Source organism: Promicromonospora iranensis (assembly GCF_028994775.1).
Classification (GTDB): Bacteria; Actinomycetota; Actinomycetes; order Actinomycetales; family Cellulomonadaceae; genus Promicromonospora; species Promicromonospora iranensis_A.
Genome location: NZ_JAJQMN010000008.1, coordinates 226,361 through 341,703, shown reverse-complemented (window position 1 = coordinate 341,703; position 115,343 = coordinate 226,361). Strand labels below are relative to the sequence as shown.

Annotated in this window: 90 protein-coding genes, 1 tRNA gene and 2 riboswitches (2 of these 93 running past the window's edge); of the genes, 44 read left to right on the top strand and 47 right to left on the bottom strand. The window is 71.4% G+C overall.

What is annotated here, in order from left to right; all coding sequences use genetic code 11:
- Positions 1–435, top strand: partial view of a saccharopine dehydrogenase family protein gene (locus LUU90_RS17245; RefSeq protein ID WP_275004851.1) — the end only. 543 nt of this gene lie to the left of the window's left edge; only the last 435 of its 978 coding nucleotides appear in the window; the start codon falls outside the window, past its left edge; it ends in the stop codon at positions 433–435.
- Between the two features lie 20 nt (positions 436–455).
- Here the strand turns inward: LUU90_RS17245 and LUU90_RS17240 are convergent, their stop codons facing one another.
- From LUU90_RS17240 to LUU90_RS17230, 3 genes are all read right to left on the bottom strand, one after another.
- Positions 456–1,436: a helix-turn-helix transcriptional regulator gene (locus tag LUU90_RS17240; RefSeq protein WP_275004850.1), complete on the bottom strand. Its 981-nt coding sequence runs from the start codon at positions 1,434–1,436 to the stop codon at positions 456–458.
- Positions 1,437–1,578: 142 nt separating this feature from the next.
- A complete protein-coding gene (locus LUU90_RS17235; protein WP_275004848.1) occupies positions 1,579–2,502 on the bottom strand; it encodes an alpha/beta fold hydrolase in 924 nt (307 codons plus the stop codon).
- Entirely contained in the window at positions 2,499–3,953 is a 1,455-nt protein-coding gene (locus LUU90_RS17230) for an MFS transporter (protein WP_275004847.1), read from the bottom strand. The genes LUU90_RS17235 and LUU90_RS17230 overlap by 4 nt, the downstream gene beginning before the upstream one ends.
- A gap of 112 nt (positions 3,954–4,065) precedes the next feature.
- On the opposite strand from LUU90_RS17230, the gene LUU90_RS17225 reads away from it, so the two are divergent.
- Both LUU90_RS17225 and LUU90_RS17220 read left to right on the top strand, forming a co-directional pair.
- Positions 4,066–5,178, top strand: a complete 1,113-nt coding sequence (locus tag LUU90_RS17225) for a helix-turn-helix transcriptional regulator (protein ID WP_275004846.1) — start codon at positions 4,066–4,068, stop codon at positions 5,176–5,178.
- A 176-nt stretch (positions 5,179–5,354) separates the two neighbouring features.
- On the top strand, positions 5,355–6,098 hold the full coding sequence (locus LUU90_RS17220; protein WP_275004845.1) for an SDR family NAD(P)-dependent oxidoreductase: 744 nt from the start codon (positions 5,355–5,357) through the stop codon (positions 6,096–6,098).
- A 757-nt stretch (positions 6,099–6,855) separates the two neighbouring features.
- On the opposite strand, the gene LUU90_RS17215 is transcribed toward LUU90_RS17220, so the two are convergent.
- Positions 6,856–6,929, bottom strand: a tRNA-Met gene (locus tag LUU90_RS17215).
- A 111-nt stretch (positions 6,930–7,040) separates the two neighbouring features.
- Here LUU90_RS17215 and LUU90_RS17210 point away from each other — a divergent pair.
- A complete protein-coding gene (locus LUU90_RS17210; RefSeq protein WP_275004843.1) occupies positions 7,041–7,856 on the top strand; it encodes a nicotianamine synthase family protein in 816 nt (271 codons plus the stop codon).
- 66 nt (positions 7,857–7,922) lie between these two features.
- Here LUU90_RS17210 and LUU90_RS17205 read toward each other — a convergent pair whose 3' ends face one another.
- Both LUU90_RS17205 and LUU90_RS17200 read right to left on the bottom strand, forming a co-directional pair.
- Positions 7,923–10,952 carry a UPF0182 family protein gene (locus LUU90_RS17205; RefSeq protein ID WP_275004842.1) on the bottom strand — a complete coding sequence of 1,010 codons (3,030 nt, stop codon included), beginning with the start codon at positions 10,950–10,952 and terminating at the stop codon, positions 7,923–7,925.
- A gap of 134 nt (positions 10,953–11,086) precedes the next feature.
- Positions 11,087–12,187, bottom strand: a complete 1,101-nt coding sequence (locus LUU90_RS17200; protein ID WP_275004880.1) for a YlbL family protein — start codon at positions 12,185–12,187, stop codon at positions 11,087–11,089.
- Positions 12,188–12,360: 173 nt separating this feature from the next.
- Between LUU90_RS17200 and LUU90_RS17195 the strand changes: the two genes are divergently transcribed.
- The gene (locus tag LUU90_RS17195) at positions 12,361–12,906 is read left to right on the top strand and encodes a SprT-like domain-containing protein (protein WP_275004841.1); all 546 of its coding nucleotides are present in this window, start codon (positions 12,361–12,363) and stop codon (positions 12,904–12,906) included.
- Positions 12,907–12,931: 25 nt separating this feature from the next.
- Here LUU90_RS17195 and LUU90_RS17190 read toward each other — a convergent pair whose 3' ends face one another.
- The gene (locus tag LUU90_RS17190) at positions 12,932–14,461 is read right to left on the bottom strand and encodes a zinc-dependent metalloprotease (protein ID WP_275004839.1); all 1,530 of its coding nucleotides are present in this window, start codon (positions 14,459–14,461) and stop codon (positions 12,932–12,934) included.
- A 152-nt stretch (positions 14,462–14,613) separates the two neighbouring features.
- Here LUU90_RS17190 and LUU90_RS17185 point away from each other — a divergent pair, with 152 nt between their 5' ends.
- Positions 14,614–15,669: a ThiF family adenylyltransferase gene (locus tag LUU90_RS17185; RefSeq protein WP_275004838.1), complete on the top strand. Its 1,056-nt coding sequence runs from the start codon at positions 14,614–14,616 to the stop codon at positions 15,667–15,669.
- An 82-nt stretch (positions 15,670–15,751) separates the two neighbouring features.
- On the opposite strand, the gene LUU90_RS17180 is transcribed toward LUU90_RS17185, so the two are convergent.
- Together LUU90_RS17180 and LUU90_RS17175 are read right to left on the bottom strand one after the other, a co-directional pair.
- Positions 15,752–16,117, bottom strand: a complete 366-nt coding sequence (locus LUU90_RS17180) for a WhiB family transcriptional regulator (protein WP_274993364.1) — start codon at positions 16,115–16,117, stop codon at positions 15,752–15,754.
- Between the two features lie 561 nt (positions 16,118–16,678).
- On the bottom strand, positions 16,679–18,703 hold the full coding sequence (locus tag LUU90_RS17175; protein ID WP_275004837.1) for an ATP-dependent helicase: 2,025 nt from the start codon (positions 18,701–18,703) through the stop codon (positions 16,679–16,681).
- 88 nt (positions 18,704–18,791) lie between these two features.
- On the opposite strand from LUU90_RS17175, the gene LUU90_RS17170 reads away from it, so the two are divergent.
- Positions 18,792–19,073 (top strand): mycoredoxin, encoded by a 282-nt coding sequence (locus LUU90_RS17170; RefSeq protein ID WP_275004836.1) that lies wholly within the window; start codon positions 18,792–18,794, stop codon positions 19,071–19,073.
- 107 nt (positions 19,074–19,180) lie between these two features.
- On the opposite strand, the gene nudC is transcribed toward LUU90_RS17170, so the two are convergent.
- Positions 19,181–20,074 carry an NAD(+) diphosphatase gene (gene nudC / locus LUU90_RS17165; RefSeq protein WP_275004835.1) on the bottom strand — a complete coding sequence of 298 codons (894 nt, stop codon included), beginning with the start codon at positions 20,072–20,074 and terminating at the stop codon, positions 19,181–19,183.
- A 133-nt stretch (positions 20,075–20,207) separates the two neighbouring features.
- Here nudC and LUU90_RS17160 point away from each other — a divergent pair, with 133 nt between their 5' ends.
- The 3 genes from LUU90_RS17160 to LUU90_RS17150 all read left to right on the top strand — a co-directional run bounded on the left by LUU90_RS17160 (position 20,208) and on the right by LUU90_RS17150 (position 22,577).
- Positions 20,208–20,540, top strand: a complete 333-nt coding sequence (locus tag LUU90_RS17160; protein WP_275004833.1) for a PadR family transcriptional regulator — start codon at positions 20,208–20,210, stop codon at positions 20,538–20,540.
- Entirely contained in the window at positions 20,537–21,496 is a 960-nt protein-coding gene (locus LUU90_RS17155) for an HAAS signaling domain-containing protein (RefSeq protein ID WP_275004832.1), read from the top strand. Before LUU90_RS17160 ends, LUU90_RS17155 begins: the two co-directional genes overlap by 4 nt.
- Positions 21,497–21,656: 160 nt before the next feature.
- Positions 21,657–22,577, top strand: a complete 921-nt coding sequence (locus LUU90_RS17150) for a macrolide 2'-phosphotransferase (protein ID WP_275004831.1) — start codon at positions 21,657–21,659, stop codon at positions 22,575–22,577.
- Between the two features lie 56 nt (positions 22,578–22,633).
- On the opposite strand, the gene LUU90_RS17145 is transcribed toward LUU90_RS17150, so the two are convergent.
- From LUU90_RS17145 to LUU90_RS17135, 3 genes are all read right to left on the bottom strand, one after another.
- Positions 22,634–26,086 carry an ATP-dependent DNA helicase gene (locus LUU90_RS17145; RefSeq protein ID WP_275004830.1) on the bottom strand — a complete coding sequence of 1,151 codons (3,453 nt, stop codon included), beginning with the start codon at positions 26,084–26,086 and terminating at the stop codon, positions 22,634–22,636.
- Entirely contained in the window at positions 26,083–29,433 is a 3,351-nt protein-coding gene (locus LUU90_RS17140) for an ATP-dependent helicase (protein ID WP_275004828.1), read from the bottom strand. The genes LUU90_RS17145 and LUU90_RS17140 overlap by 4 nt, the downstream gene beginning before the upstream one ends.
- A gap of 88 nt (positions 29,434–29,521) precedes the next feature.
- Positions 29,522–30,649, bottom strand: coding sequence for a DUF3152 domain-containing protein (locus tag LUU90_RS17135; RefSeq protein WP_275004827.1), 1,128 nt, complete (start codon positions 30,647–30,649; stop codon positions 29,522–29,524).
- Positions 30,650–30,888: 239 nt separating this feature from the next.
- Between LUU90_RS17135 and LUU90_RS17130 the strand changes: the two genes are divergently transcribed.
- The 3 genes from LUU90_RS17130 to LUU90_RS17120 all read left to right on the top strand — a co-directional run bounded on the left by LUU90_RS17130 (position 30,889) and on the right by LUU90_RS17120 (position 33,469).
- A complete protein-coding gene (locus LUU90_RS17130) occupies positions 30,889–31,110 on the top strand; it encodes a DUF3107 domain-containing protein (protein WP_275004826.1) in 222 nt (73 codons plus the stop codon).
- A gap of 314 nt (positions 31,111–31,424) precedes the next feature.
- Positions 31,425–33,092, top strand: coding sequence for a DEAD/DEAH box helicase (locus LUU90_RS17125; RefSeq protein WP_425596249.1), 1,668 nt, complete (start codon positions 31,425–31,427; stop codon positions 33,090–33,092).
- An 80-nt stretch (positions 33,093–33,172) separates the two neighbouring features.
- Entirely contained in the window at positions 33,173–33,469 is a 297-nt protein-coding gene (locus LUU90_RS17120; RefSeq protein ID WP_275004825.1) for a DUF1905 domain-containing protein, read from the top strand.
- 53 nt (positions 33,470–33,522) lie between these two features.
- Here LUU90_RS17120 and LUU90_RS17115 read toward each other — a convergent pair whose 3' ends face one another.
- Entirely contained in the window at positions 33,523–34,158 is a 636-nt protein-coding gene (locus tag LUU90_RS17115; RefSeq protein WP_275004823.1) for a MarC family protein, read from the bottom strand.
- The gene (locus LUU90_RS17110; protein WP_275004822.1) at positions 34,155–35,003 is read right to left on the bottom strand and encodes a PHP domain-containing protein; all 849 of its coding nucleotides are present in this window, start codon (positions 35,001–35,003) and stop codon (positions 34,155–34,157) included. The genes LUU90_RS17115 and LUU90_RS17110 overlap by 4 nt, the downstream gene beginning before the upstream one ends.
- Before the next feature lie 209 nt (positions 35,004–35,212).
- Between LUU90_RS17110 and LUU90_RS17105 the strand changes: the two genes are divergently transcribed.
- The 3 genes from LUU90_RS17105 to LUU90_RS17095 all read left to right on the top strand — a co-directional run bounded on the left by LUU90_RS17105 (position 35,213) and on the right by LUU90_RS17095 (position 39,018).
- Positions 35,213–36,052 carry an alpha/beta fold hydrolase gene (locus LUU90_RS17105; RefSeq protein ID WP_275004821.1) on the top strand — a complete coding sequence of 280 codons (840 nt, stop codon included), beginning with the start codon at positions 35,213–35,215 and terminating at the stop codon, positions 36,050–36,052.
- A gap of 12 nt (positions 36,053–36,064) precedes the next feature.
- Positions 36,065–37,612, top strand: coding sequence for an aminopeptidase P family protein (locus tag LUU90_RS17100; protein WP_275004820.1), 1,548 nt, complete (start codon positions 36,065–36,067; stop codon positions 37,610–37,612).
- Between the two features lie 443 nt (positions 37,613–38,055).
- Complete coding sequence (locus LUU90_RS17095; protein ID WP_275004818.1) at positions 38,056–39,018, top strand: hypothetical protein; 963 nt, start codon at positions 38,056–38,058, stop codon at positions 39,016–39,018.
- A 260-nt stretch (positions 39,019–39,278) separates the two neighbouring features.
- Here LUU90_RS17095 and LUU90_RS17090 read toward each other — a convergent pair whose 3' ends face one another.
- Complete coding sequence (locus LUU90_RS17090; RefSeq protein WP_275004816.1) at positions 39,279–40,244, bottom strand: general stress protein; 966 nt, start codon at positions 40,242–40,244, stop codon at positions 39,279–39,281.
- A gap of 73 nt (positions 40,245–40,317) precedes the next feature.
- Between LUU90_RS17090 and LUU90_RS17085 the strand changes: the two genes are divergently transcribed.
- Both LUU90_RS17085 and LUU90_RS17080 read left to right on the top strand, forming a co-directional pair.
- Positions 40,318–41,697, top strand: coding sequence for a magnesium transporter MgtE N-terminal domain-containing protein (locus tag LUU90_RS17085; RefSeq protein ID WP_275004815.1), 1,380 nt, complete (start codon positions 40,318–40,320; stop codon positions 41,695–41,697).
- The gene (locus LUU90_RS17080; RefSeq protein WP_275004814.1) at positions 41,690–42,199 is read left to right on the top strand and encodes a DUF1003 domain-containing protein; all 510 of its coding nucleotides are present in this window, start codon (positions 41,690–41,692) and stop codon (positions 42,197–42,199) included. Before LUU90_RS17085 ends, LUU90_RS17080 begins: the two co-directional genes overlap by 8 nt.
- Before the next feature lie 13 nt (positions 42,200–42,212).
- Here the strand turns inward: LUU90_RS17080 and LUU90_RS17075 are convergent, their stop codons facing one another.
- Positions 42,213–44,198 carry a hypothetical protein gene (locus LUU90_RS17075; protein ID WP_275004813.1) on the bottom strand — a complete coding sequence of 662 codons (1,986 nt, stop codon included), beginning with the start codon at positions 44,196–44,198 and terminating at the stop codon, positions 42,213–42,215.
- Between the two features lie 119 nt (positions 44,199–44,317).
- Here LUU90_RS17075 and LUU90_RS17070 point away from each other — a divergent pair, with 119 nt between their 5' ends.
- The 4 genes from LUU90_RS17070 to LUU90_RS17055 all read left to right on the top strand — a co-directional run bounded on the left by LUU90_RS17070 (position 44,318) and on the right by LUU90_RS17055 (position 50,836).
- Positions 44,318–45,475, top strand: a complete 1,158-nt coding sequence (locus tag LUU90_RS17070) for an Mrp/NBP35 family ATP-binding protein (RefSeq protein ID WP_275004811.1) — start codon at positions 44,318–44,320, stop codon at positions 45,473–45,475.
- 148 nt (positions 45,476–45,623) lie between these two features.
- A complete protein-coding gene (gene betT / locus LUU90_RS17065; RefSeq protein ID WP_275004810.1) occupies positions 45,624–47,717 on the top strand; it encodes a choline BCCT transporter BetT in 2,094 nt (697 codons plus the stop codon).
- 37 nt (positions 47,718–47,754) lie between these two features.
- The gene (locus LUU90_RS17060; RefSeq protein ID WP_275004809.1) at positions 47,755–49,239 is read left to right on the top strand and encodes an aldehyde dehydrogenase family protein; all 1,485 of its coding nucleotides are present in this window, start codon (positions 47,755–47,757) and stop codon (positions 49,237–49,239) included.
- Positions 49,232–50,836 carry a GMC family oxidoreductase gene (locus LUU90_RS17055; protein ID WP_275004808.1) on the top strand — a complete coding sequence of 535 codons (1,605 nt, stop codon included), beginning with the start codon at positions 49,232–49,234 and terminating at the stop codon, positions 50,834–50,836. The genes LUU90_RS17060 and LUU90_RS17055 overlap by 8 nt, the downstream gene beginning before the upstream one ends.
- Positions 50,837–50,965: 129 nt before the next feature.
- Here the strand turns inward: LUU90_RS17055 and LUU90_RS17050 are convergent, their stop codons facing one another.
- Positions 50,966–51,955 carry an NAD-dependent epimerase/dehydratase family protein gene (locus LUU90_RS17050; protein WP_275004807.1) on the bottom strand — a complete coding sequence of 330 codons (990 nt, stop codon included), beginning with the start codon at positions 51,953–51,955 and terminating at the stop codon, positions 50,966–50,968.
- Between the two features lie 798 nt (positions 51,956–52,753).
- On the opposite strand from LUU90_RS17050, the gene LUU90_RS17045 reads away from it, so the two are divergent.
- From LUU90_RS17045 to LUU90_RS17020, 6 genes are all read left to right on the top strand, one after another.
- The gene (locus tag LUU90_RS17045) at positions 52,754–54,697 is read left to right on the top strand and encodes a glycosyl hydrolase 53 family protein (RefSeq protein ID WP_275004805.1); all 1,944 of its coding nucleotides are present in this window, start codon (positions 52,754–52,756) and stop codon (positions 54,695–54,697) included.
- A gap of 86 nt (positions 54,698–54,783) precedes the next feature.
- Positions 54,784–56,862 carry a beta-galactosidase gene (locus LUU90_RS17040; protein WP_275004804.1) on the top strand — a complete coding sequence of 693 codons (2,079 nt, stop codon included), beginning with the start codon at positions 54,784–54,786 and terminating at the stop codon, positions 56,860–56,862.
- A 21-nt stretch (positions 56,863–56,883) separates the two neighbouring features.
- On the top strand, positions 56,884–58,116 hold the full coding sequence (galK, locus tag LUU90_RS17035) for a galactokinase (RefSeq protein ID WP_275004803.1): 1,233 nt from the start codon (positions 56,884–56,886) through the stop codon (positions 58,114–58,116).
- A gap of 281 nt (positions 58,117–58,397) precedes the next feature.
- Positions 58,398–59,477 (top strand): secretion protein HlyD, encoded by a 1,080-nt coding sequence (locus tag LUU90_RS17030; protein WP_275004802.1) that lies wholly within the window; start codon positions 58,398–58,400, stop codon positions 59,475–59,477.
- A complete protein-coding gene (locus tag LUU90_RS17025) occupies positions 59,474–60,247 on the top strand; it encodes an ABC transporter ATP-binding protein (protein WP_275004800.1) in 774 nt (257 codons plus the stop codon). The genes LUU90_RS17030 and LUU90_RS17025 overlap by 4 nt, the downstream gene beginning before the upstream one ends.
- On the top strand, positions 60,244–61,425 hold the full coding sequence (locus LUU90_RS17020; protein ID WP_275004798.1) for an ABC transporter permease: 1,182 nt from the start codon (positions 60,244–60,246) through the stop codon (positions 61,423–61,425). Before LUU90_RS17025 ends, LUU90_RS17020 begins: the two co-directional genes overlap by 4 nt.
- A gap of 131 nt (positions 61,426–61,556) precedes the next feature.
- Here LUU90_RS17020 and LUU90_RS17015 read toward each other — a convergent pair whose 3' ends face one another.
- Both LUU90_RS17015 and LUU90_RS17010 read right to left on the bottom strand, forming a co-directional pair.
- Complete coding sequence (locus tag LUU90_RS17015; RefSeq protein WP_275004797.1) at positions 61,557–61,820, bottom strand: GlsB/YeaQ/YmgE family stress response membrane protein; 264 nt, start codon at positions 61,818–61,820, stop codon at positions 61,557–61,559.
- A 181-nt stretch (positions 61,821–62,001) separates the two neighbouring features.
- Complete coding sequence (locus LUU90_RS17010; protein ID WP_275004795.1) at positions 62,002–62,826, bottom strand: exodeoxyribonuclease III; 825 nt, start codon at positions 62,824–62,826, stop codon at positions 62,002–62,004.
- A gap of 174 nt (positions 62,827–63,000) precedes the next feature.
- On the opposite strand from LUU90_RS17010, the gene LUU90_RS17005 reads away from it, so the two are divergent.
- Positions 63,001–63,729, top strand: coding sequence for an alpha/beta fold hydrolase (locus LUU90_RS17005; RefSeq protein WP_275004793.1), 729 nt, complete (start codon positions 63,001–63,003; stop codon positions 63,727–63,729).
- A 137-nt stretch (positions 63,730–63,866) separates the two neighbouring features.
- Here LUU90_RS17005 and LUU90_RS17000 read toward each other — a convergent pair whose 3' ends face one another.
- The 6 genes from LUU90_RS17000 to glyA form a co-directional block, all read right to left on the bottom strand.
- Positions 63,867–64,349 (bottom strand): VOC family protein, encoded by a 483-nt coding sequence (locus tag LUU90_RS17000; protein ID WP_275004792.1) that lies wholly within the window; start codon positions 64,347–64,349, stop codon positions 63,867–63,869.
- Between the two features lie 108 nt (positions 64,350–64,457).
- Entirely contained in the window at positions 64,458–65,093 is a 636-nt protein-coding gene (locus LUU90_RS16995; protein WP_275004791.1) for a flavin reductase family protein, read from the bottom strand.
- A gap of 130 nt (positions 65,094–65,223) precedes the next feature.
- Positions 65,224–65,754, bottom strand: a complete 531-nt coding sequence (locus LUU90_RS16990; RefSeq protein ID WP_275004790.1) for a GNAT family N-acetyltransferase — start codon at positions 65,752–65,754, stop codon at positions 65,224–65,226.
- A gap of 161 nt (positions 65,755–65,915) precedes the next feature.
- Positions 65,916–66,617, bottom strand: a complete 702-nt coding sequence (locus tag LUU90_RS16985; RefSeq protein WP_275004789.1) for a DUF3800 domain-containing protein — start codon at positions 66,615–66,617, stop codon at positions 65,916–65,918.
- A 97-nt stretch (positions 66,618–66,714) separates the two neighbouring features.
- Positions 66,715–67,599, bottom strand: coding sequence for a bifunctional methylenetetrahydrofolate dehydrogenase/methenyltetrahydrofolate cyclohydrolase (locus LUU90_RS16980; RefSeq protein WP_275004788.1), 885 nt, complete (start codon positions 67,597–67,599; stop codon positions 66,715–66,717).
- Between the two features lie 81 nt (positions 67,600–67,680).
- Positions 67,681–68,961 (bottom strand): serine hydroxymethyltransferase, encoded by a 1,281-nt coding sequence (gene glyA / locus LUU90_RS16975; RefSeq protein ID WP_275004787.1) that lies wholly within the window; start codon positions 68,959–68,961, stop codon positions 67,681–67,683.
- 96 nt (positions 68,962–69,057) lie between these two features.
- Positions 69,058–69,144, bottom strand: a riboswitch (ZMP/ZTP riboswitch).
- Positions 69,145–69,559: 415 nt separating this feature from the next.
- Here glyA and LUU90_RS16970 point away from each other — a divergent pair.
- The 3 genes from LUU90_RS16970 to LUU90_RS16960 all read left to right on the top strand — a co-directional run bounded on the left by LUU90_RS16970 (position 69,560) and on the right by LUU90_RS16960 (position 72,173).
- On the top strand, positions 69,560–70,177 hold the full coding sequence (locus LUU90_RS16970) for a hypothetical protein (RefSeq protein WP_275004785.1): 618 nt from the start codon (positions 69,560–69,562) through the stop codon (positions 70,175–70,177).
- A 68-nt stretch (positions 70,178–70,245) separates the two neighbouring features.
- On the top strand, positions 70,246–71,742 hold the full coding sequence (locus tag LUU90_RS16965; protein ID WP_275004784.1) for an NAD(P)/FAD-dependent oxidoreductase: 1,497 nt from the start codon (positions 70,246–70,248) through the stop codon (positions 71,740–71,742).
- 38 nt (positions 71,743–71,780) lie between these two features.
- Complete coding sequence (locus tag LUU90_RS16960) at positions 71,781–72,173, top strand: PPOX class F420-dependent oxidoreductase (RefSeq protein ID WP_275004783.1); 393 nt, start codon at positions 71,781–71,783, stop codon at positions 72,171–72,173.
- 1 nt (position 72,174) lies between these two features.
- Here the strand turns inward: LUU90_RS16960 and LUU90_RS16955 are convergent, their stop codons facing one another.
- Positions 72,175–72,702: a GNAT family N-acetyltransferase gene (locus LUU90_RS16955; RefSeq protein ID WP_275004781.1), complete on the bottom strand. Its 528-nt coding sequence runs from the start codon at positions 72,700–72,702 to the stop codon at positions 72,175–72,177.
- A gap of 88 nt (positions 72,703–72,790) precedes the next feature.
- Here LUU90_RS16955 and LUU90_RS16950 point away from each other — a divergent pair, with 88 nt between their 5' ends.
- Both LUU90_RS16950 and purU read left to right on the top strand, forming a co-directional pair.
- Positions 72,791–73,426 (top strand): GNAT family N-acetyltransferase, encoded by a 636-nt coding sequence (locus LUU90_RS16950; protein ID WP_275004780.1) that lies wholly within the window; start codon positions 72,791–72,793, stop codon positions 73,424–73,426.
- A gap of 9 nt (positions 73,427–73,435) precedes the next feature.
- Positions 73,436–74,296, top strand: a complete 861-nt coding sequence (gene purU / locus LUU90_RS16945; protein WP_275004778.1) for a formyltetrahydrofolate deformylase — start codon at positions 73,436–73,438, stop codon at positions 74,294–74,296.
- Between the two features lie 148 nt (positions 74,297–74,444).
- On the opposite strand, the gene LUU90_RS16940 is transcribed toward purU, so the two are convergent.
- From LUU90_RS16940 to LUU90_RS16930, 3 genes are read right to left on the bottom strand one after another with little or no spacing between them, the layout of a single operon-like run.
- Entirely contained in the window at positions 74,445–75,335 is an 891-nt protein-coding gene (locus LUU90_RS16940) for a carbohydrate ABC transporter permease (RefSeq protein WP_275004776.1), read from the bottom strand.
- Entirely contained in the window at positions 75,335–76,210 is an 876-nt protein-coding gene (locus LUU90_RS16935) for a carbohydrate ABC transporter permease (RefSeq protein ID WP_275004774.1), read from the bottom strand. The genes LUU90_RS16940 and LUU90_RS16935 overlap by 1 nt, the downstream gene beginning before the upstream one ends.
- Positions 76,211–76,214: 4 nt before the next feature.
- Positions 76,215–77,564: an extracellular solute-binding protein gene (locus LUU90_RS16930; protein ID WP_275004773.1), complete on the bottom strand. Its 1,350-nt coding sequence runs from the start codon at positions 77,562–77,564 to the stop codon at positions 76,215–76,217.
- Between the two features lie 164 nt (positions 77,565–77,728).
- Between LUU90_RS16930 and LUU90_RS16925 the strand changes: the two genes are divergently transcribed.
- Positions 77,729–78,400: a hypothetical protein gene (locus LUU90_RS16925; RefSeq protein WP_275004771.1), complete on the top strand. Its 672-nt coding sequence runs from the start codon at positions 77,729–77,731 to the stop codon at positions 78,398–78,400.
- A gap of 9 nt (positions 78,401–78,409) precedes the next feature.
- On the opposite strand, the gene pulA is transcribed toward LUU90_RS16925, so the two are convergent.
- Together pulA and LUU90_RS16915 are read right to left on the bottom strand one after the other, a co-directional pair.
- Positions 78,410–83,974 carry a pullulanase-type alpha-1,6-glucosidase gene (gene pulA / locus LUU90_RS16920; protein ID WP_275004769.1) on the bottom strand — a complete coding sequence of 1,855 codons (5,565 nt, stop codon included), beginning with the start codon at positions 83,972–83,974 and terminating at the stop codon, positions 78,410–78,412.
- 101 nt (positions 83,975–84,075) lie between these two features.
- Positions 84,076–84,522 (bottom strand): GNAT family N-acetyltransferase, encoded by a 447-nt coding sequence (locus tag LUU90_RS16915; RefSeq protein WP_275004767.1) that lies wholly within the window; start codon positions 84,520–84,522, stop codon positions 84,076–84,078.
- A gap of 87 nt (positions 84,523–84,609) precedes the next feature.
- On the opposite strand from LUU90_RS16915, the gene LUU90_RS16910 reads away from it, so the two are divergent.
- The gene (locus LUU90_RS16910) at positions 84,610–86,085 is read left to right on the top strand and encodes an MFS transporter (RefSeq protein ID WP_275004766.1); all 1,476 of its coding nucleotides are present in this window, start codon (positions 84,610–84,612) and stop codon (positions 86,083–86,085) included.
- A 69-nt stretch (positions 86,086–86,154) separates the two neighbouring features.
- Positions 86,155–87,747, top strand: coding sequence for a glycosyltransferase family 39 protein (locus tag LUU90_RS16905; protein WP_275004765.1), 1,593 nt, complete (start codon positions 86,155–86,157; stop codon positions 87,745–87,747).
- A gap of 61 nt (positions 87,748–87,808) precedes the next feature.
- On the opposite strand, the gene LUU90_RS16900 is transcribed toward LUU90_RS16905, so the two are convergent.
- From LUU90_RS16900 to LUU90_RS16880, 5 genes are all read right to left on the bottom strand, one after another.
- On the bottom strand, positions 87,809–88,414 hold the full coding sequence (locus tag LUU90_RS16900) for a dihydrofolate reductase family protein (RefSeq protein WP_275004764.1): 606 nt from the start codon (positions 88,412–88,414) through the stop codon (positions 87,809–87,811).
- An 81-nt stretch (positions 88,415–88,495) separates the two neighbouring features.
- The gene (locus tag LUU90_RS16895) at positions 88,496–92,146 is read right to left on the bottom strand and encodes an ATP-binding cassette domain-containing protein (RefSeq protein WP_275004763.1); all 3,651 of its coding nucleotides are present in this window, start codon (positions 92,144–92,146) and stop codon (positions 88,496–88,498) included.
- Positions 92,147–92,284: 138 nt separating this feature from the next.
- A complete protein-coding gene (locus LUU90_RS16890; protein ID WP_275004762.1) occupies positions 92,285–94,495 on the bottom strand; it encodes an NADP-dependent isocitrate dehydrogenase in 2,211 nt (736 codons plus the stop codon).
- A gap of 47 nt (positions 94,496–94,542) precedes the next feature.
- Positions 94,543–95,841 (bottom strand): MFS transporter, encoded by a 1,299-nt coding sequence (locus tag LUU90_RS16885; RefSeq protein WP_275004876.1) that lies wholly within the window; start codon positions 95,839–95,841, stop codon positions 94,543–94,545.
- Entirely contained in the window at positions 95,838–96,827 is a 990-nt protein-coding gene (locus tag LUU90_RS16880) for a malate dehydrogenase (protein ID WP_275004761.1), read from the bottom strand. The genes LUU90_RS16885 and LUU90_RS16880 overlap by 4 nt, the downstream gene beginning before the upstream one ends.
- Positions 96,828–97,071: 244 nt before the next feature.
- On the opposite strand from LUU90_RS16880, the gene LUU90_RS16875 reads away from it, so the two are divergent.
- Positions 97,072–98,028, top strand: coding sequence for an MIP/aquaporin family protein (locus LUU90_RS16875; RefSeq protein ID WP_275004759.1), 957 nt, complete (start codon positions 97,072–97,074; stop codon positions 98,026–98,028).
- Between the two features lie 154 nt (positions 98,029–98,182).
- The gene (locus LUU90_RS16870) at positions 98,183–99,358 is read left to right on the top strand and encodes a septum formation family protein (RefSeq protein ID WP_275004758.1); all 1,176 of its coding nucleotides are present in this window, start codon (positions 98,183–98,185) and stop codon (positions 99,356–99,358) included.
- 125 nt (positions 99,359–99,483) lie between these two features.
- Here the strand turns inward: LUU90_RS16870 and LUU90_RS16865 are convergent, their stop codons facing one another.
- Positions 99,484–99,930, bottom strand: a complete 447-nt coding sequence (locus LUU90_RS16865; RefSeq protein WP_275004757.1) for a DUF3017 domain-containing protein — start codon at positions 99,928–99,930, stop codon at positions 99,484–99,486.
- A 109-nt stretch (positions 99,931–100,039) separates the two neighbouring features.
- Between LUU90_RS16865 and LUU90_RS16860 the strand changes: the two genes are divergently transcribed.
- Together LUU90_RS16860 and LUU90_RS16855 are read left to right on the top strand one after the other, a co-directional pair.
- The gene (locus LUU90_RS16860; protein WP_275004756.1) at positions 100,040–101,434 is read left to right on the top strand and encodes an NAD(P)/FAD-dependent oxidoreductase; all 1,395 of its coding nucleotides are present in this window, start codon (positions 100,040–100,042) and stop codon (positions 101,432–101,434) included.
- A 159-nt stretch (positions 101,435–101,593) separates the two neighbouring features.
- Positions 101,594–102,625, top strand: a complete 1,032-nt coding sequence (locus tag LUU90_RS16855; RefSeq protein WP_275004755.1) for a hypothetical protein — start codon at positions 101,594–101,596, stop codon at positions 102,623–102,625.
- A gap of 134 nt (positions 102,626–102,759) precedes the next feature.
- On the opposite strand, the gene purH is transcribed toward LUU90_RS16855, so the two are convergent.
- Positions 102,760–104,400 carry a bifunctional phosphoribosylaminoimidazolecarboxamide formyltransferase/IMP cyclohydrolase gene (purH, locus tag LUU90_RS16850; protein WP_275004753.1) on the bottom strand — a complete coding sequence of 547 codons (1,641 nt, stop codon included), beginning with the start codon at positions 104,398–104,400 and terminating at the stop codon, positions 102,760–102,762.
- Between the two features lie 33 nt (positions 104,401–104,433).
- Positions 104,434–104,520: riboswitch (ZMP/ZTP riboswitch) on the bottom strand.
- A gap of 14 nt (positions 104,521–104,534) precedes the next feature.
- Positions 104,535–104,960: a pyridoxamine 5'-phosphate oxidase family protein gene (locus tag LUU90_RS16845; RefSeq protein WP_275004751.1), complete on the bottom strand. Its 426-nt coding sequence runs from the start codon at positions 104,958–104,960 to the stop codon at positions 104,535–104,537.
- Between the two features lie 81 nt (positions 104,961–105,041).
- Between LUU90_RS16845 and LUU90_RS16840 the strand changes: the two genes are divergently transcribed.
- Positions 105,042–105,977: an AraC family transcriptional regulator gene (locus LUU90_RS16840; RefSeq protein ID WP_275004750.1), complete on the top strand. Its 936-nt coding sequence runs from the start codon at positions 105,042–105,044 to the stop codon at positions 105,975–105,977.
- 36 nt (positions 105,978–106,013) lie between these two features.
- Here the strand turns inward: LUU90_RS16840 and LUU90_RS16835 are convergent, their stop codons facing one another.
- A complete protein-coding gene (locus tag LUU90_RS16835) occupies positions 106,014–106,634 on the bottom strand; it encodes a TetR/AcrR family transcriptional regulator (RefSeq protein WP_275004748.1) in 621 nt (206 codons plus the stop codon).
- A 60-nt stretch (positions 106,635–106,694) separates the two neighbouring features.
- On the opposite strand from LUU90_RS16835, the gene LUU90_RS16830 reads away from it, so the two are divergent.
- The gene (locus LUU90_RS16830) at positions 106,695–107,726 is read left to right on the top strand and encodes an SDR family NAD(P)-dependent oxidoreductase (protein ID WP_275004746.1); all 1,032 of its coding nucleotides are present in this window, start codon (positions 106,695–106,697) and stop codon (positions 107,724–107,726) included.
- Between the two features lie 6 nt (positions 107,727–107,732).
- Here LUU90_RS16830 and LUU90_RS16825 read toward each other — a convergent pair whose 3' ends face one another.
- Positions 107,733–109,076: an MFS transporter gene (locus LUU90_RS16825; RefSeq protein ID WP_275004745.1), complete on the bottom strand. Its 1,344-nt coding sequence runs from the start codon at positions 109,074–109,076 to the stop codon at positions 107,733–107,735.
- Positions 109,077–109,158: 82 nt separating this feature from the next.
- Here LUU90_RS16825 and LUU90_RS16820 point away from each other — a divergent pair, with 82 nt between their 5' ends.
- The gene (locus tag LUU90_RS16820) at positions 109,159–109,737 is read left to right on the top strand and encodes a winged helix-turn-helix domain-containing protein (protein ID WP_275004744.1); all 579 of its coding nucleotides are present in this window, start codon (positions 109,159–109,161) and stop codon (positions 109,735–109,737) included.
- A 34-nt stretch (positions 109,738–109,771) separates the two neighbouring features.
- Here LUU90_RS16820 and LUU90_RS16815 read toward each other — a convergent pair whose 3' ends face one another.
- From LUU90_RS16815 to sucC, 5 genes are all read right to left on the bottom strand, one after another.
- Entirely contained in the window at positions 109,772–111,436 is a 1,665-nt protein-coding gene (locus LUU90_RS16815) for a BCCT family transporter (RefSeq protein ID WP_275004743.1), read from the bottom strand.
- A 117-nt stretch (positions 111,437–111,553) separates the two neighbouring features.
- Positions 111,554–112,198 carry a phosphoribosylglycinamide formyltransferase gene (gene purN / locus LUU90_RS16810; protein WP_275004742.1) on the bottom strand — a complete coding sequence of 215 codons (645 nt, stop codon included), beginning with the start codon at positions 112,196–112,198 and terminating at the stop codon, positions 111,554–111,556.
- A 10-nt stretch (positions 112,199–112,208) separates the two neighbouring features.
- Positions 112,209–113,819 (bottom strand): cell division protein PerM, encoded by a 1,611-nt coding sequence (locus LUU90_RS16805; protein WP_275004741.1) that lies wholly within the window; start codon positions 113,817–113,819, stop codon positions 112,209–112,211.
- 304 nt (positions 113,820–114,123) lie between these two features.
- Complete coding sequence (gene sucD / locus LUU90_RS16800) at positions 114,124–115,020, bottom strand: succinate--CoA ligase subunit alpha (protein ID WP_275004739.1); 897 nt, start codon at positions 115,018–115,020, stop codon at positions 114,124–114,126.
- A 39-nt stretch (positions 115,021–115,059) separates the two neighbouring features.
- Positions 115,060–115,343: the end of an ADP-forming succinate--CoA ligase subunit beta gene (gene sucC, locus LUU90_RS16795; protein ID WP_275004738.1), read on the bottom strand. Its footprint extends 883 nt past the window's final position; the window shows 284 of its 1,167 coding nt (coding positions 884–1,167); the start codon falls outside the window, past its right edge — the gene reads right to left on this strand; it ends in the stop codon at positions 115,060–115,062.

The window sequence follows — 115,343 nt, the reverse complement described above, 5'->3', positions numbered from 1 at the left end:
TCCGGCGAGTTAACGCGACTCGACGAGGCCGCCACGCGGTCGTTCGACTTCGGCAACGGACCGGAGGACTGCGTACCAGTTCCGATGGGCGACCTGATCACCGGACTGCGGTCGACCGGCATCGGGAACATCGAGGTGTTCCTGGGTACGGATGCGGGCTTCCCTGACGTCGACGACGCCAACCCGGGGCCCACCGCGGATGAGCGCAGTCAGGGCCGCTACCTGGCGTTGGCGGAGGTGACCGGCCGGGACGGTCGGGTAGCGCGGTCGCTGATCGACACGCCTACTGGATACACGTTCACCCAGCTGAGCTCGGTGGAGATTGCGCGCCGGGTGCTCGACGGGCAGCTCACTGCCGGCTTCCAGAGCCCTGCCTCGGCCTATGGTCCGGAGCTGGCCACCGGCATCGCGGACACCACCATCGTCGACCTCTGACAGCACCGCGGGCGACGGCGCTACGGCCGGGGCGACGAGCTCGTCGCCCCGGCTAGGCCGTTGCTCTCGGCCAGCGCGACGGCACGTCGTCGTACCGCCTCCCGCACGGGATCCGGGGAGAGGACCGTCAGCGGAACCCCCAGACGCACCAGATACTGCCCGAGGGACTCCGCGTCCGTGCCGCCGATCCGCACGATCGTGGCGTGCGGCCCGTCGGGCTCATGAGTACCGGCTGTGGGCGGCACCGCGCGCATCGCGTCGTCGAGAGAGAGCGGCAGGCGCACGACGGCGTAGAGCGGGTAGTCGCTGACAAGCATCTCGGCGACGAGCCGTGCGGCGTCGGGGGGATCCTGCAGACGCACCACCCGGCCAGTGGGATGGGCATCGATCACACGGTCGGCGCGGAAGGTCCGCCAGGACCCCTTGGCCACGTCCAGCGCCACGAGGTACCAGCGGTTCCCGGTGAAGACCAGGCGATACGGATCCACGTCACGCACCGTGTCGGTCCCCTGCATGCTCCGATAGGACAACGTGATCCGCTCGCTGCGCCGACAGACCCGCGCCAACCCGGCGAGCATCCCGGGCGAGAGCGGCTGCCCACAGACCCTCGTGGTGTGCTCGAACACGTCGTCCATCGCGCCGAGCCGCGACGCCACCTGCGCCGGCAGCAGCTGGCGCAGCTTCAACAGCGCCGACAGCACCGCCTGGTCATCACCGAGCACCCTCGTCTGCGCCGCCTCCCGCAGCGCCACGCTGACAGCCAGCGCCTCCTCGTCGTCGAGCACGAGGGGCAGCTGGCCGCGACTCTCCCTGAGCCGGTAACCACCCCAGTGACCTGGATCCGACTCGACGTCGTAGCCGAGGTCGCGCAGCCGAGCGACATCACGTCGCACCGTCCGCTCCGTGACCTCCATCCGCTGCGCAAGCTCGCCCGCCGTCCAGCTCGCCCGCGACCACAGCAGGGACAGCAGCTGCAGCAGCCGCGAAGAGGTACTGATCACCGTCGCCACCATAGGAGCCAAGAGGGAACACGCGGCGTCAGGCTGCGGGCTCCACGGCTGACGCGTACGGAGCGCCTCGACGGTGCCAGCTGCGAGAGCCGGCACCGTCGTCGCGCACCATCGCTGGGCGAGCCCGACAGGATCACGGCCGGTAGCCGAAGTGTTCCTTGATCGCGGTCAGGACCGCCTCGGGTGCCTCGTGCAGCATCCAGTGACCGGTGTCCAACGCCGCACCCGTGGCCTGGGGCGCGGCGTCCCGGACGGCCCCCAGGAAGGAGTCGAACAGTGGTGCCTGAGCCAGGACGTGCACGGGGATTGCCAGCGGCTGCGCCATCGCCAGTCGGTTGTCGACCTCGTCCTGCGGCCACGCCTGGTAGTAGCGGGACCCGTTGTGCAGCGCAGCCGGCCGGGCATAGGCCCGCACGTACTCGTCGAGGACCTCGGGCGTCATCGGCAGCTCTCCGCCACCCGCCTGGACCCGGTAGAAGTAGTCGAGGTAGAGACGCTCGCGCCCTGCGACGAGGTCCTCGAACAGGGGCTCCTGCTCGTGGAACGCGAAGTGGAAGGACAGCGGGCGCACGTGGTCATAGTGCAGCGATCCGCCGACGATCGGGAAGTCCATCATCAGCCAGCCCGTGAACTGGTCGCGCCATTGGGTGACCAGGGCGAACGCGATACCGCTCCCGGCGTCGTGCGACACGAGCTGCACGCCGCTGCTGAAGCCCAGCAGGTCCAGGAGCCGGTGAACATACCCGGCCAGGGTGACCTTGTCGTGCGATCGGAGAGAGCCGGTGCTGTCGCCGAGGCCGGGGAGGTCGACGGCGATCACGGTGTGCCCGGGCAGGAGGTCCGTCATGATCGGCAGCCAGCCGTACCAGGTCTCGGTGAACCCGTGCAGCAGCACGATCGGGGTCGGCCCGTCACCGCCCACGACGTAGTGCATCTGCAGGTCGTCGATGGTGGTGAAGCCGTGCCGGAACGTGTCCTGGAAGGCCGGGTCGTCGCGGGTCGCGGTGTCGTAGCCAGTGCTCAGCGGGGCTTCGGTGGTGAGGTCGGAGAGGGTCATGACTGGGTCCTTTCACGGGGGACGGTGATGTTGAGGGAGACGAGCACGGTGGCGACCATGAGACCGGCGCACACCAGGAGGGCCACAGACAGTCCGTCCATGAGCGAGCCGCTGCCGACCGTCACGGTGGCGGCGACGGTGTTCAGCACGGCGATGACCACCGCACCGCTGACCTGCTGGGCGGCGTTCACCGTTCCGCCCGCTGCCCCGGAGTGCTCGTCCGGGACGCCGGTCAGGGCTGTGGCGCTCAGCGCGGGCCAGGACAAGCCGACTGCGGCGCCGACCAGTGCCATCGCGGGCAACAGGACGGCGAGCCCGGTGGCGCTGCTCGCCGAGGCGAGGATCAGGAACCCGGCGACACCTGACGCCGCGCCGGTCGCGATCACGACGCGTGGCCCGAACCTGAGCATGAGTCGCCCGCCTACCGTGGCGAAGATGAGAACGGCGAGGGTCGTGGGTAGAAAGGCCAGCCCGGACTCGAGCGCGTTGTAGCCGCGCACCTGCTGCAGGTAGTAGATGATCAGCACGTTGCTGGCAAAGATGGCGCCGGCCAGGAGCGCGGTCGCTCCGAACGCGCTGCCGCGGACGCGGTCGGTGAGCACGGACAGCGGAAGCAGCGGGTCCTTCGTCCGATGCTCGATGCCGACGAAGGCAGCCAGCAGGAGCAGCCCTCCCACGATCGGCGCCAAGGCTTGGACCGAGGCCCAGCCGTACGCCTCTGCGAGGGTGGCGCCGTAGACGATCGCCGCGACGCCGAGGGTCGACGTCACCGTTCCGGGCAGGTCGAGCCGGCCGCGGACAGCGACCTTCGTCTCCCGGACGACGAGCAGCGCTGCGACGGCGATAGCGATCGCCAGCGGGGCGTTGACCAGCAGGGTCCAGCGCCAGGAGGTGTACTCGGTCAGGACGCCGCCCAGGATCAGTCCGAGCGATGCGCCCAGGCCGCCTACCCCGCCCCACACCGCGAATGCCTTGGCTCGCTGGGCCGGCTCGGTGAAGTTCGTGGTGATCAGCGAGAGGACCACCGGTGCGAGGACGGCACCGAAGGCACCCTGCAGTGCACGCGCCGCGTACAGCAAGCCCGCACTGCCGGCGAAGCCTCCCAGGAGGGACGCGATGCCGAACCCGACCAGTGACCACACCAGAGCGCGCTTACGCCCCAGGTAGTCTCCGACCCGGCCGCCGAGAAGCAGCAGGCCGCCGAAGGTGATGGCGTAGGCGGTCACGACCCAGTGCCGGTCCGCGTCGGAGATGCCGAGGTCCGCCTGCGCCGACGGCAGCGCGACCGTGACGATGGTCGTGTCGAGCTGGATGGTGAGCTGGGTGATCGCGAGGACGGCGAGCAAGAGGCCCGGTCGTATCGGGAGCTCGGCGTCCTGCGGCCCCCGGCCCCGGGACGTGCCACGGGGTCGGCTGGCCGTCGGACCGGCGGATGCGGAAGTGGTTGACATGGCTCCAGAGTGGGCGGGCCAGTGCCGTGCGCCCATCCCCCACCTTGGGGGTGATGAACACCCCCGCACCTGGGGGATGTCGCAACCCACCCGGGCCTCGTACTGTGACGAGGTGGTCACCTCCCAGATCTCCCTGCATGACCGTCGTGTCGTCGCACTACGCGAGACCGTCGCGGATCTCGCGGCCCGCCCACCCGCGGCAAGGGAGTTCCTGGACGAGGTCGAACGCCGCCTGCGGAAGGTGGTCCAGTTCGACGGCGGCGACTGGTGGACGTCCGACCCGGAGACCCTGCTCCCGATGGAGCTACGGCCGTTCGAGTACCCAGCGCTGCAGTACGAGGTAGCCACCAACGACGTCAACCGCCTCGACGAGCTCGACCGGCAGAGCCGCAACGTCTCCACCCTTGGGCTGGCCCTACCAGGCCAGCACGCCCGCTCCGCCCAGTTCGACGGTCACTACCGGGTATCTGGTGCCGGCGACCAGATGCGGGTGCTGGCACGCAACGGCGGAAGGACCTGGGGCGCCGCGTGCCTGTACCGCGGCGAGGACCTGCCCGACTTCACGCGAGACGAGGTCGCCGTCATCTCGGCCATCTCACGCGACGTCGGCCTGGCACTGCGCACCGACCTGCTGCGAACCGTGGTGCACAACAGCGGCGAGTGGTCTGGCACGGCTGCCGGCGAGCGGTCGGGCACGGTCGTCGTCGACCCTGCCGACCGGGTGCTCGGCTTCACGCCGGACGGCGGGCGCTGGCTCGAACGCCTGGGCGTCCGCACGTCGGACGAAGAACTTCCCGCGTCGCTGCGCTGGATCACGCTCCAGGCGCGCGCCCAGAAGGACCAGCTGGCCTCCGGTCCTGCTGGAGGTCGCCAGCTGCGGCCGGCACGCTCCCGAATCCGGATAACGAGCGGTGAGCTGGTGACGGTGCGTGCCGAGGTGCTGCGCGGCGCCGTCGACGGCGCCGTCGTCCTCGGGCTCGAGCCGGCAACCGGCGCCTCCATGTGGCCGCTGATGGTCGCGCTCTACGGCCTGACCGAACGCGAGACCCAGCTCACGTCGATGCTTGTCGAAGGTCGCTCGATCAAGGAGATCGCCACGGGACTCCACCTCTCGATCCACACGGTCCGTGACCACGTCAAGGCCGTGTACACCAAGGTCGGCATCAGCTCCCGTCCAGAACTGACGGCCCGGCTCGGCGGCGGGCCGGGCGTCGCGCCAGCTTGACCCGGACGGCCGTTGTGATCGGCCTGAGGGTGGTGTGGTGACACCCCGATCTTCGTCAGGGACGGCTAGGCACGGTGCGGGGGCGGTACGGGTGCGAGGTTCTCGCATCCAGGGTGCGGCACTCCTAGGTAGTCTCGCCCTTCTTCGGCCGCCGCCGCGGACGAAGACTCAGGGTCATGAACATCGTGATCATCACCGGCGGCAGCCGCGGTATCGGCGCCGCCACAGCACTGGCCTGCGCCCGACGCGGCCTCGGCGTCATCATCACCTACAACAGCAACCCGGACGCGGCCGCGGACGTCGTCGGCAAGATCAAGGCCGACGGCGGCATTGCGGTGGCACTGGAGCTCGACGTCACCGACACCACCTCCTTCGCGGCCTTCGCCACGACGGTCCGCAGCACCCTGCAGGAGACCTGGGGCCGGACAGACTTCGACTACCTGGTCAACAACGCCGGCTACGGCCTCTACAACCCCATCGCCACGGTCACCGAGGAGCAGTTCGACGGCCTGTTCCGCGTGCACCTCAAGGGCCCGTTCTTCCTCACCCAGACCCTGCTGCCTCTGATCGCCGACGGCGGCCAGATCGTGAACCTCGTCAGCGCGACGAGCCGCGTGGCGACCATCGGTGTCGCGCCGTACGCGAGCTTCAAGGGCGGCCTCGAGGTCTTGACCCGCTACATGGCCCAGGAGTTCGGCGACCGCCAGATCCGGGCGAACTCGATCGCGCCCGGCGCCATCCGCACCGAGCTCGGCGGCGGCCTGAACGACGAGTTCGAGGCGCAGCTGGCAGGCGCCACGGCACTCGGCCGGGTCGGCGAACCCGACGAGGTAGGCAGTGTCATCGCGAGCCTGCTCTCCGACGACAACCGCTGGGTCAACGCCCAGTCGATCGAAGTCTCCGGAGGTTTCCACATCTGATGCTCGATCATGGCCTCTTGCGGGTCAGCGCTCTCGGCCGCTCGATCACATTCAGTTCGGGCATCGGCAACTGGCTTCCTTCCATCGTCCGAGGAGGCGTCTGAGAGCGGCGGTGGGCGCGCGATCCGCGAACCCTGCGGACGAGGAAGTCGTGCGCGCGCCACCGGTGTTGAGGGCAGGACGCGGGAATGGCTACCGTTGTCCGACCGGGGCGTAGTGCACCCTCATCTGCTTGCCGGCCGGGCACCTGGCCATGATCGCCCGACCCGACGTCGTCACCGCCACGGTCCTGCGGGCAGACCGCGCCACCCGCTGATCCTCCAGGACGCTCCCTCGCGAGCCGTGTCGCTGGCACGTCGATCCCCCCGACGTGCCAGCGGCGTCGCGCGTCCCAGGCGCTTGAGAGCGCAAGACGTCGGCGCGTCTGCTCGCCTGCCGGGTGTACCGGGCGGGTGTCCGACAAGCGATATCGCAGCGCCGGAACCGCACATCGACGTGGCCGCAACCCTGTTCAAGCAGGATCTACGTTGCACCTGTCAGACAGGCCACCGGTTGTCGGCTCCGGACTTGAATCCACGGCCTGCCGATCAGTACCTCAAATCCCATCGCCCGCACGCCGCCCTCGACCTGCACAGTTGGGCAGCGTTCGCGCTGGGTCGGTGTGCTTACAGGCACCAAAATGGTGAGTTTCTGGTGACCGGGTTCAAGACCGAAGGCCCTGACCTGTGCATCTGCACTGGTCAGGGCCTTCATTTTGTAGCGGGGGCAGGATTTGAACCTGCGACCTCTGGGTTATGAGCCCAGCGAGCTACCGAACTGCTCCACCCCGCGGCGGTAACCCCTACTTTACGCACGCCCGGGGGCTGAGTGCAAACCGGGTCAGGCAGTAGAGACGCAGGTCACAAGGGCTCGAACCGATCCGGCCGTGGAACCATCGATCCCATGCCGACGGAGCTGAGCGACACCACCCTGACCACCGACCGGATCGTCCACCTCACCGACGAGCTTGCCACACTGCCCCATCTACGACCGGACCCGCGGACGAACGCTCTCTTCGGCGAGCTGGTGCAGACGGTCCTCGCGACGCCCGACCGTCACGCCCGCGAGATCCTCGTGCACCCGGACGTCAAAGAACGCATGAGCGCCATCCGCGATCTCTCGGCGCGCGGCGAGACCGCGCTCGAGCACGACTGGGCGGAGCGCATCGCCACGGCGCCGGATCCGGGTGCCGCGCTGGCTGCGTTCCCCTACCTCGACAACTATCACCGGCTCACCGCCCTCGAGGTACGCCTGCTCACCCATTCGGCCGGCACGCCGACGTCGGTGGCCGTGCTCGGCTGCGGCCCCCTCCCCCTCAGCACCGTGGGGTACGCCGAGGCGCTCGGCTGCCCCGCCGTCGGCCTGGACCGGGACCCCGCAGCGGTCGCCCTCGCGCGACGGGTCACCGCCCGGACCGGTGCATCAGGGGTCCGGTTCGAGCAGGCCGACGCCGCCGTCGCCGACCTCGGGGGCTACGACGCCGTGGTGCTCGCGGCGCTGGTGGGCGAGACGCCGTCGGCGAAGGCGTCGATCGTGCGGCAGATGGCGGACTCGATGCGGCCCGGCGCCATACTGCTCGCGCGCAGCGCGCGCGGCCTGCGCACCCTTCTGTACCCGCCGGTGGACCTGCGCGCCATGCCCGGCTTCGAAGTGCTGGAGGTGGTCCACCCCACCGACGACGTCGTCAACTCGGTGGTGGTGGCCCGCCGGCTCGGCTGAACGCGCAGAGGCTCCCCGGTGCGAACACCGGGGAGCCTCTGTCGTGCGCTCAGAGCGCGGCGGGGATCAGCCCGCCGAGCCGCTCTGCGCTTCCTCGGCCGCTATCGCGTCCTCGAGCGCCTGCTGCAGGCGGTCCTGCGCGTCGCCGTAGGCAGCCCAGTCGCCCTCGCGCTGGGCGGCGTTGGCGTCCTCCATCGCGTCGGCCGCCTCCTGCAGCGCGGCGTCCAGCTCCGGCGTCGCCCCGCCGCCGCCGGCGCCCGGCTCGGTGGTGGCCTCACCGCTGGGCTCGGTGGACGGCTCGGTAGTGGGCTCCGTGCCCGGCTCCGCCTCGCCGTCCGGCGGAGCGATCGGCGCCTGGTCCTCGGCCGTACCCGCGTCACCGGCCTCGATGCCCGAGTCACCGCCGAACACCTGGTCCAGAGCCTCGTCGAGCGTGTCGGCGAAGCCGATGTCGTCACCGAAGGCCACCAGCACCTTGCGCAGCAGCGGGAACTGCGTACCACCGGTCGACTGGATGTACACCGGCTGCACGTACAGCAGACCGCCACCGACCGGCAGCGTCAGCTGGTTGCCGCGCCGCACCGTGGACGCACCGATCTGCAGGATGTTGAGCTGCTCGGAGATCGTCGGGTTCGAGTCGAAGTTGTTCTGGACCTGACCCGGGCCGGGCACCGTCGTGTCTCGTGGCAGCTCCAGCAGGCGCAGCTTGCCGTAGTCCTCGGCCACCTCGCCGGCCGTGTTGCCGGCATCGGCATCCGCGGCGAGGAAGCCTGTGAGCACCTCGCGGTCGGTGTTACCGCCCGGGATGAACGTCGACGTCAGCGAGAACGCCGACTCCTCCTGCCCCGGCATCTGCAGGGTCAGGTAGTACGGCGGCTGGAGCGGCGCGGTGGCCGCGTCCGACGTCGGGTCCGTCGGGTTGTTCCAGAAGTCCTGACCCGAGAAGAACTCGGCCGAGTCCGTCACGTGGTACTGGCTGAGCAGCGTGCGCTGCACCTTGAACAGGTCCTCCGGGTAGCGCAGGTGGCTCATCAGATCACCGGAGATCTCGTCCATCGGCTTGATCGACGTCGGGAAGACGTTGGTCCATGCCTTGAGGATCGGGTCCTCGGCGTCCCACGCGTACAGGTCGACCGACCCGTCGTAGGCGTCAACCGTGGCCTTCACCGAGTTACGGATGTAGTTGACCTCCTCCGGCAGCTCGATCGGGGCGCCGGCCTGGGTGGTCAGCGTGTCCGCGACCGCCTCGTCGAGCGGGGTCGACGCGGAGTACGGGTACGCGTCCGTGGTGGTGTACGCGTCGACGATCCACTTCACACGGCCGTCGACGACGGCCGGGTAGACCTTGTTGTCGAGCGTGAGCCACGGTGCGACCTTGCTGACGCGCTGCTGCGGGTCACGGTCGTAGAGGATCTGCGACTCGCTCGTCACACGGTCCGAGAACAGCAGCTGCTCCTCACCGAACTTCAGCGCGTAGAGCAGCTTGCTCCCGAAGGACCCGATGTCCGGCCCTGCGTCACCGGTGAAGGTCGTGTTGACCTGACCACCGTTCTCCTGGTCGTCGGCCTGGTAGTCGAGCTCCCACGCCTCCGTGCCCTCGGGAGCCCCCACGATCGAGTAGGTGTCGGTGCTCGGGCTGAAGTAGATGCGCGGCTCGTAACCCTCCTCGATGTCCGAGATAGCACCCTGCGACGGGATACCGCCCTCAAAGAATGCGGGGCGTCCGTCCGGGCCCGGCTGCTCACCGAACGCTGCCACGACGCCGTAGCCGTGCGTGTACACGGTGTGGTCGTTGACCCAGTTGCGCTGGTCCTGGCCGAGGCCGTCGAGGTTGAGCTCACGCACCGCGATCACGGTGTCGCGGGACTCGCCGTCGATCTCGTAGCGGTCTACCGACAGCGAGTCGTCGAAGTTGTAGTACTGCTTGTTCTGCTGCAGCTGACGGAACGACGGCGACACGATCTGCGGGTCGAGCAGGCGGATCGACGCGGCGGTCTCGGCGTCCGACCGCAGCGCGCCCTCCTCCGCCTCGGTCGTGGCGTCGTACTGCTCCTTCTCGACGTCCCCGATGTCGAACGCCGACAACGTCGCGTCGATGTTGCGCTGGATGTACTCGGACTCCAGCTCCTGGGCGTTCGGGTTCACCTGGAAGCGCTGCACGACGGCGGGGTAGATGCCGCCGATGGCGATGGCGGACACGACCATGAGGCCGACGCCGATCGCCGGGAGGCGCCAGTCGCCACGGAACGCGGTGACGATGAACAGCGCGGCAACGAAGATCGCGACCACGGTGAGGATGCCCTTGGCGGGGATCACCGCGTGCACGTCGGAGTACGAGGCGCCGTCGAACCGGTCGCCGGTGTTCGTCAGGAGCGAGTACCGGTCCAGCCAGTAGTTGGCGGCGATCAGGAGCAGACCGACGGCGCCGATGACGGCCAGGTGGACGCGCGCGGCGGTGGTGGTACGCGGACCGCCCGCAGCGGCCGGCCCGACCCGGAGGCCGCCGTACAGGTAGTGCGTGACCAGCCCTGCGATGCCCGCGATCACCACAACCGAGATGAGGAACCCGACGGTGAACCGCAGCGCCGGCAGCAGGAAGACGAAGAACCCGAGGTCCATCTGGAACTCAGGGTCGACCTGGCCGAACGGCTCGCTGTTGAACGCCAGCAGGACCGTGCGCCACTGGGCGGACGCGGCGACACCCGCGAAGAAGCCGACGAGGACCGGCGCGGCGATCATGACGACCCGGCGCAGCGGCTCGACCGCCTCGCGGTACTGGTCGAGCGTCGCCTGCTCGGGGGTGCTCGGCGCGTAGATGGGTCGGGACCGGTAGGCCGCGGTGAACGACCAGAACACGGCGCCGGCCATGATCACGAACCCTGCGGCGAACAGGGCGGCGCGCATGCCCCACTCGGTCCAGATCACCCGGGAGAACCCGAGCTGTCCGAACCACATCACCTCGGTCCAGAACTGGGCAAGGAGAAGCAGGGCCGCGATCACGGCGGCGACCGCGACTATCGCCACCCCCAGCGGACTGCGGCGTCGGGCTCGGGGGGCGCCGCCGGAAGGGCGGCGAGGTGCTGCGGCGAAGGACACGACTGCGTTACCTCACGTCATCAAATGGTTGGGCCGTACCCAGGTGGAACGGCCGGGCTCTGCTCAAGGTTCCCGGCACAAGGTTCCCACATCCTCCAGATGTACAACACACGGTCAACATCTGCACCGGGAGGTCAGGAACACGTCGGGAGGTCGCTGCCCTCGCCCCGCCCGATCTGCTCGACGGCGTCGCGCGCCTCGGCCAGGGTCGCCACCCGCACGACGTCCAGCCCGTCAGGCACGCTGCCGACAACCTGGGGGCAGTTGTCCGCCGGGGCGAGGAACCACGTGGCACCGTCCCGGACGGCCCCGTACAGCTTCTGCTCGATGCCGCCGATGGGGCCCACCGTGCCCTCGGGGCTCATCGTCCCGGTACCGGCGATGACCTGGCCGTTCGCCTCGTCCTCGGACGTCAGCTTGTCGATGATGCCGAGCGCGAACATGGTGCCCGCGCTGGGTCCGCCGATGTTCTCGATCTCGATGGAGACGTCCACGGGGAAGTCGTAGTGCGGGTCGATGAAGACGCCGAGCACCGCCCGCTCACCGTTGCCCGAGGTGGTGATGTCCACGTCCGTCGTGCGCTTGCCCCGCTGCACGCCGAGCGTCACGTCGTCGCCCGGCTTCGTCTCGGCCAGGCCGTCGATCAGGTCCGCGTAGGTGCCGACCGGCTCGCCCTGGAACTCGACGATGACGTCGCCCTCGTTGAGCTTGCCCTCGGCCCCGGAACCCGGCTCCGTACCCGCCACGTCCAGCACGGCCGGCACGTCGTAGCCGAGCTCGGTCAGCGCGGCCGCCGTGGCCGACTCCTGCGACGACACCATCTCGGCCTGGCTGAGCTCCTGCTGCTGCTCCTTGGTGGTCGCCTCGGGGAAGATCGCTTCCACGGGCAGCACCGAGCGCTGCGGGTCGAGCCAGCCCTGGATCACCTGACCGGACAGCATCGGGTACCCCGGTCCGCCCAGCACCGAGACCGTCGTCAGGCGCAGCTCGCCCGTCGACTCGTACGTCCGGGCGCCCTCGATCTGGATCAGGTTCCGCTGGAGCGTGTCCTCGGTCGGCCCGGGCGAGCGCATCGCGTACGGCGTCGGCACCACCAGTGCCACTGCGGAGAGAACGGCTGTCAGCAGCAAGGACACGCCCAGCGTCACGGTGCGGCGCGTGACGGGGGCGACCACGACCGGCGAGTCGTCGAAGGGTGACGGCTCGGGTTGCGGGGCGTGCTGGCGGTCGCGCATATCGGTCACCGGCCCATCATTCCTCACTTGGCTGAGGTTTCCGTGAATGTTGCCCGACGGCGACGCGGGCACCTGATCGCGCCACGCCAACCACTACGCCGTCGTGCAAAGATTTTCCACTTGAACGGTGTGTTATACCCCACGTCACGCCGATAACACGCTACGGTCGTGCCGTGGCCCACGACGCCCTGACGTCCGTGGAGGTGCGCCGGAGCCGCCGTCGCACCGCCACGGTGAGCGCATATCGCGACGGTGGACGAACCATCGTCGCCATTCCTGCGCGCTTCTCTCGGGCTCAGGAACGAGAGTGGGTGGCGAAGATGGTCGCGCGGCTCGAGGACAAGGAGCGGCGCCGCCGCCCGTCCGACCAGGAGCTCATGGACCGCGCCGGGGAGCTCTCCGCCAAGTACCTCGACGGCAGGGCCAGGCCGTCCAGCGTGCGCTGGTCGTCGAACCAGGGCCGTCGCTGGGGCTCGTGCACGCTCCTCGACGGCTCCATCCGCATCTCGACCCGCGTCCAGGGCATGCCGTCCTGGGTGCTCGACTACGTGCTGCTGCACGAGCTGGCGCACCTGCTGCACGCGGGCCACGGCCCGGAGTTCTGGCGGATCCTCGAGGTCTACCCCAAGACCGACCGGGCGCGCGGCTTCCTCGAGGGCGCGTCGTTCGCCCAGGACGACCCGGGTCAGATCACCTCGGACGACGGAGACGACGACTGACGTCGGCGGTCGCGGCGTCCGAGAACTACTTCGGATCCTCGGACGGGTTGTCCTTGCCTGAACCGTCCTCGGTCGGGGCGTCCTCGACCGGTGAGTCCTCTGTCGGGGCGTCCTCGGCAGGACCGTCCTGGACGGCGCTGTCCCCGGTCGAGGTCTCGCCGATGAGCGGGTCCTCGCCGAAGATCTCCTTGAGCGCCGCGTCGACGTCGGCGTGCTCGTTCTCCGCCGCCTCGCGGCGCACCAGGTAGCCCGACGGGTCGTCGAGGTCCCGGGTACCCGGCAGCAGGTCGGGGTGGTCCCACACGGCGTCGCGCCCCTCCGGTCCCTGGGCGCGGGCCACTATCGAGAACAGGGTCGCCGCGTCGCGCGACCGGCGCGGGCGCAGCTCCAGCCCGACCAGCGTCGAGAACGTCTGCTCGGCCGGTCCGCCCGCGGCGCGCCGACGTCGGATCATCTCGCGCAGCGGGATGGCGTGCGGCAGGTGCGGCAGGGCGGCCATGGCGCTGACCTCGTCGACCCAGCCCTCCACGAGGGCGAGGGTGGTCTCCAGGTTCAGCAGCACCGACTTCTGCTCGTCCGTGTTCTGCAGCCCGAACACCCCACCGGACAGAGCGCTGCGCAGCGCGTCGGAGTCGGCGAGGTCGATGTCGCGGACCTGGGACTCGAGCGCGTCGAGGTCGATGGTGATGCCGCGCGCGTAGCGCTCCACGATCGACAACAGGTGCGACCGGAGCCACGGGACATGGGTGAACAGGCGCGCATGCGCGGCCTCACGGACCGCGAGGAACTGCCGGACCTCCTCGAGCGGGGCGTCCAGCCCTTCTGCGAACGCGGCCACGTTGGTGGGCAGCAGCACGGTGTCGGAGCTGTCGAGCAGCGGCAGGCCGACGTCGGTGGCGCCGAACACCTCGTGCGAGAGCGTTCCGGCGGCCTGGCCGACCTGCATGCCGAACACCGCGGAGCCGAGCCGGCGCATCATCTGGGCCGGGTCGAGCGCACCGCCCAGCCCGTGCAGCACGCCGGCGGGCATCCCCGGAATGGCCTCACCATCGTCGATGCCCTCCGGGAGCTGGTCACGCAGCACCGTCGCCAGCGCCTCCGAGACGGAGGAGGCGACGGGAGCCGCCAGCTCGTTCCACACCGGGAGCGTGGCCTCGACCCACTCGGACCGGTTCCAGGCGCGCCGCGTCCCACCGGCGGGCGGGAGGTCGGTGACGGCGTCGAGCCAGAGCTCGGCCACGGCCAGCGCGTCGATGGCCTCCTTGGCCTGCTTTCCCGTCAGCGACGGGTCGCCCTTGCTCACGGCGACCTGCCGCGCCACGTCGTGCGCGACGTCGGCGTTGACCGGTCCGGTGCCCTCGGCCGAGAGCATCTTCTGCACCTGGGCGAGCGCGTACTGCATCATCACCGGGTCGGGCGGTCCGCCGAGGGCGGTCGGGTCGATGCCACGCTCGCGCATCTCGGCCATCACTTCGTCTGCGCCGTCGCCGAGCATGGAGCGCAGCATGTCTTCCCACGACTGGGGGTTATCGCCGGGCTGGTGCTGGTCGCTCATAGAGTCACCGTAACCGGGTCCGCAAGATCTGCGCCGTCCATTTGGCTCTGGGCGCACACGGGAACTTCCAGTCCCCGACCTGCTTTGGATATACCTCTGGAACTGTGGACGAGGGCCGGAGGCGCGCACCGCCGTCGGGCATGGTTGTCCGCATGAATTCCCCTCCTCTGCTCCGGCTGCGGCCCGGCACACCGGTGCTCAGCCGCGGCGGCGGCCAGGTGCAGTGCGGTTCCGACCCGCGCTGGTCGTTCGTGCTGTCGGGGCTCACCCCGGCCGAGGAGACGTGGCTCGAGGAGATCGCCGAGAGGCGGCACGTGACGGTCGAGCAGTCGGCGGCGCGCTGCGGCGTTCCCGCGGAACGGCGCGACGAGATCATGACCGCCCTGGTCCGGGCGGGAGTGCTCGTCCCCGTGCCGGGTACGGTCGGCGTGGTCACGGCCCCGGCCGACGGCGCGGCCGACGCGACGGTGCTCGGCATGCTGCGGCCCGACGGCGCGGGGCTCGCCACCCTCGCCGACCGCGCGCGGCGGGTGGTCGGTGTCGTCGGTCTCGGGCGGCTGGGCACGGCGGTCGCGCTGCACCTGGCGACCGCGGGCGTCGGCGGGCTGCTGCTGCACGACCCGCTGCCGGTACAGGTCACCGACGTCGGGCTGGGCGGCCTGCGGGCGGTCGACGTCGGGCAGGCGCGGGACGACGCCGTCCGGTCCCTGCTGGCCGAACGCGCCCCGCGTGTGACGGTGCGGGTGGACAGCAGCAGGGCGGGTGGGGCGGGGCTCGACGCGACAGACCTGGACGTCGTCGTGGTCACCGAGCCGCATGCCGCGCACCCGGCTCGATACCGGCGCCTGCTCGGCCTCGGTGTGCCGCACCTGCCGGTGGTGGTGCGGGAGGCGGACGTGGTGGTGGGGCCGTTCGTTCGGCCCGGCCGGTCGGCGTGCGTGACGTGCGTGGACCTGGCCCACGCCGACGCCGACCGGGAGTGGCCGGCGCTGGCCACCCAGCTGCGCAAGGTGGCGGAGCCGACGCACGAGGCGACGCTCGCCGCCGTCGCAGCGGCGACAGCCGCGGGCCAGGTGCTCGCCCAGCTGGACGGGCACCGGCCCGCGGCGGTCGGTGCGTGCCTGGAGATCTCGCTCCCGGCGGGGCTCCCCCGCGCCCGGCCGGCGGAGCCGCACCCGCGCTGCGGGTGCGTGGTCCTGCCGGCCTGACGTCTGATACCCCGTCGGGTGCGGGCTGTTCGTCGTTCGAGGCCGATCGGCCCGACGGACAGCCCGCACCCCGCACGGCGGATCAGGCAGCGGCGACGTTCTCCGACTTGCGCGGCCGGCCACGGCCACGCTTACGAGCGACGACGGCGCCGTCGACGAAGACCTCGCCGCCCCAGACACCCCAGGGCTCGTTGCGCTCGAGAGCGCCGGCGAGGCAGCCCTGCATCAGGGGGCAGGTGCGGCACAGGGCCTTGGCCTGCTCCACCTGGGTGCTGTGCTCGGCGAACCACAGCTCCGGGTCGTTGGTACGGCACGGCAGCAGTGTGTCCATCAGCCGGTTGAACTCCGCCGAGTCCGAACCGGTCCCGCTCGTGGCGGGGTGTTGAGGCGGGTCCCAGGGGCCCGAGCCGCCCTGGGGAAGAGTGTCGAGGAGCGCAGTGAGGCGCACGGTTGTCTCCTGTGTCCTGTATGGATGAACGTCGTCGGTGAACGTCTGGGGGAACAGGACCCCGGGCTAGATCCCTGCCGGCCGGCCCTGTGGGGGCCGGGTCTCCGGGCAAGAATGAAGGCCGCGGGTCCTAGATGGACTCCGCGGCCTGGATGACTCGGTCGTTAGACCGGCGAGTCTCCTGGAGATGCGGAGTCGGGTGCGAGAGCGGACGGCTTGCTGCCTCCGCGGTGAGTGCGCACGCGGAAAGACAGAGCTGCGCCGGTTGCCGGGACCTGCTCGTTGCCGAGCACGTACGCGCACACCTGCAGATCTGCCTGCGAAATCTGGTTCATCTCCAAGACACCCACCTCCTCACTCGAATCCGGGCCAGACCTTAAGGTCTCGCCCACTGCCGTCAGGGACATGTGAACACTATGCCGGGCCGCCGGGGCGAGCCAACTCTTTTTCCAAACTTTCTTGAGAAGTTTTTCGCCGGTCCCGAAACGGCCGGCTGGGCAGCCGTCCCGGGACCCCCGAGCCACTCGAAAGTTCCCTCACCGGACCACCTGACAGACCAGCTCAGGAACGCGACGCGCCCGGTGCACTCGCCACGATCGCGAGGATCGTGGCCCCGTACCTGTCGATCTTCGCGGGTCCTATCCCGTCCACGCGAGCGAGTTCGGATATGGCCGAAGGTCGGATCTCCGCGATGGCCGCCAGTGTCGCGTCGGTGAGCACCGTGTACGCAGGCTTGTCCGTCTCTCGCGCCACCTCGAGGCGCCAGTCGCGCAGGGCGTCGAACAACGCGACGTCGTGCTCGCCCGTCAGGTGAGCCCGGGCCTGCCCCTTCGGCACGCTCCGGCTCCTGGGTGAGCGCGGATCGTCGGGCCACAGCCCGTCGAGGAACCGGGTGCGCTTGCGCGTGGCGCGCCCGCCCGGGTTCCGCGCACGCCCGTACGAGAGCTCCAGATGCTCGCGGGCGCGAGTGATCCCGACGTACAGCAGCCGGCGTTCCTCGTGGACCGCGTCGTCGGTCTCCGCCAGCGAGATGGGCATCAGCCCCTCGCTCATGCCGGCGAGGAAGACGGCGTCCCATTCCAGGCCCTTCGCCGCATGCAGCGAGGCGAGCGTGACGCCCTCGACCGTGGGTGCGTGCTGCGCAGCGGCGCGCTCGTCGAGCTCGGCGACGAGCGCCGCGACGGTCGCGGGGCTCTCCTGGGTCGCGGCAGCGGCCAGGTCGTCGGCGAGCGAGACGAGGGCCTGCATCGCGTCCCACCGTTCCCGCGCGGCGCCGCGTGCGGCGGGCGGCTGGTCGGCCCAACCCGCGGCGGCGAGGATGTCGCGCACCTGGTCCGGCATGGGCAGCGCCGGGTCGGCCGAGCGGGCGGCGCCACGTAGCAGCAGCAGCGCGTCGCGCACCTCCTTGCGCTGGAAGAACCGCTGGCCGCCGCGCACGAGGTAGCCCACCCCGGCGTCGGCGAACGCGGCCTCGAAGGCCTCCGACTGCGAGTTCGTGCGGTACAGCACCGCGATCTCGCTCGGACGCACACCCGACTGGATCAGCCGGGCCGCCCGGGTGGCGATGCCCTTCGCCTCGGCCTCGTCGTCGTCGTACGCCACGAAGCCGACCGGCGGGCCGGGCTTGCGCTGCGCGACGAGCTCGAGCGCCTGCTGCGCGCCGCCGCCGCGACCCGCACGCTTGAGCACCTGGTTGGCGAGGTTCACCACCTGCGGCGTCGAGCGGTAGTCCCGCACGAGGCGGATCTCCTGCGCGTCCGGGTAGGTACGCCGGAACTCCAGGAGGTGGCGCGGCGAGGCGCCGGTGAAGGAGTAGATGGTCTGCGACGGGTCGCCCACCACGCAGAGCTCCTTGCGGCCCCCGAGCCACTGGTCCAGCAGGAACTGCTGGAGCGGCGAGACGTCCTGGTACTCGTCCACGACGAACCGCCGGTACTGCGAGCGCACCTCGTCCGCCACGATCTTGTGGCTGTTCAGCATGTCGCCGAGCATGAGGAGCACATCCTCGAAGTCGATGACCTCGCGCTCTGTCTTCACGTCCTCGTAGGCGGTGATGAGGCGCGACACCGTCTGGGGGTCGTAGCCCGACGGCGACTCGCGGCCGGTCACCTCCAGCGCCTTCTCGTAGTCGTCCGCCGCGATGAGCGAGACCTTTGCCCACTCCACCTCGCTGCTCAGGTCGCGGACGGCCACACGGTCCACGCTGAGACCGAGCCGGCGTGCCGCCTCCGCGATGACCGGCGCCTTGTGCTCCTGCAACCGGGGCGGAGCGCCACCCACGACGCGGGGCCAGAAGTAGCCGAGCTGGCGCAGCGCCGCGGAGTGGAACGTGCGGGCCTGCACCCCCTGCACGCCGAGCTCACGCAGGCGGGTGCGCATCTCTCCCGCCGCGCGGGCCGTGAACGTCACGGCCAGCACGCTGGTCGGCTGGTACACGCCGATGCGGACCCCGTACGCGATGCGGTGGGTGATGGCGCGGGTCTTACCCGTGCCCGCACCCGCGAGCACCATGACCGGGCCGGTGAGCGCGAGGGCCACCTCACGCTGCTCGGGGTCGAGGGCGTTCAGGATCGCGTCGGGGCTCATCGGTCCAGGATGATTCGAACCGGCGGCGGAGTTGGTCTGGGTGAGCATCGTCTGCGATTCTCGCAGCACCCACTGACAAGGAGTACTGATGTCCGAGACGACCACGCCGGCCGGCCCGCCCCTTCCCGCGGACGGCACGGTCCTCATGTACTCGACCACCTGGTGCGGGTACTGCCGTCGGCTGCGTACGCAGCTCGACTCGGAGGGCATCGGCTACACGGTCATCGACATCGAGCAGCACCCGGAAGCGGCGGCCTACGTCGAGCAGGTCAACGGCGGCAACCAGACGGTCCCCACGGTGATCTACCCCGACGGCTCGGCGGCGACCAACCCCAGCCTGGCGGACGTCCGCCTAGCCCTGGCGAACTGACCGGGGCTGGGCCGGGCTGGGTGGTCGGCAGAACGTCAGGTAGTCGGCGGTTCGAGGTGCCGACCATCTGACGTTCTGCCGACCATCAGCTTCCAGTCGTTGCCAGCTCAGTCCTCGATGCGGGCGCCGTACCAGTCCTCGATCAGGGAGCGGGCGATCGAGGCCCGCCCGGGCAGACCCAGGTGGCCGTCGGCGACAGCCGCGGCCATCTCCTCGCGCGTGAACCAGTCGGCCTCGGCGATCTCGTCCTCCTGACGCACGAGGCGCGTGCTGGTCGCGCGGGCACGGAAGCCGAGCATGAGCGACGCCGGCAGCGGCCAGGACTGGCTGCCGCGGTACTCGATCGAGTCGGGGTCGACGACGACCGCGACCTCCTCCATCGTCTCGCGCACCACCGCCTGCTCGAGCCCTTCACCCGGCTCCACGAAGCCGGCGAGCACCGACCGGCGACCCGGCCCCCACTGCGGGCCGCGGGCCAGGAGCAAGCGGTCGTCGACGTCGGTGATCGCCATGATCACCGCGGGATCCGTCCGGGGGAACTGGTTCGTGCCGTCGGTCGGGCAGTGTCGCACCCAGCCACCCTGCGTCACCTCGGTCCGCGTGCCGCACCGCGGGCAGTGGGTGTTGACGGCGTGCCACTGGGCCAGGGCGATGGCCTCGACGACGAGCCCTTGCTCCAGGTCCGGCTCGTCGAAGTTGCGCAGGCCCGCCCACTCGACGTCGAGGTCGGGCTCGGCGTCGGCGTCAGCCAGGACCGCGGCGAGGTACGCGACCCCCTCGGCCTCCCCGAGGAAGAGGTGGAGGCCGACGCCGAGGTGCGCGACGTCGTCGGGCGGGAGGAGCGCGACGCGCTGTCGGGCGATCGCCGCCCGGTTGCCGCGCACCACCAGCACCTTGGTGCCGTGCTCCTTGAGGAGGTCGCCGACGAGGCCGGGCTCGGCGCGGCGGTGCGCGGCGCGGTAGTGGGCGGCACGGGCGAACGGGAGGTCGAGATCTGGCACAGGACTGACCCTAGCCGCCGGCTCCCGCCCCCGAATCCCGGCCGTGCGGACGGCACACCGGCGCGGCGAGCATGGACCTTGCCTAGCAAGACTTGTATTGCAAGTCTTGCTACGCAAGGTTACGGTTCCCGTCATGACCGAAGAGCGCATCGCAACGAACCTCCGCAAGGGAGTGCTCGAGTACTGCGTGCTCGCGCTGCTCTCCCACGGCGAGAAGTACGGCCTCGAGCTGGCCGACGACCTCACCACGCGCGGGCTCATCGCGAGCGAGGGCAGCCTGTACCCGCTGCTGGCCCGCATGCGCGAGAACGGGCTCGTCGAGCCCCGATGGGACGCGTCCGGCACCGGACGCCCTCGCCGCTACTACGCCATCACCGACGACGGCACCGACCAGCTCAAGGCCTTCGCACAGGTCTGGACGTCGCTCGCCGCAGAGGTCAACGCCCTGCTGGAGGGATCGCGATGACTGAGGAAACCACGACGACAGAGAAGACCACGATGAACGAGGGGACCACCATGCCTGAGGAGACCGAGATGAACGCGAGCATCGAAAGGGCCTACCTCCGCGACGCCGGCAAGCGCCTGAAGGCGCTCACCCCCGAACAGCGTGACGCGGTGCTCGACGACGTCCGGGCCCACTTCGCGGAGGCCGCGGACGCGGGCCGCTCCCCGGAGCAGGCCGCCGAGGGCCTCGGCGACCCCGCGACGTTCACCGAACGGGTACGCGCCGAACTGGGCCACGAGCCCGGCCGGACCGACCGCATGTGGCGCATCCTGCAGTGGCTCGCGACCGGTGTCGCGGTCTTCACCGCGATGTTCGTGACGTACCTGTTGCCTGACACCCGCGGCGACGAGTTCGACGAGCCGGGCTTCGAGATCGTGCTGCTTCACCTCGTCCCCGCGCTGATCGCAGTGCTGCCGATCCTCGTGCCGGCGCGGGCCCGCAGGATCGCCACCATGGCGGCGGCGATCGTACTGACGGTGGTGAGCTTCGCCGTCTTCGAGAACATGTACGACCTCTACTTCTTCCTCCCCAGCGCCATGCTCACGTGGGCGGCGCTCATCGTGCCGGTCATCGCCCGCAACGGTCGGCCGGCGGCCGGCTGGCGCATCACCGCCGGCGTACTCACGGCTCTGCCCGCATCGTTGGCCCTGGTCGGCGGGCTCGCCGGCAGCTGGGACGTGACGGTCGAGGTCGTGCTCTACACCGTCGCGTTCCTCCTGCTCGGTGTGCTGATCGCTCTCGGGAAGTCGTGGGCCGGCATCGTCCTGGCCGCCGTCGGTGTGGCGCTGGTGATCGAGTCCACGCTCAGTCCGGGACTGCTCGTGCTCGGCGTGTGGTGGGCGGGTGGTCTGCTCCTCACCGTCGGTGTGAGCCACGCCCTCGCGTGCGCTCGGCCGCGTAAGACGGCACGTGCGTAGTGCTGCCGGGTCCCGCCAGAAGAGCCTGATCAAGAGATGACGCGTGGCGTCGCCGGTGCACCCCCTCGGCGGCGTCACGCGCCTCTCCGGGCCGTGCGGGAGCGGGGACACACCTTCGCCCTGTGCCATGGCACCGCGGACACTGCAATACGGTGAGCACGTGTCCCGCTCGCCCCTCGCTCTCGCCGCCCTCTCGACTGCAGCCGTGCCCGGTCTCGACGCCCAGTCGGTCCGCGTCGGCGACGTCTCGGGCGACTACGACGTCGCCGTCGTCACGGGACAGGACGACCAGGAGTGGGTGGTGCGCGCGCCGCGCACCACGGTGGCCGGCGCGGCTCTGGAGGCCGAGATCGAGCTGCTGGACGCCCTCCGGCTGTACATCGACACCGGCGTGCTCCCGTTCGTGGTGCCGCAGGTGGCGGGCTACGCGCTGCTGCCGGAGGGTGGCCGGGCGGTGGTGCACCGGCGGATCATCGGCAGCAACCTCGACGTCGAGTCGCTGGAGCCGGGCCCCGGGCTCGCCGCCGACCTCGGCCGCGCCATCGCTGCCATCCACGAGCTGCCGACCTCGGTGGTCGAGACCTGCGGCCTGCCCAGCTACACGGCGTCCGAGTACCGCGAGCGTCGCCTCACCGAGGTGGACGAGGCCGCGAAGACCGGGCGGATCCCGCCCACACTGCTACGGCGCTGGGAGACGGCGCTCGAGGACGTGTCCCTCTGGAAGTTCAAGCCGGTCGTCGCGCACGGTGACCTGGCGCCCGACCAGCTGCTCGTGGACCGGCAGCGCGTCGTCGCGATCTCCGGCTGGTCGGAGGCCCGCGTCGCGGACCCTGCCGACGACCTCGCCTGGCTCATCGCGGCGGCCCCGCTCGAAGCCGTCGACTCGATCATGGAGGCGTACCAGCTGCGGCGCACGGAGCTGAGCGACTCACGGCTCGCGGAGCGCGCGATGCTCGTGGGCGAGCTGGCGCTCGCGCGGTGGCTGCTGCACGGTGTGCGGCACCGGTTGCCCGAGGTCGTCGAGGACGCCACGTCGATGCTGCGGGACCTGGACGAGGCGACGCTCGAAGAAGGGGCGTAGCGGTCGGTCGGCAGAAGGTCAGGTGATCGGCATTCCGAACTGGATCACCTGACGTTCTACCGACCGTCCGATCCGACCTGCTCGCCCCGGATGAGCGCCTCCAGCTCCGCCTCGTCGAGCAGGCGCTCCGGCCGGACCGTGGTGTCCGAGCCCACGTAGTAGAACGCGGCGCTCACCTGGTCCAGCGGCAGGCCCGTCCAGCGGGACCACGCCAGCCGGTACACGGCGAGCTGCACCTCGCGGGCGGTCCGGGCCGCGGCGTCGAGCGGCTCGCGCCCCGTCTTCCAGTCCACGACCACCACGGCGTCCGGACCGACGGCCGGGTCCCGGAAGACGGCGTCCATGCGGCAGCGCAGCATGACCCCGGCCACCGGCGTCTCGACGTCGGCCTCCACCGCGATGGGCGTACGAGCCGACCACTCCGAACCCAGGAACGTGTCGCGCAGCTTGTCGAGGTCGGTGTCCTCGGGGAGGTCGTCGTCCTCGGCGCTGGGCAGGTCGTCGACGTCGAGCAGCGTGGCCGACGTGAAGAACTGCTCGACCCACTCGTGGAACCGGGTGCCTCGGCGAGCGTGCACGGTCGGCTGCACCGGCACCGGACGGCGGAGCTGCAGGGCGAACGCCCCTCGGTCCGCGGCGAGCCGCACCAGGCCGGACGCTGACACGTGGGCCGGGAACGCGACCTCCCGGTCCGCGTGCCGGTCGCGCTCCGCAAGGAGCATGCGGGCGAGGTCGACCAGGTCATGGCCGGCGGCATCGGTGACCGCACCCCGCGGTGCGGTGAGCGCATCAGCCGGGAGGCGCATGGCGGCGAGCGCGACCAGGCGCTCCTCGGCCGCCTCGTCCACGAGTCCGGCCGTGGCGCGCAGGACGTCGCGCGCGGTCAGGAGCTGCCCGCCGGCGGCGTCCTGCCCGGTGCCGGCCTGGTCGCGGCCACTGTCCGGTGCGGGCCAGACCGCCGTCAGCTCCTCGGCGTTGCGCGGGTTCTCGGCATCCGGGGCCGGCATGGGTGCCCAGAGGTCGGTGGCGACCAGACCGGCGTCGGCCAGTTCGGCGAGGAACGGCGAGAGGCCGCGCGGGCGGCTCGCCGTGCCCCACCAGGACGCGGTGAGGAAGAGCTCGCGCCGGGCACGCGTGAACGCGACGTATGCCAGCCGACGTTCCTCGGCGAGGCGGTGCTCGCCGCACTCGTACTTGAACTCGTCACGCAGCGCGATGAGGTCCTTGGTGTCAGAGGCCCGTTCCCAGGCGAAGTCCGGCAGGTCGTCGGCATCGCCGCGCAGGTGATAGGGCAGCTCACCGAGGTCGGACAGCCAGCCGGACGACGACTCCCCCGACCGCGAGCCGCGGTCCCACGTGGGGAAGGCACCGTCGGCGAGGCCGGCCACGGCCACCGCGTCCCACTCCAGACCCTTGGCGGCGTGCGCGGTGATCACCTGGACGGCGTCCGGGTCGGGCTCGTGCACCGGCATGTCGAGGCCGCGCTCCTTCTCCCCCGCCACACCGAGCCAGGCGAGGAACGCACCGAGCGTCGCCGTGTCCGACGACTGGGCGAACGACGCCGCCACGTCCCGGAACGCGTCGAGGTGCTCCCGCCCCCGGTCGCTCACCGCACCCCCGACGCCGGCGCTCGTCAGAGCGGCCGCCGTGGCAGCCTCTACGTCGAGCCCGAGTGCGCGTTCGGCCTGGACCACCAGCTCGGGCAGGGAGAGATACGTGAGGCCCCGCAGGTCCCGCAGCAGCCGGGCCAGGGCCGTCAGACGCAGGTGCGCGTCCTCGGACAGCACCCGGCCGTCACGTGCAGGCTTTCCCACCGGCGGAAGGTCGTCGAGCGCGTCGACGATCGACCGGTGGTCCGAGACATCGCCCTCGACGACACGGGGGTCGTCGACCGCTTCGCCGTCGAAGCCGTCCGCGGCGTCCACGGGAGCGGCGGCCGCCGCGGCCCGGCGAGGGTCGTCCAGCCGCGCCAGGTCCGCCGCCCACGAACCCAGCGCATGCAGGTCGGAGGCCCCGAGGTTGAGGCGCGGGCCGGTGAGCAGGCGAAGCAGCGAGTCACCACGCGACGGGTCGTGCGCGGCCTGGAGCAGCGCGACGACGTCGACCACCTCGGGCGTGGACAGCAGGCCGCCCAGGCCGACCACCTCGACCGGGAGGCCGCGGCGGCGCAGCGCAACCTCGAGGATGGGGAACTGTGCTCGGGCGCGGCAGAGGACGGCGGCGGTGGAGCGGCCGTCCGGGTGCGCGCCGGAGCGCCAGCGTGCCGCCACCCACTCGGCGACAGCCTCGGCCTCCTCCTCCAGCGTCGCGGCGACGTGCGCCGCCACCACGCCCTCGCCGGCTCCTGGACGCAGGTCCAGCGGCGGCACCTCGACGTTCGTGCCCGCACCGGTCCGCGAGCGCAGCGGGCCCGACACGATGTTGGCGGCGGTGAGCACCGCGGCGTCGTTGCGCCACGACGTCGAGAGGTAGTGCACGGCGGCGGGGGCGCCGTCGTCACGCTGGAAGCGGCCGGGGAAGCGGGCGAGGCCTGCCGCGGAGGCCCCGCGCCAGCCGTAGATGGACTGGTGCGGGTCGCCGACGGCGGTCACGGGGTGGCCGCCGCCGAACAGGCCGGTCAGCAGCTCGACCTGGGCGTAGGACGTGTCCTGGTACTCGTCGAGGAGCACCACCTCGAACCGTGCGCGCTCGGCGGCGCCCACGAGGGGCACCTCGCGGGCGAGCTGGGCGGCGAAGGCCACCTGGTCGCCGAAGTCGAGTGCCTCGGCGATGCGCTTGCGACGCCGGTACTCGACGACGAGGTCCACGAACCGGGCTCGCTCGGCGACCGAGCTGATGAGCTTGTCGACGTCCTTGGTGCGCTTCTTCTGCTTCGGTCCGAGCGGGATGGACTCGAGGTGCTCGGCCATCTCGGTCAGGCGGTCACGGGCGTCGGCGGGGTCGACGAGGTGCTCACCCAGCGCGCCGGAGAGGGCCACGACGGCGCCGGTGACGGTGCTGACCGCCTTGTCGGTGCCGAGGTCCTCGTCCCAGGACTCCACGACCTGGGAGGCGAGCTGCCACTGCTCCGCCTGGCCGAGCAGACGGGCGCTCGGCTCGACGCCGAGGCGCAGGCCGTGGTCGGCGACCAGGGAGGCGGCGTAGGCGTTGTAGGTGGCGACGGTGGGCCGGTCGAGGTCCAGACCGGCCAGCGCCTCGCCCGACTCCTCGCCCAGTGCCCGGTTGAGCTGGGCCAGGCGAGTCTGCACACGCTGGGTGAGCTCGCCGGCGGCCTTGCGCGTGAAGGTCAGGCCGAGCACCTGCTCGGGCTGGACCAGCTTGTTGGCGATGAGCCATACGACGCGCGCGGCCATGGTCTCGGTCTTGCCGGAGCCGGCGCCCGCGACGACGAGCGCGGGCTCCAAGGGCGACTCGATGACACGGACCTGCTCGTCCGTGGGCTCGTGGCGGCCGAGCAGCCGGGCGATCGCACGCGCGGACAGCCGGATGTCCGGCTCGGGCCTGGTCACTCGACCACCTTCCGTCCTTCGGGCTGCAGCGGGCAGGAGCGCCGCACGGCACACACCTCGCACAGGTCGTTGTTCTTCGCCGCGAACTGCGCCGCGGCCATCGTGTCCGCGGCGCCCACGACCGTGTCGCGCGCCCAGCTGTTGCCGTCCTCGTCCGGGACCAGGGCGGGCTGGTTCCGGACGCTCGCCGACACCGTCTCGGTGCCGACGTAGACGAGGCTCGCGCCCTTGCTGACCGTGCCCTCCGGCAGATCGAGCGCGCCCTCCTCCACGGCGAGCTGGTACGCGCCGAGCTGTGGGTTCTCCGCCGCCTTGTCCTTGCTCGCCGCCGACTTGCCGGTCTTGAGGTCGGCCACGGTCACGCTGCCCTCGCCCGCGTCCTCGACGCGGTCGACCTGGCCCCGCAGCCGGGCACGACCCACCTGCAGGTCGAAGTCGGCCTCGACGAGCAGCGGCTCCCCCGAGTCCGCCACGTAGTCGGCGAGCCGCTCGACCATCCGCTCAGCACGCTTGCGGAGCTGCAGCGACGGCCATCCCTCGGGCAGCGCGAGCTCCGGCCAGCGCCGGTCCAGCTCCTTCTTCAGCTCGGTCAGCGAACCCTTGGGATAACTCTGCGCTATCGAGTGCAGCAGCGTGCCCAGGGTCTGGTGCGTGGCATCCGGCTTGGTACCGCCCGCGGCCTCGAACGCCCAGCGCAGCGCACACGTGGTCACCGTCTCGACCTTCGACGGCGACACCGTGACGGTGTCCTGCGCACCCCACAGCGGGACCTCGCTCGACAGCCCGGCGACGCCGTACCAGGTGCTCGGGTCCGCCTCGGCGACACCGGCTGCCGAGAGGTCCGCGAGGAGCGCGGCAGCAGGCTGGTTGCCCGGCGTCGACAGCGCGGCCGCACGCACCAGCTCCGAGCGGGCAGCTGCCACCACGCCGCGCAGGTCGAGCGGCGGACCGACCGGAACGCGCCGGGGGTCCGGTCCGTCACCGCCGTCGTCCCGTGGCGACACGAGGTCGCAGAACACGCTGGGGGCCTCCTCCGTGTCCTCCACGGCGGTGACGAGGAGGCGCCGTCGGGCACGGGAGACCGCCACCGCGAAAGCACGCAGCTCGTCGGTGAGGACCTGGCGGCGAGCCTCCGCGCCGACGACCCGCCCGTCCTCCGAACGGCCGGCGATGAGCTCGACGAGCGCCTGCGAGCCGAGCAGGGAGTCACGCAGGCGCAGGTCGGGCCAGACGCCGTCCTGCACACCAGCCACGACCACCACGTCCCACTCGCGCCCCGCGGCGCCCGGAGGCGTGAGCGCCTCCACAGCGCCCGCGCCCTGGGCCGATGCCGCCAGCGAGTCCGCCGGGAGGTCCTGCGACGCCAGGTAGTCGACGAACGCAGCGACCGGGGCGCCCGGCATGCGGTCCACGAACGTCTCCGCCGCGCGGAAGAGGGCGAGCACGGAGTCGAGGTCCCGGTCCGCTCGCAGCCCGGCCGGACCACCGCTGAGGGCGGCGGCGCTCCACCGCTCCGCCAGACCGGTAGCCGCCCACACCGCCCAGAGCACCGTCTGCGCCGTGGCGCCGGGCTCCCCCGCGGCCTCTCGCCCTGCGGCGAGGACCCGGGCCACGGCGAGCGGCCCGCGCCGCACCTGTGTCGGCAGCAGGGCCGCACGTGCCGGGTCGGCCAGCACCTCGACCAGCAGCGCGTCCGACGTGCGGCCTCCGCCGGCCGCCAGCTCCTCCGACCGCAGCGCGCGCCGCAGCCGGCGGAGCGCCACGGCGTCGAGACCGCCGATCGGCGAGATGAGCAGCAGCGCCGCCGTCTCGGGGTCGAGCACCGGCTCGCCGCCGTCGAGCTCCTCGGCGATCAGTGCCTCCAGGCTTCCGCGCGGCGCGCCCGCACAGGTCTTCACGGCCGCCAGCAGCGGCGCCACGGCGGGCTCGTCGCGCAGCGGCAGGTCCGACCCGAGCAGCGCGACAGGCACCGACGCCGACACCAGCTCGCGCCGCAGCGCCGCCAGCCGTGTACCGCTGCGGGCGATCACCGCCATCCGCTCCCACGGCGTGCCACGCAGCAGGTGCTCGGCCCGCAGCTCGCGGGCGATCCAGGCCGCCTCCTGGGCCGCGCCCGAGAGCACGGCCACCTGGACGGACGACGCGGGCTCCGCGGGCGGCTCCGTGCCGCCAGTGCTCGCCGTCGTCCCCGTCTCCGGAGCCTCGGCCGGTGCGTCGAGGGCAGGCGTACCTACGGCATGCTCAGGCGTGTAAGCCGTCGCGCGTCGGTGCAGCGCGCTCGCCGACACCGGGATCCGGTTCGTCACCGCGCGGGTGACCGCACGCAGCTCAGGCGGCTGCCGCCAGACCGTGCCCAGCACCACCGTCTCGGCGTCGAACGCGCCGAAGGCGCGACCGGGTCCCGCCGGCGCCGCGGCCCGGCCCGTGAGCCCGGGTGCGGCACCACGGAAGGTCTGGACGGCGGAGTCCGGGTCCGAGAGCAGGACCAGGCGCGCACCGTCGTCGTGCAGCACGCGCAGGAGCCGGACGGTGGCGGCGGTGGCCTCCTGGTAGTCGTCCACCACCACCAGGTCCCACGTGGGCCGGGGCACGCCCGGCACCTCGTCCTCCCAGGAACGCAGCGACTCGGCGGCCTCGTCGATGACCACCGCGGGGTCGTAGCGCGGCCCGGCGTCCGGCGTGGCGAGCCGCAGCGCCATCGTGTCGAGGTACTCCTCGTAGATCTGCGCGGCCATGACCCACTCGGGGCGGTTGTTCGCGCGCCCCATCTCGTCGAGCTCGACCGGGCCAAGGCCCCGCTCGGCGGCACGCATGAGCAGGTCACGCAGCTCCTGGCGGAGTCCGCGCAGGCCGAGCGACTCCTCGGGCAGGCCGGGCGGCAGTGCGAGCGGCCGACCCTCGCCGGCTACGTGACCGGCGAGCAGCTCGGCGAGCACCAGGTCCTGCTCCGGGCCCGAGACCAGGGTGGGCGTCGGCTGCTCGAGCGCCGCGGCGCGCTTGTGGAGCACGGCGAACGCGGCCGACGAGGCCGTGCGCACCATCGGCGCACCGACCGTGCGCCCCGCCTGCGCCGCCACCTCGTCCCGTAGCCGCGCCGCGGCCCGGCGGGACGACGCGAGGACCAGCACGCGCTCCGGCCGCAGGCCGGCGTCGAGCGCCCGAACGGCGACCTCGCAGGTGACGGTCGTCTTGCCCGAGCCGGGCGCCCCGAGGACCAGCGTCGCCCGGTGGCTCAGAGCAGCCTCGACGGCAGCCGCCTGGGTGTCGTCGAGCGGCACGGAGACGGCAGCGTCGGAACGGTGCCCGGGTGGCGTCAGCCGAGGTGCGAGGGCGAGGGTCGGTGTCACGCGAACGATCGAACCACGAGCCACTGACACTCCCCGACGCCCCGCGCGGGGCCGTCGCCAATGCCCGTTTCGTCCTGTGGAAGGACACTCACTCCGCGGCGGGAGCCGGCGCGTCGGGCACCGGCCAGGGCTCGGGGATGCAGCCGCTCGTGGTGGTGGTCTGCTGCACCATCACCGTCGCGTGCTCGCCCTCGCCGGCGCACAGGTCGTGGTGGTACCCGATCACGTGCCCCACCTCGTGGTTCACGAGGTACTGCCGGTACCGCTCGGTGTTCTCCCACGCCTGGGAGCCCGTGGCCCAGCGCTTGAAGTTGAGCACCGCGGTCTCCTCGATGCCGCACGAGAGCTCACCGATCGTGTCCAGCGGGAGGCAGAGCCGGTCGGTGGTGCCGGGGCTCGCGAGCACCACGCGCGCGTCGTAGCGGTCGGAGTCGGTCCAGGCGAAGGTGGAACCGTCGGCGGCGTTCCAGCCGCGCGGGTCGTTCAGGGTGGCCAGCACGGACTCGGCGAAGATCTCCGGATCCACCGGCAGACCCTTCTCGACGGCGATCTGGACCCGCCAGACCTTTCCCTCCGTGGGCGCGGGACGGGACCCGCTGGCCACGACGAGCTTGCCGGACAGCTTCTCCTCGACGGCGATCCTCGTACCGATCAGGCCGGAGCCCGGCTCCGCCGTCGGGCCAGGGCTCGCGCTGGGACTCGGACCCGGCGGGGGCGGCGTCGACTTCTCCGGAACCGGCCCGTCGTCCGGAGCCGCGGACAAGGGCTCGCGCAGGTCGGACGCCGGCGGCTCGGGCAGATCCTCCCCCGCGGTGCCCACGCCGGCCCCGGTCCCCGAAGCAGCACCGGCCTCCGCGGCCGCATCCGGCGACGTCGTCGTCGTGGGGGGCGATGTCCGCTCGCCGGACCTGGCCGCCTCGTACACGTTCCGCACCGCCGCGGCCGCCTCCGCGCCCAGGCTGTCCTCGACGACCCCGGCCACCGCGGCCGCGGACGCGTCCGGCTCCGTGCTCATGGTGGCCGCCATGCCGCTGCCGAGGCCCACGGTGAGGCACAGGCCGAGGGCGACCATCGCGCGCCGGGGGTCCTGCGCAGCACGCCGCTTGACCTTCCGCGCCGCGGAACGGCCCGCGGCCACCCCCTCGGACAGGAGGCCTGCGGGCGCGCCTCCACGGGCGTGACTGCCGGCGCGCCGGGGGGAGGACGGTCTGCTCACGCCGACCATGGTGCCACGCACGCGACCATCCGCCCATGACCCCTGTCCACAGGGGGGCCGGCCCGCCCGACCCGCCCGGCCCGCCCGGTCCGCCCCGGTCCGCGGAGACATGTGCCGCCTCTCGTGTCGGCTCACGGCGAAACCGCGGGCCGACGGCGCCGCCGCGTGACTAGGATCGTCAGGCCGGGCCCCCGGACCACCGGGCGCACGGCGCAATCCCCGACCGAACTGGAGTAAACGTGGACGTCACCATCGGTGTGCAGAACCTGCCGCGCGAGGTCGTGGTCGAGACGGAAGAGAGCGCGGAGGCCGTCGCGACTGCCGTCAAGAAGGCCCTGACCGGTGGCACCCTCGAGCTCACCGACTCGCGTGGCCGCCAAGTGATCGTCCCCGGCGCCGCGATCGGCTACGTCGAGATCGGTTCCGAGGAGCAGCGCAAGGTCGGCTTCGGCGCGGTCTGAGCGAGTTGTACCCCGCGCCATGTGGCGGACGGCACACCCGCACGCGCCGTCCGCCACGTGGCGTTCATTACTAACGGGGCAGTTGAACGTGTTTCGCTCACCACACGGAAACATCGTGCGCGTACCATGAATGCCGTACATCGGTTGCCCGGTCGTCACGTTCCGACCCCCGAGCCTGTGCTCCGGTCTCACCCCTGAGGCCGCCCCGACAGGACGCGCAGCCTGGGTCAATCCCGGCGCGCGATGATTTTCACGATCGGCTGCCGCACGAAGGCGCGATCGCCGGGCCATGAGGGCCCACCGCGCCGCGAGAGATGAAGGCGCCAGTGACTACCACAGACACCCCGGCCGCAGACGCGGTCATCGAGACAAGTCCCGAGCCGACGACCGGTTCGGGCCCCGACTATTCCAGCCCGTCCGCCATCCAGGCGCAGAACGTGACCTTCGCGGACTTCGGTGTCCGCCCGGAGATCGTCGAGGCGCTGAAGGACTCGGGCATCACCCACCCGTTCCCGATCCAGGCGATGACCCTTCCGGTCGCGATGAGCGGCCACGACATCATCGGCCAGGCCAAGACCGGTACCGGCAAGACGCTCGGCTTCGGCGTCCCGCTGCTGCACCGCGTCGTCGCGCCCGGCGAGCCCGGCTACGACGACCTCGTCGCTCCCGGCAAGCCGCAGGCCGTCGTCGTGGTCCCGACCCGCGAGCTCGCGGTGCAGGTCGCGAACGACCTGAGCACGGCGTCCTCCAAGCGCAACGTCCGGATCGTCCAGGTCTACGGTGGCCGTGCCTACGAGCCGCAGATCGAGGCCATGAAGACCGGCGTCGACGTCGTGGTGGGTACGCCCGGCCGCATGATCGACCTGCTCAACCAGGGCCACCTGACGCTGCTCCGTGCGGCGACGGTGGTGCTCGACGAGGCTGACGAGATGCTCGACCTCGGGTTCCTGCCCGACGTCGAGAAGATCCTGGCCCGCACCCCCGCGCAGCGGCACACGATGCTGTTCAGCGCGACCATGCCGGGCGCCGTGGTCTCCATGGCCCGCCGCTACATGAAGCAGCCCACGCACATCCGGGCCGCCGAGCCGGACGACCAGGGTGCGACGGTCAAGAACATCAAGCAGGTCGTGTACCGGGCCCACGCCCTGGACAAGATCGAGGTGCTGGCTCGTCTGCTCCAGTCCGAGGGCCGCGGCCGCAGCATCGTGTTCGCGCGCACCAAGCGCACGGCCGCCAAGGTCGCGGACGAGCTGCAGACGCGTGGCTTCGCGGCCGGCGCGATCCACGGCGACCTGGGCCAGGGCGCACGCGAGCAGGCGCTGCGCGCGTTCCGCAACGGCAAGATCGACGTGCTCGTCGCCACCGACGTCGCCGCCCGTGGCATCGACGTCGACGACGTGACGCACGTGGTCAACTACCAGTGCCCCGAGGACGAGCGGATCTACCTGCACCGGGTGGGCCGCACCGGCCGCGCGGGCAACACGGGCACCGCCGTCACCTTCGTGGACTGGGACGACGTGCCGCGTTGGTCGCTCATCGACAAGGCGCTCGAGATCGGGTACCCCGAGCCGGTCGAGACGTACTCCACGTCTCCGCACCTGTTCGCGGACCTGAACATCCCCGAGGGCACGAAGGGCCGTCTGCCGCGGTCCGCGCAGCACCTCGCAGGGCTGGACGCCGAGGACGTCGAGGACCTGGGTGAGACGGGCAAGCGCAACAGCGGATCGCGCACCGGCGGCGGACGCTCCGGCGCACCCCGCTCGGGCGGCCTGCGCTCCGGTGCACCGCGCTCCGGCGGTCGGCAGGGCGGCTCGCACAGCGAGCCGCGTGCCACCTCGCGGCCGGACGACGCCGCCGTGGCCGGCAGCGACAGCGTCACCTCGGACGAGCGCCCGGCGTCGGACGGCGACGAGGACGGCGGCCAGCGCCGCCGCCGGAGCCGCAGCCGCCGTCGCACACGTGGCGGCCAGCCGGAGAGCTGACCCGCGCGTTCCCTGATCGAGCCTGTCGAGACGTCGTCTCGGCAGGCTCGATGTCTGAGGTGAGGCGTAGGTTGCTACCCGTGCAGATCGAGTTCACCGCTCCCCTGTGGCAGTGGCAGGTGCGTACCGACTCCTGGTGGTTCGTGACCGTGCCACCCGACCATTCCGACGAGCTGGCAGACCTTCCGCTGCCCCCGCGCGGGTTCGGTTCGATCCGGGTGCGGGTGACGGTCGGGAAGACCACCTGGACCACATCCGTCTTCCCGAGCGACAAGGACGGCGGCTACGTGCTGCCCATGAAGAAGAAGGTGCGGCAGGCCGAGGGTCTCGTCCCGGAAAAGCCTGTCTCGGTGACCCTGGAGACGATCGACGTCTGACATCGCGGCGGGTCTGACCGCACGATGCCGGACGCCCCGACGGACGCCCGGCGTCAGACCGTGCGCACGAACTCGATGACGCCGTTGGCGATCATCTGGGTCGCGATCGCCGCGAGCAGCACACCCGCGATCCGGGTCACCAGCGTCACGCCGGAGTCCTTGAGCACCCGGTGCACCAGCCCGGCGAACCGCATGGCGGCCCACGTGCAGATGCAGACCGCCACGATGCCGATGCCGATCGAGGCGTAGTGCCCCACCGGGGACTCCCCGGCGTGCACGCCCTGCTGCACGAACACCATGGTGGCCACGATCGTGCCGGGCCCGGCAAGCAGCGGCGTCGCCAGCGGCACCAGGGCGACGTTCTTGGCCGAGCCGCCGGCGTCGGTCCCGCCGGCGTCCATCTTGCCCATGAGCAGTTCCAGCGCGACGAGGAGCAGGAGCAGCCCGCCCGACGCCTGGAGCGCCGCGAGCGAGATACCCATGTGCTCCAGCAGCAGCTGGCCGAACACGGCGAACACCACGATCACGCCGAACGCGACGAAGATCGCGGTCCGCGCGGCGCGTCTGCGGTCGTGCGCCGTCATCCGGGAGGTCAGCGCCAGGAACACCGGCACGGTGCCGGGCGGGTCCATGATCACGAAGAGCGTGACGAACACCTCGGTGAAGAGTGCGACGTCGAACCAGCTCACCGGAGCACCTCGAGGGCTCCCTGCGCGGCGATCGCCTCGAGCACCTCGGGCTCCGTCGTGTTCTCACCGATGAGGTTCCGCTTGCCCGCGCCGTGGAAGTCGCTCGATCCCGTGACCAGCAGGTCCAGCGACTCGGCGATGTCCCGCAGCCTGCGGCGCGCGTCCGGGGTGTGGTCGCGGTGGTCCACCTCGAGCCCCGCGAGCCCTGCCGCGGCCAGCTCCTCGATGGTCGAGTCGGGGACCACCCGCCCGCGCGCATCCGCCCCCGGGTGCGCGAAGACCGGCACCCCGCCGGCGGCGCGGACCGCCCGGACGGCGGCGACGGCGTCGGGCGCGTAGTGGCCCACGTAGTACCGCGTGCCGGGGCGAAGCATCGTGGCGAACGCCTCGTCGCGGTCGTGCACGACACCTGCCGCCACCAGTGCGTCCGCGATGTGCGGGCGGCCGATCGTCGTGCCCGACTTCGTCTGGGCGAGCAGGTCGTCCCACGTGATCGGGTAGTCCTGGCCGAGGAGGTCCACCATGCGCCGGGCGCGGGACGTCCGGTCGTCACGGGTGCGCTCGGTCTCGGTGAGCAGGTCAGGATGGGTCGGGTCGTGCAGGTACGCGAGCAGGTGCACGCCGGTGCCCCAGCCGGTGGTCCGGGCGATCGCCGAGATCTCGGCACCGCGCACCAGGCCGATCTGGAACCGCCCCGCCGCCTCGGCCGCCTCGGGCCAGCCCGAGGTCGTGTCGTGGTCGGTGATGGCCAGCGTGGTGATACCGGCGCGTGCGGCGACCTCGACCAGCCGCGCTGGCGAGTCCGTGCCGTCTGACGCGGTGGAGTGCGTGTGGAGGTCGATCACTCCACCAGGGTAGAGATCCTCCGGCCCACCCGGCGTCGCGGACGGCGTGAGGTGCGGCACCCCCCGTCGTCCGCGACGGCAGGTGGGCCGCCGCACGATGCCCGGCCGCGGTGCTGCGAACCGCGGAGCATCAAGCCCACACAGCACGTTCACCGACCGTTCGGCCGTCGTACGCCGCCTGCCCCGGCCGGTCACGCATCATCGAAGAGATGACGAGCAGCAACCAGAACCCGCAGGACGCCCGCACGAGCGTCGTCTTCGTGCACGGCGTGCGCAGCTCCGGCGCGATCTGGGAGAACCAGATCGAGCACGTGCGTGCTGCCGGCCACGAGGCCGTCGCGGTAGACCTGCCCGCGCACGGTGCGCGCCGCCACGACCGGTTCAGCATGGACGGCGCCTTCGAGGCGCTGGACGACGCGGTCGCCACCCTCCCGTCCGGGCCGGTGGCTCTGGTGGGGCTGTCCCTCGGCGGCTACACCTCGCTCGCCTGGGCCGCCCGGCCGGAGGTCACCGACCGGCTGGTGGGTGTACTCGCGGCCGGTTGTACCTCGGACCCGAAGGGCAAGCCGGTGCGGCTCTACCGCGACGTCGCGAAGAGCATCGCGAACGCCGCCTACCTGGGCCGCCGGCTGACGGGCCGAGTCGTGCACCCGAGCGTGCACCGCGCGCGCCTCTCCGTGCCCTCGGTGCGTCTCCCCCTCCGCCCGCTCCGGAGCGCCCCCGGCGGCTCCGACCTGCGACAGATCGAGATCGCGCCGCGCCAGACCGCGGAGATGTACCGCCCCACGTGGGACGTCGTGACCGACGCGCTGACCCATCTCGCCGGGCGGTCCTCGATCGCCAACGTACGCGCCGCACGGGTCCCGCTCTGGTTCGTCAACGGCGCCCGCGACGCCATGCGCATCGAGGAGCAGCGACACCTCTCCGCGGCCCACGACGGGTCGCTCGTGGTCATCCCCGGTGCGGGGCACGACGTCAACACGGAGGCCCCCGCGGCCTTCAACCGGGTGCTCGCCAGGGCGCTTGCGGACTTCAAGCGGCGTGCGTGAAACACTGGGCGTATGAGCGAGCCCACTTCCACTTCGCAGCCTGACGAGCAGGGAACCGCCGATCGCGGGTCCAACCGTTCACACCGCCCCGCCTCCACCGCCTTCAAGAATTTCGTGATGTCGCAGTGGGCCCCGCGCGCCGAGCTCGGTCTGACGGCGTCGCCCGCCGCGCAGTACACCGTCGCCCGACGGGCCGCCCTCTCCGAGCGGCTGCCGGGCGTACGCCTCGTGATCCCGGCGGGCTCGCTCAAGACCCGCTCCAACGACACCGACTACCGGTTCCGGCCGCACTCGGCGTTCGCGCACCTCACCGGCCTGGGCACCGACCGCGAGCCGGACGCCGTCCTGGTGCTGCACCCGGTCGAGGACGGCTCCGGCGACCCCGGCCCGGACGGCGCCGGCGGCCACCACGCCGTGCTGTACGTGCGCCCCCTCGCGCCGCGGGACAACGAGGAGTTCTACGCCGATGCCCGCTACGGCGAGTTCTGGGTCGGCGCCCGCCCGTCGCTGGCCGACGTCGAGGCCCTCACCGGCATCGAGGCCCGCCACATCGACGAGCTGGGCGACGCCCTGGCCAAGGACGTGGGCGACGGCGGCGTGCACCTCCTCGTGGTGACCGGCGCCGACGACGCGATCGAGTCGCTCGTCGAGGAGCTGCGCGTGGAGGCCGGCGAGGAGGAGGACGCGCTGACCGACGAGAAGCTCGTCGAGGCGACCTCCGAACTGCGGCTCATCAAGGACGAGTACGAGATCGAGCAGATGCGCGAGGCGGTGGCCCGCACCATCGAGGGCTTCGAGGCCGTCGTCCGGGCGCTGCCCGCCGCGAAGGAGCACCGCCGTGGCGAGCGTGTCGTGGAGACCACCTTCGACGGGCACGCCCGGCTCGAGGGCAACGCCGTGGGTTACGAGACCATCGCGGCCTCGGGCGAGCACGCCACCACGCTGCACTGGATCCGGAACGACGGCGAGGTCCGCTCCGGCGACGTGCTGCTGCTCGACGGCGGCGTCGAGGTCGACTCGCTCTACACCGCGGACATCACCCGCTCCCTGCCCGTCGACGGCGAGTTCACCGACGTGCAGCGCAAGATCTACCAGGCGGTGCTCGACGCGGCCGACGCCGCGTTCGCCGTCGCCAAGCCGGGCGCCAGGTTCCGCGACGTCCACGCGGCGGCCATGGAGGTCATCGCGGCCCGCCTCGAGGAGTGGGGTTTCCTGCCCGACGGCGTCACCGCCGCCGACGCACTCGGCGACGACGGCCAGCAGCACCGCCGCTGGATGGTGCACGGCACCTCGCACCACCTCGGCCTCGACGTCCACGACTGCGCACAGGCCCGCCGCGAGCTCTACCTCGACGGAGTCCTGGAGCCGGGCATGGTGTTCACCATCGAGCCGGGCCTCTACTTCAAGGCCGACGACCTCGCCGTGCCGGAGGAGTTCCGCGGCATCGGCGTGCGCATCGAGGACGACGTGCTGATCACCGAGGACGGCAACGAGAACCTCTCGGCAGCTCTGCCCCGTCGCCCGGAGGACGTCGAGGCCTGGATGGCGTCGCTGCGCTGAGTTCGGCGGCCAGGCTTGGTGGCATTGAGTTCGGCGGCCGGGCTTGGCGACACTGAGTTCGGTCCGTTGCACGGCTCGGACAACTGACTTCGGTCGGTTGCTCTGAGATCGGTCGTTTGATTGACCGATCTCAGAGCAACCGACCGAAGTCGTATCGGCCGCCGTGCAACTGACCGAAGTCGCGCACTGCGCTCCACCCCGCCGCGCTCCGCACCGCCCTGCGGCGCCCGTGCCGCGCCCTGCCGGACCGCGCCGCGCCGTGCCGCGCCGCCACACATCATCTGGGCCGAGCGGGACAGCCGGACGGCCGTCGCCCACGTAAGGTCCCACGGGACGGCGCCCCAACGGTCCGAGCACGACCACGGCCCTGTGGACTCGCGGTCTGTGCACAGTTCCGTCTGGGCCAGTCATCGGACCCTCGCGGGATGGCGCAATGTCGTTCCATGGTCGAGGTGAAGATCCCAGCGGTTGCCCTCGCGCTCGAGCACAACCGCAACAAGCTGGCCGCCGGGGCCCGCACCGGCGAAGTCCTCAGGGTTCGACGCGGTGCGTACTGCGCTCCGGACGCGATCCAGGTCGATGGTCCTTCGGGCGCCCCGCGAGAAGCGCGCCAGAAGGCGCTCGCCCGCGCCCGTGCGCTGCACTCCCAGCTCAGAGCCAAGCATGTGTTCAGCCATGCGTCGGCCGCGCTGCTCCTGGGTTGCCTCGTCTGGACGACACCGCGGGAAACACACGTCTACCAGCACTACCGAGCCTCCGGCCACGCGGCCGGCGACGTGCGGCGATACTCGTGGACCCTTGCGCCCGATGACATCATCGAGGCTGCGGGCCTGCCCGTGACATCACTCGCACGCACGGTCGTCGACTGCGCACGGACGTTGCACCCGCTCGAAGCGCTCGTCATCGCCGACTCAGCCCTGGGCCTGGGTGCCGAACGAGAAGAGCTGCTCGCGACGCTCGACGCTCAAACCGGACGGCGCGGGATCCAGCGGGCCCGGCTGGTGATCGAGCTCGCTGACCTTGGCCCTCAGTCCGCCTGGGAGACCTGGGTCCGCTATGAGCTGCTCCGTGCCGGCCTGCCCCGACCGGCCACGCAGATGCCGGTGGAGACCGACGCCGGACTCTTCCACACCGATCTGGGCTACGAACAGTGGGCGCTGGGCATCGAGTTCGACGGTCAGGTCAAGTATCGGCCGGACGGTGTCCGCCCCGGGCACGACCCCGCACAGGAGTATCTGGCCGAGAAGGCTCGCGCCGACGCCATCCGGCGAGCCGGCGTCAGCCTCGAAAATGTCAGCGCGTCCGACAAACAGGATGTCCAGGCGATGCTCGACCGAATCAGGGCGCACATCCCAGCGGACGTGCTGCGGACGGCCCGGATCGACTCACGCCTGCCCGCCATCTGACGCCCACTTCGGTCCCTTGCACGGCACAGAAAATGACTTCGGTCGGTTGCTCTGAGATCGGTCGTTTGATTGACCGATCTCAGAGCAACCGACCGAAGTCATATCGGCCACCGTTGCAACAGACCGAAGTCGGAGCACCGCTCAAACCAGCACCGCTCAAACCAGCACCGCTCAAACCAGCACCGCTCAAACCAGCAGTGAGCTCAGCCCCGGTACGGCTCAGGCCGATGAGGTTCGGTTGTTCCCTGCGGGGAACTCGGCTACTTCTGGTCGTCGCTCGGCGGGGCGTACGGGTTCGAGTAGCGGGTGCGCGACGTCGGCGAGTCGTCCGGGCTGCCCGTGGTGTCCGGGCGCTGCTCGTCCGGGGCGCCCGATGCCTGGTCAGGCGGGGTCGGTGCGTCGGAGGGCGCATCCGCCGGAGCGTCCGCCGGTGCGCCGGTCGGAGCGCCGGTCGGAGCGTCCGCCGGTGTGCCGGTCGGTGCGTCCGTCGGCGTGCTCGCGGGCGCGCCAGCAGGCGCACCCGCCGGCGTCTCGGCCGGCGCGGGAGCACCAGCAGCACCAGCACCAGGCCGCATCGCGCCGTACCGGGGCTCACCCGTCGGCGTGACCCAGCGCGGATCGGTCGGGCGCGTCGGCGTCGCGGCGGGCTGCGCGGGCTCGGCGCCGGGCGCCTGAGCAGTGGGCGACGGCGGCACAGCGGGAGCAGGGACCCCCACGGTGGCGTTGCCCCGCGACTTGCCCAGGCCGCTGGGCGAGCGCATCAGGAGCGCCCGTGCGTCGCTCGCGTGGTCGTGGGCGCAGAGGATCGCGTACGTCGCGGCCACGATCTGCGACGAGGACGTGAAGTCACGCCGCCCACCCGTGAACGCGTAAGACAGCACGGAGAAAAGCAGGCCGAAGCCGGCACCGAGCGCGATACCGGCGAACATCACCTGGAAGCCCGCCTCGCCGGCGAACAGCGTGATCAACAACCCGACGAAGAAACCGAACCATGCGCCGGAGAGGGCGCCCGCGAGCGCCACCCGGCCGTACGTGAGGCGCCCCGTGACGCGCTCCACCATGCGCAGGTCGGTGCCCACGATGGTGACGTTCTCGACGGGGAACTTGTTGTCGGAGAGGTAATCGACGGCTTTCTGCGCCTCCAGGTAGGTGGAGTACGCGGCGACCTCGTCGCCTGCCGGCAGGGTCGGGACCTTCGGGACGGCACCCGGGCGAGACATGCTCATACCGCATAGTCTCTCCTACCTTGCGGCAAGTGGCGAGGAGCGTGGCCCAGGAGCGGGTCGTAGGCTGACCAGCGTGAGCGCCAGCACGAGGGTATTTGTCGCACGTCTGGCCGGCACACCGGTCTTCGACCCGATCGGGGACCAGGTGGGCCGCGTTCGTGATGTCGTGGTGCTGGTTCGGGCCAAGGGGGCGCCGCGTGCGGTGGGCCTGGTGGTCGAGGTGCCCGGCCGCCGTCGCGTCTTTCTCCCCCTGACGCGCGTCACGAGCATCGACGTGGGTCAGGTGATCAGCACCGGCCTGGTTAACATGCGGCGGTTCGAGCAGCGGGCCATGGAGTCGGTGGTGCTGGGCGAGCTGCTGGACCGCCGGGTCCAGCTCAAGGACGGTTCGGGCGAGGTCACCATCGAGGACGTCTCCATCGCGCAGCAGCGCACCGGCGACTGGCTGGTGGACCAGCTGTTCGTGCGGCGCCGGTCGGCCCGGGGCGCGGCCCCGTTCCGGCGCGGCTCCACGCTGACGGTCCCTGTCGACGCCGTGCAGGACCTCACCGCGCGGTCGGCGGAGCAAGGCGCGGCGCGGCTCCTGGAGGCGTACGAGGACATGCGGGCCGCTGACCTCGCTGACGTGATCCACGAGCTGGGGTCGGCGCGCCGGCTGGAGATCGCAGGCGCCCTGAACGATGAGCGCCTCGCCGACGTGCTGGAGGAGCTGCCGGAGGACGCCCAGGTGGCGATCCTCTCGGGCCTGGACCGGGACCGCGCGGCCGACGTGCTGGAGGCGATGGAGCCGGACGACGCCGCCGACCTCTTGAACGAGCTGCCGCAGGAGCAGGCGGCCCAGCTCCTGAACCTGATGGAGCCGGAGGAGGCGGCCGACGTCCGGCGTCTGCTGGAGTACGCGGAGGACACGGCGGGTGGTCTGATGACCACGGAGCCGGTGATCCTGGGCGCGGACGACACCATCGCCACCGCACTGGCCCAGATCAGACGTGCCGAGCTGCCACCGGCGCTGGCCTCGATGGTGTTCGTGGTGCGGCCGCCGCTGGAGACGCCGACCGGCCGGTTCCTCGGCGTCGCGCACTTCCAGCGGCTGCTGCGTGAGCCACCGCACGCGGCGGTCGCCTCCGTGCTGGACGCCGAGACGGAGTGGCTGACCCATGACGCCTCGGTGGGCCAGGTGACGCGCCTGCTCGCGGCCTACGACCTGCTCGCGCTGCCCGTGCTCGACGCCCAGCGCAGGCTGCTGGGCGTGGTCACCGTCGACGACGTGCTCGACCACATTCTCCCGGACGACTGGCGGGGCAGCGACGACGAACGGCTGGAGGCGATCGCCGCGCAGGCCGCCCCCTCGGCGCGCCGCGAGTCCGCGCGCCGGGAGTCCCTGCGGCACGAATCGGCACGGCAGGAGCCGACAGGGCAGGAGCCGACAGGGCAGGAGGTGAACCGTGGCTGAGCGTCTGGACACCCCGCTGGCGCAGCGCCGCACCCTGGTCCCCCGCTTCCGGATGGACCAGGACGCCGTCGGGAAGGCCACCGAGGGCATCGCCCGGTTCCTGGGCACGCCACGCTTCCTCATCTATCTGACGGTGTTCTGCGTGCTGTGGCTCGTGTGGAACGCATGGGGCCCGGAGGACCTGCGGTTCGACAGCGCCGCGAACGGGTTCACGGCGCTGACGCTGATGCTGTCGCTGCAGGCGAGCTATGCGGCCCCGCTGATCCTGCTGGCGCAGAACCGGCAGGACGACCGGGACCGCGTGACCGCCGAGCAGGACCGGCAGCGCGGTGAGCGCAACCTCGCCGACACCGAGTACCTGGCGCGCGAGATGGCGGCACTCCGGATCGCCCTCTCGGAGGTCGCCACCCGCGACTTCGTGCGTTCGGAGATCCGCAACCTCCTGGAGGAGCTGGAGGACAAGGACCGCGACGGCACGCCCGGCAGGCCCGGCAGGCCCTGACCGGGCGTCGCGGTCACGGCTCCACGTCGTCGTGGAGCACCACCCGTGACAGCTCGTAGGTCCCACCTGGCAGCTTCCAGTAGTGCAGCCTGCGGGCCGACGGCGTGTTGACCTGCAGCGACACCCGCCAGCAGACGGCGCCGTCGTCGCGGTGCCTGGCCGGGTCGTCGCCTCCGGCGCCGGTCCGCAGGCGGTGGACCTGCAGGCCGTTCATCCCTGGGGCCAGACCGGTGAGCACCATGACGAGCGTCCAGACGACGCGGTCCCGGCTCACCCCCTCGACGTCGGTCAGGGAGGCGAGGAAACGGGGTCCCACCGTGTACTCGGCCAGGGGACGCCCGGCCTTCTCCGCGGCCGGGATCGCCCTGGCCCACTCGCTGAGCACCTCGAACCGGAGCTGATCCTCGTCGGCGACGAAGTACCGGTCCTCGGGCACCTCGACCCCGGCGTCACCCAGCCGACGGCGCAGGCGCGCGGCCTCCTGCCGCGCCTTGCGCAGGGCCGTCGCCTGCTGCTCGGCACGCCGCTCACTGCGTTCGAGCCGCTCCGTGAGCTCACCGACCCGTCCGAGCAGCCGGTCGACCTCGAGCTCGACCTGGCGCCGCTTGACCTTGTCGTCCAGCAGCTCCTTCGTGAGCGCCGAGACCTGGGCCTTCGCGGCGTCGAGGGAGAGGCTGAGGTCGCGTGTCGCCTTGCCGGATGGCTCCGGCGGCGTCTCGGCGGACGCCGCCGAGGACGGCGACGCCGGCGACGGCAGGGTGTCGTGCCCGCCGGCGTGCCACGCGGCCACGTCCCCGGGGGTCGGTGCCCGCTGACCGCCCGGCGGTGTCGGCACGGCACCGGAGTCGCCGCCAGGCCGAGGGTGCTCGGCGCGCTCGGGGCGTGTCCGGTCAGGACCCGGATCGGCCGGACGCGAACCGAACAGGTCGGCGGGTGTGGGCGGGGAGTCGTCGCTCGACGGGGCTTCCACGGGCTCGGCCGACGGGAGACCGGACCGGAGCGGCGGAGGACCCGGCTCGGTCAGCGGCGGCAGCAGCTCGAGCCACGGCGGCCCGCCGTCCAGGAGGGCTATCGCGGGGACCGGCTCGTCCTCGGACTCGTCGACGTCGTCCAGCCGCAGTGCCAGGCCGTCCAGCGGCGCGGGTATGCGGCGGGCCGCCACCACCTCGCCCCTGGTGAAGAGGTCGCTCAGCAGGTCCAGGTCGTTGCCCGTGATCTCCCCACGGCGCACACGCACGACGACGCCGGGCGCCAGCGCGATCCGCACGGCGTCGTGCTCGACCGCCTCGACCCGGCCGAGCACCACCTGACCCACCCGGTAGGTGGCGTTCACGAGCCTGCGCAGCGCGTCGACATCGGGCAACATGGCGCGGATGTCGAGGAGGCGGCGCACCGGGTCGAGCACCCCGGTGACCCGCATACCCGGCGCGAGCACCCGGGCCAGCGCGACGTCGGGGAAGACGAGCTCTTCCGCGACGGTGGCCTGACCGCCGTCGTCGGTGCTGATCAGGGCGCGCGTGCCGAGCACGCCCAGCACCTTCCCGTCGGTGGCCGCCTCGTCCGGTGCGGACCGGGCCGACCCGACGATCCCCGCGCGCACCGCGAACCGCATGACGTCGCTGACCAGGCGTTCGCGCACGCGCGCGTCCTCGTCGTCGGAGTAGGCGAAGTGCAACGGCGAGCGCCGCGGGTGGTGCACCCACTCCAGGTCGGTGCCGTAGACGCGGGAAGCGCCCCCGTAGACCTGGGTGTCCGGCGGCATACCCGACGAGAACGCCCAGGACACGTCCCCCGTAGGGATCACGACCACCTCGGCGAGCCCGGCGACGTCGTCGAGCACGCGCTGGGGATCCACGAACGGGGCGTCGTGCCCGGCCGGCGTCGAGATGACCACCACCGGCCGGTCGCGGCCGGGTCGCTGCAGTGCGGCGGCGAGCTCGCGGGCCTGGTCCTCGGAGGCGACATGCCGAACGCGCGCGGGGACGCGTGGCTCGGTCATGGGGCCTCCTCACCCTTGGTGGTGACGCAGCGTACCGTTTTCAACTGACCTTCATTGCAAAAGCATGAAAGACCACCCCTGATGACTGAGCCGCTGGACCTCCGCCCTAGGATCGAATCATGACCCCAGTCGACTCCCCCGCACTCGAGGCACGCGTTCGTGACGCGCTGACCGGTGTGCTCGACCCTGAGATCCGGCGCCCCATCACCGACCTGGGCATGGTCCGGTCGGTAGTGGTCTCGACAAGCTCGACCACCGGACCGGGCGCGCACGTGACCGTCGGTGTCGATCTGACCGTCGCCGGCTGTCCCATGAAGTCGACGCTCATCAAGGACGTGACAGCCGCTGCGACGGCTGTCGACGGCGTGGCCGGGGTCGAGGTCGAGCTGGGCGTCATGACGCCGGAGCAACGTGCCTCCCTGCGGTCGATGCTGCGCGGCGGCGCGGGCGACCCCGTCATCCCGTTCTCGCAGCCGGGGTCGATGACCAAGGTGTTCGCGGTGGCCTCGGGCAAGGGCGGCGTGGGCAAGTCGTCGGTGACGGCGAACCTCGCGGTGGCGCTGGCGGCGGACGGGCTGTCCGTCGGCGTGATCGACGCCGACATCTACGGCTTCTCGATCCCCCGCATGCTCGGCGTGGACCGCCAGCCCACCCGGGTCGACAACATGCTGCTGCCGCCCATCGCGCACGGCGTCAAGGTGGTCTCGATCGGCATGTTCGTGCCGGCGGGCCAGCCGGTGGTCTGGCGCGGGCCCATGCTGCACCGCGCGCTGGAGCAGTTCCTGGCCGACGTGTTCTGGGGCGACCTGGACGTGCTGCTCCTCGACCTGCCCCCCGGCACCGGCGACATCGCGATCTCCGTGGCGCAGTTGCTGCCGTCGTCCGAGATCCTGGTGGTCACGACGCCGCAGGCCGCGGCCGCCGAGGTCGCCGAGCGGGCCGGTTCGGTGGCGACCCAGACGTCGCAGGGCGTGGTCGGCGTGATCGAGAACATGTCCTGGCTGGAGCAGCCCGACGGCACGCGGCTGGAGATCTTCGGCGAGGGCGGTGGCGCGCAGGTCTCGGCCCGGCTGACCGAGCTGATGGGCAAGGATGTGCCGCTGCTCGGCCAGGTGCCGCTCGACGTCGCCGTCCGCGAGGGCGGGGACAGCGGCACCCCCGTGGTCCTGACCGCGCCGGACTCACCGGGCGCTCGGGTGCTGGCCGACGTCGCCCGCGGGCTCGCGAAGCGCCGCCGGGGGCTGGCGGGCCGCAGCCTCGGGCTCGCCCCGGTCTGACGCGGCGGTGGTCGGCCGAGCAGCAGGCGGCGCTCCGGCGTCGGGCGTAATCTCGGGCTGAAGAGGCCTCGACCACCGGTGGGCAATCGGGTGAATTTTCATGTAGTTGTACGGTGGGCACCGCCCGAAGCCCTCGACGAAGGAAAACATGACCACCCCGGCGAAGACCGAGAGCCCGACCGCAGCAGCCGACAGTCCGCCCGAAGGGCGCCGGCACAGCAGCATCAACCCACCGGTGTTCTTCGGGTCCGCGACGCTCATCCTCGTGGTCGGGCTGGCCGCGATCATCTGGCCGGCGCAGACCGAGCAGTACATCGGCGTCGTCGTCACCTGGATCTCCGACTGGTTCGGCGCCTACTACTTCATCGCGGCCGCCGCCTTCCTGGTGTTCGTCATCGGCGTCGCCCTGTCCCGCGCCGGCCGCATCAAGCTCGGCCCGGAGCAGTCCAAGCCGCAGTTCGGCCTCTTCACGTGGTCCGCGATGCTGTTCGCGGCGGGCATCGGCACGGACCTCATGTTCTTCTCGGTGGCCGAGCCGGCCAGCCAGTACCTGGCCCCGCCCGTCGGCGACGGCAGCACCGTCGAGGCAGCCCGGATGGCCATCGTCTGGACGCTGTTCCACTACGGCATCATCGGCTGGGGCATGTACGCCCTCATGGGCATGGCCATCGCCTACTTCGCCTACCGGCGCAACATGCCGCTGAGCATCCGCTCCGTGCTGCACCCCCTCTTCGGCGACCGGGTGTGGGGCAAGCTCGGCGACGCCGTCGACATCGCCGCGGTGCTCGGCACCATCTTCGGCCTGGCCACCACCCTCGGCATCGGCGTCGAGATGCTCAACCGAGGCCTCTCCGACCTGGTCGGGGTACCGATCGGTGTGGGCGCCCAGGTCGCGCTGCTCGCACTCGCCGTCGTGATGGCGACGCTGTCGGTGGTCTCGGGCGTGCAGCGCGGCGTGCGACGCCTGTCCGAGCTCAACGTCGTGCTCGCCCTGGCGCTGCTGCTCTTCCTGGTCATCACGGGCAAGACGACGTTCCTGCTCAACGCGCTGGTGATGAACGTCGGCGACTACGTGTCCCGGCTGCCGGGCATGACGCTGAACACGTACGCGTTCGACGCCCCCACCGACTGGATGAACGCGTGGACGCTGTTCTTCTGGGCCTGGTGGGTGGCGTGGGCACCGTTCGTCGGCCTGTTCCTCGCCCGGATCTCGCGCGGCCGCACCATCCGCCAGTTCGTGGTCGGCACGCTCACGATCCCGTTCGTCTTCGTGCTGCTGTGGGTGTCCATCTTCGGCAACAGCGCCCTCGACTACATGCGGACCGGCGGCGCCGAGGGCGCCGCATTCGGCGACGCGGCGATGAACGACCCGGCATCGGGCATCTACGCCCTGCTCGAGCAGTTCCCCGCCGCGCCGGCCACCATCGGCCTGGCCATCTTCATCGGCCTGCTCTTCTACGTGACGTCGGCCGACTCCGGGGCTCTCGTCCTGTCCAACCTGACCTCCAAGCTGCACCGGGCGGGCGACGACGGACCGATCTGGCTGCGCGTCTTCTGGGCGGCGGCAACCGGACTGCTCACCATGGGCATGCTGCTCGCCGGCGGCATCTCGACGCTGCAGTCCGGCACGATCATCATGGGCCTGCCGTTCTCGCTCGTGATGTTCGGCGTGATGTTCGCGCTCTACAAGGTGCTGCGGACCGAGGGCCAGAAGTTCGACACCCTGCGGACCGCCCTGCCGTCCAGCCTGTCGGGCCGCATCGGCCAGGCGGGTACCGCGGGCGCACCGGGCTGGCGGCAGCGGCTCAAGCGGCTGGTGAGCTTTCCCGACCGGCGCCACGTGCTGCGGTTCATCGACAAGACGGTGCGCCCGGCCCTGAACGAGGTCTCCGTCGCGCTGGAGGAGCAGGACATCAGGACTTCCTGCACCGAGGCCCCCGTGGGCGACAGCGGGCTGCCGGCCATCACGCTCACCGCGGAGCACGGCGAGGAGGCCCCGTTCACCTACACGCTCTGGCCCCAGGCGCACCCCACGCCGACGTTCCGGATGAACACCTCGGACCAGGACGACACGTACTTCCGCGTCGAGGTGCTCCTCGAGGAGGGCACACAGGGCTACGACGTCACCGACTACGCCAAGGAGCAGCTCATCGCCGACGTCCTTGACCAGTACGAGCGCCACCTGCTCTTCCTGCACGCGAGCACCTCGCCGACGCACGACACCGAGCAGATCGACAGCTGACCACCGCACGCCCGCACGTCCCTACGGGAGCACCACCATGAGCACACCAACGACCCTGTACATCGACGGCACCTGGGAGGCAGCGGCCGCGGGCGGGACCCGCGAGATCCGCTGCCCGGCGGACGGCTCGCTCGTCGCGGAGGTGTCGGAGGCGACCGCCACCGACACCGAGCGGGCCATCGCGGCGGCCCGGCGCGCGTTCGACACCGGCCCGTGGCGCGCCACCACCGCGCCCGAACGCGGCGAGCTGCTGCACCGTGTGGCCGAGCTGCTCACCGAGCGGTCCGAGGACTTCGCTCTCGCCGAGTCCCGGGACACGGGCAAGCGCCTGGTCGAGAGCCGCATCGACATGGACGACTGCATCGCCTGCTTCCGCTGGTACGCCAAGCTGGCGGGGGTCGACGCCGGCCGGGTGGTCGACGCCGGCAGCCCCGACGTGCTCAGCCGCGTGGTGCACGAGCCCGTGGGGGTCTGCGGCCTCATCTCGCCGTGGAACTACCCGCTGCTGCAGGCCGTGTGGAAGGTCGCCCCCTGCCTCGCCGCCGGCAACACGTTCGTGCTCAAGCCGAGCGAGCTCACCCCGCACACGGCGGTCCTCCTGATGGAGGTCCTGACCGACGCCGGTGTCCCGGCGGGCGTCGCCAACCTGGTGCTCGGCGCCGGCCCCGAAGCGGGCGCCCCGCTGTCGAGCCACCCGGACGTCGACATGGTGTCGTTCACCGGCGGCCTCGCCACGGGCCGCGTCATCGCCGCGAGCGCCGCGGCCACCGTCAAGAAGGTCGCCCTGGAGCTGGGCGGCAAGAACCCGAACATCATCTTCGCGGACGCCGACTTCGACGCCGCCGTGGACAACGCGCTCAACGGGGCGTTCGTCCACTCGGGGCAGGTGTGCTCCGCCGGTGCGCGACTGGTGGTCGAGGAGTCGATCCACGACCGCTTCGTCGACGAGCTGGTCCGCCGGGCCCGGCAGATCCGGCTCGGCGGCCCGTGGGACGAGTCGGCCGAGACCGGCCCGCTGATCTCCGCCGCGCACCGCGACAAGGTCACGGCGTACGTGGAGAAGGCCGTCGAGGAGGGCGCCGTCGTGCGGTGCGGCGGCGAGTGGGGCACGGGCGAGCTGGAGGCGGGCTTCTACTACCTGCCCACGGTGCTCGACGGCGTCCGGCGCGGCAGCTCCGCCGTCGTCGACGAGGCGTTCGGCCCCGTCGTCACGGTGGAGACGTTCAGCACCGAGGACGAGGCCGTCGAGATCGCCAACGACACGTTCTACGGCCTGGCCGGCGCCGTCTGGTCCCAGGACGCGGGCAAGGCGCAGCGCGTCGCGAACCAGCTGCGGCACGGCACGATCTGGATCAACGACTACCACCCCTACCTGCCGCAGGCGGAGTGGGGCGGCTACGGGCAGTCCGGGTTCGGCCGGGAGCTCGGCCTGGCCGGCCTGGCCGAGTACCAGGAGTCCAAGCACATCTACCAGAACCTGCGCCCGGCGGTGACCGGGTGGTTCGGAGGCACCGATGACTGAGCTGCCCGCGAAGCGACCGACGAAGCAGGCCACCGCACGGACCGGCGAGCGGGCCTTCGACTACGTGGTGGTCGGCGGCGGCTCCGCCGGTGCCGCCGTCGCGGCGCGGCTCAGCGAGGACCCGGAGGTCTCGGTGGCCCTGCTGGAGGCGGGACCGTCCGACGTCGGCGACGACGCGATCCTGCGGCTCGACCGCTGGATGGGGCTGCTGGAGTCGGGCTACGACTGGGACTACCAGATCGAGCCGCAGGAGGCAGGCAACTCGTTCATGCGCCAGGCGCGCGCCAAGGTGCTCGGTGGCTGTTCCTCGCACAACTCCTGCATCGCGTTCTGGGCCCCGGCCGAGGACCTCGACCAGTGGGAGGCGCTGGGCGCCACCGGCTGGCGCGCGCAGGAGTCCCGCCCGTACTACACGAAGCTCGAGAACAACGACCAGCCCGGCGTGCACCACGGCCACGACGGCCCGGTGCGGATCCGGCAGATCCCGCCGGCGGACCCGTGCGGCGTGGCGGTGCTGGACGCGTGCGAGCAGGCGGGCATCCCCCGGGTGCAGTTCAACGACGGCACGACGGTCGTGACCGGCGCGAGCTTCTTCCAGATCAACGCCCGGGAGGACGGCGTCCGCTCGTCGTCGTCGGTGAGCTACCTGCACCCGATCCTCGACCGGCCGAACCTGACGATCTTCACCGAGCACCGCGCCAAGCGGCTGCTCTTCGACGGCACCCGCTGCACCGGCGTCGAGGTGCTCGACCCGGACCTGATCCACCACCGCACGTTCACCGCACGGCAGGAGGTGGTCCTGTCCGCGGGCGCGATCGACTCGCCCAAGCTGCTCATGCTGTCCGGTATCGGCCCGGCCGAGCACCTCGCGGAGATCGGGATCGACGTCCTGGTGGACGCGCCCGGCGTCGGCTCCCACATGCAGGACCACCCCGAAGGGGTGATCCAGTGGGAGGCGAAGCAGCCGATGGTCACCTCCTCCACGCAGTGGTGGGAGATCGGCATCTTCGCGGCCACCGAGCCCGGCCTGGACCGGCCGGACCTGATGATGCACTACGGCTCCGTGCCGTTCGACATGCACACCGCACGGCAGGGCTACCCCACCACGGAGAACGGGTTCTGCCTCACGCCGAACGTGACGCACGCGCGCTCGCGCGGCACGGTCCGGCTGCGGTCGCGAGACTTCCGCGACAAGCCGATGGTGGACCCCCGCTACTTCACCGACCCGCACGACATGAAGGTCATGGTCGAGGGCATCAAGCTCGCCCGGAAGATCGTGGCCCAGCCCGCGATGGCCGAGTGGGCCGGGCCGGAGCTGTACCCGGGGCCGGACGTGCGGACCGACGAGGAGATCGCGGACTACATCACGCGCACCCACAACACGGTGTACCACCCGACCGGCTCCGTCCGGATGGGGGCGGCGGACGACGACAGCTCGCCGCTCGACCCGCGGCTGCGGGTCAAGGGCGTCACGGGGCTGCGCGTCGCGGACGCCTCGGTGATGCCGGAGATCACGACGGTCAACCCGAACATCACCGTGATGATGATCGGCGAGCGGTGTGCGGACTTCCTCAAGGAGGACCGCGCGGCGGTCTGAGCCGAGAGATGACGCCGCTGCCGCGGGGCTCGTCGCTCGCCGCTCGTCGCTCATAGAGGGCGACCCCTACACACTGCACCCGACGACGTGTCGCGTGCAGTGTGTAGGGCCGGCACGCATCTGAGCCCGTCAGCCCACGACGGCCGCCAGCACCTCCTGCTCCTCGGCGCGGGTCAGGCCCGTGACGTTCGCGTCCGGCGTGGCCCTCAGCCAGGCGAGTGTGTCCGTGGCGGTCTCGGTGACCGGCCGGATCGTCAGGCCCGCCTCCAGCGACGATGTGACGTCGTGCGTCATGAAGCCGGCGTCAACCAGGTCCGCGGCCCAGAACGGGATCGACCGAGGCCCGGACCACGGGACGACGTCGTGCTCGGCGAGCACCTCGGGGGCCACGGGAACGAGCCTCGGGTTCGCCCCAGCGCCGTCGGCCACCTGGGCGAGCAGCTCCGACCGGGGCAGGGGCGGGCAGACGGCGTCGAAGTCCCCGGTGGTACCTGCTTCCGCCGCCGTCACGATCCAGTCCGCGAGGTCGCGGACGTCGACGAGCTGGACCGGGGCGTCCGTCGGCTCGGGGACCAGTACCGGCAGACCGTCCTGCGCTGCCTGCGCGAACCGGTCCGGCCAGTAGGCGAAGCGGCCGCTCGGGTCACCCGGGCCGACGATCAGCCCCGGCCGGATCACGAGTGCCGCCGCGGCGCCGGATCGGACCACGTTCTCGCAGGCCACCTTCATGGCGCCGTACGTCTCGGGGCCGGAGCCCGGGTCCTCGTCGGTCTCTATCGGGTCCAGCAGGGGCAGCGTCGCCGGCGTGCCGCCCGGCGTGGCCGTGTCCGCGTAGACGTTGATGGTGGACACGAACGTCCAGTGGGCATCAGGGAACGCCTCGACCGCGCGGCGCACGTGGGACGGGATCCGCGAGACGTCGACGACGGCGTCGAACGCCGCGCCGGTGAGCTCCGAGGGCACCGCGTCGGCGCGGTCCCAGGGGACGTGCGCGGCGCCGTCGGGCACCGTGCCGCTCACCCCGCGCGCCGCGCACGTGACGTCGTGCCCGCGGGACACCGCCGCCTCCGCGACCGCGCGGGAAAGGAAGACCGTTCCACCGAGCACCAGGATTCGCATGGCCCCACAGAACCGCATGGAGGCGGCGAGGGCCACGGGAATCTGCTGGCGGCGAATCTCCGTGCGGCTGGTCGGGGCAGCCGGTCGGGACGGCTGGTCGGGCAGCCGGTCGGGCAGCCGGTCGGGGCGATGTCTGCACCGTTGACCTCACCGTGCGATCGCTGGGCCGCGTGCTCGAGATCGATCGGGCGGGCCAGCGGCACTGCCGAGTTCGGTCGGTTGCACGGTGGCACCGCCGAGATCGGTCCATTGCATCGGCAGCACTGGCGAGATCGGTTCGATGCACCAGCCGCGCTGACGAGATCGGTCCCTTGTCTCAGCGGGACCAGCGACATCGGTCCCTTGCACCAGCACCACCACCGAGATCGGTCCCTTGCCTTGAGATCGGTCAGTTGAATGACCGATCTCAAGGCAAGGGACCGATCTCGCAGCCGTACCGCACCAACCGACCGATCTCACAGCCACAGCCACATTGCGCCATGCCACGGCGACCGACCGACCTCACGACGCACGACGCACGACGCACTGCGCCAACCGGCCCTATGACGCACCACGCCGACCGACCGACCGATCTCGCAACGCACCACGCCGACAGACTCCAGCCGCGACGGCGCCCTCCACCGACGATGACAGCGGGGTCCCGCGGCCTCTGTCCAGATCCAGCAGTAAATCGATACAATCCACCAGGCGCAACGTTCTGTCCCCACGTCGGTAGGCGCAGTCCCTCACCCGGCGGCGAGGACATGGCGTTGTCCCGGCACCCCGGACGAACGCTCCCGACATGGACAAGGAAGTCTCATGACGCACAGCACCCACCGCAGGCGCGCCCTCGCGGGCGGCGCCGCAATCGCCGTCGCGCTCACGACGGCCGGACTCGCGATCGGACCGCCGGCGGCCGGCTACGGCGAGGCCGTGATCGAGCCCGTCGAGACCGACCTGGCCGGCAAGGACTGGGTCACAGCCCGTGCCACCAGCAACGATGGCGACGCAGGCCTGGCGCTCGACGGTGACGAAGGCACCGCCTGGCGACCGGCCGCGCCGACGTCGGGCAACCGCCACGGCAAGCGGGACCAGGCCCTCACCGTCGACCTCGGTGGGGCGTACGACGGGCTGCACAAGGTCGAGGTGGTGCTCGCGGACCCGACGCCCGCACGCTACGTCGTCGAGGCCTCCGCCGACGGCAGGCGCTGGGCGACGCTCGCCGACCACCGGGACGGCCGCAGCGGCGCCGCCGGCACCACGGCGCTGGTCGACCGGGAGGGCATCCAGTACCTGCGCGTCCGGTTCACCGCCGCGCGGCCGGGCACGAACGGCGTCGCCGAGCTGCGCGCCTACAACTACCTGCGCGACGACCTGAAGCTCGGCGCCGACCTGTCCTACGCCGACCAGGAACGTGACCAGCCGTACTACCTCGACGCCGAGGCGGCCCTGGCCGGCGCGCCCGACCCGGGCCCGCACCTGCTCGACGTCGTCAAGGACCGCGGGATGGAGCATCTGCGCCTGCGCATCTGGAACGACCCGCGCAGCGAGGCCACCGGCGTCGAGACCGAACCGGCCTACCAGGGACCGGAGCGTTCGCGCACCGTGGCCCGCGAGATCGTCGACCGCGACATGAGCCTCGGCATCGACTTCCACTACGCGGACAGCTGGGCCGACCCGAGCAAGCAGCCCAAGCCACGCGCCTGGGCCGAGCTGCCCTTCGACGAGCTGACCCAGGAGGTCCACGACTTCACCGCGGACTACCTGACCCAGCTCGTGGAGCAGGGCACCACCCCCGCCAAGGTCGCGGTGGGCAACGAGGTCATCAACGGCTTCCTGTACGGCAGCGAGGCGGAGATCATCGGCACCACCGCGCCGCCTTACTTCACCGACGAGGCCGACGTCTACCAGTCGCAGCCGGGCGGCGGCCTGCTCTGGAAGTACTGGCAGAGCGAGGACCCCGCCGAGCAGCGGCTCTACACCGAGCAGTGGGACCGGTTCGGCACCCTGATGGCGTCCGGCATCCGCGCCGTGCGCGAGGCGTCCCCGGAGTCGGAGGTCGAGATCCACGCGATCGTCGACAAGGATCGCCTCCCCAAGACGATGGAGTTCTGGACGCAGCTGCTCACCCGGCTCGAAGCGGCCGACGCCGCCCCCGACGTGCTGGCCCTGTCCTACTACCCGGAGTGGCACGGCAGCCCCGAGGCGCTGGAGCACAACCTGCACACCATGGCCGAGGCCTTCCCGGAGTACGCGCTCGACATCGCCGAGACCTCGTACCCGGCGGAGAGCTGGCCGCCCGGTGACCCGACGCCGCTCCCCAACTCCCCGTTCCCGGTGACCGTGCAGGGCCAGGCCGACGCCATCCAGCGGGTCTTCCAGATCGCCAACGACGTGCCCGGCAACCGGGTGCAGGGCGTGCTCACGTGGGAGCCCGCGAGCTGGGATTCCATGTTCACCTGGGTGGAGACCAGCGCGGGCACCTTCCCGGAGGCCAACGCATCGCTCGACGTCTACCGCGACAGCGACGTGCGCGCCGTCCTGGAGGACTCGCCGCGGGTAGTGACCCCGGTGGACCGCCGGGTCCGGCTGCCCCGGACGGTCGACGTCCTCACCCCCGCGGACGGGGACGTCGACGGCACTCGTGTCACCTGGCAGGACGTGCCCGACGGCGCGACCGCCGCACCCGGTACGTTCACCGTCGAGGGGACGACGGAGTACGGTCCCGTGACGGTGACGGTCCACGTCCTGCCCGACCGCTGATCGACCACCACCCGCTGGTCATGCTCCCTCGCTGATCAGCCTGTGGCCTACGTTCGAACCAGAAACACCCCGTGAAAGGACCTTCCATGCCTGAGACCCCCCGCTTCGTCCCCGGACCGCACTACGACGGGTGGCTGACCGGCGTCGAGCAGATCGGCTACGGCGGCGACTACAACCCGGAGCAGTGGCCCGAGGAGGTCTGGGCGGAGGACGTCCGGCTGATGAACGAGGCGGGGGTGAACCTCGTCAGCCTCGGCATCTTCAGCTGGGCGCTGCTGGAGCCGCGTGAGGGCGAGTTCGACTTCGGCTGGCTGGACCGGGTGATCGGGCTGCTCCACGAGGGCGGGGTGCGGATCCTCCTCGCGACGCCGACGGCGGCCCCGCCGGCCTGGCTGTACGCGGCCCACCCGGACGCCCGGGTGGTCGACCGGAACGGCACGCCGATGGGCCCCGGCGGGCGGGGGCTCATGGCGCCGACCGCTCCGGCGTACCGGTCGGCGGCGCTGCGCATCACGACCGAGCTCGCCCAGCGGTACGGCAGGCACCCGGCCGTGGTGGGCTGGCACGTGCACAACGAGTACGGCGCACCGGTCGCGCTCGACTACTCGATGCACGCCCAGCGGGCGTTCCGCGAGTGGCTGCGCGAGCGGTACGACTCGCTCGACAGCCTGAACGCCGCCTGGGGCACCGCCTTCTGGGGCCAGCACTACGAGGACTGGGAGCACATCCAGGTCCCGGCGGCCACGGCGACATCGGCCAACCCGGCGCAGCAGCTCGACTTCGCGCGGTTCTCCGACGCCGCCCTGCGCGCCTGCTTCATCGCCGAGCGGGACGCCGTCCGCGAGCACTCCGACGCGCCCGTCACCACCAACTTCATGGCGGCCAGCTGCCCGGCGACCGACCTGTTCGCGTGGGGCAAGGAGGTCGACCTGGTCTCGAACGACCACTACCTGCAGGCCGCCGACCCGCGCGGCTACGTGGGCCTCGCCCTGGCCGCCGACCTCACCCGATCGGTGGCCGGTGGCAAGCCGTGGCTCCTGCTGGAGCACTCGACGTCGGCGGTGAACTGGCAGCCCCGCAACGTCGCCAAGCGCCCCGGGGAGATGGCCCGCAACTCGTTCGCGCACCTGGGCCGCGGCGCGGACGCGATCATGTTCTTCCAGTGGCGTGCCTCGCGCTCCGGTGCGGAGAAGTTCCACTCGGCGATGCTGCCGCACGCGGGCACCGGTTCGCGCGTGTGGCAGGAGGTGACCGCGCTGGGGGTCGGTCTGGGCCGCCTGACGGAGCTCCAGGGCTCCCGCGTGCAGGCGGACGTGGCCCTGCTGTGGGACTACGAGTCGTTCTGGGCGCAGGACCTCGAGCACCGGCCCAGCGAGGGCACGAGCCACCGCGAGCGCATCGACACCTACTACGACCGCCTCTGGCGGGACGGCCACACCGTGGACCTCGTCCGGCCGAGCCAGGACCTGTCCGGCTACAAGCTGGTCGTCGCGCCGGCGTCGTACCTGCTCACGGCCGAGGCGGCCGCGAACCTCACCGCCTATGTCGAGGCCGGCGGCACCCTGCTCGTCAGCTACTTCAGCGGCATCGTCGACGAGCACGACGCGGTGCACCCGGGCGGTTTCATGGCCCCGCTCCGCGCCGCGCTCGGTGTGTGGGTCGAGGAGTTCCTGCCGCTGCGCGACGGCGACGCGCTGACCGTCACCTACCGGGCCGGGGCGGCGGGAGCCGGTGCAGCGAGCACCGATGTCACGACGCTCACCGGCACGGTCTGGGCCGATGACCTCGTGCTCGACGGCGCCGAGCCCGTCGGCTCCTACGCCGACGGCCCCAAGCCCGGCGGAGCGGCGATCACCCGCCACCGGCACGGTGCGGGCACCGGCTGGTACGTGTCGACGAACCTGGACGTCGAGGCGCTGGCCACGGTCATGGCCGACGTGTACGCGAGCGCCGGCCTGGCGCCGTCGGGCACCGTGGAGGGGCTGGAGGTGGTGCGCCGCACCGGGGAGGGTGCCACGTACACGGTGGCGATCAACCACACGGACGGCGACGCGAAGCTGCCCCTGTCCTCCCCCGCGACCGACCTGCTCACCGGCGACGCCTTCTCGGGCGACGCGGACGTCCCGGCGGGTGCGGTGCGGGTGCTGCGCACCACTACTCGCTGACGGCGAGGGACAATGTTTCTCATGACTGAACCGCAGTGGCTCGAGGCCTGGCCCGCCGAGGAAGGCGCGCGCCGGGTCGACGAGCTCTTCACCCGTTCGTTCGACGGCCCCCCGGAGGGCGTCTGGTCCGCCCCCGGCCGGGTCAACCTCATCGGCGAGCACACCGACTACAACGCCGGGCTCTGCCTGCCCACGGCGCTGCCGCACCGCACCTACATCGCGCTGCGACCACGGGAGGACGACCAGGTCCGCCTGGTGTCCGCGCAGGCGGAGGGTATGTGGGAGACCCGCCTGTCCGACGTCGCGCCCGGCGCGGTGCGCGGCTGGGGCGCCTATGTCGCAGGTGTCGCCTGGGCCCTGACCGAGGCGGGGCACAAGATCAGCGGCTTCGACGCCGCCGTCGACTCGTGCGTACCGTTCGGGGCCGGGCTGAGCTCGTCGGCAGCGCTGGAGGCCGCTGTGGCGGTGGCGCTCGACTCGGTAGCGGGCCTCGGGCTCGCGGAGTCCGACGCCGGGCGCGCCAAGCTGGTCGACGCCAGCCGGCTCGCGGAGAACGAGATCGCCGGCGCGCCGACCGGCGGGCTCGACCAGTCGGCATCGCTCCGCTGCCGCGAGGGCTACGCTCTGCTGCTCGACTTCCGGCCGGGGCTCAAGCCGCTGGAGTCCGGTGTGCCGGTGCCGTTCGACCTGGCCACGGCAGGTCTGACGCTCCTCGTGGTCGACACCAAGGCCGAGCACTCGCACGTGGACGGCGAGTACGGCGCACGGCGCGCGGCGTGCGAGCAGGCCGCGAAGCTGCTCGGGCTGGAGTCGCTCCGCGACATCGCCCCGACCCTCGGCGGCATGGGCATCGACCGCGCGCTGGCCGAGCTCGAGCCGCACGACGCCGACGGCGTGCTGCGCCGTCGGGTGCGGCACGTGGTCTCGGAGATCGACCGCACCGCGCGGTTCGCCGACCTCGTGCGGGAGGGCCGCGCGGCCGACGTCGGCCCGTTCATGCTGGCCTCGCACGCCTCGCTGCGTGACGACTACGAGGTCTCCTGCCGTGAGCTCGACCTCGTCGTCGAGACGGCGACGGCGGCGGGCGCGCTCGGCGCCCGCATGACCGGCGGCGGGTTCGGCGGCAGCGCCATCGCGCTGGTCCGTCAGTCCGACGTCGACACGGTCGCCCGGGCGGTCGCCGCCGCCTTCGCCGACGCCGGCCTCACGGCCCCGGCGTTCCTGCTGGCGCCGCCCTCCGCCCCGGCGGCCTGACCGCCCCCGCTGATCGAGGCGCCCCCCGCTGGTCGAGCCTGTCGAGACCCTTCGGCACGCTCGACCAGCGGGGCGACTCGCCGCGAAAGATCGCTCGCGGACTATTGCGGATAACAGAGTAGTGTGTGACGCGCAGCAGCGCGCACAGCGGCCATCCGCTGCGTGCAAAGACTTGGATTCACCCCGTACTTTCATCCCGTCCCGCCACGGACCTGCGCTAATGTCCGCCGGGCTGCCAGTTCGCAGATCGATGTCCGTCACGCACCGCCGCGAGGAGCCCCATGGGTGCCGTCCGCCAGTACGTCTTCCCCACCGCTCGGATCATCATCTGGGCGGTGATCGCCGCAGCGCTCGTCGTGCTGGCCCTCAAGGGGGCGGAGCTCGACCCGCCGGACGCGCTCCAGCCCACCGGTGAGATCACCGAGTCGGTGATCCCCGTCGAGAAGGGATCCGTCACCAACGCGGTGACCGTCCCGGCATCCGTGGTGTCCGACCCGCCCGTCGAGATCAAGGCCACCGCCGACGGCGTCATCGCCGAGATCGAGGTCGACGAGGCGAAGGTCGGCAAGGACACCCGCGTCCTGTGGATCAAGACCGAGGAGATCGTCGAGCCCGTCGTCGAGGTCGACGAGAAGACCGGCGAGGAGACCGTCACCGAGCAGGAGCCGAAGGTCATCTGGACCTCGGCCCTCGCGCCGGTCACCGGCACCGTCGACATCACGGTGCTCAAGGACCAGGCGGTCACCGTGGGCGAGACCATCGGCACCGTCTCCCCCGGCACCCTCTCCGTCTCCGGCACGCTCACCGCGGACCAGCAGTACCGGCTCGTCGGCGCTACGGGCAAGGCCAAGGTGACACTCAAGGGCGGGCCGGCACCGTTCACCTGCACCGGGCTCACCATCGGCGAGGCGCCCAGCGGCGCGGGCGCCACGGGTGGTGAGGAGCCGATGGCGGAAGCGCCCGCGGACGCCACCGGCGCCGTCCGCTGCGCCATCCCGTCCAAGATCAAGGCGTTCCCCGGTCTCGGCGGCGAGATCGAGATCACCAACGGCAACGCGAAGGGCGTCGTGGTGGTCCCCATCAGCGCGGTGCTCGGCACCTCCCAGACGGGCAAGGTCTGGACGGTCGCCAAGGAGGGCGCGGAGCCCGAGGAGCGCGACGTCGCACTGGGCCTGACCGACGGTCTGCAGGTCGAGATCACCAAGGGCCTCAAGGCCGGCGAGCAGATCCTCGAGTTCACACCCCTCGTCGACGGCACCGAGGGCGGCGTTGACTGCGAGGACACGTCCGCGTACGACCAGGCGTCGATGGAAGGCGACATGGCCGCGATGCAGATGTTCGAGGAGGAGTGCTTCGGATGACCGTCGTCCCCCTCGTCGACCTGCGGGCCGTCACGCGACACGTCGAGCTGCCGAACGGCAGCACCCTCGAGATCCTCCGAGGAGTGGACCTGACGGTCGGACCGGGCGAGCACGTGGCCATCGTCGGGCGCTCCGGCACCGGCAAGTCCACCCTGCTGAACATCCTCGGCCTGCTCGACTCCCCCACGTCCGGCGAATACCTCCTGGAGGGCGAGCCGGTCGGCCGCCTGCGCAGCCGCGCCCTGGCGCGGCGCCGGGGCGACGACTTCGGTTTCGTGTTCCAGCAGTTCAACCTGTTGCAGGGTCGCACAGCGCTGGAGAACGTCGCGGCGCCCCTGCTGTACGCGCGCGGCAGGCAGTTCTGGAACCGGACCCGGCTCGCGCAGCAGTCGCTCGCCCGCGTCGGCCTGGGCGAACGGCTCGACACCCGGCCGGAAAAGCTCTCCGGCGGTGAGCAGCAGCGGGTGGCCATCGCCCGCGCGCTCGTGCGCGGGCCGCGCGTCATCCTCGCCGACGAGCCCACCGGGGCCCTCGACGTCGAGACCGGCCAGGCCATCATGACCCTCCTGGACGATGCCGCGAACGAGACCGGCTCCGCCCTCGTGACCATCACGCACGACCTGGCGATCGCAGCGCGCGCCGACCGCCAGTTCCGGCTGACCGACGGCGTCCTGGTCCCGATCCACCTCGACGCCCCCGTCGCCGTGGCCGAGAACGCGACGGTCGCCCAGAGCGCCGCCGTCGGCCAGGCCGCAGGGCTGACCGCATGACCGGCATCGTCGGGGCGATCATCGAGGCGTGGGACGAGCTGCGGATCCACCGGGTGCGGGTGCTGCTCGCGCTGATCGGCGTCGCGTGCGCCGTCACCGCGATCACCGGCATCACGGCGGCCGTGACGATGTTCGGCCAGGCCATGCAGGAGGAGACCGAGCGCATGAGCGGCCGGGACACCACCCTCGAGGCCTGGTCCGCGGGCAGCAGCAGCGAGATGTCGGCGGTCGAGGTGGACGCGGCAGTCGACAGCGTCGCCGCCCGGCACCAGATCTCCTACCACTCCGTGCGCGCGTACCTCAGCCTGAACATCCGTGGCCGGGACGTCGGCGAGTACGTCGAGTGGTCGGCGGTCGACGCCGACCACGGGGCCATCACCCGCCAGGGCGTGGAGGACGGGCGGTGGTTCACCGAGGCCGACAGTGAACGGCTGGCCCCCGTGCTGGTCGTCAACCAGGCCTTCCTGGACGCGTACACCGAGGGCGCCGCCGCGTCGACGCACCCCTCGGTGGTGATCGACGGCGAGACGCCGGTCGCCGCCACCGTGATCGGCGAGGTGCCGGTGATGTGGAACGGTGAGGGACCGCGCGCGATCATGCTGTTCGACCAGGCCGTCCGGTGGTTCCCCGACAGCGTCAGCGCCGAGGGCTATCAGTTCTGGGTCCCGCCGGAGCTCGCGGACCAGTTCGCCGAGGTGCTGCCGCGGGACCTGGCCGCGACCGGCGTGCCCTTCGACGTCCAGAAGCCGCCCGCCGAGGCCTTCGTGATCGACCGCGTGCTGCAGTACCTCGTGCTCGGCGTGGGCGGGTTCGCGCTGCTGCTGGGCGGGCTCGGGCTGCTCAACATCGCGCTGGTCACCGTGCGCTACCGCATCCGCGAGATCGGTATCCGCCGGTCCTTCGGGGCCACGAGCGGGCGGGTCTTCTTCGGCGTCCTCATGGAGTCGGTGGTCGCGACGACCGTGGCCGGCGTGGTCGGTGTGGTGATCGCCGTGGCGGTCATCAAGAACATCCCGATCGACCGCATCTTCGGCCGTCCGATCGACGACCTGCCGGGCTTTCCGTTCGACGCCGCCCTGGTGGGCATGGCCTGCGCCGTCGGTATCGGGGCCTTGGCCGGCCTGATCCCGGCGATCTACGCGGTGCGTGTCAAGGTGATCGACGCGATCCGGTACTGACGATCCGGTACTGACGATCCCGTACTGACCTTGCCGTGGGTCGGCCCCCTCGCTGGTCGAGCTTGTCGAGACCCAGGTCTCCGACAAGCTCGACCAGCTGCGGACAAGGTGGACCGGCGGGTCAGAGCGGCTCAGCGCTTTCTGCCCGTGACCGCGCCCCAGATCGCCAGCACGAGCAGTGATCCGATGAGAGCCCACAACCACGTGGTCAGGGAGAAGAAGGACTCGTTGGTCCGGACGCCGAAGAGTTCTCCGCCGAGCCATCCGCCCAGGAGAGCCCCGAGCACCCCGATGACCAGTGTGATGAGCCAGCCGCCCCTGGCCTTGCCGGGCAGGATGGCGCGTGCGATCGCGCCCATGATCAAGCCGATCAGGATCCAGCCGATGATTCCCACAGCGTTGTCCCTTCGATGGTGCGGACCGCTTCGTCATGACGCGGTCCGTCGGTTGCCGGACCCTACCGGGCAGCGCAGGGCGCTGGCCAGGTTTCGTCTCTAGAGAGATAGGACAGGCTTGCCTGGCGCGTCGTGCCGCAGCCCGTCCCCGGCGGGACCGTCCATCGACAGGCGGTGCCGGTCAGAGCTCGTAGGTGGCCACGACCGGCGCGTGGTCGCTCCAGCGCTCGGCGTAGGTGGGCGCACGGTCGACCTCGATCTTGCGGCACGCGGCCGCCAGCGCCTGGTTGGCGAGCTGGTAGTCGAGGCGCCACCCGGAGTCGTTGTCGTACGCCTTGCCGCGCCAGGACCACCAGGTGTACGGGCCGGGCCCGTCGCCGGCGTGCACCCGCCCGAGGTCGGCCCACCCGTGCTCGTCGAGCCAGCGAGTCACATAGGCCCGCTCCTCCGGCAGGAAGCCGGCGCTCTTCAGGTTGCCCTTCCAGTTCTTGATGTCGGCGCATCGGTGGGCGATGTTCAGGTCGCCCGCCACCACGGCCGGCGCCGACGCCGTCGAGAGCTCCGCCAGGCGCGCCGTGACCTTCTCCAGGTAGGCGTACTTGGCCACCATCGTGTGCTCCTGGCCCGGATTGGTCGACCCCGAGTGCAGGTAGGCCGAGACCGCGGTGAACGTACCGCCGCCGGGCAGCGCGACGTCGGCCTCGATCCAACGGCCGGTGTCGGCGCCGGCCTCGATCTCGCCGTCGGCCCCGTAGGCCGCCAGGCCCGTCCGCACCTCGCCGAGCGGCAGCCGGGACGCGACGAGCACCCCGGCGCGCCCCTTCACCTCGCTCTCGGCGTGTGCCACGTGCCAGCCGTCGAGCAGCTCGCGGACGAGCTTGTCGGGCGCGCGCACCTCCTGCAGCAGGAGCACATCGGGCGTGCGGGTGGTGATCCAGGTGTCCATACCGCGGCGGACGGCGGCGCGGATCCCGTTGACATTGGCGGTGGCGACGATCAGAGGCACCGGAAGAGCCTAACGGCCGCCTCTGACAGGGACGGATCACGGCGTCGCTGACGACCACCGTCGGCATGCCCTGGTCTTCCGAGCCGACATGCAATATATTGCATGTCAGATGCGTTACGCGGGGGGATGAAGACACCAGGTCTTCGAAGCAGGACCGATCCGAGAGAGGGCATCATGAACACCACCGCCACGAAGCAGACCATCGTCCTGGTCCACGGCGCCTACGCCGACTCGTCGAGCTGGAACGGCTCGATCCCGGCGCTGCGCGCGGCTGGCCACCGCGTGATCGCGGTCGCCAACCCCCTCCGCGAGCTGGAGCAGGACGCGCAGTACCTGCGTGACGTGCTGAAGACGATCGACGGACCCGTCGTCATCGCCGGCCACTCCTACGGCGGCCACGTGATGAGCCACGCGGCCGAGGGCAACCCCGACGTGACCGCTCTGGTCTACGTCGCGAGCTTCCTCGCGGAGCCCGGCGAGAGCCTGGTCGACCTCGTCGAGAAGTTCCCCGGGGCCAGGCTCGGCGGCGCGGCGCAGCCGTTCCCCTACACCACGCCCGAGGGCAGGACCGCCACGGAGCTCTACATCGACCCGGCACAGTTCCACGAGCTGTTCGCGGGCGACGTCGACACGGCCACGGCGGAGCAGATGGCGGCCACGCAGCGTCCGCTCGGGCTCGCCGCCTTCGAGGCGGCGGCCAGCACCGCTGCCTGGAAGTCGATCCCGTCGTGGGTTCTCTCGGCGACGAAGGACCTCGCCATCCCCGCGGAGCTCTCGCGCTTCATGGCGGAGCGCGCAGCCGCAACGCTCGTCGAGGTGGACGCCTCGCACGCCGTGACGGTCTCCCGGGCGGACTCCGTGACGGACGTGATCCTCGAGGCCGCACGGTCCACCGCGCGCTGACCCGTATCGCCGGTCCCGACCCGCCCCACACGGTGCGCGCCGGGACCGGCGCCGGCGCCGAACGAACATGGAGAACGAGCACCCGCCATGGACACGATCGTCGCCCTCGGGATCTCGCTCTGGGCCGCGCCGACGACCTACGCCCCGTCGTGGGCAGCCTTCAGCGCTGCGACGTCGATCTTGCCCATCTTGAGCATCGCGTTCATCGCGGCGATCTCGGCCGACGTCGAATAGGTGCCGCAGAGCTCCTCGAGCTCCTTCGGGATGACCTGCCACGAGACGCCGAACTTGTCCTTGCACCAGCCGCAGGGGCCCGGCGCACCGCCGTCGGCGGTAAGGATGTCCCAGTAGTGGTCAACCTCGTCCTGGCCCTCCACCAGCAGGTAGAACGAGAATGCCTCGTCGAGGTTGAGCTCGGGTCCGGCATTCAGTCCGATGACCGGCATGCCCGCCACCGTGAACTCCACGACGAAGTCCGCGCCCGACTGAGCACCCGGGACGCCCTCGGGTGCCTTGAGCACCTTCCCGACGGACGAGTCCGGGATGTGCTCGGCGTAGAAGGCGGCCGCCTCGGCGGCCTTGTCGTTGCCGAACCAGAGGTGTGGTCGCACGGTCACCATGTCTGCTCCTGGGTTGGTGGGTGGGCACCATCGGCCCCTTCACCTCGTCCGACTCCCTGCCCGCCGGAAACTCATCGGCCGGAGCACCGCGGTGACCGACGGGCGCCGTCAGTGCGCGAGCACCCCGCCGTGCGGCATCTCCCACGCCTCCGCCAGGCGAGACGGCTTGACCGCCGAGCCGCCGCCGAAGAACTCGCAGAACTTCATGACCAGCGGGTCCCAGCCCACGGGGTCGACGTGCTGCGTCCCCGGGATCACCAGCTCCTCGGCGACGTGGCTGCGCAGCACGCGGACCTGGAAGACCGACGCCCCGGATCCCGGCGAGCCGAGCGGGGTCTCCTGGACCAGAGCGCATTCGAGCTGCACCGGGCACTCCGCCGCACGCGGCGCCTCCACCAGGTCGGACGCCTGCTCCGTGAGACCGGCCAGGCCGAACTTGTCCCGGACGAACTCGTACCCCATCGCCGCCTTGCGCGGCGACAGCTCAGGCATCCCTGTGGTGAGCGCCAGCCGGTCCACGACCTCGACCATGTCGGACGGGACGAGATTCAGTACGCACTCTCGTTCGCGGTGGAGATTCGCGGCTGTCTGGGCGGAGTCGCCCAGGCCCAGCGCGCAGTGGCCGTTGAGCCACCATGCGGACGACATGGGCGCGAGATTCGCGGATCCGTCAGGGTTCCGCGTCGAGATGAGCACGACCGGCGTGCCGAAGTACATGACCTTGAGGTCGATCGTCCTGTGCATGCCACCAAGCCTGCCGCCGGCGCGCGTGCGGATCTGGCGGAATTCAGCCGTCGCGTGCCCGGCCGTCCGAACGGTGGTCCGGCTCGTCGCCGGGCTGGTCACGCGCCGGGCCGATCGCGCGTCGAACGAATCAGGTGTTCCGCAACGCTCGTGTCAGCGCGAGCACCGGCTCGTCGTCGAGCACGATGGTCGAGCCCGGCGAAACGGGGACGCCGTCGACGGTCACCCCGGCCCCGTCGGGCACATATCCGCGCCGTGCGTAGAGGCGTTGGGCGCGACCGTAGTCAGCGTAGAGGCCCACGCGGAGCCCCACCCGATCCGACCGGCTCGCCGCGAGCTGCTCTGCTCGGTTCAGGAGAGCCCTCCCGGCGCCGCGCCCCTGGCGGTCGCGCAGGACATTGAGGTCCACGATCTCAGGGATTCCCGCTGCGACGAACGGCGAGTAGCTGGAATCCCACTCGACCAGGCAGTAGCCGACCGCCGTTCCACCGGTTCGGGCGGCGAGCACGACGATCTCATCCGATCGGCTGCGCCGGGTGTACTGCTCGAACACCGCCACCGGCTTCGGCCACGTCCGGAACGCGACGGCCAGTTCGGAGAGGGTCGCCGCGTCGGCGATCGTGACGATGGCTTCGTCGACGGCGAGCCGCTCAATGTCCATGACTCGACCGTACCGATGCGTACAAGGCCATTGGTTCACGCCGTCCCCGAGCCAATCGATGGACGAATCACGCCGAGCTCGCTTAGCATTGAGGTACGCGATAGGGAGAAATCCTGAGCGTCTTGCCTCAGCCCCCGCCACCGGCGGGGGCTGCTGTGCTTCTACGGCTTCCAGATCCGTTCCTTGCGCATGCTCGGTGCGATGACCGACCACAGCAGCTCGTTTGCCCGAGCCGCCCGCTTGTCGACCTCGACCACGTCCGAAACACGCTGGTGCAAGAACGCGACCATGTCCGCGGCCTGGACGGGCCGACTCATCTCCGACGAGACGAAGTAGATGGTGTCGACGACCCTACGGGGCCGGCCCCGATACCCCCAGACTGTTCCGTTCCTAGTCCTACGGAGCGCCTCTTGCGCGGCACGGGCAGTGTGGTGCTCGTCGGCGACAACGATCAGGTCCTGACCGCGTCGATCGGCGTAGCGATCCAGCTTCTCGAGCAGGTGGAGGAGCGTGGTCACATGCTCGTCATGCTCATCCGCGTACTTGCGTTGAAAGCTCCCACGATCGAGCCCTTCCACGAAGAACGCCTCGCAGTGTTCAGCAACTACTTCGAGCGCCTGTCGATAGATCGAGATGCGTGCGCGTGTCAGACGGCGAAGCGGTGCCCAGGTCTCGGTGCCCTGGAACAGGTCGTGGCCGTGGAGCTCGTCATCGGGCCCAATTTCCTCATAGGTCGCTGCGGCTTGATCCATCACGGCATTCAGGCCCTCGAGCAGGAGCCGGACCTTGTCCTGGTGAACGATCAGGCCAAGAGTCCGATAGTGGAGCCGGTTGGATGACTCGTCGATGAAGGCCAGGAGCACCCAAGAAGGCTAGAGCACCTCCATCGTATCCGCAGTGTGAAACGTTGGTCGAGGGAGCCCGAGCTCCCTCGACCAACGTCAGCGTCGGCGCACGGGCTCAGACCTCGAGCGCCCGCTCCGCCGACTCCACCACGTTCGCCAGCAGCATCGCCCGCGTCATCGGACCGACACCGCCGGGGTTGGGCGACACCCACCCCGCGATCTCCGCGGCCTCGGGCGACACGTCGCCCACGACGCGCGACTTACCCGTCTCCGGGTCGGTCTCGCGCGAGACGCCGACGTCGATCAGCACGGCGCCCGGCTTGACCATGTCGCCTGAGACGATGCCCTTCACGCCCGCGGCGGCCACGACGACGTCGGCCCGCTTGACCAGACCTGCGAGGTCCTGCGTGCCGGTGTGCGTCAGCGTGACCGTGGCGTTCACGGCGCGCCGCGTGAGCAGCAGGCCGATCGGACGGCCCACCGTGACACCGCGGCCCAGCACCACTATCTCCTTGCCCGCGAGCTTGATGCCGTGCCGCTCGACGAGCTCGATGATGCCGCGCGGGGTGCACGGGAGCGAGGAGGTGATCTCCTCGTTGACCCGCAGCACCAGCCGCCCCAGGTTGGTGGGGTGCAGGCCGTCGGCATCCTTGTCGGGGTCGACGAGCTCGAGCACCCGGTTGGTGTCGATGCCCTTCGGCAGCGGCAGCTGGACGATGTACCCGGTGCACGCCGGGTCCTCGTTCAGCCGGCGCACCGCGGCCTCGATGTCCTCCTGCGTGGCGTCGGCCGGGAGATCCTCGCGGATCGACGCGATGCCGACCTCGGCGCAGTCGCGGTGCTTGCCCGCCACGTACCACTGCGAGCCGGGGTCGTCGCCGACCAGGAGCGTGCCGAGCCCGGGCACCACACCACGCTCACGGAGCGCCGTGACGCGCTCCTTCAGCTCCGCCTTGATCGACGCGGCGGTCGCCTTCCCGTCCAGTATCTGTGCACTCATGCGTACCTCCCTCGGTGAGTGCTGGGTATCTGCGGTCTGAAACCGTTCAAACCAACAAATACCCAGCACTCAACGGAATTGTCAGAGACCCGGGTAGAGGGGGAACTCGGCCGTCAGCTTCGCCACACGGGCGGACAGGGCGTCCACGTCCGTCGTCGCGCCGTTCTTGAGCGCCGTCGCGATGATGTCGGCGACCTCGGTGAACTCGGCGTCACCGAACCCGCGCGTGGCGAGCGCCGGCGTACCGATCCGCAGGCCCGAGGTGACACGCGGCGGACGCGGGTCGAACGGGACGGCGTTGCGGTTCACGGTGATCCCGGCGTCGTGCAGGAGGTCCTCCGCCTGCTGGCCGTCGAGGTCCGAGTTCCGCAGGTCGACGAGCACCAGGTGGACGTCGGTGCCGCCGGTCAGGACGGACGCGCCGGCCGCCGCGACGTCGGGCTGCGAGAGCCGCTCCGCGATGATCGAGGCGCCACGCAGCGTGCGCTCCTGGCGGTCCTTGAACGACTCGGTCGCCGCGACCTTGAACGAGACCGCCTTGGCGGCGATCACGTGCATGAGCGGGCCGCCCTGCTGGCCGGGGAACACGGCGGAGTCGATCTTCTTGGCGTACTCCTGCTTCGAGAGGATGAAGCCGGAGCGCGGTCCGCCGATGGTCTTGTGCACGGTCGAGGAGACGACGTCGGCGTACGGCACGGGCGACGGGTGCAGCCCTGCCGCGACGAGCCCGGCGAAGTGCGCCATGTCCACCCAGAGCTTGGCGCCGACCTCGTCGGCGACCTCGCGGAAGGCCGCGAAGTCGAGCTGGCGGGGGTAGGCGGACCAGCCGGCGATGATGACGTCGGGCCGGTGCTCGAGCGCCTTCTTGCGGACCTCGTCCATCTCGATGCGGTAGGACTGCGGGTCCACGCCGTAGGCGCCGACGTCGTACAGCTTGCCGCTGAAGTTGATCTTCATGCCGTGCGTGAGGTGGCCACCGTGGGCCAGCTCGAGGCCGAGGATCTTGTCACCGGCGTTGATCAGGGCGTGCAGCACCGCCGCGTTGGCCTGGGCCCCGGAGTGCGGCTGGACGTTCACGTGCTCAGCACCGAACAGGTCCTTGGCGCGGGCGATCGCAAGGTTCTCCGCGATGTCGACCTGCTCGCAGCCACCGTAGTAACGGCGGCCGGGGTAGCCCTCGGCGTACTTGTTGGTCAGGACCGAGCCCTGGGCCTCCAGGACAGCGCGCGGCACGAAGTTCTCGGACGCGATCATCTCGAGAGTGTCGCGCTGGCGGGCCAGCTCTCCGTCCAGGACGGCGGCGATCTCGGGGTCGAGCTCAGCGAGCGGGGTGGAGAGCGGGTCGGGAGTCGATGCGCTCATAGCTCCTCGATTCATGCGGGACGGGGATGGTCGGACGGCGGTGGAAAGCACACGCGCCGCGACATGTCTGCCCGGGCGCACACCTTTCACGAGGTGACCCGGGGCCCAGGCGAACGACCCCTCGTCGGCATGACTCGTCGCTCCCCGGTGGTGATCCACCTGACGCCAGTCGCGACCCGAAGATCGTAGCAGCGGCGGTAGGAGCCCGTGCCCGATGCCCGATGCCCGGCGCCCAGCACGGGTCCGGCACCCGCCCCACGAACCGGCTCTGGACCACGAGGCGCGAAATTGCAACGAAAGTACCTGAGACCCTTTCGCGATTCACCCGGACGTCGCTATGGTGCCGACCATGCCCTCCCCCGTGTCACCGGACGCAGGTGTTCCGGAACACCAGTCAGACCAGCGCCGCCAGAACAGCCGACAGTGGACCGGCGGCCAGCCACGCCGGACGCCGAACGGCCCACCGCTGAACGGTCGTCGACCCCAGTCAGGGCAATTCGAGCCAGGCCAGGTTTCGTCCGATCGGTCCCAGTCGGGCCAGTTCCAGTCCGGCCAGTTCCAGTCCGGCCAGTTCCCCACGCGCCCCGGCTCGGGCCAGGTGCCGTCGGCTCCCGACCGGCCCGCAGACCCCGCCAGGTCCGGTGGCGGCGACGGGCGCAGAAGCCCCAGCAGGCGCGACTGGATCTGGTCGATCGTCGCGTTCCTCATCGCCGCGGGCGTCATCGCCGCCGTCGGCATCTACTTCTTCGGGCCGGACGGCACCGAGGAGACCACCGCGACCTGGGCGGTCGAGTCGTGCGCCGGGCCGGACCCGACAGCCGCGGACACCTATCGCCCGCTGACCTGCGACGATGCTGACGCCACCGTCACGGTCCTCGAGATCCAGGACGCCGTGTCGGTGGGCCAGGCGCACTGCCCGAGCGGGACCGACGTCATCTTCCAGAAGGACGGCAACGCCGGTGGGGACACGCAGGCGGTCTGCGCCCGCAACCTGTCCGACGACCACCCGGGAGACCCCGGGATGGGCGGCGGCCAGCTCCTGATCGGCGACTGCGTGGACAAGGACGGCCGCGAGGTGGCGTGCTCGTCGGACGGCGCGCGCGAGGTCACCGGACTCACGGTCGCCGGCGGCAAGTGCCCCGCAGGGACCAAGGACGAGCTCGAGCTCGGCTTCGACGCGCAGCGCAGCTACGAGACGATCTGCCTCGGTGGCTGACCTGCACTGTCATCTGCCGCTCACCCCGGCGAAACCGGCAGTGACCACAGATTGGCTAGATTCGCGGCATGGCACGTCTCCAGCAGACCGTCTTCGAGCGCAACGTCCCGGCCAGGTCGGTCGTCGACCACGCCCTGGGCGGGACGCGCCACGCGGTGTTCTGGCTGGACGACCTGGGTGAGCGCGCCACCTACCCCGCGCTGTCCGCCCCTGCCCGGGCCGACATCGCGGTGGTCGGCGGCGGCTACACGGGGCTCTGGTCGGCGCTCCGCGCGAAGCAGCGGCATCCCGGAGCGCGGGTGGTGCTGGTCGAGGCCAGGTCGGTGGGGTGGGCGGCGTCCGGCCGGAACGGTGGGTTCTGCGGCGCGAGCCTCGCGCACGGACACGGACACGGGGACGGACGCCCGCCGGACGTGCCGGACGGCTCCGACGAACCCGGCCTCCTGACCCGTCTCGGCCAGGAGAACCTCACGGCCATCGGGACGGCGGTGGACACCCTGGGCCTGGACTGCCAGTGGGAACGCACGGGCCTGGTCGACCTCGCCCTCGAACCGCACCAGACCGACTGGCTGCTGGACGCCGCCGCCCGGGCAGCGCGCGCCGGCCTCCCGCACACGTTCCTCGACCGGGCGAAGGTCCGCGCCGAGATCGCGAGCCCCACCTATGAGGCGGGGCTTGTCCGGCCGGACGCCGCCGCGCTGGTGCATCCCGCACGCCTGGCCACCGAGCTGGCGCGGGCCGCGACCGAGCTCGGTGTGGAGATCTTCGAGCAGACCCGGGTGGCCGGGCTGACCCCTCCGGGCCGCGGCGCGCCGGGCGACGCCGTCCTGCACACGCTCTCGCACGCCGGAGAGGCGACCGTGCGGGCCGCCCGCGTGCTGCTCGGGACCAGCGCGTTCCCGTCCCTGCTGCGGCGTTACCGCAGGCACACGGTGCCCCTCTACGTCTCTGCGGTCGCCACGGAGCCGCTGTCCGCCGACCTGCTGCGGGCGATCGGCTGGCGTGGGAGGCAGGGGCTCGCCGACCTGGCGAACCGGTCGCACCGCTACCGCCTGACGGCGGACGACCGGATCGTCTTCGGCGGGCACGACGCCGGCTACCACCTCGGCGGGCGCGTGAGCAGGACGTACGAGGACCGCACCCGGACGTTCCGACGACTGGCCGAGCACCTGCTGACGACGTTCCCCCAGCTGGAGGGCGTCCGCCTGACGCACCGGTGGTCGGGCGCCGTCGACACGCCCACCCGGTCGGGGGTCTGGTTCGGCCAGGCAGCGGGCGGCCGTGTCCAGCACGCCGCCGGTCTCGCGGGGCTCGGCGTCGCCGCCAGCCACTTCGCCGCCCAGGTGATGCTCGACCGGTTCGACGTCCTGGACGGTTCCCCGGGCACCGAGCGCACGGCGCTCCCGACCGTGCGGCGCACGCCGGTGCCGTTCCCGCCGGAGCCGGTGGCCGCGGCGGAGATCCGGGCCGTCCACAAGGCGCTGGACCAGGCTGACCACCGGGGCGGGCGACGCAACATGCTGCTCCGGTCGCTCGATGCGCTTGGCGTGCGCCTCGATACCTGATTGGCTGCTCGGACCGTCCGACGTCGAAGGAGCACCCTGTGGCCAAGCCCCCGATCCCCGAGAAGATCGCGAGCATCCTCGCGCAGCCCAACCCCGCCGTCATGGCGACCGTCCGGCCCGACGGTGCGCCCGTGTCCGTGGCGACCTGGTACCTGTACGACGACGGGCGGGTGCTGCTGAACCTCGACGGCACCCGCAAGCGCCTCGAGCACCTGCGCGCGGACCCGCGCGTCTCCCTCACGGTGCTCGACGGCGAGAGCTGGTACCGGCACATCAGCCTCCAGGGCCGCGTGACGATCACGCCGGACGAGACCCTGGCCGGCATCGACCGGCTCTCGATCCACTACGGGGGCAACCCGTACCCGGACCGCGAGAGCCCCCGGTTCGACGCGTGGATGGACATCGAGTCCTTCCACGCCTGGGGCTACTGAGCTACTGGTCCTGCGACACCGGCTGCTCGGGCAGCACCGGCCGTGCGCCCGCCGCGCCGAGCACCCGGCGCAGGTAGGTGTACGTCAGGTCGCCGGCGGCCTTGTCGTACTGCTCCTCGTAGCCGTGCTTCGTGTACAGCGCGAGGTTCTGCTTGGAGTCCTTGCCGGTGAAGACCCAGATCTCCTTGGTCTGCTCCGGCAGGTACGGGAGCACCGCGAAGAGCATCTCGGTGCCGATGCCACGGGCCTGCTTGTCCGGGGCGACGGCGAGGCGGCCGAGCGTCGCCTTCTCGTCCTCGATCTCGACGCGCACCGAGCCGATCATCCGGTGACCTTCCCACGCCCCGATCGTGACGACGTCGTCCCGCGCCAGGTCCTCCCGGAGCTCCGCGAGCGTCTGCGTCAGCGGCGGGATGTGGGGGTCGTCGTACAGCTGGGCCTCGGTCACGAACGCGGCGCGCCGCAGCGTGAGAAGCTCGCCCGCATGGTCGTCCTCGACCAGCGCGATCGTCGTGGTGGAGTTGCTCATGGGTCCATGGTGTCAGAGGTGGCGCACCCAGGTCGACGGTGACCGCGTGCCAGACGGCCGTGTCAGTGGCGCCGCGTAAGTTGCGGTCATGGGGAATCGAGGAGCCCAGCAGTCGGCGGTCGCCGGTGGGCGCATCGAGGTGCGGCCCGCCGTCGGCAGGTACGACGACTTCTACGAGGTGGTGGGGGTCAAGAAACCCGGCGGCAAGGGCTGCTGGTGCATGGCGTACCGGGACAGCCGGGTACCCCCCGAGGAGCGGCCCGGGTACATGCGCGACCTCTGCGAGACCGACCCCGGCCCCGGTGTGCTGGTCTATGTGGACGACGTCGTGGCGGGCTGGTGCTCGGTCGCGCCCCGGTCCACGTATCGCCGGCTCATGAGCAGCCGCACCATCCCGTTCGTCGACGACCGGGACGCGTGGGCAGCGGTGTGTTTCGTCGTCCGCGCCGGGTACCGCAAGCGCGGGCTCATGCATCACCTCCTCGCCGGAGCGGTGGAGCATGCCCGGGCGCACGGCGCCGAGGTGATCGAGGGCTACCCGGCCGACGTCGGCCCTGATCGGGTCGACGTGATCAGCGGCTACGTCGGGACCGTGGGCATGTTCGAGGCGGCGGGCTTCGAACGCGCTGCCGAGACCGGCGGTGTCAGTGGAGGCCGGCGGCGGTGGGTCATGCGCAAGCAGCTCACCGCGGACGGCCCAGCCGCGCCGGCCGTGGCGGGTTAGCCTCCCCCCATGAACGACGCGACCGCGGCCACCCACTGGATCCTCACCCTGTCCTGCCCGGACCAGCCGGGAATCGTGCACGCGGTCGCGGGGATGCTCGCGGAGCACGGTGGCAACATCACCGAGTCGCAGCAGTTCGGGGACCCGACGTCGGGCCTGTTCTTCATGCGCGTGCAGGTCGAGTCGACAGCGTCCCGCGACGAGCTGACGGCGGCGATGTCGCAGATGGCCGGCCGGTTCGACATGACGTGGACGCTCGACGTCGTGGGCCGGCGCATCCGCACGCTCGTCATGGTGTCGAAAGCCGCGCACTGCCTCGTCGACCTGCTGTACCGCGAGCGGTCGCAGCGCATGCCGATCGAGGTGGTCGGCGTGGTGGGCAACCACCGCGACCTCGAGGACATCGCCACGTTCTACGGCAAGCCGTTCCACCACGTCCCGGTCACCAAGGGCACCAAGGCGGAGGCGGAGGCGACCCTCCGCGGCCTGGTCGAGGAGCTGGACGTCGAGGTGGTGGTCCTGGCGCGGTACATGCAGATCCTGTCCGACGAGCTCTGCCGCGACCTCAGCGGGCGGATCATCAACATCCACCACTCGTTCCTGCCGTCGTTCAAGGGCGCCGGGCCGTACCGGCAGGCCCACGACCGCGGCGTGAAGATCATCGGCGCCACGTCCCACTACGTGACGGGCGACCTCGACGAGGGCCCGATCATCGAGCAGGACGTCGAGCGCGTGGACCACTCCCGCACGGTCGAGGACCTCGTGGGCATCGGCGAGGACGTCGAGCGGCGCACGCTCGCCCGCGCCGTCCGCTGGCACGCGGAGCGACGGGTGCTCCTGGACGGCCGCCGCACGGTCGTCTTCCGCTGACGCCGCACGTGCACACGTGCGATCCGCGGTGACGCCCGAGCAGCCGGACGCGAGAGGCGAGGGCGCGCCGCAGCCCAGCGATTGGGCCCGAACTCGGCGCAAGTTCGGGCCCAATCGCTGGGCTGCGCGGGGAGCCTGGGCTGCGCCGTCAGCCCTTGACCGCTCCCGCCAGGGCGAAGGCCGAGCCCGAGATGCGGGTGACCAGCACGTACAGCCCGAGCACCGGCGCCGCGTAGAGCAGCGAGTACGCCGCGAGCTGACCGTACGCGACTGACCCGTACTGCCCGAAGAACGCGAAGATGCTCACGGCCGCCGGCTGCTTCTCCGGGGAGAGCAGCAGCACGAACGGGACGAAGAAGTTCCCCCATGCCTGCACGAACACGAAGATGAACACCACGGCGATGCCCGGCCGCATGAGCGGCAGCACCACGCGCCGCAGGGCCTGCATCGCCGAGGCGCCCTCCGTCCAGGCCGCCTCCTCCAGGGAGATCGGCACCGAGTCCATGAAGTTCTTGGTCATCCAGATCGCCATGGGCAGCGAGGTGGCGGCCATGAAGAAGATGGTCCCCGGCAGTGAGTCCAGCAGGTTCAGCTGCACGAACAGCGCGTACACCGGGACCATGATCGCCGTGATCGGCAGGCACGTCCCGAACAGCACCGAGTACAGGAAGTACTTGCCGAACCGCATGCGGTACCGCGACAACGGGTAGGCCGCGAGCACCGCGACGACCACCGTGATGGCCCCCGAGCCCGCCGACAGCACGAACGCGTTCCACAGCGGCAGCCACGTCAGCTCCGGCGTCATGATCGCCGAGAAGTTGGCGGTCGTGACGGCGTCGGGCAGACCGAAGGAGAGCGTCGCGCTCGCGTCGAACGACGCGACGAGCACCCATGCCATCGGGAGCACGAACAGCAGCGCGATCACGAGCAGCACCAGGTTCGCCGCCACCTTGGTCGCCTTGACGCGCGGTCCCGCCAGCTGGCCGACCGTCCCGCTACGCCTCGCCTGCACGACGGGCGCCGTCGTCTGGGCGGTCATCAGTCCACCTCCGGTCGGAGCGCGCGGATGTAGATCACGGAGAACACCGCGCCCACGATGATCATCACCGTCGCGATGGCCGTGCCGTACCCGACCTGCGCGAACTTGAACGCCTCCTGGTACGCGAGGATCGGCAGCGTCGAGCTGTCCGTGCCCGGACCACCGCCGGTCATCACGTAGATCAGGGTGAAGACCGACAGGGTCTGCAGCGTGGTGAGCATGAGGTTGGTCGAGATGCTGCGCCGGATGACGGGCAGGGTCACCCAGGCCAGGCGCTGCATCCCGTTCGCACCGTCGAGCTGTGCCGCCTCGGTGAGCTCCGGCGGCACCTCGGCGAGTGCCGCCGAGTAGACCATCATGGAGAAGGCGGTGCCCCGCCAGATGTTGGCGATGATCACCGCGAGCATCGGGGTGGAGTAGAGCCAGTCGGGCCCGGTGATCCCGAGGCCGCCGAGCATGGTGTTGAGCGTGCCCTCGGAGTGGAAGAACGCGTACGCGGCGAAGGCGGCGACGATCTCGGGGAGCACCCACGCGGCGACGACGACGGTCGAGGCGATGGACCGCACCGGCTTGACCGCTGAGCGCAGCAGCCCCGCCAGCATGATGCCCATCACGTTCTGGCCCACGACGGCGGAGAGGAACACGAACACGACGGTGAGCCAGAGCGACTTCGGGAAGTCCGGGTCGCCGATCAGGGCCGCGTAGTTGTCGAGCCCGATCCACTCCGGGTTGAGAGCGGCAGGGCCGGTGAGCGAGGCGTTCGTGAACGAGCCGTAGAACGACCACACCACAGGGCCCAGCATGAAGAGCGCAAGGAGAACGACGGCGGGCGCGAGTGGAACCACCCGCGCCGCGCCGCGGGACGTGAGAGCCATCGGGTCAGCCCTGGGTCGTGTTCTCTTCGCCGACGATGCCGACGACCGCCTCGTCGTAGGCGGCTGCCGCCTCCTCAGGTGTCTGCTGCCCGGTCATGACCGCCTCCATGGCGACCATGATCTCGTTGGAGACCTTCGGGTAGTCCGAGGTGGCGGGCCGGAAGTGGGTCACGTCGACCAGGTCGGTGAAGAACTCGGTGGTCGGGTTGGACTTGGTGTACTCCGGGTCCTCCGCGACGTCGGTCCGCACCGCGATCTGGCTGTTCGCGACGTCGAACCAGAGGGAGTTCTCGCGGTTCAGGGCCATCGAGATGAACTCGAACGCCGCGTCCGGGTTCTTGGAGCCGGCGCCCATGGCGAGGGTCCAGCCACCCGACATGCTCACAGCACCCGGCTCCTGGCCGTCCTGCGTGGGCATGGGCGCGGTGCCCATCTTCTCGGACCACTCGGGCCACGGTGCGACGCCGGACTCGAGCCAGTTGCCCGCCACCCAGGAGCCGTCGAGCGCGATGCCGACCTTGCCCTGGGGCAGCCACTCGGCCTGGACCGTGTTGCCGATGTTGGTGTCGAGCGCCTGCTGCGGGGTGGGGGCGAGCCCCTCGGAGAACACGGTCTCGAGGAACTCGAGGGACTCGACGAAGCCCTGTGAGCCGAGCACCCACTTGCTGTCCTCGTAGAGGGTGTCGCCGGTCCCGTACAGCAGCATCTCGAAGCCCTGCATCACCGCGGCCTCACCCTGTGGCTTGCCGGAGTAGATGTTGAACGGGATCACGTCCGGGTCGGACTCCTTGATCGCCCGGGCCGCCTCGAGCAGCTCGTCCCAGGACGTCGGCGCCCAGTCCTCGGGCAGGCCCGCGTTGGCGAGCACGTCCTTGTTGAACCAGAGACCGCGGGTGTCGGTACCCATGGAGACGCCGTAGGTCTTGCCGTCGTCACCCGCGCCGGCTTCCTTGGCGCTGTCGACGAACTGGTCCCACTCGTCCCACTCGGCGAGGTAGTCGTCCAGCGGTGCCAGGTACCCGGCCTCGACGTCCGACTTGATCATGTACGTGTCCTCGTACATGACGTCGGGCGCGGTGCTGGGCGACCGGTTCATGAGCGCCAGCTTGGTGAAGTAGTCGTTCTGCTGTGCCTCGATGGGCACGAGCTCGACGGTGATGTCCGGGTTCGCCTCCTCGAAGTCCGCCTTGACGTCCTTGAACAGCTCGTCCGCCTGCGTGAAGTTGCCGAACTTCTGGTAGGCGACCTTGATCGTGCCATCGTCGGTGCCACCCCCACCGGAGCCGCAGGCACCGAGCGAGAGGGCGAGTGCCGCTGCCGTGACGGGTGCGATGAAGAATCGTGCCGTGCGCATGAAGCTCCCTTGCGTCGTGCGAAGTCCAGCAACCTTGCCGGACAAGCTGAGGCACACGATTCACCCCCGGAGTGCCGTAGTCAAGGGACTCTCCGGAGCAATTGTCAGCGCTGTCAACTTTGAGGGCTGGTTCTGACTCGTCCGGCATCTGCTTGACTTCGCGGATGCGCCCCCGAATCGTCGCGACAGTTCTGTCCGCTGCCGCGATCTGCCTGCTCGCCTCGTGTTCGGCCACACCCGACACGGCCACTCGGTCCACCGCCGCACCGGACGGCGCACCCATCAGTTCCGCTTCGCCTTCAGCGTCCACCGAGGGGACTGATCCGTGCGGCCTCCTCGACCCCGGGGCGATCGCCACCCTTGCGGGCACGCCGATCGAAACATATCGGGCGGTGTCAGTGGGTGGACATCTTCCAGGCTGCCAGTGGGGTGACAATGACCTCGGAGTCCAGGTCATCCAAGTTTCTGCGGGTCAGTGGGCGAACAGCATGCCGGACGTCATCAACCAGCTGCGGCTGTCCGGAGCTCTCGGTCCGGACAACCAGAAGAAGCTTGACGATGCCGCCGAGCTGCTGGACTCGGAGGGCGTCGACCCGGCGTCCGCCTGCGAACTGTTCTCCGTCATGGTCGAGCAGGCACAGAACAAGCCGGGAATGACCACCGTCGTCAACTACATCCCGACCCGGGAGGACCCACAGGCCATTACGGCACAGTCGTGCATCTACGGTGTCTATAGCTCCGTCATGCTCACCTCCGCCGACCTCACCATCGATGACGCGACCACCAACGCCGCGACGAACGCCCTGGCCGATCTCGTCCGTGACCAGGATGTCTGAGCCTGCTCTTCAGTCCTGCGGATCGGTGAGGACGACGACCGTCCGGGCAGGGACCGTGACCGTCCCGCTGGCCAGGTCCCACGTCGCCTGCCGGACGACGGGGTCCGCTCCGTCGGCCTGCACCGGCGACAGGGCGTAGCTGCGCCCGGCGAGCTCCGGCACCTCCACGGTGGCCGAGGTCGGTGACGCGTTGAACACCACGAGCACACCGTCCAGCCGCCGGTCGACGTCGGACGAGCCCGCGAGGTCGTCGATCGACATCGTGATGACACCGGGTGCCGCGTCCGGCCCCGAACCCGGGAACGTCACCTTCTGCTCGATCAGCTCGGCCGTCCCCAGCCGGAACAGGTCCGTCGAGTGGCGCAGCTCCAGGAGCTCCGCTGCCTGCGCAGAGGCGAACGCGATGTCCTCGGCGCCGGGCTTGAGCGCGGGGTCGGCCAGGAGCGGCCGCTGATAAGGCCACTTGTCCTCGTTGTCCGCCGCCATCGGCAGGCCGCGCCCGAACCCGTTGTCCCGGCCCGACCAGTCGATCGCGTTGAACCAGTCGCCGGAGTCGTACGAGTTGCGGTCCAGCGACTTGGAGCGCAGCAGGTCGGTGCCGGCGTGCCAGAACGACGGCGACTGCGACAGCGCCGCGGTCGCCAGCGACACCGTGTTCATCCGGACCCGGTCCGCCATGGGGGTGTCGGCGGGCAGCTTGAGCGCGAGCAGGTCGAACAGCGTCTCGTTGTCGTGCGCGTCCACGTAGGTCACGACCTCCTCCGGCGAGTCCGCGTACCCCGCGGGCGAGCCGCGGTAGTCCAGCTCGTCGCCCCTGACCCGCTCCCCGGAGGAGGTGGTGACCTCGTAGGACCGCAGGTTTCCGGCCAGCCCGAGCTTCACGAGGTCGCTCTGGTGCGCCAGGTCAGCCGCCTCGTCGTCGCCGCCGTCGTTGACCGACGCCGGATCCCCGAGCCGCGCGTCCTTGCCGTTCGGGTCGGTGAACAGCCCCGTTCCGAAGCCCTGCGTGAACAGGGACGCGCCGTCGACGGGCGAGCCGCCGTGGACGGCGTCGCGCAGGCGGTCGCTGAACGTACCGATGCCCGTGCCGCCGAGCTGTCCCTGCGTGGCCTGCTCGAAGCGGGCGTTGCCCGCGACCTCGCCGAAGTCCCAGCCCTCGCCGTACAGGTACACGCTCTTGCCGTCGACACCGTCACGCCGGAGCGTGAGCTCGTCCAGGGCCGCCCGGACCGCCTCCATGTTGGCGCGGGAGTGGTGCCCCATGAGGTCGAACCGGAAGCCGTCCACGCGGTAGTCGCGGGCCCAGGTGACCACCGAGTCCACCATCAGCTTCTGCGCCATGTCGTGCTCGGTGGCCACGTTCTGGCAGCAGGTGCTGGTCTCCACCGCACCGCTGACCGGGTTCTGCCGGTGGTAGTAGCCGGGCACCACGCGGTCCAGCACCGACTTCGGGTCCTGGCCCGACGCCGCGGTGTGGTTGAACACCTGGTCCAGCACCACCTGCAGGCCTGCCCGGTGCAGGTTGCCGACCATCGAGCGGAACTCGGCCACGCGGGCGCCGCCCTCGGCCTCTACCGCGTACGAACCCTCCGGCACGCTGAAGTGGTAGGGGTCGTAGCCCCAGTTGAAGCCGTCCTGTGCCTGCGCCTCCGCGACCGCCGCCTGCTGCTCGGTGCCGTCCGGGGCGAATCCGGACAGGTCGCCGGTGGACGCCTGGTCAGCGCGGTCCTCGGGGATCGTCGCGATGTCGAACGTCGGCAGCAGGTGCACCGTGGTGAGCCCGGCGTCGGCCAGCGAGCGCAGGTGCTTCATGCCGTCCGAGCGGCTCGCGCCGAACGCGCCGTAGGTGCCGCGCAGCCGCTCGGGCACCGTCTCGTCGGAGATCGAGAAGTCGCGCACGTGCAGCTCGTAGATCGTCTGGTCCACGGCCCGCTCCACCACGGGCGCGGGGGTCGTGCGCCAGACCTTCGGCCGCCAGTCCGCGGCGTCGAGGTCCACGGCCACCGAGTGGGTCGAGTCGAGCGTGAGACCGACCGAGTAGGGGTCGGTCACCACGTTGGTCTCGACCTGGCCGGTGCTCGGCACGTACACCTCGACCGCGTACCGGTAGCGGGCGCCCTGCCAGCCGCCCCGCTGGTCGTCCTTCGACAGGCTCAGGGACCTCTGGTCGAGCTCGTCGAGACCCCGCCTGCCGTCGAACGTCCACGCCCCGTCGCGCTGCCGCTTCATCTCGAAGGTCCGCGGCTCGCCGTCGAGCGGGGCGCCCGCCGGCCACGCCTGCAGCGTCACCGCACGGGCCGTGGGCGCCCACAGCGTGAATGACGCGTGCTTGCTGCCGCGCCACGTCACGCCGAGCGCGCGGTCGGTGGCGAAGAGGTCGTCCAGCACACCGGGGATCTGCACGCCCGTCGCGGCGGTGAGCGTCTCGCCGTCGTGCCTGGTCAGGCGGAGCGGCCCCTGGAGGGCCGACGCCGCCGCGGCCCGGTCCATGCCCTCGACCTCCAGGGCGAGATGGCCGGCCAGGTGGGGAAAGTCCTCGGCCACGTCCCCGGGCGCATCACCCGGGACCAGCGCGTACGACGTCGGGGCGTCCACCGCGCCCGTCTCCAGCGCCCACCTGTCGCCGGCGCCGAAGCCGTCGGCAGGTACCAGGACCAGGCCCTCGCGGACCCAGTGCGCGGCCTGCTGCCCCTCGCCCGGCGTGCCGGGTGTGCCGACCTGCACGGTCGGCACCTTGGTCTCCGGGTCCCAGGTGAACGTGACCGGGCCGCCACCGGTGGAATAGGGGATGTTGGCGCCGTCGCGTTCGCCGTCGGCCCCGTAGTTCTCGGCCCAGGAACCGTTGAGCGCCACCTTGAACTCGTACGAGCCGGCGGGGAGCTCGAACGTGCCGGTGTAGGTGCCGTCGTCGGCCAGGGTGAGGCGGGCGGCCTCGCAGTCGGGGGTCCAGTCGCCGGCGCAGCCCATCTCGCTGTTGTGCGAACCGGCGACGGTCACCATGTCGATGTCGGGATCGGTGCCGTCGTCCACCACACCGCTCACGTCGACGCCCACCGAGGCGTAGGTACTGGCCGCGGCGCGGTCGCCGTCGGCGTCCTGGGTGACGGCGCGGTACTCGACCAGGGTGCCCTCGGGCAGTGCGGCGCCGTCGGGGCCGACGTCGTGGAACACGCGTGGCGTCGTGTCCTCGGCGGTGCCGAGGTGGTGCCACTCGTCGGTGCCCACCGCACGCCAGGCGAAGGAGGTCTCGGCCCAGGCGTCGTCGATGCCCGCGGCGACGGGCGCGACACCAGACACAGTGGCACCCGGGCGGGCATTCGTGCCGGGCACGACGGTGACGGTGCCCGCGGAGTCGGCGCCGACGGTCCGGTCGGCGACCAGGACCATCGCGGAGCGCGCCGGGACGGTCACCGTGACCGCGCCGTCGCCGTCCGCCGTCAGCGGGGTGTCGGTGCCGTACAACGGCGCGAACGTAGCGCCCGGGGTGAGCGTGTCGAGGGTGACGGTGCGCTGTGAGCCCGCGTTGTTCGCGGCTACCAGGTGCTCGACCTGCTCCTCGCGGTGCACGCGGGAGAACGCGTAGACACCCGCGCCGTCGGCGGCGTGGCGCTCGATCTGGGCGCCCGTGGCGAGCGCGGGGTGCTCCTCACGCAGGTCCGCGAGCGCCGCGATGTGCTCGTAGAGAGGCGCGTCGGTGCCGTACCGGTCGACGCTCCCGGCCCGCTCCCCCGTCACCAGGGGCTGGTCCGCGTACTCGTCCACCTGGGTCGCGAAGAGGGTCTGCCGGGCGTCCTTGTCGCCGCCGGTGCCCGCGAAGCCCTGCTCGTCGCCGTAGTAGACCACCGGCTGGCCGCGCGTGAGGTACATGAGCTCGTGCGCCAGCTCGTCCCGCGCGAGCGGGTCGTCGGTGCCCGCGAGCATGTAGCCGAGGCGCCCCATGTCGTGGTTGCCGAGGAACGTCGGCAGCGCCGAGCTGCTGCTGTCCGGCGTGGTGTACAGGTCGTCGGAGGCGTACAGGTCCGCGAGCCGCCGCGCGCTGTTGCCGCTGGCGTAGCTCGTGGCGGCCGCCTGGAACGAGAAGTCGAGCACCGAGCTCATGTCGGTGCGGCGCACGTACGGGGAGGTCTTGGCCGCGTCGGCGTCGTACACCTCACCGAAGGTGAAGAACTCGTCCTTGCCCTGGGCGTGCGCGTAGTCCTCGATCTCGGCCGACCACTCCTCCCAGAACTCGAAGTTCACGTGCTTGACCGTGTCGATGCGGAACCCGTCGATGCCGAGGTCGATCCATGCCTTGTAGATCTCCTCGAAGCCGTCCACGACGTCTCCGTGCTCGGTCATCAGGTCGTCGAGACCGCTGAAGTCGCCGTAGGTCACCGACTCACCGGCCCACGTCGAGTTGCCCCGGTTGTGGTACAGCGTGGGGTCGTTGAGCCAGGCCGGGACCTTCAGGTCCGCGTCGGCCGGGTCGATGACCGGCGTGTACGGGAAGCTGGTGGCGGCGTCGAGCTCGGGGAAGCTGCCGGTGCCTGCGTGGTCGGCCGGGTCGAACGGGTTCCCCTCGGCGTCCGTGTACGGGGCCGTGGCCTGGTCCACGTAGTCGTAGGTGCCCTCGGCGTAGTCGACGACGTCGGCGGTGTGGTTGGTGATGATGTCGAAGTAGACCTTGAGGCCGCGCGCGTGGGCGTCGTCGATCAGCGCCTCGAGCTCGGCGTTGGTGCCCAGGTGCGGGTCGATCTGCGTGAAGTCGGTGATCCAGTAGCCGTGGTACCCGGCGCTCACATCCGCGCCGGAGCCCTGCACCGGGCGGTTGAGGAAGCTCGGGGTGAGCCAGATCGCCGTCGTGCCGAGGCCCTCGATGTAGTCGAGGTTCTCGTGCAGGCCCGCGAGGTCGCCGCCCTGGTAGAAGCCCTTGTCCGCCGGATCGAAGCCGGTGCTGAGCCGGTCACCCTCGAGGCCGCCGGTGTCGTTCGTGGTGTCACCGTTGGCGAACCGGTCGGTCATCACGAAGTAGAAGCGCTCGTCGCTGCCGGGCTGGCGGACGGGCTCGTGGACCAGGGTGTCGTCCTGTTCCGTGTACTCACCCGCGAGCGTGAGCGGCGTCAGGGCGGTCCGGTGGGTCGTGTCGTCGTAGGTGACGCGTACGCGGGCCGTTCCTTCGAGATGGAGCGGCGCGTTGTCCTGACCTCCGTCGCGGCCGTAGGACTCGTCCCAGGCGTCGTCGAGCGCCACCTTGTACTCGTAGGTGCCGGCCGGGACCTCGAACTCGGCGACGAACGTGCCGTCACCCTGGGCGACCAGCTCGGTCGCCGCACACGCGGGGTCCCAGTCGGCGGCGCAGCCGAGCTCGTCCTGGAGGTTCCCCACGAGGGCGGCGGTGCGGTCTTCGGCCGTGTTCGCGGCCGCCGACGACGCGACAGCCGACGACGCGGTGTTCGCCGTGGCCGACGTGGACGCGGCGAGCCCGAGCGACGCCATCAGGGCGACGGCGCCCAGCCCCGCTACCGCGCGGTGCCGTGCGGCGCGCCGGAGACGCGGGCGGAACTGAACCGGGCGCAGGCGCGCGGTGCGAGACATGGATGACCCCTTCGTCGTCCGGGACCCAGTGTGAGCCGATCGCGACTGTAACGCTTGCAGAACGTTGCAGCAAGCCTCCCGGGCGACGAAAAGGTCTGAGGTCAGAGCGGGAGCTTGAAGCCCTCGTGGGACTGGTCGTAGCCGAGGCTGCGGTAGAACCGGTGCGCCTCGGGCCGCTGCTTGTCCGACGTCAACTGGGCCAGCACGCAGCCGCGCGCCCGGCCCCGCTCGTGGGCATGCTCCATCAGAAGGCGGCCGATGCCCCGGCCACGCAGCTCACGGCTCACCCGGACGGCCTCGACCAGCAGCCGAGAGGCACCGTTGCGCGAGATCCCCGGGATGAACGTCAGCTGCATGACGCCGATCACCTCGCCGTCGGCCTCCGCAACCACCAGCTCGTTGTCCGGGCTCGCCGCGATGGCCTCGAAGGCCGTGCCGTGCGGCTCGCCGTAGCTACCGGTACGCCGGGCGGCCGCGGCGTCGTCGGCGATGAGCTCCACGATGCGTTCGAGGTCGTCGCGCTCGGCCTCGCGAAAGATCAGATCCATGGCGTTCACCCTACGTATTCACCCCTTCGTGCTTTCCCGGGACCTACGATCGTCGGGTTGTCCCGTATCCCGAGAGGCGCATCTTCCGTGACCAGCTCCCCCGCGTCCGCCAGCCCGGACGCGACACCCCGCAGCTCGTGGATCGCGCTCGCCGTGCTCATCCTCGGCGTCTCGATGGCCCTGCTCGACACGACCATCGTGAACGTCGCGCTGCCCACCATCCGCACGTCGCTCGACGCGTCGGAGGGCACGCTGTCGTGGATCATCTCGGGCTACGCGCTCGCCTACGGCCTCGCCCTCATCCCGGCCGGCCGGGTGGGTGACCGGGTGGGCCACAAGTGGGTGTTCGTCGTGGGCCTGGCCGGGTTCACGCTCGCCAGCCTCTGGTGCGGGCTCGCGTCCGGGTCAACCGAGCTGATCGTGGCCCGTGTGGTCCAGGGCCTGTGCGGCGGCATCTTCTTCCCGGCCGTGACGGCACTGATCCAGCTGATGTTCGCCGGCCGCACGCGCGGCAAGGCGTTCGCGGTGATGGGCGCGGCCATCGGGTTCTCCACGGCTCTCGGGCCGATCGTCGGCGGCCTGCTCATCGAGGCGTTCGGCGACGACGAGGGCTGGCGCTCGATCTTCTTCGTCAACCTGCCCTTCGGGGTCATCGCCGTGGCGGCGGCGATAGTGCTGCTGCCGCGGATCGTCGTCGGCACGTCCGCGCGCGGGGTCGACGTCGTGGGACTGCTGATCGTCACGGCAGCGCTGCTCGCCGTGCTGGTGCCGCTCATCGAGGGCGAGGACGCCGGCTGGCCGTGGTGGACCTGGACGTCCCTCGCGGGCGGGCTGCTGCTGATCGTGGCGTTCGCGTTCTGGGAGCGCCGGGTCGCGGCGCGCGGCGGCAACCCGCTCGTCCCGCCCCGCCTGTTCGCGCACGCCGCGTTCACCGGTGGCGTCATCCTCGCGCTCGTCTACTTCGCGGCGTTCACGAGCATCTTCTTCACGATCTCGATCTTCTGGCAGTCCGGCCTGGGCCACTCCGCACTGGCGTCCGGGATCGTGTCGGTGCCGTTCGCCCTCGGATCGATAGTCGGCGCGTCGCAGAGCGAACGCCTGGCACACCGCCTGGGCCGGACGGTGCTCGTGATCGGCACCGGCATGGTCGCGCTCGGGCTCGTGTCGCTGTGGCTCATGCTCTGGCTGGTGCCGACCGGAGACCTGACGCACTGGACCCTGGCCGCACCGCTCCTGGTCGGCGGCATCGGCAGCGGCATGTTCATCGCCCCGAACGCCCAGTTCATCGTCGCCACGGTGGACCGGGACCAGGCCGGGGCGGCCTCGGGCGTGATCGGCACCATGCAGCGCGTCGGCTCCGCGGCCGGCATCGCCGTCGTCGGCTCGGTGCTCTTCGGGTCGTTGAGCTTCCCACCCGGCCGCCCGACGCCGGAGGTCGTCGCCGACGCCTTCGCCCACGCGGCGACCATGGCGATGGCCACGAGCGCCGCGCTCGCCGTGGCGGCCTTCCTGCTGGTCTTCACGCTGCCGCGGCGAGTGGACGACCGGACGCGGCCCGCCTAGCGCGGGCTCCGGCAAATTCAACCGCACCCGCCCTGGCGCATCGCGGCGGGCGCCCGGTACGTTCCGGCCATGGCGGTCGCACCCGCACCACCCGGCCCTGGCTCACTGTCGTCGGCGCGTCCCGCCGATGCCCTGCCCGCCGTCGCCTGGGGCCCTCTCGGCGCCGCCGTGCTGGCGCTCGGTGTACTGCTGACCGCCGTCAGCACCCGGTACGGGTACCACCGGGACGAGCTGTACTTCCGCATGCTCGACCCGGCCTGGGGATACGTGGACCAGCCGCCCCTCACGCCGTGGCTGGCGCGGACCTTCGCCGATCTGTTCGGAGACACGCTGCTGGTCATGCGGGTTCCCGCCACGCTGGCGCACCTGGCCGCGATAGTCGTGATCGCGCTCGTCGCACGCGAGCTGGGCGGGCGCACCGGCGCGCAGGCCCTGGCCGCCTGGGGTTACGGGACGGCTGCGATCCCCCTGGCGTTCGGGCACACGTTCCTCACCGCGAGCCTGGACCTGGTCGTCTGGCCGGCGGTGCTGCTGTGCGTGATCCGGGCCGTCCTGCGGGACCCGCGCTGGTGGTTCGCCGCCGGGCTGGTCACGGGCATCGCCATGTACAACAAGCTGCTGGTGGCGGCGCTGGTCGGCGCCATCGTGCTCGGACTGCTGGTCGCGTGGCCATGGCGGGCGCTCCGCGGGCCGGGCACTCCGGGTGGTGTGGGTGCCTCAGCTGGCGCGGACGGACCGCGCACCGCAGTCCGCTGGCCGCTCGCGACCCTCTGGCCGTGGGCCGGCGCGGGCGTCGCGCTGCTGGTGGGCCTGCCGAACCTCGTCTACCAGGCCACGAACGGGTGGCCGCAGCTCGCGATGGGCGCGGCGCTCGGTGAGAACAACGCCGCCGACGTACGGGCCGAGATGTGGCTGTTCCAGCTGCTCACGCTCGGTCCCCCGCTGGCGGTCGTGTGGCTGGTGGGGCTGGTCTGGGTGTGGCGCCGTCTGCCGACCCTGCGGTTCCTGGTGGTCGCGTACCCGGTGCTGCTGGCGTTCACCTATGCGGCCGGTTCGCAGACGTACTACGCCACGGGCCTGCTGTCGGTGCTGTTCGCCGCCGGCTGCGTGCCCGTAGCGGCCTGGGCCCGGACGACGTGGCGGCGGGCGGCCGTCGTGGCGGTCGTGCTGGTGAACGCGGCGGCGTGCCTGGTCATCAGCCTGCCGTTGGTACCCGTCGAGGACCTGGGCGACACCGCGGTCGCGGATATCAACGCCTCTGCCCAGGACGCTGTCGGCTGGCCGGAGTACGTGCGGCAGATCGCCGACGTGCACGCGGCGCTACCCGTCCACGACCGGGAACGGGCGGTGGTGCTGACGCAGAACTACGGCGAGGCCGGTGCGGTGGACCGGTTCGGCCCCGCGCTCGGGCTGCCCCCGGTGTACTCCGGGCACAACGAGCTGTGGGAGTACGGGCCGCCGCCGGGCTCGGCGACTGTCGCCCTGGTCGTGACCGAGGCTCCCGGCGCCTGGAGTGACCGGTTCACGGAGTGCACGGTCCAGGGGCAACTCGACAACGGTGTCGGCGTCGACAACGAGGAGCAGGGCGCGTCTGTCCTGGTATGCCGCGAACCGGTGGGCGGCTGGGCCGCGCTGTGGCCGGAGCTCAGGCACCTGGACTGAGCCGCCGCCGGGCGGCCAGTGCCTCACCGCCAGGGGCGGGCACCGTGCCCGGCGGTCCAGGTCAGTCCTGGGCGATGTGCTCCCGGACCTCCTCGTAGGCCGTCTCGGCGGGCGCGCCCTCCGTCGGCCCGAACACCATGAGCTGCACGCCCTTGGGGAAGGTCTCCGTCGACACCAGCTTCAGGTGGGTCGTCGGACCGTCGGGAAGGAGCCGCTGACCCTTCCCGACGAGCACCGGGTGGACGAACAGGTTGAGCTCGTCCAGCAGACCGTGCTGCAGGAGCTGGCGCACCACCGACGGCGACCCCGACAGGAAGATGTCGCCCTCTTCCTGCTTGAGCGCCGTCACCGCCTCGACGAGGTCGCCGGTGAGCTGCTCGGAGTTGCGCCAGGTGAACTCCAGCGGCGAACGGGACAGGACGTACTTGCGCTTGTCACCCAGGTCCTTCGCCATCTGGGCATCGTCCTCGCCGGCCAGCTCCCGCTCCGGCCAGGCGCCCGCGAAGCTCTCGTACGTCACCCGTCCGAAGAGCATGCGCGGGGCGGCATGCGTCCGGGTGACGGCGTCGCCCATGGGTCCGTCGAAGTACGGAAAGTGCCACTCCCCGTCCCCTACCTCGACGACGCCGTCGAGCGAGATGAACATGCTGGAGCTGAGCTTGGCCATGACGGTCTCCCTGAGAGTCGGTGCTGCGGTTCTACTCGTCTCCGACCCCGGGCGCGCGGCGAACTCATCGGTGTGAGCCGATCAGCCCGCGAGATGGCTCCACCGTGACGCAAGACCCGACCACGGCCCGACGTCGGCCACCTTGCCGTCCACCAGCACGACGACGCGGTCGGCGCGGGCGAGCGCCGCGCGCTTCGACGTCGCGCCGACCACCGTGGTGCCCCGCTCGCGCAGGGCGGTCCACAGCTCGATCTCGGTCGAGGCGTCGAGAGCGCTCGAGACGTCGTCAGCGAGGAGCAGCTCGGTGTCCGCCGCGAGCGCCCGCGCGAGCGCGAGCCGCTGCACCTGCCCGCCGGACAGCCGCACGCCGCGGTGTCCCACGAGCGCGTGGGGGCCACCGGCCTCCTCCATGTCCTGCGACAGCCGTGCGCCCTGGACGGGACCCACGATGTCGCGCGCGTGGTCGAGCCGGACGTTGTCCGAGAACGTGCCGGACAGTACACGTGGCACCTGGGCCACGTGCGCGACCTGGCCCGGGCGCAGGAACGCCTGGGCGTCGGTCACCTCCGTGCCGTTCCACAGGACCTCGCCGTTGTGTTCCATGAGCCCGGCCAGCGCGGACAGCAGCGACGACTTGCCCGAACCGACCTGACCCAGGAGCAGCACCAGCTCGCCGCGCCGGATCTCGAGGTCGACGTCCGAGACACCGATCGTGCCGTCGTCGTGCACGGCCGTCAGGTTGCGGAGCTCCAGGCGGTCCAGGGGCTCGCGGCGGGTGGGCTCGGGGGCGGGCGCTGTGCCCGTCACCAGGTCCACACCGTGCTGCCGGGACACGAGGTCGGCGCCGCCGGCGAAGCGCGCCGTCGCCACCTGCCAGGCCCGGGTACCGGGCGCCTCGGTCACCACCGCACCCGCCACGACACCGAACCAGGCAAAGCCCATCACGGCGCTCGCCACGAGCAGCGTCGTGGCCAGGTCCCACCGGTCGGTGAGGTAGAACGACCACGCGGCCACGACGCCCACGTACAGGGTGACCAGCGGCACGGAGTCGAGCACGGCCTGCACCCGGTGCTCGAAGATCGCCGCCTTCACGCGACCCGCGTCGACCACGCCGAGGTGCCTGCGCACGTCGGGGGTGCGCGCGGCCAGCTTGACCGTGCGCGCGGAGTCGAGAGCAGAGACCAGGGCGCGGCCGAACCGTGCGCGTGCCGCCGAGGAACCGGCGGCGGACCGGCCCGCGATCGGCCGACCGATGGCCGAGGCCAGCGCCGACACCACCATGACCGCCAGCAGGACGGCGCCCGCGGTCCAGGTGCCGCTGATCAGCGCCGTGACCGCGACGATCGCGAGGCCGTTGACGAAGTCGACCCAGCGGTCCGCGTACCGCACGAACCGGTCGGCATCCATGGACCGGGCCACCACCTCGCCGGGCGGCGTGGCCGGGAGCCGGTACTGCCGGGTCTGCCCGTGCATGACCGACATCCGGATCCGCAGCAGCACCTCGACCCACCAGCGCGGGTACACACCCAGCGCACGCGAGATGAACAGCGGCTGCATCAGCAGCAGCACGGCGAGCGCGACCAGCAGGTCCACCGGCAGCTCGCCGGTGCCGACCTGCTCGACGGTGCGACCCCACAGGAACCCGGTGAGCGCACCCTGGGCCGCGACGAGGCTCGCCAGGAGGAACAGGAGCGCCCCGAACAGGCCCCATTTGGGGCGGATGAACAGCGCGTGGAGCACGCCCCGCGCGAGGCTCGGGCCGGTGCCCGGCTCGGGCAGGTCCGGCGGTGTCCCGGCCCGTCGGCGGCCGCCGACGGCGTCGGGCTCGGCCGCGGTCGCAAGGTCGGGCTCGACCGTCGCCGGGTCAGGCTCCGTGGTCGCGCTGTCGGGCGCGGCGACCGCCTGGGCCCGTGTCTCGGCCGCGGCGTCGGCCGCATCGTCGGCCTGGGCACCGGCCGGGGCCGCGTCCAGCGACCCGTCGCTCGCGCCTGCCTCGAGCAGCGTGCGGAACGGACCGCGCACGCGAGCGAGCTCGGCGCGCCGGCCCTGCTGCACCACACGGCCGTGGTCGAGCACCGCGACCAGGTCCGCTCGCTCGATCGTGCCGAGCCGGTGCGCGATGAGCACACCGGTACGCCCGGTGAGCAGCCGGTCCGATGCCGCCACGACGCGAGCCTCGGTGAGCGGGTCCATGCGCGCGGTCGCCTCGTCGAGGACCACGAGCTGCACGTCCCGCACGAGGAGCCGCGCGAACGCGACGAGCTGCTCCTCGCCGGCGGACAGCGTGGTGCCGCCCGGCCCGAGCAGGGTCTCCAGGCCGTCCGGCATGCCCGCCACCCAGTCGGTCAGGCCGAGCTCGCGCACCGCACCCTCGATGCCGGCTCTCGGCACGTCGGCGAACAGCGCGATGTTCTCCGCGAGCGTCCCCGCGATGATCTCGGTGCGCTGCGTGACGACGCCCACGGCGCCGCGCAGCTTCTGCAGGTCCAGGTCTCGCACGTCGGCCCCGCCCAGGAAGACCGAACCGGGTTCCGGCTCCACGGCACGGGACATCAGTGCCGCCAGCGTCGACTTGCCGGAGCCCGTGCGGCCCACGAGCGCGATCGTCTGCCCGGCGGGTACGGACAGGTCCACGCCCCTCAGGGCGAACGTGCCCTCGGCATAGGCGAAGGTCAGGTCCCGCACCTCGAGCCCGAGCCGCCCGTCCGGCAGGTCGTCCCCGCCGTCGGGCTCCGGCTCGACCGCCAGCATCTGCCGGATGCGCAGCACCGCGCCGAGGCCCTCCTGGATGTCCGGCAGGTGGTGCACCAGGTTGTCCATCTGGCCCACGAACATCGCGGTGATCAGGAACAGCGTGACCAGCTGGTCCACCGACAGACCGCCGCCGGAGGCGACGACCGCGCAGACCACGGCGGTCCCGGCCAGCAGCGCGTACATCACCAGACCGGCACGCCGCAGCAGCGTCTCCTCGACCCGCACCACGTCCTTGAACTTGCTGTGCACGACCGCCGAGAGCTGCGCGACCCGCCGCACGGCGAACGCCTGGCCCAGGCTGGTCCGCAGGTCGTTGCGGGCGGCGACGGCCTCCTCGAAGGCCGCGGCGTGGTCGGTCCACGCCGCCTCCTCGATCACCTTGCGCCGCGAGATCTCACCGAGCAGCGGCCGGGTCAGCAGGGCGACGATGCCGCCCAGCACGGGGAACAGAAACCAGGCAGGCCACCAGGTGACACCCGCGATGATCCACATGGGAACCACACCGACCACCGTGCGGCCTGCGCCCCAGAGCTGACGGCGTACGAGGGTGCCGACCGCGTGCGTGTCGTCGTCGACCCGGTCGAGCACCTCACCCACCGCCTGCTCGGACAGCGTCGCGAGCGGCTGGCGCAGCGCGGCGCTGAGCAGGTCGCTCCGCAACTTGCCCTCGGCCCGGTCCACGACGCTGGCCCAAACGACCTGCCCGGCGCCGTCGAACAGCGCACCGCCCACCACGCACACGGCGAGCAGCACGAGCCCGACGACGGTCGCGTCCGCCGCCAGCTGCCCGGCCGCGACGGTACCGAGCGCCTGGCCCACGGCACCCGCGGTGAGGGCGAGCAGGGCGATGACCGCAGCCGGACCACGCAGCCGCCGCCAGTCGAGCCGGCGGGTCGGGTCGGCCGTCAGGGCGGACGCAGGACGAGGCGACCCCTCGGCCGAGGGAGTGGTATCTGGGGTGTGCGGAGCGTCGATCATCGTTTCCTGAGGCTACGTCCAGACACCGACACTCCCCGCCTCTTTTTCCGCAGGGCGACGGAGATCAAGCCGCCCGTTGGTCGAGCTTGTCGAGACCTGGAGGGGTAGCGACAAGCTCGACCAACGGGCGTGGCAGGGTCAGAGGGAGGCGAGCGCCTCGTTGAACGTCCTGCTCGGGCGCATCACCGCGTTGACCTTGGCCTCGTCGGGGCGGTAGTACCCGCCGATGTCGGCCGGCTTGCCCTGGACCTCGAGCAGCTCCGCCACGATCGCCTCCTCGCCGGCGACCAGCGACTCGGCGAGGGGCTTGAACGTCGCGGCGAGCTCGACGTCGTCGGACTGCGTGGCCAGCTCCTGCGCCCAGTACAGGGCGAGGTAGAAGTGCGAACCACGGTTGTCGATGGTGCCGAGCTTGCGGCCCGGGGAGCGGTCCTCACCCAGGAACGTCCCGGTGGCACGGTCGAGCGTGTCGGCGAGGACCTGGGCGCGGGCGTTGCCCTCGCTGCTCGCGAGGTGCTCGAAGGACGCGGCCAGCGCGAAGAACTCACCGAGCGAGTCCCAGCGCAGGTAGTCCTCCTCGACGAGCTGCTGCACGTGCTTCGGCGCGGAGCCACCGGCGCCGGTCTCGAACAGGCCACCACCGTTCATCAGCGGCACGATCGAGAGCATCTTCGCCGACGTGCCGACCTCGAGGATCGGGAACAGGTCGGTGTTGTAGTCGCGCAGCACGTTGCCGGTCACCGAGATCGTGTCCAGGCCCTGGCGGATGCGCGCCAGCGAGTACGCCGTGGCCTCCGCCGGGTCCATGATGAGGATCTCGAGGCCCTCGGTGTCGTGCTCCGGCAGGTACTGCTCGATCTTCTTGATCAGGTTGGCGTCGTGCGCACGGCGCGAGTTGAGCCAGAACACGGCCGGCGTCTTCGAGGCACGGGCCCGGGTGACGGCCAGCTTGATCCAGTCGCGGATCGGGGCGTCCTTGGTCTGGCAGGCGCGCCAGACGTCGCCCACGCGGACGGCGTGCTCCATGACGACGTCACCCGCGCCGTTGACGATGCGGACGGTGCCGTCGGCGGCGATCTCGAACGTCTTGTCGTGCGAGCCGTACTCCTCGGCGGCCTGCGCCATGAGGCCCACGTTCGGGACGGAACCCATCGTGGCGGGGTCGAGGGCGCCGTTGGCGCGGCAGTCGTCGATGACGGTCTGGTAGACCCCGGCGTAGGACGAGTCGGGGATCACGGCCAGCGTGTCGGCCTCCTCGCCGTCCGGACCCCACATGTGGCCGCCGATGCGGATCATGGCGGGCATCGAGGCGTCGACGATGACGTCGGACGGCACGTGCAGGTTGGTGATGCCCTTGTCGGAGTTCACCATCGCCATCTTCGGGCCGTCGGCCAGCGCGGCGTCGAACGCGGCACGGATCTCGGCGCCGTTCGGCAGGGACTCGAGCCCGGCGAAGATGCCGCCCAGGCCGTCGTTCGCCGACAGCCCGGCCGCGGCCAGGTCCTGGCCGTACTTCTCGAAGACCGGCTTGAAGAAGGCCCGTACGACGTGACCGAAGATGATCGGGTCGGAGACCTTCATCATCGTCGCCTTGAGGTGCACGGAGAACAGCACGCCCTCGGCCTTGGCCCGTTCGATCGACTCGAGGAGGAACGTGTCCAGCGCGGCGCCGTCGATGAAGGTGGCGTCCACCACCTCGCCGGCGAGGACGGGCAGCGACTCCTTGAGCACGGTCACCGTGCCGTCAGCGGCGACGTGCTCGATGCGCAGGGTGTCGTCGGCCTCCATGACCGCCGACTTCTCGTTGGAGAAGAAGTCGTCGTGGCCCATGGTCGCGACGTTGGTCTTCGACTCGGGCGTCCACGCCCCCATGCGGTGCGGGTGCGCCTTCGCGTAGTTCTTGACCGACGCCGGCGCGCGGCGGTCGGAGTTTCCCTGCCGCAGCACCGGGTTGACGGCGGAGCCCATGACCCGGCCGTACCGCTCGCGCGCGTCCTTCTCGGCGTCGGTCCCGACGCTCTCGGGGAAGTCCGGCAGGTCGTAACCGAGGCCCTGGAGCTCGGCGATGGCGGCCTTCAGCTGCGGCAGCGACGCCGAGATGTTGGGCAGCTTGATGATGTTGGCGGACGGGTCGTGCGCCATCTCACCGAGCTCGGCGAGCGCGTCCGGCTGGCGCTGCTCGTCCGTGAGCCGCTCGGGGAACTGCGCGATGATCCGGCCGGCGAGCGAGATGTCGCGGGTCTCGACGTCCACACCGGCCTTCGCCGCGTACGCCGAGACGATCGGCAGGAACGAGTACGTCGCCAGAAGCGGGGCCTCGTCCGTGTGGGTATAGATGATCTTGGACATGGGTGTGGCTGACTCCCCGGGTGTTGGAATGTGCCGATCTCTCGATATCAAGATACCTGAGGGTGCCGCGCGGTCCTGAATCGCGAGATCCCGAGCAGCACCGCCACAAGCGTGAACCCGGCCACGCCCAGCCACAATGCCGGCCGGTAACCGAGGTGGTCGGCGAGCAGCCCGCCCGCCGGTGCGCCGATGACCAGCATCGCGCGGTTCATGCTCCGGATGGTCGTGTTCGTCCGCGCCTGGAGGCGGTCGGGTGTCACCGCCTGGCGATAGCCCATCGAGTTCGCGTTCTCGAGCCCCATCCCCAGCCCGTACAGCCCTTGGCCGACGGCGATGGTCGCCACCGTGAGCCAGGTCGCCGACGCACCCGCTCCGCCCGACGGCGCGAGCGCGATGATCGCCCACGCCGGCGCCATGGCCGCCTGCGCGACGACGACGGTCGGGCCCGCTCCCCAGATCCGGCCGGCCCGCTCGGAGAGCAGGGCACCCGCCAGCCCGGCCACGCCCGCCGCCGCGAGCGCCAGCCCCAGCTGGAACGCCGAGAGGCCCAGCCCCACCAGCGCGAACGGGGCGAGCACGGTGGTCACGATGCCGTTGCAGAGGAACCAGCCGTGCGTCGCCAGCGCCAGGGGCGCGAGCATCGTGTGCCGGTACACCCAGCGCATGCCCTCGCGGATGTCGCCGAGCAGTCGCCGGGCGCCGATCCGCACACCGCCGCCGCAGGCCCTCTCGATGTCGCGGTTGGTGCCCGGCTCGGGCACGTTCGCGCGCCACACCGCGAACGCGGCGAACAGATAGGTCACCGCGTCGACGAGCACGGCGAGCGGAGCGCCCAGCGCCGTCGTGAGCGCGCCGCCGATCGCCGGCCCGGAGGCCTGCGCGACCGCGCCGGTCTGGTCCAGGCGGGCGTTCGCCCGGACCAGAGCGACGCGCGGCACGAGGCGGGGCAGGAAAGACTGCGACGCGGCGTCGTTGAGCAGCGACGCCAGCCCGAGCACCACCATGAACCCCACGAGCACTGGGATGTTCAGCACCCCGGCCCACCACAGCAGCGGCACGGACCCGAGCAGGAGCCCACGGACCAGGTCGGTGGTGATGAGCAGCGGCCGGCGTCTCCAGCGGTCGACCACTGCGCCCAGCACCAGGCCGAGCACGAGGTACGGGACCCAGCGCGCCGCGTTCACCACGCCGAGCTCGGTCGCGCTCGCGCCGAGGGTGACCAGCACCAGCACCTGCAGTGCGATGCCCGTGACGTACGTGCCCAGCTCGGAGACGGCCTCGCCGGCCCAGAACCACCCGAAGGCCCGCCCGAGCGTCTCGTCCCGGCCCGGGCGGGAGCGGGTCAGATGAGGCCCAGCGAGCGGACGGCGTCACGCTCCTCGGTCAGCTCGGCGACGCTCGCGTCGATCCTGGCGCGGGAGAACTCGTCGATCTCCAGGCCCTCGACGACCTTCCACTCGCCGGTGCCGTCCGAGGTCACGGGGAACGAGGAGACGATCCCCTCAGGGACTCCGTACTCGCCGGAGGACCACAGGCCCGCCGACGTCCAGTCGCCCTCGGGCGTGCCGAGCGTCCAGTCGCGGACGTGCGCGATCGCCGCGTTCGCCGCCGACGCCGCCGACGAGGCCCCGCGTGCCTGGATGATCGCCGCGCCCCGCTTGGCCACCGTCGGGATGAAGTCGTCGGTGAGCCAGCTCGTGTCCGCGGCGATCTCGGCGCCGGGCCGTCCGCCCACCTCAGCGTGGAACAGGTCGGGGTACTGCGAGGCGGAGTGGTTGCCCCAGATCGTGAGCTTCTTGATGTCCGCGACGGGGGTTCCCGTCTTGGCGGCCACCTGCGAGAGCGCGCGGTTGTGGTCCAGGCGGGTCATCGCGGTGAACCGCGTGGCCGGGACGTCCGGCGCGTTCGTCGCCGCGATGAGCGCGTTGGTGTTCGCGGGGTTGCCGACCACGAGCACCCGGACGTCGGCGGCGGCGCCCTCGTTGATGGCGCGGCCCTGCGGGCCGAAGATGCCGCCGTTGGCCTCCAGCAGGTCGGCGCGCTCCATGCCCGCGCCGCGCGGTCGGGCGCCGACGAGGAGCGCCACGTTGACCCCGTCGAAGGCCTTGACCGGGTCGTCGAAGATCTCGACGCCGGCCAGGGTCGGGAAGGCGCAGTCGTCGAGCTCCATCGCCGTGCCTTCCGCGGCGGCGACGGCCTGGGGGATCTCGAGCAGGCGGAGCCGTACTGGCGTGTCCGCGCCGAGCATCTCGCCCGCGGCTATGCGGAAGAGGAGCGCGTACCCGATCTGGCCAGCGGCTCCGGTGACGGTGACATTCACGGGTTCAGTCATGGCCCCACTCTTGCACCGACCGGCCCGGCTCGCCCAGCCCCCACGCAACATCCGCGTGCCGCGGTGCCGACCGCCCGATACCGGTCCCGGACGGCGCCATCGAGGTGAGCGGGCGTACGGTGAAGAAAATACCTGCGTCCATACAGGTTTTGCCCAGCCAGGTAATGGCAGGATGTGCGCGACATCGCACGCACGCCGCCATGACGCGCACCGTACGGGTGCGCCACTGAAAGGATCTGTCTTCATGTCCCAGGACCTCGCCGCGACCCGCGGCGTCACCGAGGTCGAGGAGCGGTCTCCGAGCCTGCTCTCCCGCCTGCTCGCCGAGACCTTCGGCACCTTCCTGCTGACGCTCGTGATCGTGGGAGTGCTCGTCTACAGCCCGCTGAACTCCGTCGGAGGCCTCGGCGTCGCGCTCGCCGGTGCCTTTGCCTACATCGCGGGCGCCGCTGCCGTCGGCCGCGTCTCGGGTGCGCACTTCAACCCTGCGATCTCGCTGGGCGCCTGGCTCGGTGGCCGCATCTCGGTGCGCGACATGTTCGCCTACTGGGGTGCGCAGCTCGTCGGCGCCATCCTCGCCGCCGGGGTGCTGTTCGCGACGTTCCCCACGGCGCTCGTCGACCTGCTCAAGGGTCAGAACCCCGAGATCGTGAACATCCCGTCCGTCTTCGGCTCCGCCGTGAACGGCTTCGGGGAGAACTCCCCGCTCTACCTGCAGACCCAGGGCGGGGCCCAGTTCGACTGGTTCCCGGCCCTTCTGGTCGAGGTCATCATCTCCGCGGTGCTCGTCGGCGTGTACCTCGGCGCCTACGACCGCCGCCGCTCGGTCATCGGTTACGGCCCGGCCGCCGTCGGTAGCGCCATCGCGGCACTGACGATGATCTCGTGGTTCATCACGAACTCCGGCATGAACCCGGCCCGTTCCACCGCCGCCGCGCTCTTCGCGAACGAGTGGGGCCAGCTCTGGCTGTTCTGGGTCGCCCCGCTCGTCGGTGCCGCCCTGGCCGCTCTCTTCTACCGCGCGTTCGCCTCGAGCGACGTCGAGGAGGCCGACGAGCTCGAGCTCGACGAGGACGACGAGGACGACTTCGTCGTGGTCGAGGAGACGGAGGTCGTCACCGTGGAGGAAACCCCCGAGGCCGAGGCAGCCGACGTGACGGCCACGCCTGAGCCCGAGAAGAAGGCCGACGACAAGGCCTGATCCACCGCAGCACCTGCTCGACGCCGGGGTCGCACCTTCGTACAGGAGGTGCGGCCCCGGCGTCGTGCGTGCTCTGTGTCCCGTTCGCGGAGACCGTGCGCCGATCAGCCGCCGTTTGCCGGGCTGCCGCTTCCCGGCACTACGATCCCGGATCATGGCCGACACGAAGCAGACACCCGGTGACGAGCCGGAACCGGCTACGAAGCCCGGGACGGCCGAAGCGGCAGACGACGCCGCGGACCCCACGGACGACGCGGCCCCCGAGAGCCCTGCGGACGACGCGGACGGCCCGGACCCCGCAGATCCTGCCATCGCGGTGTCCGTCGAGCAGGCGGCCGACTCCGACGACGACCCCGGGGACCCCGACGACCTCGACGACCTCGACGACCTCGACGACCTCGACGAGCAGCCCACCGGCCCGTACCCGACCCGGGTGGGCTGGGTGGTGGCCGCGTTCCTGCTCTTCTGGCCGCTCGCGATCCCCGCGCTCGTGCTCTCGATGCGCACCGCCGAGGCGAACGGCACGGGGAACGCCCGCCGCGCGAAGAAGTCCTCCGTCCGCGCCCTCGACTTCGCCCTGGGGGCCGTCACGGTCGGCGTGGTCGGTATCGTCGGGCTGGCGGTCGGCATCGCGGTCGCACCCACCTACGCGTCGTCGCTCCCCCAGGGCTTCGTGTCGGCGGCACGTTCGTTCGTCCCACCGGCCCTGGCGGGCCCGCTCGGCATCACCCTGCCCGACGACGGCGCCGGCCTCGCCGCGCCCACGTCGCCCGCCACTCCGATCGGCGATCCCTCCGCGACCGCCGATCCCTACGAATCCGACCCCTACGCCTCGGACCCGTACGCGGAGGCCCCCGTGGACGACCCGGCGCAGCGCCCGACGCCCGAGGCCGGCGACGAGGCGGAGCCGTCCGGCGAACAGACCCCGTCGTCGGACACGACGGCGACGGCCGGGGCCGAGATCCCCGACCTGGCCGTGGGCGACTGCTTCGACACGTCCGCGACGTCGGGCCAGACCACGCTGTACCGGATACCGGTGGTGCCCTGCACCACCGCGCACGGCGGCGAGATCTACGCCGAGACGACGGCGCCGGACAACCTCGCGAGGAACGGGCAGGCACCCACGCAGCAGGCGCTGTGGGACGCCGCGGACGCGTACTGCTACCCGGAGTTCACCAAGTTCGTCGGCATGCGGTGGGCCAGGTCGGAGCTGCTGTACTGGCCGATCGCGCCGTCGGAGCAGAGCTGGGCCGAGGGTGACCGACGCATCCTCTGCGTCGTCGAGTCGGAGAACCCGGTCACGGGTTCGCTCAAGGGCGCGGACCGCTGACCTGTCGGCCGTCGACTCGGACGGCGGCCGACGTCCAGTGACCGCCACCGGGCGCGGCCGCCGCAGGCGTCAGACGTTGCCGGTCAGATGCTGCCGGTCAGATGCTGCCGGTCAGATGCTGCCGGTCAGATGCTGGGTGTCGCCACGGCGAGGACACCGATCAGCACGGCGGTCGCGCCGTACAGCACGATGTCGACGGTCCGCGTGCGGATGACGAGCCCGACCGGGCTGTCGAGCACCGCGCGGAAGATCGCGCAGACCACGAGGACCACACCGATGCCGATCGCGCCCGCGCGGGCCCCGGCGGTCATGCCGAGCAGCACCGACAGGGCGACACCGAGCAGCACCAGCCAGATCGCGAGGTTGCTCCGTTGCGGCTCGGATGTCATGTCGGAGTCCTCGCCGCTGAATGTCTCACTGCGGTCGAGCTCCTGGCTGGTCGTCGTGGTGGCCGTGGTCAGACGTGCCTCTCCGGTGGGTTCGAGCGTAGCCGTTCCGGCGGTGACCGGCTCGAGGAGCGTCGTAGCGCCACCCGGTGCGCCGGAGGCAGTCCGCGTCTCACTGAGATCCACGGCACGAGGGTACAACCGAAACGTCGCGATTCTGCAGAGCCGTGACCTGCTTGCAACCTGAATACCAGCGCGTTCCCAGGTTGGCGGCTTGCGAGCTACCGTGAGATCCATGCCCACGCCTTCAGCACAGATCCTCAGCAGCGTCGTCATCGTGGGTGCGGGACTGGCCGGTGCGCAAACCGCCGCGGCGTTGCGAAAGCACGGTTTCGACGGACGCGTGACGCTGCTCGGCGCGGAGGGCCTGCCGCCCTACGACCGGCCTCCGCTGTCCAAGGAGCTGCTCAAGCGCACCGAGCCGCTCTGGCTCGCCGACGACCTCGGTATCGACCTCGCCGCCCTCACCGACGACCTCCGGCTCGCCGACCCGGCGGTCCGCCTCGAGGTGGACCGGGAACGCGTGGTGGTGCGGACGGCGTCCGGCGACGACGTGGTGGCCGACGCGGTCGTGCTCGCCGTCGGCAGCGAGCCGGTGCGGCCGGAGGGCTGGGACGCCGCCGTCACCCTGCACACGGCAGCGGACGCGGAGCGGCTGCGTGCGGCCCTCGTCCCCGGCATGCGGCTCGTCGTGGTGGGCGCAGGCTGGATCGGGGCCGAGGTCGCCGGCGTCGCCGCGGGCGCCGGCGCGCGCGTCACGGTCGTCGAGGCGGGGCCGGTACCGCTGGAGCGGCAGCTCGGCCGACGCGTGGGTGCCCTGCTCGCCCCCTGGTACGACGCCGCCGGTGTCACCCTGGTCACGGGCGTCGCCGTCGACCAGGTGCTGCCCAGGCTGCAGGAGGGTGCCCAGGACGGCGCGCGCGTGACGCTGGCCGACGGGCGGGTGCTCGAGGCCGACGTGGTCCTGGCGGCCGTCGGCGCGCGGCCGGCGTCGGGCTGGCTGGCCGGCTCGTTGCCCCGCGAGTCGAGCGGCGGGCTGCGAGTCAACCGCGCGGGCCGGTTCATGGGGCTGCGGTCCCCCACGGACCCGGCGGGCGGGCTGCACCTCGACGCGCTGCGCCGCGTGTGGGCGGTGGGCGACATCGCGACACGGGAACATCCGGTGTTCGGCCCGGTGCCCGGCGGGCACTGGTCGGCGGCCCTGCACGATCCCGACGTCACCGTCCGGGCGCTGCTCGGCCTCGACGAGCGTGCCGCCGAGCCGGAGCACGTCCGGTCGCGGCTCGGGCTCGCCTCGATACCGACGCACGCGCCGTACGTCTTCTCGCAGCAGCTGGGGCACGCCCTGGCGCTGTTCGGCGCCCCGTCCCCGTTCGACGAGGTGGTGCTGCGGGGCGACCCCGCGGCGTCGGGCGGCTGGGCGGTGCTCTACCTGGAGAACGCGCTGGACCGGCATCCCCGCCGTACCACGGACGGCCACCGGATCGCGACCGCCCGGGCGGTGCTGCTGGTCGACTCGCCCCGTGAGGTGGGGCAGGTGCGCAAGCTGATGAACCGGGGCGTGCCGCTGGAGCTGGACCTGGAGCGCGCCCTGGACCCGTCGATCAAGCTCAAGGATGCCGTCATCTGACAGGCACCACCCCACCCCCTTCGAGGTCTAACTTTCTCCGCTCTGAACCGATTCAGAACGGAGAAAGTTAGACCTCGAAGAGGCCGAGCGTGGTTGGTTGTCCACAGGCCTGCTAGCTGTCCGGCGTTTTTGATGTGGGTTGCATGTTGATATTGGGGCATGCGACCGCTCAAGCCTCTGCCCGCGCAGCTGGATGTCATCGCGTCCGGGCAGGAAGGACTGGTCTCCTCCGCCCAGCTCGACGCGATGGGCGTGGACGCCTCGTGGCGGTACCGGCTGGTTCGCCAGTGCCGCCTGACCCGCGTCACACACGGTGTGTTCGACACCGACCTGGTTCCTCCTGAGCAGAGGTCACGCGCAGACGTTCTGGATCACCTTCGCCGACGTCCCGCGTGGCTCGGCCTCCTGGCGGGCGGCCCCGGCTCGACGGCGATCGGCATCGGCGCTCTCGCGTTGCACGAGGTCAAAGGCCTTCCGCGCACCGTTCGGCCCGAGGTGGTCGCTCCGGACGGAAAGTGGCGGCCGCCGCGGGACGGCATCGTGTTCCGCAAGATCAGCGCCATGGTCACGGTGACGTTCGGCGACACGTTCCGGATCGCCACCGTCACGCATGCGCTCGCGCGCGGCATCGTGCAGATGCGGCGGGACGACGCGGTCGCCGTGATGGACGATCTGCTGCGCACCCGGAAGGCCACTGCCGACGACCTTGCCCGCGCGCACGAGCTCGCACGCGGACACCGGGACGTCGAGGCGACACATCCCTGGTGGCGCCTGGCGGACGGTCGTGCGGAGTCGCCGCTCGAGTCCGTGGCACGGCTGGCCTGCCTCGATGCCGGGATCCCGCCCGACACCCTCCAGCTCGTCGTCCTGGACGCGAACGGCAACCTCCTCGGCCGGATCGACCTCGCCTGGCACCTTCCTGACGGGAGCTGGCTCCTCGTCGAGATCGACGGGGCCGAGGTGCACAGCGCGCCCGAGGCCGTCTACCGCGACCGGAGCAGGCAGAACTCGCTGGTGTCGGCCGGTGGCTCGAAGCTCCTTCGCTTCACGGCCAAGGACCTCCGCTCCCGCATGGTCACGACGCTGTCCGCGCTGCTCCGCCAGGCCGGCTGGTCGGCCGGGACCTACACCGACGACGGCCGGCCAGCCATCCTCGGCACCCCGCCGGCCGGCCGTGGCCGCCTCCTTTGAGCTCTGCGGCCGTCTCCTTCGAGGTCTAAGTTTCTCCGTTCTGAAACGGTTCAGAACGGAGGAACTTAGACCTCGAAGTGGGGGGCGATGACGGGGGCGGACGACGACCGCGGGGCGGCCGACAGCGGCCGACGTCAGTGGGCGAAGTGGCGGGTGCCCGTCAGGTACATCGTGATGCCGGCCGCCTCGGCGGCCTTGATGACCTCTTCGTCGCGGATCGAGCCGCCCGGCTGCACGACGGCGGCCACCCCGGCGTCGAGCAGCACCTGCAGGCCGTCCGCGAACGGGAAGAAGGCGTCCGACGCCGCCACGGCGCCCCGTGCCCGCTCGGCGCCGTCGGCCAGGGTGTTGGCGCGCTCCACCGAGAGCCGGCACGAGTCCACCCGGTTCACCTGGCCCATGCCGATGCCGACCGCCGCGCCGTCCTTGGCCAGGAGGATCGCGTTCGACTTGGCGGCCCGCACGGCCTTCCACGCGAAGACGAGGTCGGCGAGGACCTCGGGGGACGCGGCCTCGCCGGTCGCCAGGGTCCAGTTCTCCGGGGCGTCGCCGTCGGCCTGGAACCGGTCGGTCGCCTGCATGAGCAGCCCGCCCGAGATCGGCCGGGTCTCGACGGCGGCCGACGGCGCCTCGGGGACGACCAGCAGCCGGATGTTCTTCTTGGCCCGCAGGATCTCGAGCGCCTCCGGCTCGAAGCCGGGTGCCACGACGACCTCGGTGAACACCGGGGCGATCTGCTGCGCCGCGGCCGCCGTGATCACGCCGTTGGCCGCGATCACGCCGCCGTACGCGCTGACCGGGTCGGTCGCGTGGGCCCTGGCGTGCGCCTCGGCGATGTCGGCGCCGACGGCGATGCCGCACGGGTTGGCGTGCTTGATGATCGCCACGGCGGGTCCCTCGTGGTCCCAGGCGGCCCGCCATGCGGCGTCGGCGTCGACGTAGTTGTTGTAACTCATGGCCTTGCCGTGCAGTTGCTCGGCCTGGGCCAGGCCCGCTGCCCCGTCGCCACGCGTGTAGAGGGCGGCGCGCTGGTGCGGGTTCTCGCCGTAGCGGAGCACGTCCGACCGGTCCCAGGTGCCGCCGACCCAGGCGGGGAAGCCGGAGCGCCGCGGCTCGCCGTCGACCGTCACCTCGTCCGTGGGCGACACGACGCTGCTCATCCACGAGGCCACGGCGACGTCGTACGTCGCGGTGTGCACGAACGCCTCGGCGGCGAGCGCCTTGCGCTGCGCGTAGGTGAACCCGCCCGCGCGGACGGCGTCGACGACGGCGGAGTAGGCCTCCGGGTCGACGACGACGGCGACCGACGGGTGGTTCTTCGCCGCGGCGCGGACCATGGACGGGCCGCCGATGTCGATCTGCTCGACGACGGCGTCCGGCTCGGCACCCGACGCGACGGTGGCCGCGAACGGGTAGAGGTTCACGACGACCAGCTCGAACGGCTGGATCTCGAGCTCCACGAGCTGGGACAGGTGGTCCTGCTTGCGGGTGTCGGCCAGGATGCCGGCATGCACCCGCGGGTGCAGGGTCTTGACCCGGCCCTCGAGGCACTCCGGGAACCCGGTGAGGTCCTCGACGGGCGTGACGGGGATGCCGGCGTCTGCGATCCGCGACGCGGTGGAGCCGGTGGAGACCAGCTCGACCCCGGCGCCGTGCAGCGCCGTGGCGAGCTCGATCAGGCCGGTCTTGTCGTAGACGCTCAGCAGGGCACGCCGTACGGGGCGCTGCGAGTCGTCGGTGAGCTGGACATCAGGTGTGGACGGGGCGCCGGACATGGCGGTTCTCCTCGGAGGTAGCTTCGCGGAAAACCCTGGCACCCAGGCGGGCGGCGCGCATCACGGGTCGCTCGGCCGCTCCCCGGTGGTGACCCACCCTCGCCAGTCACGGCCACGGGCAGTCTAGCCGGACGTCAGTACGCGTAGCGGTGCACGGTCTCCGGATGGATGACGACGCGGACCAGCTCGCCGCCCAGGATCGCCGCGAGGCTTCTGGCCCGGGCCGGGTCGTCGAGGTCCCAGTAGCGGGCCGCGAGCCGGGTGACCAGGTCGGACACCCCGTCAGCCTCCACGGTGGTGCGGCCGGCGACGGAGATCCAGCGTTCGCGCTCCCCCACGGGTGCGGCGACGACCAGCGAGGCACGTGGGTCGCGGGCCAGCCGCCGCATCTTCACCGAGCCAGGCTCCGTGAAGAACTGGACGGTGCCCTCCGCGGTGGCCTCGAACCACAAGGGCCGGGGCTGGGGTGGCTGCGTCCCGCTCGCGACGGACAGGAATCCGTGCAGGGGGCGGGCGAGGAACTCGAGGTCCTCGGGGGTCAGGCTCGCGCTGTGGGTCATGACAGTGATTCAACGGGATCTGTCCGGACGAATCCATAGGCAAGGAGCCGGATCACCTGTGTGATCGTCTAACCTCTGTGCATGGACGCGCTCAGTGACCTCTTCCGCGGGATGCGGGCGCACGGCTCGTTGTTCGGCAGCTCGACCTTGTCCCCGCCATGGGCGCTGGACTTCGTGGACGGCGCGCCACTGACCCTGTGCACGGTTATCGGGGGCGGCGGCTGGATCATGCCGGAGGGCCGGGCACCGGTACGGCTCGGGGCCGGCGAGACCGTCGCCGTGCGAGGCCCCGCTCCGTTCCTGTTCGTCGACGAGGTCGGCACCACCGCCGAACCGGTCGCGTGCGGCGAGCACTGCACGACACCCGAGCAGGGCGGCACGCGGTACCGACGCGGCTGGACGGACTGCGGCGACGGCACGACGACGCTGATCGTCGGCGCCTATCCCGTGGACGGCGAGATCAGCCGCCGGCTGCTCGACGCGCTCCCGGTCGTGCTGAGCGTGGGCGCGGGCGGGGCCGGCGACGCCATCCTGGAACACCTCGCGACCGAGGTCGCCATCGACGCACCGGGCCAGCAGGTGGTGCTCGACCGACTGCTGGACTGGATGCTGGTCTGCACGCTGCGCGAGTACTTCGACCGGGCCGGCGGCGAGGCCCCTGCCTGGTACGCCGCCCAGCGCGACCCCGTGGTCGGTGACGCCCTGCGTCTCCTGCACGCCGAGCCGGCAGCCCCCTGGTCGGTCGCCACGCTGGCCGGCCGCACCGGCGTGTCGCGGTCCACGCTGGCCAAGCGGTTCGCGGACCTGGTCGGTGAACCGCCGCTGACCTACCTCACCCGCTGGCGCATGACGCTCGCCGCAGACCTGCTGACCGAGCGGGAGACAGCGACGATCGCCGAGGTCGCCCGGCTGGTTGGCTACTCCGACGCGTTCTCCTTCAGCGCGGCGTTCAAGCGGGTCCGCGGCGTCAGCCCAAGTGCGTTCCGGCGTACCGGAGCGCTCGCGCGGACCGCCTAGCCCGCAGGCGGCCGGCGGGCCCGGGAGGGCGACCCGTCACGCCGGTGCGTCCGGGATCCGCACCGCGAACCCCAGCAGCTCCCAGGCCCGCGACGCCCGCGACACCCGGTCGGCCACGCCGACGCCGGACAGCCCGCCGGCCACCATCGAGACGGCCAGCAGCAGGTCGTCCGACGTCGTCCCGGGCGGGACGTCGCCCGCCGCCACCGCGCCCTCCAGCCGGGTCCCCAGCGCGGTGGTGACCCGCTCGCCCAAGCCGTGGAGCCGCCCGTCGGGCACGCCCGACCTGACCAGGTCCACGAACCCCACCGAGTCGACGGCGTGCCGCGTGACCAGCCCGAGCAGGTCGGGCAGCCCGACGCCGGGGGCCTCCGCGAGCTCCTCGACGGCGACCACCTGCTCCTCGAAGACCGCCACCACGAGGTCCACCCGCTCCGGGAAGTGCCGGTAGAGGCTGCCCTGACCGACACCCGCACGCTTGGCGACGGCGCTCAGCGGCGCACCGGTCCCCTCGGACCCGAAGACCTCGCGAGCCGCGGCCAGCAGCGCGGCGCGATTGCCCGCCGCGGCCCGCGGGCCGCGGTTGGGCGCTCCCCCACGGCGCGCGGGGACGCGTGGGACGTCGCCACGTCTGGGGTCGCGAAGCACACCGGTCATGGGCCTATCCTAGATACCGGACAGTGTTGTCCGGTATCTATTCCGTCCGAGGAGCACACCATGGCACTGACCGTTCACTCCACCGTCGGCGAGTGGCTCGACCACCCCGTCGGTGGCCAGATCCTCGCCGGCGTCCTCGCCCAGGGCGGCGCGACCCCTGACTCGCTCGCGCCCGCCCGCAGCCTGCCGCTGGAGCAGCTGGTGGCACTGTCGGGGGGCAAGTTCCCGGCCGCGGCGCTCGACGCCCTGATCGCCGCCTACCGGGAGGCGGCTCCCGACGAGGCCGCCCAGGCGGACACCGAGGGCGTGCAGCCGACCGGCTGGGCGGAGCAGATCACACCGGGCCGCTTCACCGGCCAGACGGTCGTCGTCACCGGCGCCGCCTCCGGCATCGGCCGTGCCGTCGCGTCCCGGGTCGCACGCGAGGGCGGGCGGGTCATCGCCGCGGACATCTCCGCGGAGAAGCTGGACGAGCTCGCAGCCACGCTGACCGACCTGCCGGCCGGAGCCGAGATCGTCCCGGTCGCCGGCGACATCTCCGACCAGGCCGACGTCGAGCGCATGGTCCACGCCGCGGGCGACCGGGTGGACGCGCTGGCCAACGTCGCCGGCATCATGGACGACATGTCGGCGATCCACGAGGTCACCGACACCCTCTGGGAACGCGTGCTGCGCGTGAACCTCGAGGGCACGATGCGGCTCACCCGCGCCGTCGTCCCTGGCATGCTGGCGGCGAAGGAGGGCCGCATCGTCAACGTCGCCTCGGAGGCGGGCCTGCGCGGCTCGGCCGCCGGCGTCGCCTACACGGCCTCCAAGCACGCCGTGGTCGGCCTGACCAAGTCGAACGCCGTCATGTACGCGAAGCACGGCATCCGGACCAACGCCGTGGCACCCGGCGGCGTCGCCACCGGCATCCCCGTGCCGGGCCAGGCGGAGTTCGGCGCCCCCGTCCTGCGTCCCCACCAGATCAACATCCTGAGCCTCGCGACGGCGGAGGAGCTCGCCGCCTCCATCACCTTCCTCCTGTCGAAGGACTCCGTGAACCTCAACGGGGCGATCATCGCCTCGGACGGCGGCTGGGCCGCGGTCTGACGCACCTCAGGTGGCCGACGGCGGGGTCGCCGTCGGCCACTCGATCACGTCGGCCGCCCAGGTGTCCGGGAGGCCGACGCGCCACAGAGGCCGCACGAGGAACAGCGCGAGGAACAGGACGATCAGGGACGCGGCGAACACCCACATCGCGGCGGCGATGCCGAGCTCCGCGAGCAGCAGGCTGCCCGCGAGCGGGGCGACGGGTCCCGCCACCAGCCCGGTCAGCCCGAGGGTCGCGGACATGCGGCCCTGCATGCTGCCCGGTGTGATCGCCGTGACGTAGGAGAGCATCCCGGCGTTGAGCGCCGGGGCGAACAGCATCATCCCGGTCAGCGCGGCGACGAATCCCCAGTACGTCGGGAACACAGCCATCGCGATGACGGCGACCGCCGAAGCCCCGAGGGCCAGCGCGGTCAGGGCGCCCACTCGAACCCTCCGGATGAGGCGTCCGGCAAGGACCGAACCAGCCAGGACCCCCACGCCGACCGCCGTGTAGACGAGCCCCACGAGCGCCGGATCGGTACCGTCCCGCACGAGATGCAGGTTGATGGCGATCATCATGCCGTTGACCACCACGTTGACCAGGATGAACAGGCCGAGGACGCTGCGGAACAGCGGGACGCCGAACACGAATCGGAGCCCCTCGCGCAGGGACGTGAGCGGGTGCTCCGCCCGTGCCGACGCCAGATCGCCGTTGAGCGGCCGCCGCACCATGGAGGTGGTCACGACCACCACCAGCCGCCCCGCGGCCGAGACCAGGAACGGCAGCACGCTGCTGATGCCGTAGAGCAGCCCACCGACCGGTCCGGACAGCAGGGTCGCTGCCGCGTCCCGCCCCTGCGCCACGGCCATGGCCTGACCGAGCTGCTCCTTCGGCACCACGGCGTGCAGGGCGGCAGTCCCCGCCGGGTCCAGCAGCGAGCCCACCGCCGAGGACACGAAGAGCACCCCGGCCAGGTGCGGCCCGGTGACCGACAGACCGTCCACCAGCCCTGCGAGCACCACGCTGAGCCACGCTGCCGCCGCCACGGCAGCCCCGACGATGATGAGCCGACGCCGGTCCACCCGGTCCACGATCACACCGGCCGGCAGTGCCATGACCATCGACCCGAGCCGCCCCACAAAGGCGATCAGGCCCGCCTGCACCACGGAGCCGGTGACGGCATAGGCAAGCAGCGGAACAGCGAGCGCACCGATCGCGTCGCCGACGTCCTCGGCCGTCGCGCCGGTCAGGAGCAACCGGTACGGCCGGTTCCGCCAGAGGCTCGTCGGTGGCGCCGAGGCGCCGGCACCGCCCCCGGCAGCGCGCTCAGCCGCGCGGATCGCGTCCGCCGCCCGTTCCGTCGTCATCGCGTCAGGCTATGTTCCGCAATCATATGTGCGCAATCAAAGTTGCGCATTAGTCGGTGCGGGACCTTGTTAGCCTGACGCGATGGCCTCGAAGGAACCGCTCCACATCACCGACCCGGAGACCCTGCGCGCCATGGCGCACCCGCTGCGGCAACGGATCCTGGTGGAGCTCAACGTCCGCGAGCACGCGCGCGCCGCCGATCTCGCCAAGGCGCTCGGCGAGCCCGCGAACTCGATCAGCTTCCACCTGCGCGTGCTCGCCCGGCACCGCTTCATCGAGGAGGCACCAGAGCTCGCCCGCGACAAGCGCGACCGGGTGTGGCGGCCCGTGGTGGAGCAGTTCGTGATCGACCGCGACATCGCAGGTGCCGAGCGTGCGATCGCCCCGTACACGCGATGGTTGCGCGACATGTTCCTGCGTGACCGGAACGTCCCAGGAGAGAAGGAGAACTTCTACGAGGGGGCCGCCGGCGCGGCCTTCCTCACGCGCGACGAGGCCGAGCAGATGTCGGCCGAGCTCACGGCTGTGCTGGAGAAGTGGTGGGACAGGACCGGGGCAGCCAAGCGGGCCGACCCCGACGACCCGGAGCGGAAGTACTACCAGATCGTCCTCGCCGTCGGCCCGCGCGACCTGCAGGGCGACCCCGCCCCGGAGGGCTGAGCGCCGTCCGGAACCGCGACGAAGATCCGAACCGCTACGAACGGTTCTCGATATGTTCCGCCACCCGCTCCGCGAACCATTCGCGCTGCTTCTGCAACCGGACCTTCTGCTCCTTGAGGAGTGCCTTGGCCGTTGACACCGCCAGCAGGATCAGCACGACGCTGAACGGCAGCGCGAGCAGGATCGCCATCGTCTGCAAGGCGCTCAGCGGGTCGATGCCCGCGTCAGGATTGGCCGCTGCGGCCCGGGCGCCCACGACGAGCAGGACCGCCGCGACCGCACCCTCGACGGAGGCCCAGAAGGCGCGGCTCCACCGGGGCGGGTCAAGGTCGCCGCCCGAGGAGAGCATGTCCACGACGAACGACGCCGAGTCCGAGCTCGTGACGAAGAAGATGACGATCAGGGTGATCCCGAGAACGCTCAGGATCGTCGCGCCGGGAAGCGTGTCGAACAGCTGGAACAGCGCGGTGTTCGTGCTCACGGTTCCGTCGTCGGCGATCAGGCCGCCGTCACCGAAGACCTCCTGGTACAGGGCGCTCCCGCCCAGCACCGAGAACCAGAGGAAGGTCACCAGGGTGGGCACGAGGAGCACACCGGTCACGAACTGGCGGATCGTGCGGCCCTTGGAGATGCGGGCGATGAAGACACCGACGAAGGGCGCCCAGCTCATCCACCAGCCCCAGTAGAACGTGGTCCAGCTACCGAGCCACGCCGCGCCCTCCTCCTGGAACGGCCGGGCGTTGAAGGTGAGCATGAAGAAGTTCTGCAGGTACGAGCCGACCTGGGTGACGAAGTCGCTCAGGATGAACACGGTAGGGCCGGCGATCAGGACGAACACCAGGATCGCCGCGGCGAGGCCCATGTTGATGTTGGACAGCCACTTGATGCCCTTGTCCACACCCGTGACCACCGAGGTCACGGCCAGCGCCGTGATGACGATGATCAGGGCGACGAGCATCCACGTGGTGGGCTCGTCGATGACCTCGAGATAGCCGAGCCCCGCACCGATCTGGGTCACGCCCAGGCCGAGCGACGTCGCGACGCCGAACAGGGTGCCCAGCACCGCGATCACGTCGATGACGTCGCCCCAGAAACCCTGGACGCGGTCGCCGAGCAAGGGCTTGAGCGCCCAGCGGATCGAGACGGGATTGCCCAGGCGGTGCACCGAGTAGGCGATGGCAAGGCCGACGACCACGTAGATGGCCCAGGCGTGCAGGCCCCAGTGCAGGAACGTGACGTCCATGGCCGAGCGGGCCGCGGCCGCCGGTGTGCCGGCGCTGGCTCCCGGGGGCGTGACGCTGTAGTGGTTGAGCGGCTCGGCGACGCCCCAGAAGACCAGGCCGATGCCCATGCCGGCGGCGAACAGCATGGCGAACCACGAGCCGAGCTTGAACTCCGGCTCGTCGTTGGGGTCCTTGCCGAGCACGATGGTGCCCATCGGCGAGACCGCGATCCAGATGGCGAAGAAGACGCAGGCCGCGACCAGGCCGATGTAGTACCAGCCCAGGTCCTGCACCACGGTTTCGTTCGCCGTGGCGATCAGGTCGCCCATCTGCTCCGGGATGATCGCGGTGATCACCACGAACGCGAGCAGCAGGCCGGCCGCCGGGTAGAAGACCCCCGGCGCGGGGATCAGCTTGCGCCTGCCGGTCGCCCCGGGGGGAGCGTCCTTCGTGCTCGTGGTGTGCTCGTCCGACATGTGCTGCCCTTCGGTGGGAGTGCTTCTCACCCGATCGGAGTCATCACCGAAATGCGAATCTTCCGAGGATCGACCCGACCACCGTATCGAGCCGGTCGTCCGCGTGCTTCCCGAGCGTCACCGGCCGATCGAGGCCTTCCGACCCGCCACGTACAGGCCCTCACGGGCGATCCGGCCGACGGTCTCGACGAGCAGCGCGCGCTCGGCGACCTTGATCCGCTCGGTCAGGGCGGGCTCGTCGTCCCCGTCGAGGACCGGCACGGCCGTCTGCGCGATGATCGGCCCGGTGTCCACGCCGTCGTCGACCAGGTGCACGGTGCAGCCGGTGATCTTGACGCCGTGGGCGAGCGTGTCCCGCACGGGGTGCGCGCCGGGAAAGCTGGGCAGGAGGGCCGGGTGCGTGTTCATCATCCGGCCCTCGAACTTCCGCACGACGCTCGGGGCGAGGATGCGCATGAAGCCCGCCAGGATCAGGTAGTCCGGCTGGAAGACCGAGACCGCTTCGAGCACACCGTCGTTCCAGGCCGCGCGGTCGTCGAAGTCCTTCATCGCGACGACGGCGGAGGCCACGCCGGCGTCCCGCGCCAGGTCGAGCGCACCCGCCGTCGGCCGGTCCGACACGACGCCGACCACGCGTGCGCCGTACGACGCCTCCCCATGGGCGGCGAGCAGGGCGGCGAGGTTGGACCCACCACCCGAGGCGAGCACCACGAGGCGCTTGGCGGAACTGGACTCGACGGGGTGACCGGAGGGCGTCTGCACGGACCCCAGCCTACTTTCCCGGGCCGGTCCCGCTCGCCTTGCCGGCCGGCTCTCCGCTCGCCTCGCCGCTCGCTCCAGCGGTCGGCTCGCCGGTCGACCCGCCCGACGATCCGACGCCGGAGCCGTCCGTCGATGCGGCCTCGGCCGGCGCCGCGCCATCGGCGCGTTCCTCCGTGGCCAACCCGAGCTCGGCCGCCAGGTCGGCCACCTCCGGCGCCCGGCCGTCGGGTTCGTCGTCCGGCTGCGCCATGACCGGTGCGGTGGGCCGCAACCACGCGGTCAGGCCGTCACCGATCTCACCGCGCCGGGACACCACGTCCAGCTTGGCGCCGAGCAGCACGGCGGCCGCTCCCCCGCCGACCTCCGCGGCCACCAGGCCGCCGGTCACCAGCGGGTCGGCGCCGATGTCGGACAGCCGGCCCGGGCCGCCCGCACCCGCCGCCACCCACTGCCCGACCAGCAGGACGACGCCCGGGGCGAGGACGATCCCGCCGAGCACCCAGCCGACGTCGGACCAGCGGACCAGCGTCGGCTCGAGCCGGCGCCAGGCGAACAGGCCCGCCGCCACGCCGCACGCCACCACGAGCACCGGCGACCAGGCGCTGACGGGGTTGGCCCAGTCCTCGCCGGGCAGCGCCCCGAGCAGCGGGATCGCGGGCAACGGTCCGGAGATCGTGCCGAACGGCGTGAAGCTGGTCCCCTCGCCGACGGCGAAGCCCGGCCCCGCGAGCCAGGCGACCGCCCACAGCACGACATTGGGCAGCAGCGCGAGCTGTGCCACGGCGAACACGACCCCACCGGTCCAGCCGGGTTCGAGGGAGGTGATGATGTCCGACGAGGTGGCGCGCCCGGCCAGCGCCCACGCCGCCACCAGGAGTGCCGCGCCGCCGATCAGGAGCGCGACGACGACCGCCCCGGCCCGCAGCCCGAGCCGCAGCGTCGGGGGCACCAGGTCCAGGCCGGTGAGCCGGTGGGCCAGCACCTCGGCCCGCTCACCGATCTCGGCGGCGGTCGGCGCGTCCGGGCGGGCCAGGATGCCGAGCGCCATGCCGAGCCCGCCCACGACCAGGCCGGCCAGCGTCGCCACGGCGAGCGTCCAGCCCGGGGCGCTCCCCGCGATGGCGGCCACCGCCGTCGCGCAGAGGCCGTAGGTGACGGTGCCCGCGGCCCAGGCGGGCACGGAGGTCGTGGCGAAGCGCTTGGCCGAGACGTACGTGACGAACAGCGCGAGGGCCGCGACACCCAACGGCGCGAGGGTGACGGTGACGGCGTCAGCGGTGAGCGGGACGCCGTGGCCCAGCAGCCAGATGCCCATGGCGACGTCGACGGCCGAGCGGACCTGGGCGGCGTCGTCCGGGGCGTCGACGGCCGATGCCATGGTGGCCGTGCCCACGAGGTAGGCGACCACCGCCGGGAGGACCACGACGGCGAGCGACAGCACGAGAGCCTGACCGGCGGAGAGGACGCCGGAGACGATGTGGGACAGCGCGAACGGATCACGCTCGGCCGGGACCGGCTCCTCGACGAGCCGGCTGCGGCGGGCGGCCGGCCGGCTGGCCGGTCGGCTTGTCCGGGCGCCGGGTGTACGGGAGGCCGCGCTCGGGCGGGGTGGTGCGCTCACGACCCAATCTTCACCCGCTCGGTGCTGTCACACGGGGGACGTGCGTCGGCGTGGCCCGGGTGAACTTCGGGAAAAATCACGGCGAAGCATGGAGTTCGCGAGGGGTTCTGGTGTAGGAACGCACCTTTTGCGCACCACGGCCCGAGCCAGCCCTGGCGAGCAGAACCGTGGCGAGACAGAGCTGTGGCGAGGTAGTACCCCAGCATCAGCCGGAGTTCTACCTCGCCACAGCTCTGTCTCGCTCTCGCCCCAGTTCCTGTCTCGCCGGGGTCCTACCTCGCGGGAACGGGCGGAACGGGGTGGATCAGAGGGACTGCAGGATCTCGCGCATGAGGTCAGCGGTCTCGGACGGCGTCTTGCCGACCTTCACGCCGACGGCCTCGAGGGCCTCCTTCTTCGCCGCGGCGGTGCCGGACGACCCGGACACGATCGCACCGGCGTGACCCATCGTCTTGCCCTCGGGGGCGGTGAAGCCGGCGACGTAGCCGACGACCGGCTTCGTGACGTGCTCCTTGATGTAGGCCGCCGCACGCTCCTCGGCGTCGCCGCCGATCTCGCCGATCATGACGATCGCCTTGGTCTCCGGGTCGTTCTCGAAGGCCTCGAGCGCGTCGATGTGCGTGGTGCCGACGATCGGGTCGCCGCCGATGCCGATGGCGGTCGAGAAGCCGAAGTCCTTCAGCTCGTACATCATCTGGTAGGTCAGCGTGCCCGACTTCGACACGAGACCGATCGGGCCCTTGCCCGTGATGGTGTGCGGGGTGATGCCGGCCAGCGACTCGCCCGGGGTGATGATGCCGGGGCAGTTCGGCCCGATCATCCGGGTCTCCTTGCCCTGCAGGTACGCCCACACCTCGGCGGTGTCCTGCACGGGCACACCCTCGGTGATGACGACGAGCAGGCCGATGCCGGCGTCGATGGCCTCGATGGCCGCGTCCTTGGTGAAGGCCGGCGGCACGAAGACCACGGAGACGTCCGCGCCGGTCTCGGCCATGGCCTCCTTGACGGTGCCGAACACGGGCAGCGTCACGTCGTTGCCGTCGTGGTCCTTGTGCTGGACCGTGGTGCCTGCCTTGCGGGCGTTCACGCCGCCGACGATCGTCGCGCCGGAGTCGAGCATGAGGGCGGTGTGCTTGGCACCCATGCCGCCCGTGATGCCCTGGACGATGATCTTCGAGTCCTGGTTCAGGTAGATAGACATTGTCTCGTTGTCTCTGCTTTCGAAGTCTTCAGCGGGCGGTCAGGCGTTGGCCAGCTGGGCTGCCTTGTCGGCGCCGCCGTCCATGGTGTCGGCAAGGGTGACGAGCGGGTGGTTGCGCTCGGCGAGGATCTGGCGGCCCAGCTCGACGTTGTTGCCGTCGAGGCGGACGACCAGCGGCTTGGTGGCGTGGTCGCCCAGCAGGTCGAGGGCGCCGACGATGCCGTTCGCGACCTCGTCGCACGCGGTGATGCCGCCGAAGACGTTCACGAAGACTGCCTTGACCTGCTCGTCCCCGAGGATGACGTCGAGACCGTTCGCCATGA

Coding starts and splice junctions, on each gene's coding strand:
- LUU90_RS17235 (WP_275004848.1), bottom strand. CDS start 2,502: ATGACCCTCTCCGACCTCACCACCGAAGCCCCGCTGAGCACTGGCTAC.
- LUU90_RS17230 (WP_275004847.1), bottom strand. CDS start 3,953: ATGTCAACCACTTCCGCATCCGCCGGTCCGACGGCCAGCCGACCCCGT.
- LUU90_RS17220 (WP_275004845.1), top strand. CDS start 5,355: ATGAACATCGTGATCATCACCGGCGGCAGCCGCGGTATCGGCGCCGCC.
- LUU90_RS17210 (WP_275004843.1), top strand. CDS start 7,041: ATGCCGACGGAGCTGAGCGACACCACCCTGACCACCGACCGGATCGTC.
- LUU90_RS17200 (WP_275004880.1), bottom strand. CDS start 12,187: ATGCGCGACCGCCAGCACGCCCCGCAACCCGAGCCGTCACCCTTCGAC.
- LUU90_RS17190 (WP_275004839.1), bottom strand. CDS start 14,461: ATGAGCGACCAGCACCAGCCCGGCGATAACCCCCAGTCGTGGGAAGAC.
- LUU90_RS17185 (WP_275004838.1), top strand. CDS start 14,614: ATGAATTCCCCTCCTCTGCTCCGGCTGCGGCCCGGCACACCGGTGCTC.
- LUU90_RS17175 (WP_275004837.1), bottom strand. CDS start 18,703: ATGAGCCCCGACGCGATCCTGAACGCCCTCGACCCCGAGCAGCGTGAG.
- LUU90_RS17170 (WP_275004836.1), top strand. CDS start 18,792: ATGTCCGAGACGACCACGCCGGCCGGCCCGCCCCTTCCCGCGGACGGC.
- LUU90_RS17160 (WP_275004833.1), top strand. CDS start 20,208: ATGACCGAAGAGCGCATCGCAACGAACCTCCGCAAGGGAGTGCTCGAG.
- LUU90_RS17155 (WP_275004832.1), top strand. CDS start 20,537: ATGACTGAGGAAACCACGACGACAGAGAAGACCACGATGAACGAGGGG.
- LUU90_RS17125 (WP_425596249.1), top strand. CDS start 31,425: ATGAAGGCGCCAGTGACTACCACAGACACCCCGGCCGCAGACGCGGTC.
- LUU90_RS17105 (WP_275004821.1), top strand. CDS start 35,213: ATGACGAGCAGCAACCAGAACCCGCAGGACGCCCGCACGAGCGTCGTC.
- LUU90_RS17100 (WP_275004820.1), top strand. CDS start 36,065: ATGAGCGAGCCCACTTCCACTTCGCAGCCTGACGAGCAGGGAACCGCC.
- LUU90_RS17095 (WP_275004818.1), top strand. CDS start 38,056: ATGGTCGAGGTGAAGATCCCAGCGGTTGCCCTCGCGCTCGAGCACAAC.
- LUU90_RS17090 (WP_275004816.1), bottom strand. CDS start 40,244: ATGAGCATGTCTCGCCCGGGTGCCGTCCCGAAGGTCCCGACCCTGCCG.
- LUU90_RS17075 (WP_275004813.1), bottom strand. CDS start 44,198: ATGACCGAGCCACGCGTCCCCGCGCGCGTTCGGCATGTCGCCTCCGAG.
- LUU90_RS17070 (WP_275004811.1), top strand. CDS start 44,318: ATGACCCCAGTCGACTCCCCCGCACTCGAGGCACGCGTTCGTGACGCG.
- betT (WP_275004810.1), top strand. CDS start 45,624: ATGACCACCCCGGCGAAGACCGAGAGCCCGACCGCAGCAGCCGACAGT.
- LUU90_RS17060 (WP_275004809.1), top strand. CDS start 47,755: ATGAGCACACCAACGACCCTGTACATCGACGGCACCTGGGAGGCAGCG.
- LUU90_RS17055 (WP_275004808.1), top strand. CDS start 49,232: ATGACTGAGCTGCCCGCGAAGCGACCGACGAAGCAGGCCACCGCACGG.
- LUU90_RS17050 (WP_275004807.1), bottom strand. CDS start 51,955: ATGCGAATCCTGGTGCTCGGTGGAACGGTCTTCCTTTCCCGCGCGGTC.
- LUU90_RS17045 (WP_275004805.1), top strand. CDS start 52,754: ATGACGCACAGCACCCACCGCAGGCGCGCCCTCGCGGGCGGCGCCGCA.
- LUU90_RS17040 (WP_275004804.1), top strand. CDS start 54,784: ATGCCTGAGACCCCCCGCTTCGTCCCCGGACCGCACTACGACGGGTGG.
- galK (WP_275004803.1), top strand. CDS start 56,884: ATGACTGAACCGCAGTGGCTCGAGGCCTGGCCCGCCGAGGAAGGCGCG.
- LUU90_RS17030 (WP_275004802.1), top strand. CDS start 58,398: ATGGGTGCCGTCCGCCAGTACGTCTTCCCCACCGCTCGGATCATCATC.
- LUU90_RS17025 (WP_275004800.1), top strand. CDS start 59,474: ATGACCGTCGTCCCCCTCGTCGACCTGCGGGCCGTCACGCGACACGTC.
- LUU90_RS17020 (WP_275004798.1), top strand. CDS start 60,244: ATGACCGGCATCGTCGGGGCGATCATCGAGGCGTGGGACGAGCTGCGG.
- LUU90_RS17005 (WP_275004793.1), top strand. CDS start 63,001: ATGAACACCACCGCCACGAAGCAGACCATCGTCCTGGTCCACGGCGCC.
- LUU90_RS17000 (WP_275004792.1), bottom strand. CDS start 64,349: ATGGTGACCGTGCGACCACACCTCTGGTTCGGCAACGACAAGGCCGCC.
- LUU90_RS16995 (WP_275004791.1), bottom strand. CDS start 65,093: ATGCACAGGACGATCGACCTCAAGGTCATGTACTTCGGCACGCCGGTC.
- LUU90_RS16990 (WP_275004790.1), bottom strand. CDS start 65,754: ATGGACATTGAGCGGCTCGCCGTCGACGAAGCCATCGTCACGATCGCC.
- LUU90_RS16980 (WP_275004788.1), bottom strand. CDS start 67,599: ATGAGTGCACAGATACTGGACGGGAAGGCGACCGCCGCGTCGATCAAG.
- glyA (WP_275004787.1), bottom strand. CDS start 68,961: ATGAGCGCATCGACTCCCGACCCGCTCTCCACCCCGCTCGCTGAGCTC.
- LUU90_RS16965 (WP_275004784.1), top strand. CDS start 70,246: ATGGCACGTCTCCAGCAGACCGTCTTCGAGCGCAACGTCCCGGCCAGG.
- LUU90_RS16955 (WP_275004781.1), bottom strand. CDS start 72,702: ATGAGCAACTCCACCACGACGATCGCGCTGGTCGAGGACGACCATGCG.
- LUU90_RS16950 (WP_275004780.1), top strand. CDS start 72,791: ATGGGGAATCGAGGAGCCCAGCAGTCGGCGGTCGCCGGTGGGCGCATC.
- purU (WP_275004778.1), top strand. CDS start 73,436: ATGAACGACGCGACCGCGGCCACCCACTGGATCCTCACCCTGTCCTGC.
- LUU90_RS16940 (WP_275004776.1), bottom strand. CDS start 75,335: ATGACCGCCCAGACGACGGCGCCCGTCGTGCAGGCGAGGCGTAGCGGG.
- LUU90_RS16935 (WP_275004774.1), bottom strand. CDS start 76,210: ATGGCTCTCACGTCCCGCGGCGCGGCGCGGGTGGTTCCACTCGCGCCC.
- LUU90_RS16930 (WP_275004773.1), bottom strand. CDS start 77,564: ATGCGCACGGCACGATTCTTCATCGCACCCGTCACGGCAGCGGCACTC.
- LUU90_RS16925 (WP_275004771.1), top strand. CDS start 77,729: ATGCGCCCCCGAATCGTCGCGACAGTTCTGTCCGCTGCCGCGATCTGC.
- pulA (WP_275004769.1), bottom strand. CDS start 83,974: ATGTCTCGCACCGCGCGCCTGCGCCCGGTTCAGTTCCGCCCGCGTCTC.
- LUU90_RS16915 (WP_275004767.1), bottom strand. CDS start 84,522: ATGGATCTGATCTTTCGCGAGGCCGAGCGCGACGACCTCGAACGCATC.
- LUU90_RS16905 (WP_275004765.1), top strand. CDS start 86,155: ATGGCGGTCGCACCCGCACCACCCGGCCCTGGCTCACTGTCGTCGGCG.
- LUU90_RS16900 (WP_275004764.1), bottom strand. CDS start 88,414: ATGGCCAAGCTCAGCTCCAGCATGTTCATCTCGCTCGACGGCGTCGTC.
- LUU90_RS16895 (WP_275004763.1), bottom strand. CDS start 92,146: ATGATCGACGCTCCGCACACCCCAGATACCACTCCCTCGGCCGAGGGG.
- LUU90_RS16890 (WP_275004762.1), bottom strand. CDS start 94,495: ATGTCCAAGATCATCTATACCCACACGGACGAGGCCCCGCTTCTGGCG.
- LUU90_RS16880 (WP_275004761.1), bottom strand. CDS start 96,827: ATGACTGAACCCGTGAATGTCACCGTCACCGGAGCCGCTGGCCAGATC.
- LUU90_RS16875 (WP_275004759.1), top strand. CDS start 97,072: ATGTCCCAGGACCTCGCCGCGACCCGCGGCGTCACCGAGGTCGAGGAG.
- LUU90_RS16870 (WP_275004758.1), top strand. CDS start 98,183: ATGGCCGACACGAAGCAGACACCCGGTGACGAGCCGGAACCGGCTACG.
- LUU90_RS16860 (WP_275004756.1), top strand. CDS start 100,040: ATGCCCACGCCTTCAGCACAGATCCTCAGCAGCGTCGTCATCGTGGGT.
- LUU90_RS16855 (WP_275004755.1), top strand. CDS start 101,594: ATGCGACCGCTCAAGCCTCTGCCCGCGCAGCTGGATGTCATCGCGTCC.
- purH (WP_275004753.1), bottom strand. CDS start 104,400: ATGTCCGGCGCCCCGTCCACACCTGATGTCCAGCTCACCGACGACTCG.
- LUU90_RS16845 (WP_275004751.1), bottom strand. CDS start 104,960: ATGACCCACAGCGCGAGCCTGACCCCCGAGGACCTCGAGTTCCTCGCC.
- LUU90_RS16840 (WP_275004750.1), top strand. CDS start 105,042: ATGGACGCGCTCAGTGACCTCTTCCGCGGGATGCGGGCGCACGGCTCG.
- LUU90_RS16835 (WP_275004748.1), bottom strand. CDS start 106,634: ATGACCGGTGTGCTTCGCGACCCCAGACGTGGCGACGTCCCACGCGTC.
- LUU90_RS16830 (WP_275004746.1), top strand. CDS start 106,695: ATGGCACTGACCGTTCACTCCACCGTCGGCGAGTGGCTCGACCACCCC.
- LUU90_RS16825 (WP_275004745.1), bottom strand. CDS start 109,076: ATGACGACGGAACGGGCGGCGGACGCGATCCGCGCGGCTGAGCGCGCT.
- LUU90_RS16820 (WP_275004744.1), top strand. CDS start 109,159: ATGGCCTCGAAGGAACCGCTCCACATCACCGACCCGGAGACCCTGCGC.
- LUU90_RS16815 (WP_275004743.1), bottom strand. CDS start 111,436: ATGTCGGACGAGCACACCACGAGCACGAAGGACGCTCCCCCCGGGGCG.
- sucD (WP_275004739.1), bottom strand. CDS start 115,020: ATGTCTATCTACCTGAACCAGGACTCGAAGATCATCGTCCAGGGCATC.